The organism is Leucobacter holotrichiae (assembly GCF_055791005.1).
In genome coordinates, this window is the sequence record NZ_JBVUAC010000003.1 from 1 (window position 1) to 113724 (window position 113724).

Below are 113724 nucleotides of genomic sequence, written 5' to 3' on the forward strand. Positions count from 1 at the left end.
TCACACGGTGACCGCGTCCACGTCGAGAACGACGTGCCGGACCACCATGCGCTACACCACTATGCGGGACTCAACTCGCCTGGCCATGGCCCCGCTGAACAAATCAGTGGGAAGGTCTACTGCCTCGATCCAGAATGTGGGGTAGTCAGGATCCTGCCGGCGCTCTCAGACCGACTTCCCTGGGAGCCCGAAGAGTGAATGTCGGAGGGTGGGCGTACCCTCGGCGGCATGATCAGATCCGATACGGGATGGACGCTCGGCTCACCGGCCTCGTGCGCGCTCGCACGGGCCGTGTGCGGGCCGACCGCTGTCGTACGGTACATGACCATCGACTACGGTCGCCGTCACCTCAGAGGGCGCACCTACTACGTCCACGTAGCTGACGAACAGGGACCGATTGAGCGCACCCACTACGACCTCCTGGAGCTCGAGTCGCTCTTGCGCGAGGCCGATCCTGACCTCGTCGCGACGCGCAAGATGCTCGAACGGCGTATAGCGGAGCCGAGCGATCCGACGCCGATACGCCGCAGCCATTGGAGGCCATAGTCTTCCCCGGACGACTGGCGCGGCGTACCCTGAGCGCATGTGTAATAGCTATGGCCTCGGCGGCTACCTCCAGGAGGGCGAGGAACCGCGCGATCCCATCCACCCGATGGACATCCGCAAGAACGAGCGCGCTATTGCGGAATGGGCGCAGGGGCTCGGCGGCCGCGCAGCGATCACGGGCTCGAAGGCGCGCAACCTGAACCCGATCATCCGCGCAGACGATACAGGCGATCGCGAGCTGGTGTTCGCTTGGTGGTGGCTCTGGCTCGACTCGTCGGGGCCTGCGAAGTTCTCGGCGTTCAACGCGCGCGACGACAAACTGATGCGCTCGTGGAGGCCGGCGTTCCAGAGCCGCGCGCTACTGCCAGCGGACTGGTACGTCGAGAAGAAAGGCAAGTTCCGCTTGCCGGACGGCGAGCAGTTCGGGATCGCGGCCATCACCTCCACCGTCACCACCGACGACGGAGACCTCACCACCTACTCGATGGTGACCCGCGATGCACCGGCGGACAGTGAAGCGGCGGAGTATTGGCCTCGGATGCCGCTCGTGCTCCCGCGCGACTTGCACGACGAATGGCTCGACCCGGCGCGCCCCGGAGACGCATCGCTCGTCGCCGAGGTGCAGCACGCGTCGGAGGAGATCTCACGAGCACTGACCACAGAGGTTCCCCCGGCATCTATCGACTCCACACTCTTCTAGAACGCAGGAAAGCCCCCTGCGGCATCCCGAAGGACACCTCAGGGGTGGGCGAGTAACTAATTGGACACGGTTTCTAAATCGTGGGTCTTTGCAGAATGTCGCTCTGGCAGGATCGCGTCATGACTGAGACTCCTGCCGGTTGGTACCCAAACCCTGACGTGAATAAGCCCGGCACCGTCCGCTGGTGGGACGGTGCCGGATGGACCGAGCACGAGCACACCGACTTCTCGAACATCGATCCGACCCGGATCTCGAAGCGGGACGCTCGGGCTCTGATCGGGCAGATGCAGCAGAGTATCCATACTCTGGAGAACATCATCAACCGGCATGGCCTGCGGAAGTTCGAGGACTTCACGCAGTGGCGGCAGGAGCGCCTCGACGGTCTCAACAAATACCACGCAGAGATAGACCAAGAAGTAGCGCGCCTGAAGCAGGAGCGCGACAGCGTGCAAGCGGAGGTTGAAGCACTCCGCGGAGAAGTCGTGGCACTCACGAGCACGCGGGACTTCCAGGAAGTGGGCTTGTTTGACTACGAGCATCCGGCCGAGTCATCAACGCAGCTCGCAACCGAGCTGGAGGCTGTGCGGACGAAGATCAAGAGCGCGATCCGCAACAAGTACGCGACGACCTCGGTCGATGGCTTCACGTTCAACAACTCAGTAGCTCAGGGCACCCGGTTCTCGAACGCACTCGCGAAACTTATGCTGCGCGCCTACAACGCAGAGGCAGAGAACGCGATCAAGACGACCAAGGCCGGCAACCTCGCGACCGCGCAAGCCCGTCTCAGTCGTGCGGCTGAGCAGATCGCGAAGAACGGTGCGATGATCCAGCTCCAGATCACCGATCACTTCCATCACCTTCGCCTGCAGGAGATCGAGCTCGCGCACCGCCATCTGAAGGCTGTGCAACGTGAGAAGGAACTCGAACGGGAACATCGAGCCGAACTGCGCGAGCAGCGCAAGGCTGAGCTCGAACTGAAGAAGGAGCAGGATCGCCTCGAGAAGGAGAAGTCACACTACCAAGCCACGCTCGCCACGTTGCGCGCCAAGGGCGATGAGGAAGGCGTCGAGCGGCTGCTCGCGAAGATCGAGGACGTTGACCGCGCTATCCATGACGTCGACTACCGGGCCGCGAACATTCGGGCCGGCTACGTGTACGTCATCTCGAACATCGGCTCGTTCGGTCCCGATGTCGTCAAGATCGGCATGACACGGCGCCTTGACCCGATGGACCGTGTCAGAGAACTCGGGGACGCATCGGTTCCATTCCGGTTCGACGTGCATGCGCTCTTCTTCGCGGACGACGCGGTGTCGGTCGAGAACATGCTCCACAAAGAGTTCTCACACTGCCGCATCAACCAGGTGAACTTCAGACGGGAGTACTTCCAGACCACGCCGGGAGAGGTCCTCGAAGCTCTCAAACAGCACCGTGTCGAGGTACTTGAGTTCACAGTTGATCCCGAGGCGGAAGAGTTCAGGGAGAGCCAGAACATCAGAGCCGCTCTCGCTATGTCAGTTCCGGCCTAGAAACACCTATAGCGGCGTGTCCCGCCGGCCTGTAGGCCGGTGGGACACCCCGCTATTGACTGTTACCTATGCATGCGCCCGACGGCGATGCTGCCGTACGGTCGTTGGTATAGACCTGCACTTGCTCCGTGCTCCCGCCCGTCGCCTGCACCGCCGCGGCGTAGTCGTTCGTCGCTTGGGCCGTCTCGAGCAACATGACCCCAGTTTCTCGACCTGCCTCGGTTGCGATGAGGACTTGGACGACGTTGCTGGCCCTCGATCAAGCGCGCCGTGCGTCGGTTGTTGCCAAAGTGTTGTCAGCAGCAGACTCGCAGAAATAGACGAAGCCCCGGCTTCCCTGTGTTTGCTAGGGAAGCCGGGGCTTCGTGGTGTTGTTCGAATGGCGGAGACGGGGGGATTTGAACCCCCGGTCAGGTTTTAGCCCGACCCTTCATTAGCAGTGAAGTCCGTTCGGCCGCTCCGGCACGTCTCCATACGAGAACAACGTCACCCATTCTAACCGGACGAAGCGGCCCATCGGAAATCGCGCGCCGTTCTCCTCGCGCAGGGGCAGGATACGGGGTTATGTGTGGCGAGAGGAGGATATTGCAGGGAAAGACGCGCTGGGGCGCGCGAAATCCGCCTCTCGACGGGACCTCGGAACCCTCGGGACCGACGGGACCCTCGAGACCGACGGGATCCACGGCATCACCTCCCGGCGCCAATACACCTCAGCCCAGCAGCGCCCGCTCGTAGATCTCGACCATGCCCGCCGTCTGGGCCGACTGGAGGAACTGTCTGCCCTCCTCCTCGGGCACGCGGAGGGATTCGGGATCCGCGGATCCGCCGTCCGCGCCCCGCGCCGCCGCGGCGAGCTGACCGACCGCCTCACGCAGCGTGCGCGCGAGCTCGCCCACGCTGCCGTCGGCGACCCGCCACTCCACCGAGGCCGCCACGTCGTCGGCGATCTCGTGGTCGCAGAAGACGATGGGCGTGCCGAGTGCCGCGGCCTCGAAGGGGGTGAGCCCCTGCGTCTCGAAGCCCATCGAAGTCTGCACGAGGGCGTCGGCATCGCGCATCGCGACGAGGGCGTCGCGATAGGGCACGGGTCCGGGGACGGTGACGCGATCCTCCAGCCCGTAGCGCACGATCCGCTCGCGTACCCGCGCCAGCAGCAGCCCCGCTCCGTGCAGTACGACGTCGGCGTCGATCCGCGACTCTGCCACCGCGTCGATGAACTCGAGCACGCGCTTCTCGTGGCTCATGCGCCCGAGCCACACGAGCCGGGGCCGGCTGCGCGGCGACCGCGGCAGCGCGCACACCTGCGCGATGGCCTCGTCGTCGACACCGCCGCGCGTCACGAGCACCTCGTCGGCGACTCCGTGCCGCTCGAGCTCGTCGGCGAAGTGCTGCGATGGCGCGGTCACCGCGGTCGCCTCTGCCGCAAGCTCGGCGAGATACCGCCAGGCTCCTCGCGCACGGCGAGCGACCGCCCCCCGGCACGGCCCCAGTGCGAGACCCCGCCACGCGCGCAGTCCCTGGAAGGCCAGCGGCGCGAGAGGGGTGACCGCGCGGGTTCCCTCGTCGACGTGGTTGTGCATCGTGATCACGGTCGGGATCGCCCGGCCGAGTCCGCGCGCGGCTCCGAGCCCGCGCGCGGCCCGCAGCCCGATCATCGCCCCCCAGAAGTCCCCTTGCACATGCACGAGATCGACGGGCGGGAGAGCGGCGAGCGCCGCCGCGAGCGCGCGATCAGCGCGTGCTCCGGGCCAGGTGATCCCGTACTCGCGATCCCGGGTGATCGGCCATGACGGCAGATCGATGTACGCCTCGCGATCCTCCTCGGCCGGCGCGTACCCGGGGCGGTGCAGCGCCGGAGCCGCGATCGTGACACGATGCCCGAGCCGCTCGAGATAGCGGCGCTGCAGGCGGATCGCCACCTGCACACCGCCGAGCGATTCGGGGTGCTGGTCGGTGACGATGAGCACGTGCACGGTCAGGCGTCGCCCCGGTAGAGCTTCTCGAAGGTGTCGAGCGTGCGGTCGATGTCGTGCACCTCGACGGCCTCGAGCGATGCCTGCTGCATGCGCCGGTACTGCTCGGGCGGGAGCTTGAGGATGCTCTCGACGCGATCCGCGAGCTCGCGGTCGTTGCCCGCCTGGAACAGGTACCCGTTCTCGCCCTCGTGCACGAGGTGAGGCAGTGCCATCGCGTTCGCGGCGACGATCGGCAGGCCCGAGGCCATGGCCTCCATGGTCGCGATCGACTGCAGCTCGGCGATCGACGCGATCACGAACACGCTCGCCTCGGTGAGGTGGGCGCGCAGCTGCTGGTCGCTGACCCGGCCGGTGAAGTGCACACGCTGCGCGATGCCCAGTTCACCGGCGAGCTTCTCGAGGTTCTTGCGCTGATCCCCGTCTCCGACGATGGTGAAGCTCACGTCGAGCTGAGGATCGATGCGCGGGATCGCGCGCAGGATCACGTCGATCTCCTTCTCGAGCGTGACCCGGCCGACGAAGACGAGCCGGTTCGAAGTGCGCGGCTCGAGGTCGGCGGTGTAGTCGGAGGCGCGCAGGCCGCAGCTGACCGGGAGCACGCCGCGGCGGTGTGTGTTGCGTTCGAGGAAGTCGGCGGCGCGGCGCGTGGGGGTGGTGACGGCGGCGGCGCGCGTGAGCACCCGGTCGGCGTCGTTCCAGCCCCAGCGCACGAAGATGCGCTTGGCCCGCTCGGGCAGCAGGGTGAAGTCGAGCACGTTCTCGGGCATCACGTGGTTGGTGGCGACGATGCGGATGCCGCGCTTGGCGCCCTCCTTGGCGAGGGCGCGGCCGACGACGATGTGGGACTGGATGTGGATCACGTCGGGGCGCACTCGGTCGAGCAGTTTGCGCGCGTAGGAGCGGGCGCGCCAGGGCAGCACGAAGCGCAGCCAGTCATGGGGGTACCACCGCCAGCTCGTCCAGCGGTGCACGGTCATCGACTCGCCCTCGATCGTCTCGGCGAAGCTGCCCGTGCGGTTCACCCGCTTCGAGGGTGCGACCACGTGCACGTCGTGTCCGCGCCCCACGAGTCCGGCGGCGAGGCGTTCGGCGAAGCGGGCGGCGCCGTTGACGTCGGGCGAGAAGGTATCGCATCCGATGAGGATGCGGAGAGGAGGCTGGCGATCGGTGGTGCTCACGGTGTGCGGGAGTCCTTCGGTCGGTGGGGCGCTGGCCGGTGGGCGAGCGCACTCCAGTGTATTCAGGAATACCTCGGAAACCGCGGAGCGGGTCGCCGAGTCCCCGGGAGGCTGCCCGGAACTACAGGCGCCCCCGTGGGATGTAGCGCGGGATCCATCGCGCGAACCCGGCGGCCCCCAGCACCGCGAGCACTCCGGTGACCGCACTCGCGAGCGGCAGCGAAGCCGCGGAGATCGCGGAGATCGCGAGCGGTGCCGCCGCCCCGCCGAAGTCGGTGAACGTGCGCCACGCCGCGAGATACGGGGCGGGATTGTCGCGCGGAGCGAGATCCGCGCCGAGGGTGAGCAGAATCCCGCTCGAGAGGCCGTTCCCGATCCCGATCACCACCGAGCAGCCCACCAACCACCACACCGCGCCGGGCAGATCGTGGGTCGCGGCGAGCACGAGGAAGCTGAGCGCCATGGCGACGGTGGCCGGCAGCGCGGCCCAGAGCCGCCCGAAGCGGTCCATCACCTGGCCGCTCGCGTAGAACAGGGCGAAGTCGATCGTGCCCGCGATGCCCACCACGAGCGCGACGCCCGTCGCGTCGAGGCCGATCGAGACGCCCCAGAGCGGCAGCAGCACGTCTTTCACGGAGCGCAGTCCCGAGAGGATCGCAGCCGGCCCGCCGATGCGCAGCAGGGGTGTCCTCCCGGCGCGGATCGCGGCGAGCACGCCGCCGGGGCGCTCCGGCGCGGCAGCCGCCACAACCGCGGAAGCCGCGGACGAGGCCCCGGTCGCGGGCTGAGCGGGGAGCAGGCGCTCGGGATCCGGCGCGAATCCGACGAGCAGCGCCGCGAGCGCGAGGCACACGACGAAGGCCCAGACCGGGGCCGTCGTGGCGTCGGTGACGCTGAGCAGGCCGGCCGCCAGGAAGGGCCCGGCGAACCGCCCGAATCGGTGCGACCCTCCGATCAGCGAGAGCGCCCGAGCCCGGAACGGCACGGGCACCCGCGTGGTCATGAGCGAGTGCCGCGCCAGAGCGAACGCGGCCTCGGCGAAACCGATCACGAAGACCGACACCCCGAGCACGACGAGCCCGGGCGCGAGTGCGACGCCCACCGCTCCGGCGAACGCCACCGCCGAGGCGACGAGCATCGCGATCCGCTCCCCCGCACGCGACACGATCCAGCTCGCCGGCAGATTGCCGAGCAGCCGCCCCACGACGACCGCGGAGGCGATCACGCCCGAGAGGCCGAGGCTCGCGCCCTGCGAGACCGCGATGACGGGCACGATCGGCAGCATCGCGTACGCGCCGAGGGTGAACAGGATCGTGGGCCCGTAGATGATCGGCGCGAGGCGCAGCAGCAGGGTTCGGGCCGGGTTCGTCATGTTGATTCAAGCGTACGCCCGCCGGGCGGCGCGGACCCTCAGCGCCGGGTCGCCACCAGCACCGTGAAGGTGCGGTTGCGGGCGATCTCCCGCGTCCGCCCGATCTCCCGCTCCACGAGCGGCCGGTAACGCAGGTGCGAGTTGAACACGAGGCGCAGCTCGCCGCCCGGGGCGAGGGCGCGACGGCAAGCACGGATCAGCCGATGCGCGACCCCTGTGTGCACCGTCGAGCCGGTGTGGAACGGCGGATTGAGCAGGATCAGATCGGCCCACTCGTCTTCCACCGCTTCGAGCGCGTCGGCACGGTGGATCGCGATGCGATCCTCCACCCCCGCCCCACCGGCGGTGAGTCGCGTGGCGGCGACGGCAGCAGCCGACTGATCGGTCGCGATCACCACGGCACCGGGCCACCGCAGCGCGGCCGACACCGCGAGCACGCCGTTGCCGCAGCCGAGATCCACGATGCGCGATGGGGCAGTCGCCGGGGCAGTGCGGCCCCCTCCGGCGTCGCCCAGCCCCTCCAGCAGCAGGCGACTGCCGTGGTCGAGGGTCGGGCCGCCGAACGTCGCCCCGTACGCCGCGACGCGGAATGGCAGCGCCGGATCCTCACCCCACCGCGGGAACGGAGCGGGCCCCGGCTCCCCAGGTCCGCTCGCGGTGAGCACCCGCGCCTTGCGTCGCCCGAGGCCCGCGGAGACCTCGCCGAAGTACCGCCCGAGCACCTCGTTCTGCGTGCGCGTCATGTGCTTCACCCGGCCGCCGGCGAACACCCGCACCGCCGGATCCGCCCAGCGCGCGATCGACCAGGCGATCTCGTCGAGGGCGTCGAGCCCGCGCGGCAGCTGCAGCAGCACGGTTCGCGCGCCGCGCAGCAGGGACTCGTCGAGCGGGTGCGAGGTGTAGAGGTTTCGATCCTCCGCCTCCGCCGCGGCGGCCGAGGGGAGCGCAGGATCGGCAGGCGGGAACACCTGCTCAGCGTTGCGGGCGAGGGCGCGCTGCCCGAGCAGCGGATCCTGATGCACCCGGATCCCGCGCGCCCCGAGCACCGCCGCCGCACCGAGAGTGAGCGCCCCGTGCCGATCCCCGATCACCACCAGCTCACCGGGATCCGCCTCCCGCACCGAAGCAGCCGCGGTCTCCAGGATCAGCTCGTCGGCCGCATCGTAGGCTTGCAGTTCGGGCGCCTCGAAGTCGGGCTCGCGCGAGAGACCCGCGAAGAGCCCGGCTAGGGCTTCCACACGACGACCTCGGCGTTGCGCCGCACCCGTGTGCCCCTCCGCAGTGTGATGACCTCGCCCCCCGCCGCACCGGCCGCGAAGACGCGCCGCTCGGGGCGCTGCAGCCGCTCCTCGGTGAGCGCGTGCTCGAGATCCCGCACGCGCTCCTCGAGATCCCGAACCCGATCCTCGAGCTGCAGCACCCGCCGGATCCCCTCGAGGCTCAGGCCCTCGGCCGACAGGCGCGCCACCTCGCGCAGTCGCGCCACGTCGTGCAGGGAGTACCGGCGGGTGTTGCCCCGCGTGCGCTGCGGCGATACAAGACCGATACGGTCGTACTGCCGCAGCGTCTGCGGGTGCATCTCGGCGAGCTCGGCCGCCGCCGCGATCGCGAAGACCGGGGTGAAGCGATCCATCTGGGGTTCGGCCATGGTCGACTCAGCCCCGTGCGCGTGCCAGGAGATCCTCGCGCGGATTCTCCTTCGGTTCGACCTCGCGGAACGCCTCGAGCGCGTCGCGCGCCTGCTCGGAGAGGTGCGACGGCACGACCACCTGCACCTCGGCGAGGAGATCGCCGGTGCCCTTCGAGCTCTTCACGCCGCGGCCCTTGACCCGCAGCACACGACCGCTGGGCGTGCCCGGCTGCACCTTCAGGCGCACCGGATCGCCGCCGAGCGTGGGCACCTCCACGGTCGCGCCGAGCGCGGCCTCCGAGAAGGTGACCGGCAGCTTGAGCCGCAGATTCTGGCCGTCACGTTCGAAGACGGGATGCTTGCGCACGCTCACCGTGAGGATGATATCGCCCGCGGGGCCGCCGTTCGGGCTGGGATCGCCCTTGCCGCGCACCTTGATCTTCTGCCCGTCCGAGACGCCGGCCGGAATCTTGACCTTGACCGTGCCGTTCGGGGTCTGCAGCGTGACCGTCTTGCCCTGCACGGCCGTCTCGAAGTCGAGCGTCGTCGTGGCCTGCACATCGCGCCCGGGCTGCGGGCCGCTGGGGCCGCCGCCGAACAGGTTGAAGATGTCCTCGTACCCCTGGCCACCCTGGGGGAAGCCCCCCTGGTAGCTGAAGTGCGAACCGCCTCGACCGCCGCCGAACATGCCCCCGAAGATGTCCTCGAAGCCCTGTCCGCCCCCGCCGCCGGCCGTGAAGCGGGCGCCGCCCGCCCCCATGGCGCGGATCTGGTCGTACTCGGCGCGCTGCTCCTTGTCGGAGAGCACGGAGTAGGCCTCGCTCATCTCCTTGAACTTCGCCTCGGCGACAGCGTCACCCGGGTTGGAGTCCGGGTGATACTTCCGGGCCAGCTTGCGGTAGGCCTTCTTCAGCTCATCGTCGCTCACGTCCTTCGAGACGCCGAGAATCGCGTAGAAATCCTTCTCGAGCCAATCCTGACTAGCCATCTGCTCCCACCGCCACCGCTACCTTGGCGGGGCGCAGCTCGACATCGCCGACTCGGTACCCCCGCTCGATCACGTCGAGCACCGTGTGCTGCTCGGTGCCCGGAACAGGAACCTGGGCGATCGCCTCGTGCAGCTGCGGGTCGAAGGCCTCGCCCTTCTCGCCGAAGCTGACGACGCCGAGCTTCTCGACCGTGCCGCGCAGCTTCTGCGCGATCGTCGAGAACGCGGAGCCCTCGGTCAGATCGCCGTGCTGCTCGGCCCGATCGATGTCGTCGAGCACCGACAGCAGCGGCGTGACGGCCGCGGCGATCGCGCGCTGCTTCTCGAGCTCGGCGTTCGCCTCGGTACGCTTGCGGTAGTTCGCGTACTCCGCCGTGAGCCGGCGCAGGTCCTCGAGGTAGGGATTCTCCTCGCCGCCGCCCGCGGTCTCGGACTCGCCGCCCGTCGACCCGGTGTCGGCTCCGGCGGCCTCGGCGCTCTGCTCCGAGTTCAAGATGTCATCCACGGTCAGACCCTCGTCGGATCCGCCCTCCTGCGGCGCGGGGCCGGAAGCGTTCGCCTCCGGCCCCTCGGCTGGTGAGCCGGCCGGCCCCGTCGAGGAATCGCTTCGCGATTCATCCCGAGCCGGCTCCGCAGGAACACCGTCGCGGTTCGGCTCTTCGCCCGGCGTGCGCTGTTCCTGATCTGCCATGGTTACTTCTTCTCCTCGTCGTCATCAACGACCTCGGCATCGACCACGTCGTCATCGTTCGACTCCGCGGAGTCGGCGTCGGCAGCGGGCTGCTCGGCCTGCGCCGCCGCGTAGATGGCCTCGCCCAGCTTGGTCTGGCTCTGGCCCAGCTTGTCGGCGGCGGTCTTCACGGCCTCGTCGTCCTCACCGGCGAGCGCCTGCTTCAGCTCATCGAGATCGCCCTGCACCTCGGTCTTGACGTCCTCGGGCAGCTTGTCCTCGTTCTCCGAGATGAGCTTCTCGACCGAGTAGGCCAGCTGCTCGGCGTTGTTGCGCTGCTCGGCCGACTCGCGACGCTTCTTGTCCTCGGCGGCGTGCTCCTCGGCCTCGCGCACCATGCGCTCGATGTCCTCCTTCGACAGCGTCGAGCCGCCGGAGATGGTGATCGTCTGCTCCTTGCCGGTGCCCTTGTCCTTCGCCGAGACCTGCACGATGCCGTTCGCATCGATGTCGAAGGTGACCTCGATCTGCGGCACTCCGCGCGGAGCCGGGGCGATGCCGGTCAGCTCGAAGGTGCCCAGATTCTTGTTGTCGCGGGTGAACTCGCGCTCGCCCTGGAAGACCTGGATCGCGACGGAGGGCTGGTTGTCCTCGGCCGTGGTGAAGGTCTCGCTGCGCTTGGTCGGGATCGCGGTGTTGCGCTCGATCAGCTTCGTCATGATGCCGCCCTTGGTCTCGATACCGAGGCTCAGGGGGGTGACGTCGATCAGCAGCACGTCCTTGCGCTCGCCCTTCAGCACGCCCGCCTGGAGGGCGGCGCCCACGGCGACGACCTCATCGGGGTTCACACCCTTGTTGGGCTCCTTGCCGCCGGTGAGCTTCTTCACGAGCTCGGTGACGGCGGGCATGCGGGTCGAACCGCCGACGAGCACCACGTGCGCGATGTCGGAGACCTTGACGCCGGCCTCCTTGATCACGTCTTCGAAGGGCTTGCGGGTGCGCTCGAGCAGATCCTTGGTGAGATCCTCGAACTTCGCGCGGGTCAGCGTCTCGTCGAGGTTCGCCGGGCCGTTCTCGGTGAGCGAGAGGTAGGGCAGCTGGATCTGGGTGCTCGTCGAGTTCGAGAGCTCCTTCTTCGCCTGCTCCGCGGCCTCCTTGAGGCGCTGCAGCGCGATCTTGTCATTCGAGACGTCGACGCCCGACGAGTTCTTGAACTGCGTGATCAGCCAGTCGACGATGCGCTGATCCCAGTCATCGCCGCCGAGGCGGTTATCGCCCGAGGTCGCGCGCACCTGGATCGTCGAGAAGTCGTCGTCCTTGCCCACCTCGAGCAGCGAGACGTCGAACGTGCCGCCGCCGAGGTCGAAGACGAGGATCAGCTCGTCTTCGTTGCCCTTGTCGAGCCCGTAGGCCAGGGCCGCAGCGGTCGGCTCGTTGATGATGCGAAGCACGTTGAGGCCCGCGATCTCGCCGGCCTCCTTGGTGGCCTGGCGCTCGGCGTCATTGAAGTAGGCGGGCACGGTGATGACGGCGTCGGTCACCTTGTCGCCGAGGTAGGTCTCGGCGTCGCGCTTCAGCTTCATGAGCGTGCGGGCGCTGATCTCCTGCGCCGTGTAGCGCTTGCCGTCGACCTCGTCGCTCTTCCAGTCGGTGCCCATGTGGCGCTTGACCGAGGCGATCGTACGATCGACGTTGGTGACGGCCTGGCGCTTCGCGGTCTCGCCGACGAGCACCTCCCCGTCCTTGGTGAACGCGACGATCGAGGGGGTCGTTCGGAAGCCCTCCGCGTTCGCGATGACGGTGGGCTCGCCGCCCTCGAGCACGGCGACGACCGAGTTGGTGGTGCCGAGATCGATGCCTACTGCACGTGACATGTGTTCTCCTTCATTACTGTTGATCGGAGCCCGCCGATGCGATCCGGGGATCGAGGGCCGGTATCCGTGGCCTATGCTCACGCCGACCCGGAACCCCGAGCAGACCTTGAGCCTGATGGACTCAAGTTTACCGCGAGTGTCGGCTCCGTCAAGTCCTCGTGGCAAAAGTTGAGCCGCATACGCTCAACTCTCAGGGTTTGCACAAGACACCCGGGCGTTTCCCCGATCGACTACAGTGACCCCCATGAGCGACACCGCATCGGAGCCCGCAGCGACCGACGGCCATCTGAGCGCACCCGCGCCGCCGAGGGTCAAGAAGCGCTCCGTCTTCGCGTGGTCGCTCTGGGATTGGGGATCCGCCGCCTTCCAAGCCGTCGTCACGACCTTCGTGTTCTCCGTCTACATCACCTCGGCCGCATTCGGCCCCGAAGACGAGACCTCGGTCGCCCTCGGCGCCACCCTCTCCATCGCGGGTGTGGCGGTCGCGGTCTTCGCGCCGCTCTTCGGGCGCCTCACCGATGCAACCGGCCGCCGCAAGCACTCCCTCGCAGTCACGACGGGCATCGTCATCGCCTGCACCGCCCTCATGGTGCTGGTCGCGCCCGCCCCCGAGTACCTCGTGCTCGGTCTCGTTCTGCTCGCCGTGGGCAACATCGCCTTCGAGTTCGCGAGCGTCAACTACTACTCGATGCTCACCCAGCTGTCGACGCCCGGCAACATCGGCCGCATCTCGGGATTCGGCTGGGGCATGGGATATCTCGGCGGCATCGTGCTGCTCACCCTGGTTCTCGTCGGCTTCATCCTTCCCGACGCCGGCTGGTTCGGCGTCTCGAGCGAGGGCGGCTGGAACGTGCGCATCGCGATGGTGCTGTGCGCGCTGTGGTTCGCGGTGTTCGCGATCCCCACGTTCTTCGCCGTGCCCGAGGTGCCCGCCGACGACGACCGCCGAGTGGTCGGCGTGATCGCCGGCTACCGGGCGATCTTCAGCAGCATCGCGGGCCTCTGGCGCACCTCCCGCCACACCCTCTTCTTCCTCATCGCGAGCGCGGTCTTCCGCGACGGCCTCGCGGGCATCTTCACCTTCGTCGGCGTCGTCGCCTCGCTCTCGTTCGGCTTCGATCCGGCGACCGTCATCATGTTCGCGATCGCCGCGAACGTCATCTCCGGCATCGCGACCATCTTCGGCGGTCTGCTCGAGGATCGCTTCGGCGCCAAGAACATCATGACCGTCTCGCTGGTGCTGCTGGTCGTCGGGCTCATCCTCATGTTCGCACTCGCGCCCCTCGGCGCCCCCGCGTTCTGGGCCGTCGGTCTGTTCTCCACGATCTTCGTCGGGCCGGTGCAGTCGTCGAGCCGCAGCTTCCTCGCCCGCCTCGCCCCTCCCGGCAGGGAGGGCGAGATGTTCGGCCTCTACGCCACGACCGGCCGCGCCGTCTCGTTCCTGGCACCCGCGGCCTTCACCGCCTCGGTTGCGATCGGCGGAGCGACCATCTTCGGCACCCTCGGCATCGGGCTCGTACTGCTGGTCGGGCTCGCGCTGCTGCTCCCGGTGCGGGTGCCTGCGACCGCGGCGGGGAGCGCAGGGTAGCGGGAAGCGCAGTATCCTTGCGGGGTGGCACGCCCCGAACTCTCCCCCGAGCAGCTCGCCGTTTACGAGCGCATCGAGCACACGCGCGAGCACATCTTCGTGACCGGCCGGGCGGGCACGGGCAAGTCGACGATCCTGAATCACCTCTCCTGGAACACGAGCAAGATCATCGCGGTCTGCGCGCCCACCGGCGTCGCCGCGCTCAACGTCGGCGGCCAGACGATCCACTCCCTCCTGCGGCTCCCGACCGGCATCATCGCCGACCACGACCTCGATCAGCCGGCCGAGCTCAAGAAGATGCTCGCCTCGATCGACACGCTCGTGATCGACGAGATCTCGATGGTGTCGGCCGACCTGATGGACGCGATCGACCGCTCCCTCAGGCTCGCGCGCGGCAAGAAGCACGATCCCTTCGGCGGCGCCCAGATCATCATGTTCGGCGACCCCTTCCAGCTGCCGCCCGTGCCGCCTCGCGATCCGCACGAGCGCGCCTACTTCGCCGACACCTACCGCTCCCTGTGGTTCTTCGACGCGCAGGTCTGGTCGACGACGCCGATGGCGGTGATCGAGCTGAGCGAGGTGCACCGGCAGCGCGACGACCGCTTCAAGCAGATCCTCGGAGCGGTGCGCCACGGCGTCGTCGAAGAAGACCAGGCGAACGAGCTCAACGCTGCGGGATCCCGATCCGCGCCCCGCGACGTCATCACCCTCGCCACCACCAACGCCGTCGTCAACCGAATCAACGCCGAACGGCTCGCCGAGATCCGTGGATCCGCACTGCGCGCCGTCGCCGAGGTCAACGGCGAGTTCCGCGAGAACACCTACCCCGCCGACGAGGTGCTCGAGCTCAAGCCCGGCGCGCAGGTCATGTTCCTGCGCAACGACCCCGACGGGCGCTGGGTGAACGGCACGATCGGCACGGTCTCCCGCGTCGACGGGACCGTCTGGGTCGAGGTGGATCGCGAGGAGTTCGAGGTCGAGCCCACCGTGTGGGAGCGCTACCGCTACCGCTACGACGCCGAGACCAAGAAGCTCGAGAAGGAGGTCGTGGCCGAGTTCGAGCAGTTCCCGCTGCGCCTGGCCTGGGCGGTGACCGTGCACAAGTCGCAAGGGCACACCTACGACGCCGCGGTCGTCGACCTCGGCCCGCGTGCGTTCAGCGCAGGCCAGACGTACGTGGCGCTCAGCCGGGTGCGCTCACTCGACGGACTCTACCTGAAGCGCCCGCTGCAGCCGCGCGACGTGATCGTCGATCCCAACGTCGTGCGGTTCATCAACGAACGCAACGGCGGCCCTGGAGACGCGGGCGCGGTCGGCTAAGCCGCGGCGGCGTCGCGGGCCCGGCCCAGATCGACGAAGACCGCCGTGTTGAAGGCGTAGGCGGCGCGCACCTCCTCGAGCATGCGATCCCGCTCCTGATCGGTGAGCCCCGCGCCGAACCCGTCGAGCGCCACCCGGTACTCGTTCTTGAAATCGACGAGCGAGCCCAGCTCGCTGAAGTCGTAGAACGCGACACCCTCGCGATCCAGCCCGTGCTGCTTCGCGACCCGCTTCGCGATCATCTGGCCGCCCGAGAGATCGCCCAAGTAGCGCGTGTAGTGGTGCGCGACCAGGCCGGCGACCCAGCCCTCTTCGGCGACCTCGCGGATGCGCGCCGCGTAGGCGGCCGTCGCGGGTACGGGCGCGATGCGGTCGCGCCAGTCGTCGCCGATCAGGTGCGCCAGGTCGGCCTCGAGCGCGGGCATGCGCAGGAGCGCCTGCGAGTGGAAGGGAGCGAATGCGGGATCGGCGAGGAGCAGCTCAGCGCCCTCCTCGAGCGCCTCGTACATGTAGTAGTGCTGGGCCACGAGATCGATGTAGTCCTGGAGGGTACCCTTGCCGCGCATGATGTCCTCCATGAAAGTGGCACCCTCGCTGTCGGAGTGATCCGACCAGGAGCCCTCGCGGATCACCGTGGAGAACGGCTTCTGACTGTGCTCGTCGCGCGCCGGCACACCGAGCTTCTCGCACGCCGCCCTGTAGAGGGCGACCACCTCGCGACGGATCGCGGGGCGCTCCGAGATAATGCCACCCGGCCACGGGATCGACACCTCGCGCTCGCCGTCGGCATCGGCCACGAGCCAGACGCCCGCCTCGCCGTTCAGCCCCACCATACGACTCGACACCGCATTCGGGTTGCCGAAGGCGCGGGCGATCAGCAGGTTGTCCTCCGGGTGGTCGCCGTTCATATGACCGGTCACTCCGGCGACGACATCGTGTGCAAAGCTCATCACCGTGCCATCTTACTCAGGTTAGCCTTACCTTCGTAACCACCCGAGCGCCACTCCCAGACTCGGGCACTAGAATCTCGGTTGTTCTTTATCGTGTTTCCAGCCGAGATTGGCGGTCGAGTTTGATCCCGAGACTTGCACAGCGCACCCGCTTCGCAGCCGTCGCACTCATCGCGACCGCCGTCCTCGGCCTGACCGCCTGCACCGGTGGCGCGACGGGCACCTCCGGAGGGGATGTGGCGACCCTCGACAAGGGCCTCTCGGGCAGCATCGACGACGCCGTCGCCTCTGCGATGGAGTTGAGCGGCTCTTCCGAAGCCGTTGTGGGCGTCTGGTCGGGTGATGACGCATATGTGCGCGGCTTCGGCGATGGCGTGGACGGGTCGACGCGGATCCGCGGGGCCCAGGCGACCCAGCCCGTCATGTGCGCACTGCTGCTCGACCTCGTCGAGGACGGCACCGTGAAGCTCGGCCGCGCCGTGGAGAAGGATCTCGAGCGGCAGTCCGGCATCGAGGGCATCACCTACGGGCAGCTCTGCGATATGCGCTCCGGCCTCGCCGATTACAAGGACGGCTTCGCCGACATCTTCGTCAACAACCCCACGCGCCCCTGGCCCGAACAGGAGCTGATCGCGCAGGGGCTGACGCGCTCCCCGCTCTCGTGGCCGGGCCTCGACGTGCACATCTCCGACACCAACGCGCTCGTGCTCTCTCGAGCGATCCACGTTAAGACGGGCGATGACATGTCCGAACTGCTGAAGAACCGTGTCTTCGGCCCGGCGGGCATGGGATCCAGCTATTTCCCCGCTCCCACGTCCACCACGGCCGATGACGCGCTCTCGGGCCTCGCCTACCCCTCGAGCGGAGGCAAGCCGGTCTGCGATGCCGGCCCGGTCGAGAAGCTCGAGGTCTCGCCGTCCATGCTGGGCGGCGCCGGCGGCACCGTCACGACGGTCACCGATCTCAAGAACTTCTACGCGCGCTACCTCGACGGAGCCTTCGGCGGCGAAGCCGGCAAGCAGGTCACGGAGACCATCCCGGTCAAGAACCCGGAGCGCGACGAGGAGGGCAACCCCACCAGCGAGGTCGACACCGAGTCCGGCGACCAGTGGGGCTTCGGCGTCGAGAAGGTCGGCCCGCTGTACGGCCGCAGCGGCGCGATCACCGGCACCCTGACCGCCGCCTACCACGATCCCGAGTCCGACTTCTCCGTGGTGGTCGCACTCAACAACTCGTCGGCGGGCGCGGGCTTCGCGAAGTCGCTCGCGTTCCAGATCGCGGCGCTCTCCTCCGAGGCCGGCGCCGCGCCCGAGATCCCGTGGACCGTCGACTACCAGGCCGAACGCCTCCGCAATGCGGCGGTCTGCCAGTAAGGCATCGCCGGGCGGCGTGCGTCAACGAGTGCCCCGCGCCCTGCTATAGTTGGTGCGGCGCTATCGCCCTGGGATCGTCGTCTAATGGTAAGACATCAGCTTCCCAAGCTGAGAACGCGGGTTCGATTCCCGTCGGTCCCTCCACTTTCAGAAGGCCTGCCTCCGGCGGGCCTTCTGCCGTTTCTGGATGGGAGAATAGTCCTCATGTCTTCACACGCGCACTCCGCCAGCACGCCGCTCGAGATCGGAGAGACGATCGAGCTCGACGTCACCGGTATCGCCCACGGCGGGGTGAGCGTCGCCCGGCACGACGGCCGTGTCGTGTTCGTCGCCGACGCGATCCCTGGCGAGCGGGTCCGCGCCCGGGTCACGGACGCGAAGAAGAAGTCGTTCGCGCGCGCCACCGCGGTCGAGGTGCTCGAGGCCTCGCAGGATCGCCGCGACCACGTCTGGGCCGAGGCGGCGATGGATCGTGCCCCCGAGGACCGCGCCGGCGGCGCCGAGTTCGGGCACATCGCGCTCGAGCGCCAGCGCTCGCTCAAGGCCGAGGTGCTGACCGACGCGATGCGACGCTTCGGCGCTGTCGAGCTCGCGGCCGAAGAGGGTGAGGATCTCGCCGATGCGCTGGCGGAGCTGGTCGAGCCCGCTCCCGGCGACGACGAGAACAACGGTCTCGGCTATCGCACCCGCGTGCGCCTGCACGTCGATCCCGACACCGGCGCGGTGGGGCCGTATGCGGCGCGCAGCCGCCGCGTGATCCCCGTCGCCTCTCTCCCTCTCGCCACCGAGGGCGTGGGCCAGATCGCCCCGCTCGGCGACGTGATGCCGGGCGCGGCGACGGTCGACCTGATCGATCCCGCCGCCGATGATCCCCGCATGCTGCTCGGGCTGGTGGGCGAGAAGACTCGCGCGGGCGAGAACGACGCGATCCAGGAGCTGGTCGAGGATCGCGGCTTCATCGTTCGCGCCGGCGGGTTCTGGCAGGTGCATCGCGAGGCCCCCGCCGTGCTGTTCACCGCCGTGCGCGATGCGATCGTCGATCTCATCGATGAGGGCCGCTTCGATCCCGCGGCCGGCAATCTCGACCTCTACGGCGGCGCGGGACTGCTCGCGGCGGCCATGGCCGAGGCCGCGGGCCCGGGTGTGAAGGTGACGACGGTGGAGGCCGAGCCCCGCGCGACCGACGACGCGGCCGAGAACCTGTCGGAGCTGGTGGGCGCGCTCGCGCTGACCGCGCGGGTGGATCGGCACCTCGCCGAGCTGCTGAAGGCGTCGGCCCCCGTTCGGGATCGGCTGCGCCGCGGCACGGTCGTGCTCGATCCGCCCCGCTCGGGTGCGGGCGGCGGCGTGACGAAGCAGCTGACCGAGCTCGCCCCCGCGAACGTCGTCTACGTGGCCTGCGATCCGGTCGCGCTCGCCCGCGATACGAAGTCGCTGCGCGAGGCGGGGTACGAGCTCACGGCGCTGCGCGCGTTCGACATCTTCCCGCACACGCACCACTTCGAGACCCTGGCGACCTTCCAGCGGGCATAACCCCGGGCACCCGCCGCCCGCCGGTGCAGACCTCTCGCACCGGAGTAGACCTCCCGCACCGCACGAGAGGTCTGCACCGGTGCGAGAGGTCTGCACCGGCGCACGGCAAAGCCCAGAAACAGGGAGCGCCCCGGCGCCGGAGCCGGCTCAGAGCGCGCGCACGCGCACCACGCCGGTCATCTCGGGGTGCACCGAGCAGTCGTAGGCGAAGTCGCCCTCCTCCTCGAAGAGGTGGGTGTAGCTGCCGCTCGTCATGAGCTCGCTCACGAAGCTGCCGTCTTCGGCGACGACGTCGTGCTCGGCCGGCCCCTCGAACACCCAGCGCACGGCCTCGCCGGGAACGACTTCGACCTCCGGCGGATCGTAGGCGTTATCGAACGCCCGCACGGTGATCGCGGCCTTCACATTCTCGTCGGAGGGCACCGGATCCGGCTTCGCCGGGGAGCACCCGGTCAGCCCCGCGAGGGATCCGAGTCCGAGCACTCCGAGCGCACCGCCGACGATGCTGCGGCGTGAAATCTCCGGGGTCATCGTGTGAGGCTCCTTCAGATCATCGAACGGGTGACGCGACGTAGCGCTGATGGGTGACGCGACGCAGTGCTGGCGAGCGACGCGGCTCAGTGCTGGTGCAGGGCTCGCGCGGCGTCGGTGATCGCGCCGGTCATCGAGGGGTACACCGCGAACGCCGAGGCGACCTGGTCGACCGTGAGGCGGTGCTCGACGGCGAGCGCGAGCGAGAAGATCAGCTCGCTCGCCCGGTGCGCGACGATGACACCGCCGATCACGGTGCCCGACGCCTTCCAGGCGAAGAGCTTGACGAAGCCGTCGGTGAAGCCGATCATCTTCGCGCGCGGGTTGACGCTGAGCGGAACCGTGTGCGTGACGTGCTGCGCGAGCCCCTCGGAATCGGCGAGGCTGTGCTCGTTCCACCCGACGGTCGCGATCTCGGGGTAGGTGAAGACGTTCGCCGCTACGTTGCGCAGATCGATCGGCCGCACGAAGTCGCCGAGCGCGTGCATGATCGCGGTGCGGCCCTGCATCGAGGCGACCGAGGCGAGCGGGAAGAAGTCGGTGCAGTCGCCGGCGGCGTAGATCGAGGGCACCCCGGTGCGGGCGACCTTGTTCACGCGGATGTGGCCGCTCTCCGTGAGCCGCACCCCGGCCTCTTCGAGGCCGAGCCCCTCGGTGTTCGGGATCGATCCGACCGCCATGAGGCAGTGGGATCCCTCGATGGTGCGCCCGTCCGAGAGAGTGACGAGCACGCCGTCGTCGGTGCGCACGACCGAGTCCGCGCGCGACTTCGACATCACGCGCATGCCGAGACGCTTGAACTCGCGCTCGATCACGGCGGCGGCGTCGGGATCCTCCCCGGGCAGCACCTGCTCGCGGCTCGACACGAGCGTGACCTCCGACCCGAGGGTGCGGTACGCATTGGCGAACTCTGCGCCGGTGACACCGGAACCGACGACGATGAGGTGCTCGGGAATGGCGGGCAGGTCGTAGAGCTGCTTCCACGTGAGGATGCGCTCGCCGTCGGGCTTGGCGGAATCGAGCTCGCGCGGGCTCGCTCCAACTGCGACAACGATCGTGTCGGCCTCGATGCGGTCGAAGTCGGTTCCGCCCGTCGCGGCGGTCGACACGAGTACGGCGTCGGGTCCGTCGAGACGGCCCTCCCCCTGCACCACCCGCACGCCGGCCTCTTCGAGCGATCGCAGCATGTCGACGGACTGCGCGCCGGCCATCGCGAGCAGCCGCTTGTTGACCGCCGCGAGGTTGAGCGCGATCTCGGGTCGCACCGGTTTGCCGTCGCCGCCCGGCACGAAGGCCTGCACGCCCAGCCGCCCGGCATCGCGTACGGCCTGCACTCCGCCCGCGGTCGCGATGAGGCTCTTCGACGGCACGACGTCGGTGAGCACTGCCGCACCGCCGACGCCTGCGCGTTCGATCAGCGTCACATCCGCACCGAGCTGAGCGCCCGCGAGGGCTGCCTCGTAACCGCCGGGACCGCCGCCGAGCACCGCGATGCGATGCTTCCGTTCATTCGCTTTCGCCATGTCCTCCATCCTAGAAGGTCGCGCGGCAGGCAGCGGCCTCCTCGTCGCTCGTGGAAACGGCGGGCTGCTACGCACGACCTGCGTCGCACTGCAACGGAAAACCGAGAGAAATGACCCCGAAAAAGAGGAAACCGTTGCGTTTCGGGGACTCGACCGCCGGTCGCGACAACGTGCCGATTCGGGCACGCGGAAGGTTCTAGGATCAAGGGACGGAGCGCTCCGCGGCGCCGGTGGAACGAAGAGGTTTGGAAGGACAAGCGCATATGACGAGGATCGAGCCCGGCAGCCCCACGAGTGAGCCGTCGAGTCGGATCAGCGCCGAGAAGACCTCCAGTCTGCCGCGCAGCGCCGGAATAGCCGCTCTCGAGCGCGATCCCGGCATGCCCTCGAGCACCTGGCGTCTGCGGAGCGACGCGTGGGAGTATCTGCGCTTCGCGGTGAAGCGGCTGGCTCTGAGCGGCGAGGACTCGGACGCGCTTGCGAGCGACAGCGAGATCCACCGCAACCTGCGGGCGCTCGAGACCATCGAGATGTACTGGGCCGGCTTCGGGCAGCGCTACGTGCAGAGCATCGGCGAACTGCTGAACACCGGTGATTACCGAACGGCGCTCGACCGCATCGGGAGGGTGGTCAACCGGCTTCGCGGCGACACGATCCCCGATGAGCCCCGCGACGAGCACCTCGACGAGCAGGAACGCGCGGAACAGGTCTCGGATGTCGATTCCCGCCCCCGCTTCGAGGTGCTGGTGATCGACGAGACGACACCGGCGGATCGCGACACGATGCGCACCGAGGCGCTCCGACTGCGGGCGCCCGCCGACGCCTTCATCTACGAGTTCGTGGTCGTCCCTTCTGCCGACGACGCCGTGGCCGCCGTGCTCACCAATCCGAACATCCTCGCCTGCGTCGTGCGTCCCGGGTTCAGCGACCGCACGAGGCAGCGGCTGAGCCGGGAACTGCTGGAGACGATCCGCCTCGCCCGCTCCGAGGTGCACACGGGCCGCACCTCCGAGCGATCCTCGCTCGCGTCGGTGCAGCGGGTGCTGGGCCTCGCCGACACCCTGGCCGCGCTCCGGCCCGAACTCGACCTGTACCTCATGGCCGGCGCGCACATCGAGGATCTCGCGGGGGCGCTCACCCGTCGCTTCCGTCGCGTGTTCCGACGCGAGGATCAGCTCGAGCTCCACCTGTCGCTGCTGCGCCGGGTCTCCCACCTCTACGACACCCCGTTCTTCTCGGCGATCCAGGACCACGCCCGCCGACCCGTCGGCGTGTTCCACGCGCTGCCCATCGGCCGCGGCGGTTCGGTGATGAACTCGAAGTGGATCCGCGATCTCGCCGATTTCTACGGTATGAACCTGCTGCTCGCCGAGACCAGCGCGACCTCCGGCGGTCTCGATTCGCTGCTCGCACCCACGGGCGCGATCAAGAAGGCGCAGGATCTCGCCGCGCGCGCGTTCGGCGCCAAGCACTCCTTCTTCGTGACCAACGGCACGTCGACCGCGAACAAGATCGTGCACCAGGCCCTCGTCTCCCCGGGGGACATCGTGCTCGTCGACCGCAACTGCCACAAGTCCCACCACCACGCGATGATGCTCACCGGCGGCCGCGCCGCCTACCTCGAGGCCTACCCGCTCAACGACTTCGCCTTCTACGGCGCCGTACCCCTCGACCGCATCAAGCAGCTGCTGCTCGATTATCGCGCCGCCGGTCGGCTCGACGAGGTGCGCATGGTCACCCTCACCAACTGCACCTTCGACGGCATCGTCTACGACCCCGAGCGGGTCATGGCCGAGTGCCTCGCCATCAAGCCCGACCTCGTGTTCCTCTGGGACGAAGCCTGGTTCGCCTTCGCGGCGTTCCACCCCGTCACCCGCCGCCGCACGGCGATGGCCTCGGCACAGCGGCTCGAGGAGCGCCTCAAGACCGGAGCGCACGCCTCCGCCTACCGGGCCCAGCAGGCGCGCCTCTACGACGCCGACGGCACCCCCGCTCCCGACGAGGTGTGGCTCGAGGAACGGCTGATCCCCAGCCCCGAAGCGCGTATCCGCGTCTACGCGACCCACTCCACCCACAAGACGCTCACCGCACTGCGGCAGGGATCCATGATCCACGTCTACGACCAGGACTGGGTGCGCGAGGCCGAAGAGCCGTTCCACGAGGCCTTCATGACGCACACCTCGACCTCGCCGAACTACCAGATCCTCGCCTCCCTCGACCTCGGCAGGCGGCAGGTCGAGCTCGAGGGCTTCACCCTCGTGCAGCGCCAGCTCGACCTCGCCACGAGTCTGGCCCAGGCCATCGCCCGCCACCCTCTGCTGCGCCGCACCTACCGCGTGCTCACCGCGAACGAGCTCATCCCCGCCGAGCACCGCGAGACCCGCCGACCAATGCCCCTGCGCGACGGCCTCGCCTCCATGTGGCAGGCGTGGGCCACCGACGAGTTCGTGATCGATCCGTCGCGCATCACCGTCGAGATCACCCGGACCGGGGTCGACGGCGACACGTTCAAGCACGAGCATCTCATGAACCGCTACGGTATCCAGGTCAACAAGACCAGCCGCAACACCGTGCTCTTCATGACCAACATCGGCACCACAAGATCGGCGGTCGCCTACCTCATCGAGGTGCTCGTGAAACTCGCCGAACGCTTCGAGGAGGAGCGGGCGCAGCGAGATCCCGAGCTCGCGGCGGCCGCCCTCGCCGCCGAGGCGCCCATGCCGCCGCTGCCCGACTTCAGCGCGTTCGCCCCGGGGTACGACGCCCCCGGCCTGCCCGACGGCGACGTGCGCGCCGCATTCTTCCGCGGCCAGCAGCGCCGCCACATCGAGCACGTGCTGCCCGGTGAACTGCGCGAGCGCGTCGCCCGCGGCGAGCAGCCCGTCTCTGCCGGTTTCGTCACCCCGTACCCGCCGGGCTTCCCGGTGCTGGTGCCGGGTCAGATCATCACGGCCGAGGTCCTCGATTTCATGGCCGTGCTCGACACCCGCGAGATCCACGGCTACGACCCGAAGCGCGGCTACCGCGTGCTGCGCGCCATGCAGAGCACGACGGGCGATGCGCAGAGCACCGTAGTTCCCGCGCAGAACCCGGCGACCGACAGGACCTCATAAGCTTGGGGGCATGAGTAACGAGCAAGATCCCGCGGCCCTCGCGTCGGCGGCCGCCGAGACCATCGCGCGCCTCACCGGCGTCGAACGGCACGACATCGGCCTCACCCTCGGCAGCGGTTGGGGCAGGGCCGCCGACGTGATCGGCGAGACCGTCGCGGTGATCCCCGCCGAGGAAGTTCCCGGATTCCACGTCTCGGGGGTGCCCGGCCACTCGGGCACGCTGCGCTCGATCCGCCTCGCGGGCGGCAAGCACGCGCTCGTGATCGGCGCGCGCACCCACTTCTACGAGGGCCGGGGGGTGCGCGCGGTCGTGCACGGCGTGCGCACGGCCGCGGCGACCGGCGCTTCGGTGATGATCCTCACCAACGGCGCCGGAGGCATCGACCCCGCGTTCAAGGCCGGCGAGCCGGTGCTCATCTCGGATCATCTCAATCTCACCGCGACGTCACCCGTCGAGGGTGCGGACTTCATCGATCTCACCGACCTGTACGCCTCGCGCCTGCGCGCGCTGGCCGTCGACGTCGAGCCGTCGCTGCAGCAGGGCGTCTACGTGCAGCTGCCCGGGCCGCACTACGAGACGCCCGCCGAGATCCACTACCTGCGCACGATCGGCGGGCAGATCGTGGGCATGTCGACCGCGCTCGAGGCCATCGCGGCGCGGCAGGCCGGGATGGAGGTGCTGGGGCTCTCGCTCATCACGAACCCCGCTGCGGGTCTGGGCGAGGATCCACTGAGCCACGAAGAGGTGCTCGCCGAGGGCAAGGCGGCCGAGCCGAGGCTCGCCGACCTGCTCTCGCGGGTGGTCGCCCGGCTGTAGGCGCTGGCGCTCATCGGAGCCGACGCGCTGATCGCATACGTTCGTATGAAACCGGCGCCCGATTCGGTGGGAACGTCTGCCGCGGCCGCGCCGTTCCGCTGGATAAGCTGAGGGGTGTTGCAGGCAGTGTCGCCACCTGAAGGAGAGCATATGCAGTCGGTCGACGTCGTGGTCATCGGTGCCGGATTCGCGGGCCTCGTGGCCTCTCGCGAGCTGGGCAGAGCGGGGTTCGAGGTGGTGACGCTCGAGGCTCGGGATCGGATCGGCGGCCGCACCTGGACCGACTACCGACTCGGTCACGACCTCGAGATGGGCGCCAACTGGATCCACTGGGTGCAGCCCCACGTATGGGCCGAGGCGACTCGCTACGGCCGCGAGATCGTGCGCAGCCCCGCCGCGGACGAGGCCTACTGGCACGGAGCCGACGGAACCTCCCGCAAGGGCACGCTCGCCGATTTCATGGCGCTCATCGAAGAGGGACAGCAGCTGGTCATCGACGATGTGCGCGACGTCATGCCGCGGGGCTCGGAACCGCTCAATGGCCGGATCGCGGAGCTCGATTCGCTGAGCATCCAGGATCGTTTCGACGCCCTCGGGCTCGACACCGAGGCTCGGGCCGCGAACGAGTCGGTGTGGGTCGGGCACGTGAACGCCCCCCTCGGCGAGGTCGGACTGTCGAGCGCCCTGCGCTGGGTATCGGCCACGGGCGGGCACTGGCAGCTCATGCACGAGGCCTCGGCGACGTTCCGCGTCGTCGACGGGATGCGGGGATTCACCGACGCGATAGCCGCGGACGTTCCGGGGGAGATCCGCCTGAACACGGCGGTCGCCTCGGTGACGCAGGAGGGGGACGGCGCCGACGCGCACGCGATCGTCGAGACGGCCGGCGGAGAGCGGATCCGCGCCCGCCGCGTCGTGAGCACGCTGCCCGTCAACGCGATCTCGGAGATCCGCTTCGACCCGCCCCTCCCCGAGGCCTGGCAGCGGCAGAACGCCGAGACCGTGGCCTCGCAAGGCACGAAGGTGTGGATCCGCGCCGAGGGTCACGTGCCCCGCTTCTTCGCCTACGCGAGCCAGCGCCACTCCATCTCGGTGCTCAAGGCCGAGTTCTACTGCAGCGACGAGCGCGGCGACTACACGATCCTCGTCGGATTCGGCCCCGACCACACCCGCGTCGACCTCGACGACGTGGCGAGCGTGCAGGCCGCCGTCGACGCGTGCAGGCCGGGCATCACCGTGACTGAGGTGACCGCGCACGACTGGATGGCAGATCCGCTGTCGCGCAACACGTGGATGACCCACCGCCCGGGCCAGCTCACCCGCGACCTCGCCGAGCTGCAGCAGCCCGACGGGGTGGTGCACTTCGCGACGACCGACAACGCGAATCTGTGGGGCGGCTTCATCGACGGGGCGATCGAGAGCGGCCTGCGAGAAGCCCGACGCGTCGCTGAAACCCTCATGCCCCACTGAGCGCGAGGGCGCGCTCAGTGCCGTCGGCGCGTATGAAATCAGGCTGGCCGGACCACTCCCTCAAGTGATATCATTTTCCCACGGAACGATATCACTCGAGGGAGGTGATCCCCGTGGCACAACTGCTGATCCGCAACCTGCCCGACGAGGTGAAGGAGAGCCTGCGCGAGCGCGCCAAGAGCAACGGGCGGTCGATGGAGGCTGAGGCCCGCAAGATCCTGGTGGATTTCATCCAGCCGGCCGAGAACATCGTGGTCGAGTACGAGGGCCCCTACTCGCCCGAGGCGATCTTCGAGCGCTTCGGAGTGAAGATGCTGCCGAAGAACCGCCCCGGTCGAGCTATCACGTTCGAAGAGACCCAAGCTCTGATCGATGAGTTCGTATGACAGCGCATCTCCTCGACACGAATGTTCTCATCGCGCTACTCGATCCTGACCAGGCCTTCGCCTCCGAGGTAAGTGCCTGGTTCTTCTCCGAACCCGACCGACACTGGCTCACCTGCCCGATCACCGAGAATGGCGCGGTCCGTATCATCTCCCTGCCGCGATACTCCCGAAGCCAGCCTCCGCATGTCACAGTTGAGGCGCTCCGCACGCTGATGACGTTCGGCAGGCATGAGCACGTCCCCGACAATGTCTCCTTACTGAGCCCGGACATCGACGTCCGCCGCCTTCACGGCCCGGGGCAGGTCACCGATACGTATCTCGCTCTCCTCACCCAGCAGCACGGTGCGGTGTTCGCGACTCTCGACCGACGATTCTCGATCTCCGCTCTCGCGCACCCGGTCGAGGTGTTCCAAGTCCCGACCTAGAGGCCCCACGTCATTCTGCGCGAAGTCGCAGAATCCACCGCGAGATCCTGCGACTCGTAAACTCGCGCAGGATGACGGGGCGCTGCCTATTAGCGGGATCGCCTTAGAGCAGGTGATCGAGCGTCCCGCTCCCTTCGACAGGCGCAGGAAGCGGAGCCCCTACCCCTCGTGCACGACGCGGCCGTCGACGACGGTGAGACGGATCGGAACCTCGGGCAGCTCGTCGGGCGAGACCGAGACCGGGTCGGCTCCCCACACCGTGAGATCCGCGACGGCGCCGGGTGCGAGCACGCCGCGATCCGCGTGGCCCCGCGCCCGCGCCGGCCACAGCGTGTAGGCCAGCAGGGCCTCCTCGCCGGTCAGGCGCTGCGAAGGCTCGAACACGTGCGCCGAGGCATCGCCGGGGGTATGCCGCCCGCGCGCCCAGGCCATGCCGAGCCGCGGATCGTACTGCGCAACGGGCCAGTCGGAGCCGAGCACGAGCGTGACACCGGCATCGAGCACGTCGCGCACGCGGTAGCCGGTCTCGTCGCGTCCCTCGCCGAGCCGCATCGCCCAGCTGTCGCTGTGGTCCGCGGCCCGCCACTGCATGTGCAGCGGCTGCATCGAAGCGGTGACCCCCGCGACTCCGGCGCCGCTGCTCGCGACCGCGCGCAGCTGATCCACGTCAGCATCGGAGAGCACCTCGAGGTGCTCGATGGAGTGGAACGGAAGCCCGTCTCGCGCGGGCAGCGAGGCGTAGACGTCGAGCACCCGGCTCACCGCGTAGTCTCCGACGGCGTGCGTCGCGATGAGCATGCCGGCGTCGTGGTAGGCGCGCACGACGTCGCCGAAGCGCTCCCACGACGGCCAGAACGCCGAGCGCCCGTCGCCGCACGTGTCGGGCTCGTGCAGCCAAGCCGTGCCGGTGTCGATCACTCCGTCGCTGAACAGTTTGATCGCGCCCGTCTGCCACAAACGCCCGCTACGATCCTTCGCCGCGATGACGCGGGCCACGTCGTCGTCGGTGTCGCCGACGGCGTGCCAGTGGTGCACCGTGACGCGGTGATCCAGCTCTCCCCGCTGCTCGAGTTCGGCCAGCAGCTCGACCGTGCGATCCTTGCCGTCCATGATGGCCCCGCCCGTGAGCCCGGCGGCGGCCAGCCTGCGGAACATGTCCCGCAGCGCGTCGCGCTCCTCGTCGTGCGACGGCTTCGGGGCGGCGTCGAAGAGCAGGTTGTAGGCCGTTGGTTCGCGCAGCTCTCCGGTCGGGATCCCTGAGGCGTCGACGACGATCTCGCTCGCGTCGTCGAAGTCGCGGGGGCCGGTGATGCCCGCCGCGGCGAGCGCGGGGGCCGTTCCGAGAGCGGTGTGCAGGTCGTAGCAGATGAGCGCGACGGGGCGGCCCGGGGCGGCGTCCTCGAGGAGATCGCCTCGCAGACCGGCCGGCTCACCGGCCCCCGGTCCCTCGTCTCCGTGCTCGAAGGCCTCGTACTCGAGATTCCAGCCGCGCAGCCAGGCCCCCTCGGGGAGGCGCGCGTGCTCGGCGGCGATCGCTGCGCGCAGCTCGGCGATGGTGCCGAGCCCGCCGAGGTCGATCCCGGCTGTCACGTCGGCCGCCCAGTGCGGGTGGGTGTGGCTGTCGAAGAGGCCGGGGGTCACGGTCGCGCCCGCGACATCGCGCACCTCGATGCCGGTACCGGCGGCCGCGGCCGCGGCCGCAGCCGCCAGGATCGTCTCGTCGTCGCCGATCATCGCGATCCGGCCGTCCCTGACGAGGATCGCGGTGGCGTCGGAATCGGCATCCGTGTTGGTGCGCAGTCGCGCGCCGACGATGGCGAGGTCTCCCCCTGCGGTGGCGGTCATCGATGGTCCTTTCGTGTGCTGGGCCGGTGGGTCAGTGAGCTCAGTGCCTGCCGATGGCGCTGATGCCCTTGCGGGGCGCCATGTCTCCGAAGCGTAGCGGGTTCCAGTGGTGCTGGAACTCCGCATCCCCCGTCCCTCCCTCGACGAGGTCGGCCAGGTACTCCCCCATGAACGCCGCGTATTTGAAGCCCTCGCCCGAGTCACCGCAGGCGAGCACGACGCTCGGGTGGGTGCGGCCGATGACGAAGTCCCCGTCGCCCGAGTCGGTCCAGGTGCAGACCTGTGCACCGAGCACGCGGGGCGTGATCGCGGTGAGGTCGCGCTCGACGCGGGCGCGGATCACCTCGGTGCGCTCCGGCCGCTCCTCCCGGTCGAGATCGTCTCCGAGGGTGCCGCCGTGGAGCCTGCGGAGCGGCTGATCGAGACCGACCTTGTACCCGGCGTCGCCGTTCGGCATCGCGTAGATGCCCGGCTCGTCGCCGATGGGGCAGTCGACGAGGCCGGGCAGATCCGGGGCCGGGGGCGAGACCCGCGGATCGCCGAGGTACACCACCTGCTCGATGTACGGCGTGAGCGGCAGCGAGAGGTCGAGGCCGGGCAGCAGTTCGGCCGTGCCCGGGCCCGCGCTGACGAGAGCCTGATCCCCCTCGATGCTCTCCCCGTCGGCGAGATCGACGCGCACCGAGCGCTCCGCGGGCGCGATCCCGACCACACGGGAGCGAGGGCGGTAGTCGCCTCCCGCCGCGACGAATGCCGCGAGCGCGCCCCGCAGCAATCGATCGGCGTGCACCACGCCGCCCTGCTCGACGAACAGCGCGTCGCGCCCGTCCGGCCGCAGCCCCGGGAAGGCTTCGGCGACGCGCTCAGCCTCGATCTGCTCGACCGGCTGGTCGATCGCCGTGAGCGCCTCTGCCACCGCGGGCAGCGACAGGTCATCGCGCCACAGGAGCCCGGCGCGGCGGAAGACGGGTTCGCCCAGCCGCTCGCTCAGCCGCTCCATCGCGGCGAGCGTGCCGAGCATCGCGCGGGCGCGCCACACCTGCGTGTCGGCGAGACGCCACAGGCGGGAACTGCCGCCGTTCGAGGCGTAGGGGCCGCCCGGCTCGAAGCGCTCGAGCAGCGTGACATCCCAGCCCCGATCCTGCAGTTGCAGTGCGGCCGGCAGGCCCCAGGCTCCCCCGCCGACGACGATCGCGCGATTGCTCATGATCCGCGTCCTCAGTCGTCGATCGTGGTGAAGTGCTTGCGCAGCGGCTCGTGCACGCGCCAGACGCCCTTCCATCCGGAGGGCATGACCATCACGTCGCCCGGGCCGAACTCCTCGGGCGCCTGCCCCTCGATCTCGATCGTGACCCGACCCGCGAGGATCGTGCAGATCTCGGTGTAGCCGTTGCGCTCGGCCGTGAAGACACCCGGCGTGCACTCCCAGAGGCCTGTGTCGATGCGGTCTCCCGACCAGATGGTCGTCGAGGCCTCTGTCAGGGCGTCGGTGAGGGCTGTCGGCTTGGGTGCATGGGCGCCGAGATCGGCTGCGGCCGTGTCGTGGGCAGAGTGGGTGAGGACGGTGTGGCTCATGGGTTCCTTCGGGTCTCTTGGTAGGCGGCGGATCAGTGCCGGCCGGTGATGACGTCGGCGACGTGCGCGATGGGCGAGGTCTTCGCGCGACCCGCGAGCTCGGCACGGTCGGCGACGCCGTAGGCCGCGTAGAGGCCCTTCGTCGCGATCCAGCGCAGCGGCTCCGGCTCCCACTTGCGCACGCGGTGGTTCACCCAGGGCAACGAGGCGATCTCGGTGTCGTCGCCGAGGATGAGATCGGTGATGGTGCGACCTGCCAGGTTGGTCGAGGTCACACCGGTGCCGACGTAGCCTCCGCCCCACGCGATGCCGGTCTCGCGGTCGAGCCCGACCGTCGCGGCCCAGTCGCGCGGCACGCCCAGCACACCGGACCAGAGGTGGTCGATGGCCGCACCCCGGGTCGAGGGGAAGAAGCGGTGCAGGATCTCGCTCAGCGTGTCGACGGTCACGAGCGGGGTCTGGCCGTCGGTGTCGGTCTTCGAGCCGAACTTGTAGGGCACGCCGCGCCCGCCGATCGCGATCCGGTCGTCGGCCGTGCGCTGCGCGTACATGTAGACATGCGCGAAATCGCCGAGCACCTCGCCCCGGCTCCAGTTCAGCTCCTCCCACACCTCGGCCGAGAGCGGTTCGGTCGCGATGAGCGAGGAGTTCATGGGGAGCCAGAGCCGGTGCAGGCCCTTGAGATTGGCGGTGAACCCCTCGGTCGCCCGCACCACGTACTCGGCGGAAACCGTGCCGTGCGTGGTGCGCACCCGGTGGGGCTCGATCTCGACGACGCGGGTGCGCTCGTAGATCTCGACTCCGAGCCGTTCGACCGCGTCGGCGAGCCCGGCGGCGAGCTTCGCGGGTTGGATCCGCGCGGCGTGCGGGTGCCACACCGCCGCGCGAGTGTTCGCGACATTGATCTTCGCCTGCGCCTCCGGCGCTTCGAGCAGTTCGAGGTCCGTGTACCGCCAGGTCTGCTCGGCCTCCGCGAACGCGCGGATCCGCGCTTCCTGGGCCGGCGTGTAGGCGACGTTGAACTCGCCGCCCTTCTTGATGTCGGCCTCGATGCCCTCGGCCTCGGTGACGCGGATCACCTCGTCGACGGTCTCGTTCATGGCGCGCTGGAAGCGCTCCGCGGCGTCGCGCCCGTGGGTCTTGACGTACTGCTCACGGCCCCCGGTGATCGCAGCCGTGAGCCAGCCGCCGTTCCGACCGGAGGCGCCGTACCCGGCGTGGCGCTGCTCGAGCATCACGACCCGAAGCTCGGGCCGGGCCTGCTTGAGGTAGTACGCGGTCCAGAGGCCGGTGTAGCCGGCGCCCACGATCGCCACGTCGGCGGTGAGGTTCCCCGGCAGCTCCGGGCGCGGCTTCGGGGCGCCGATCTGCTGCCACCAGTGGGACACGTTGCCGTTGATCATTCGGTATTCCTTCTTGCGTTCGAGAAGCGGAGGGATAGGGGCGTTTCAGGCGGGAAATACTGAGGCGAGCGCGGGATCCCAGCTCAGCACGGCGGCCTCGTTCTCGCCGCGCAGCCAGTCGACCCCGGCAGCGCTGCGCACCACGCCGGTGCTGCCGTCGGGAAGCACGATCTCGAACTTCCAGCCGGATCCGAGGTAGATCGCCTGGCGCACGGTCACGGGCACGACCGGGCGACCCGGCGCAACCCGGTCGGCCGACGCGAACAGCTCGCCTTGCTCGGGTCGCACGACGGTCACGGTGCGGTCTTCACGCACCATCGTCGACTCCCCGATGAAGCCCGCGACGAAGAGCGAGGCGGGCCGCTCGTAGAGCTCCTTCGAGGTGCCGACCTGCTCGATCCGACCCTCGTTGAACACCGCGATCCGATCGGAGAGGGTGAGCGCCTCCTCCTGGTCGTGGGTGACGAAGATGAAGGTGCGGCCCACCTCGCGGTGGATGCGGCGCAGCTCGAGCTGCAGCCGCTCGCGCAGTTGCTTGTCGAGGGCGCCCAGCGGCTCGTCGAGCAGCAGCACCTGCGGTTCGAACACGAGTGCTCGCGCGAGCGCCACGCGCTGCTGCTGCCCGCCGGAGAGCTCCTTGGGATACCGCTCCTCGAAGCTCGCGAGACCCGCGGTCTCCAGGGCCTTCCGCGCTCGCTGCTCGGCCTCTGCCTTCGCGACCTTGCGCTGGCGGAGAGGGAAGAGCACGTTGTCGAGCACCGTGAGATGCGGGAAGAGGGCGTAGTGCTGGAACACGATGCCGAGCCCGCGCTGGTGCACCGGCACGTCATCCATGCGTTTCCCGTCGATCTCGATGTAGCCGGTGGTGAGGTCGGTGAACCCCGCGATGAGGTTCAGCGTCGTGGTCTTCCCGGATCCCGAGGGCCCCAGGAAGGTCATGAACTCGCCGGGCTCCACCACGAGCGAGACGTCGTCGAGGGCGACCGACTTGGGGTAGTGCTTGGAGACTCCGGCGAGCACGATCTCCGCACCGGCGCGGTCAGCTCTTTCGGCCACGGTTCTTCCTTCCGGTAAGCACGAGCGCTCCGATGACGAGCGTCGTGGTGAGTACGAGGATGACGGTCGCGGCTGCAGCGAGCGTCGGATCGGTGTCGCGGGTCACGCTCGAGTACATCAGCACCGGCAGCGTGTTGAGGTAGGGGCTTTTGATGAAGAGGGAGAGCACGACCTCGTCGAACGAGGTGACGAAGGCGAAGAGAGCGCCGGAGACCATGCCCGGCACGATGTTGGGGAGCGTCACCTTGAAGAAGGTCTCGATCCGGTTCGCCCCGAGGCTCAACGCCGCGAGTTCGAGACGGTCGTCGAAACCCGCGAATCCTGCCGTGATGGCGATCACGGTGAACGGCAGCGCGAGCACCGTGTGCGCGAGCACGAAGCCGAGCACCGTGCCGACGAGCCCCAGCTTGAGGAAGATGGCGTAGATGCCGATCGCGACGACGATGCCGGGTACCACCATGGGCGCGAGGAGCCCGATCCGCAGCGACGACGCGAGCCGCTTCTGGACCAGGGCGCGCAGGCCGAGCGACGCGAGCAGTCCGAGCACCGTGGCCACCAGCGCGACCAGCAGTCCGATCAGCAGCGAGTTCATGAGCGCGGAGGTCCATTCGCGGCTCGTGAAGAAGGACTCGTACCACTGCAGCGACCAGCTGTCGGGCGGGAACACGAACGAGGCCTTGCCCGTGAAGCTGAGCGGGATCACGACCAGCGTGGGCGCGATCAGCCAGACGGCGACGATTACGCTGACGGCCCAGAGCAGCGCTCTGGTGAGGGGACGTACGCGGTTCATGTCAGAACACCTCCACGGAGAGGCCCTTGCGGCGAGCGCCGCGCAGCACCAGCGCCACGAGCGCGAGCATCACGAACGTCGCCACCAGCAGGATCACACCGAGCGCGCCACCGCGCCCCCACTCCAGCAGGCTGCTCACCTGAGCGTAGATCGACTGCGCGAGCATGCTGTCCGAGGGAGACCCGAGCAGGGCCGGAGTGACGTAGAAGCCGAGTGCCTGGATGAAGACCATGAGCGATCCCGCAGCGACGCCCGGCAGCGACAGCGGCAGGAAGATGCGCAGGAAGGCGATCGAGGGTCGGGCTCCGAGCGAGCGCGCCGCGGTCACGAGGCGGCCGTCGATCCCGGACATCACCGCGTAGAGGGGCAGGACCATGAAGGGCATCAGCACCTGGCTCAACCCGATGAGCACGCCGAGATTGGTGCGCAGTAGTTGGAACGGGCCGATGCCGACGAGACCGAGCAGGGAGTTGACGAGGCCGGTGTCCTGCAGCAGTACGATCCAGGCGAATGTGCGGATCATGAGACTGGTCCAGAACGGGATCAGCGAGATGACCACGAGAGCCGCGCGTGCGCGAGGCCCGACGATGGTCATCAGGAAGGCGTACGGGTAGGCGAGCAGCAGGCAGACGAGGGTCGCCGTGAGCGCGTTGCCGAAGGTGCGCAGGATGACGTCGAGGTTCTGCGAGTTCTCGAAGACCCAGGTGTAGTTGCCGAACCCGAGCTCGGGTTCGCTGACGCTGCGCCACATGCTCTCGAAGACGGGATAGGCGAAGACACCGAGCAGCAGCGCGTACGCCGGCAGCAGCAGCAGGAGCGCCCGGAGCGGTGCGCGCCGCGAGGTGTTCGCGGCGCGCACCGTCGGGATGTTCGTCGTGGTCACGGCCGCTCGCTCATCCCTGGAGCCACTTCAGCCAGCGCTCGAGCTCGGCATCGTAGTTCTCAGCCCACCAGGAGGTGTCGGTGTTCACCATCTGCTCGGCGATCTCGGGGTTGGTCGTGAGGAACTGGTTGCCCAGCCCGTCGAGCTTCGGCGCGGCGTCGACGTTGACCGGCGAGTACGAGGTCAGCTCGGTGAGCTTCGCCTGCTGCTCGGCCCCGAGGTAGTAGTTGAGGAAGGCCATGGCGGCGTCGGGGTTCTTCACGTCCTTCGGCACGGTGAGGGCCTCGTAGATGACGAGGGCCTGGTTCCACACCGGCTTGTAATTCGCGCCGTTCTTCACGGCCTCGTAGCCGCGGCCCGACCAGACGAGCGCCATGTCGGCCTCGCCCGACTCGATCATCTGCGTCGACTCGGCACCCGTCTTCCAGAAGATGAGGCTGTCGCGGATCGTGTCGATCTTCTCGTAGGCCCGATCCATGTCGAGCGGGTAGAGGTCGTCCTCGGCGACGCCGTCGGCGAGCAGCGCGCCCTCGTAGACGCCGGGCCCGATGTCCTCGAAACCGGCGATGGCGCGCTTGCCCGGGAACTTCTCGGTGTCGAAGAAGTCGGCCCAGCCGGTGGGAGCCTCGGGGTACTTGTCGGCGTTGTAGAGGAAGACGTAGCCGTACTGCATGGCGGGCACGTAGCAGTCGCCGCTCAGCCCCTCGGGTACCTTCGACAGGTCGACGATCGACGTGTCGATGTCCATGAGCAGGCCGTCCTCGGCATCGCACTGCTTCTGCGCCCAGATGACGTCGGTGTCGACCACGTCCCAGGTGACGTTGCTGCTGTCGACCTGGGCCTTGACCTTCGCGTACTCGGTGGGACCGTCCTCGAGCAGGTTGGCCCCCGATTCCTCGGCGAAGGGCTTGCCCGCAGCCTCCATCTGGCCCTCCTGGAACGAGCCGCCCCAGGAGACGAAAGTGAGGGGCACGCCGTCGAGCGCGCCCTCGCGCACCGTGCCGGCCTGGGCGGGTCCGTCGCCGAGGTCGATCTCGGCCGGGCCCGCGGCGCTGCAGCCGACGAGCAGCGCGCCGCCCGCGGCAAGGGCGAGGGCGCTCGTGGCCGCCCGCCGTGCGATCCTGATATTCATGGTCATCGTCTCCTTTGAGGATGGGTGGGATAGAGGTGGTCTACGCCGGTGCGACCGAGTGCGCTCGGCTTTCCTCGGCGCGATCGACGGGTGTCGGAGGGCTGCAGATCCAGACGACCTCCGCCGTCCGATCGCCCTCGTTGACCACTCGGTGAGGCACCGAGCTGAGGAACTCGATCGAGTCGTCCTTGTCGAGCGAGTAGCGCTCGTCGCCGAGTTCGAGAACGACACTGCCCGCGACAACGATGAAGATCTCCTGCCCGTTGCCGTGCGCGTACGGCTCGGCTCCGGTGCTGCTGCCGGGGCTGAACACTCCTGAATACACCTCGAGGTTGCGCAGCGGAGGCAACGAGATCACGTACTTCTCGGCGCCTTCGAGCGGGAGGCTGGGGCGATCGGCCGCTTTGAGCACTCCTCTGGTGTGCCCGGCGCCCGAATCGAGCAGCTGAGCCGGGCTCACGCCCAGCGCGGTGGCGATTTTACGAAGAGAGGCCACGCTCGCGTTCGTGCGGCCGTTCTCGAGCTGGCTCAGAAAGCTCGAACTCACCCCGGCCGACGCCGCGAGACCGCGCAGGCTCATCCCGCGCAGCTGCCTGAAGGTGGCGACCCGCAAGCCGAGCTCGATCTCCTCGCCCGACTCCATCGCTGCGGCTGACGCACGACCCATATCGCTCCCTCGCGATAGAATTGAACACACTGGAAAGTTCACTGAACACTGTGTTCAGTGAACTCTTCAACACTGTACAGTCGCGGGGGTGGGGTAGCAAGGCCTTCGCGGAGCCGTCACCCGACTTTTACCGTCCTGTGACCTGGCTCGGCCTCGCAGTGAGTCACCGACCGCACCAAGCCGACCGCACGGGGCGTACACTGGTTTCCGGCTCCTCACAAGGGCGCTGCACAGTCAATGGCGCTGAGCCATCGACACCACAACGACGTTGCGTGGCCGGCGCATCACCGCAATCGAAAGCTGCTCCAATCTTGTCCGCCACCTCCGCCACACCCACTCGACCGGGCGCCGCGCCCCGCAACAAGCCGTCGCGCGTCGTCCTCGCAAGCCTCATCGGCACCACGATCGAGTTCTACGATTTCTACGTCTACGCGACCGCGGCCGTGCTCGTATTCCCGGTCCTCTTCTTCCCCACGGGCAACGACACCACCGCGCTCATCGCCTCCTTCGCGACCTTCGGCGCCGCGATGCTCGCCCGCCCGGTGGGCGCCGTCTTCTTCGGGCACCTGGGCGACCGGCTCGGCCGGAAGACCACCCTCGTCGCGTCGCTGCTCACCATGGGCATCGCGACCTTCCTCATCGGGCTACTGCCGACTCACGAGAACATCGGGGTCTGGGCCGCGGTGCTGCTGCTCGTACTGCGTCTCGCGCAGGGCTTCGCCATCGGCGGGGAGTGGTCGGGCGCCGCGCTCGTCGCCACGGAGAACGCGCCTCAGGGCAAGCGGGCCTGGTACGGCACCTTCCCCCAGCTGGGCGCGCCCCTCGGCTTCATCATCGCCAACATGCTGTTCTTCGTGATCAACAACGCGCTGGCCGATCCCGCGCACCCGGGCGTCGCGTCCGAGGCCTTCCTCAGCTGGGGCTGGCGCGTACCCTTCCTGTTCTCGGCGATCATGGTGATCATCGGCCTCTGGGTGCGACTCCGCCTCGTCGAGTCGAACGCGTTCGAGAGCGCCAAGCAGAGCGGCAAGGTCACGCGCATGCCGCTCGCCGAGGCCTTCAAGCACCACTGGCGGGGTCTCATCCTCGGCACCTTCGCCATGCTCGCGACCTACGTGCTGTTCTACCTGATGACGTCGTACACGCTCACCTTCGGCACGCGCCCCGGTCTCGAAGCCGCGCAGAGCGCCGCTGAAGCGGCGGGCACACCCTTCGACGCGGCCGACTACGTGCCGGGGCTGGGCTACAGCTACAACGAGTTCATCCTGATGCTCGTGTTCGGGGTCGTCTTCTTCGGCATCTTCACGCTCGTCTCGGGTCCGCTGGCCGACCGCTTCGGGCGGCGCCGCACCCTCATCACCGTCACCGCGGCGATCGCGCTCTTCGGGTTCACCTTCGTGCCGCTGCTGGGCGGCGGCACGGCGACCGTGATGTTCTTCCTGGCGCTCGGCTTCACGCTCATGGGCCTCACCTTCGGCCCGATGGGGGCGTTCCTGCCCGAGATGTTCCCGACCAACGTGCGGTACACGGGATCGGCCGTGGCCTACAACGTCTCGTCGATCCTCGGCGCGGCACTCGCCCCCATCGTCGCGGTGTGGCTGTGGGGCCTCGCCGACGGCAGCCCGGTGCTGGTCGGCTTCTACCTCACCGGGGCGGCGGTGTTGACGCTCATCTCGCTCATCCTGACGCCGGAGACCAAGGACGTCGACATGGAGGCCTGATCCGCCCCCTTCATAGGCGTCGAGAGGCGGATTTCGCAGGTGATCTTCGAGAAGCACCTGCGAAATCCGCCTCTCGGCGCATCCTGAGCCGGTTGGAACGCCGCCTGTCCACTCCGCTCCCTGCGGCAAGCTCAGCGAGCGGTGTCCCGCCTGGAGCTACGTCGTCGACTCGCCCGCCTCGCCCGTGTCCACGAGCAGCACCCCCGCGGGGATGCTCCACATCATCGCGACCTCGTCGCCGCGGTTGTGGATCCTCGCCTCCTGCCCGAGCCGCACCGCACCCTCGGTGCCGTCGGGCAGGCGCACGGAGTAGCGGCGCGACGCCCCCAGGTAGGTGACATCGGTGATCGTAACCGGGATGGAGTTCTCGTTCTCGCCCGCGGGGGTGCCCGCGGTCTCGAGGCGCAGGTTCTCGGGTCGGATGAGGATCGCGAGATCCTCGTGCTCGGACTGGCCGTCGGCGACCACGCGGTGACCGGCGACCTCGATCGCGGTGCGGCGGTCCCCCTCTTTCACGCCCTTGCCGAGCAGCACGGTCGACTCCCCGAGGAAGCGCCCGACGAACAGCGTCTGCGGCGCCTCGTACAGGTCCTCGGACGTGCCCACCTGCTCGATCCGGCCGTTGTTGAACACGGCGATCCGATCCGACATCGACAGCGCCTCCTCCTGATCGTGCGTGACGTACACGAACGTGGAGCCCACCTCCCGGTGGATGCGCTTGATCTCGCCCTGCAGCCACTCGCGCAGCTTCTTGTCGAGGGCGCCGAGGGGCTCGTCCATGAGCAGCACCCGCGGCTCGTAGACGAGCGCTCGCGCGAGGGCGACGCGCTGCTGCTGACCGCCCGAGAGCTCGGACGGGTAGCGGTCGCCGTAGTCGCCCATGCGCACCATGCCGAGGGCGTCGGCCACCATCTTCCTCTGCTGCTCCTTGCCGATCTTGCGGCGCTGCAGCGGGTAGGCGATGTTCTCGGCCACCGTCTTGTGCGGGAACAGGGCGTAGTTCTGGAACACCATGCCGATGTCGCGCTTGTGCGGGGGCAGCTTCGCCACGGGCTTGCCGTAGATGTGCAGGTGCCCCTCGGTGACCGAGGTGAACCCGGCGATCATGTTGAGGGTCGTCGTCTTGCCCGAACCCGAGGGGCCGAGGAAGGTCATGAACTCCCCCGGCTCGATCACGAGATCGATCTCGTCGACGACGGCCTTGTCGCCGTAGCGCTTGGTCACCCCGTTCAGGCTGATGCCGGCGTCGCCGATCTGGTGGATCGCCGAGGTGTTCAGCCCTCCGGCCCTCAGCTGCTGCTCGTGCTCGTCGGGCACGGGGATCTCGTTGTGAGTCATAGCGTTCACGCTACCGGTCGCTTTCTCTTCCTCGTGGCGAACTGCGCGACGAGCATCACGATCACCGAGGTGAACATCGTGATCACCGCCACCGCGGCCACAGTGGGGTCATTGGTCTGGGTGACGCTGTTGAAGATCTTCACTGGCAGCGTCTGCAGGGTCGGGGACTGGATGAACAGCGAGAGGATCACCTCGTCGAAGGAGGTGACGAACGCGAACAGCGCCCCCGCCGTCACACCCGGCGCGATCAGCGGCAGGGTGATGCTGAAGAACGTGCGCACCCGGCCCGCGCCCAGGGTCGCCGACGCCTGTTCCAGCCGCGGATCCAGGCCCTGCAGCGAGGCCATCACGTTCGTGATCACCAGCGGCATCGACACGATGGTGTGCGCGAGCACGAATCCGGGCAGCGTGCCCAGCAGGTCCATGCGCAGGAACAGCGAGTACAGGCCGACTGCGAGCACGATGCCGGGCACGATCAGCGGCAGCAGGAAGTAGCCCTCCATGAGCCCCTTGCCCCTGAACTTCACCTTCGACAGGCCCAGCGCTGCGAGCACGCCCACCGCGGTCGCCACGATCATCGTGAGCACGGCGACCTGCAGCGATGATCCCAGTGCCTGCAGCCACGACGGGTCGGTGACGAAGTTCTCGTACCATCGCGTCGAGAACCCCTTCGGCGGAAAGTTGAACGACGACGCCTCGTTGAACGACATCGGGATGATGATGAGCGTCGGCACGATCAGCCACAGTACGATCAGCACCGAGAACGCCCCGAGGATGCGTTTGGAAGTCATCGGTTCACCCCCGGGAAGAGGCTGCCGCCCCGGTTGAATCTCGAGACGACGACGAGGATGAGGATCGTGCACACCAGCAGGAAGATGCCGAGCGCGGTGCCCTGGCCCCACATCAGGAACACGCTGATCTGCTGCTGAATGAGCGCCGAGATCATGATCTCCTTCGAAGAGCCCAGCAGGGCGGGGATGATGTAGAAGCCGAGGCCGAGGATGAACACGGTCACCCCGCCTGAGAAGATGCCGGGCCGCGAGAGCGGCAGGTACACGGTGAAGAACGCCGTCACCGGGTTCGCGCCCAGGTTCGACGCCGCCGGCAGCAGCCGCTTGTCGATCTTCGCCATCGACGAGTACAGCGGCAGCACCATGAAGGGCAGCAGCACCTGGCACATGCCGAGCGCCACACCGAATGTGGTGCGGATCAGGGGAATGGGTCCGATCCCGAACCACGCCGCCAGCAGCCCGTTGATCGGGCCCGTATCCTGCAGCAGCACCATCCAGGCGAGCGTGCGCACCAGGATCGACGTCCACAGCGGCATCATGATGAACAGCTGCATGACGTTGCGCGTGCGATCGGACACGATGGTCATCAGATAGGCGTACGGGTACGCGAGCAGCAGGCACACGATGGTGACGAGGATCGCGGTGCCGAAGGTGCGCAGCACCACGTTGAGGTTCGCTTCCGTGGTGAACAGCCAGACGTAGTTCTGCGCCCCCGGCTGCGGATCCGTGATCGAGCGGATGAACACATCCACCAGCGGAGCCAGGAAGAACAGGGAGACGATCACGAATGCCGGGATCAGCAGCAGAAGCGGGCGCCAATTCCTCGGCCCCCGCTTCCGCCGCCCGGCATCCGCACCGGAGACCGCGATGGCCTCGGTGACGGTGCCCTCGCTCATGGGCTAGTTCCCGGTCGCCCAACCGGCCCAGGCGGCCGCGAGTGCGTCGTAGTTCTCGACCCAGAAGTCGACGTTCGGCGCGATGCCGGTGTCGAGGTGCTCGGTCGTCATCCACTGGGTGAGCAGCTCGTCCATCTCGGGCTTCGCATCGACGTTCACCCCGCCGTAGGAGGTGAGCTCGGTCATCTTCGCCTGCTGCTCGGCGCCGATCGAGTAGTTCACCGCCGCGAAGGCGGCCTGCTTGTCCTTGACACCCTTGGGGATGCCGTTCGAGTCGACCATGATCATCCACTCGTCCCACATCGGAGCGACCGGCGCCCCGGCGTTGGCTGCGCCGTAGCCGCGACCCGACCAGACGAGACCCATCACGGCTTCGCCCGCCTCGAGCTGCTGCTGCGCCTGCGCGCCCGTGGTCCAGCCGATCACGTCGTCGCCGAGGTCGCGGTACATGTCGAAGGCGCCCTCGATGTCCTCGGGCTTCAGATTCTTCACGTCCTTACCCTGGGCGGTCAGCGCGAACTCGACAGTCTGCGGATCGACGTAGGTCGACTGGCTCACGGTGCGCTTGCCCGGGAACTTCTCGGTGTCGAAGAAGTCGGCCGCGCTCGTCGGCGGATTGTCGCCGAACTTGTCGGTGTTGTAGACGAGGACGAGGCCGTAGAGGATCTGCGGCACCATGCAGTCGTCGGTGATGGTGCCCTCGGGGATCTTCGAGGTGTCGATCTGCGAGTAGTCGTACTTCTCGTAGAGCGTACCGCAGCCGCGCGCGGTGTCGAACTGGGTCGTGTTCACGATGTCCCAGCTGACATTGCCGCTGTCGACCATGGCCTTGAGCTTGCCTGCATCGAACGCGTCCTGATTGAACTCGGCGCCGGATGCCTCGGCGAACGGGTTCCACAGCGCCTCGGTCTGCCCGTCCTGGAACACGCCGCCGGATCCGGCGAACGTGAGCGTCACTCCTTCGAGTGCGCCCTCCTTGATCTCCCCCGCGACCGGGGTGCCGAGATCGCGCTCGGGCGCGGGCTCCTCGTCACCGCCCCCGCCGCTGCAGCCGACCAGCGCGAGTGCGAGCGCCGCCGATCCTGCGACGAGCGAAACACCCCGCCGCGTCTTGGTGTCATTGAGAATTGACATGTACTTCCCCACTTCATCGTGATGGTGGTGGCCAGACTCGCGCCATCGTCGGGATGGTCGATCTCAGCCCTGCCGCTTCCCGAACCTAGCTGGCACCTCCGACATCCATACGGCCCGTTACGCCTTCGTTACCGCCCGGCGGCATCTTTCATAGATTCGTATGGCGAGGCCGGGCGACGTGGTACGAACATAAGGTTTCGCGCACGAGTAGCGGTCAAGGGGGTCCGGCGACGCGCGTCGGTCCCTAGCATGGGTGGCGGGCAGGAGTGCCCGCATCAGCTGTTCGTTCGAGGAGGAACGCAATGGACATCGTCGTCGTCGGAGCCGGGCTCGCCGGGCTCACCGCCGCGTGGGAGCTGAGCAAGGCCGGGCATCGGTGCACCGTGCTCGAGGCTCGGGATCGTGTGGGCGGCCGTACCTGGTCGGAGCGTCTCGGCAACGGCGAGGTGACCGAGCGCGGCGGCGAGTACATCTTCCCGACCGAGTTCGCGATCCGCCGCCTCTCCGCCGAGGTGGGCGTGCCGATCATGTCGCACAACGTTCGCTACGGCAGGCGGACCGTGAACGGACGTGTGATCTCGTTCGAGGAGCTGGGCGAGACGAGCGAGCGGGTGCGATCGACGCTCGCCCGCATGCTCGACGACGGCGAGCGCGAGGTGTCTCTGGAGCGGGCGTTCGCCGAAGCGCTGGGGGCCGACTACCGCCTCGACCCCGTCTACCGTCGCACCACGACGTCGGCGGCGGCCGATCCCGCCCTCGTGAGCGCCGAGGCGGTGCTGCTGCACGAGTCATCCACCGTGGGAGGCTACATCGAGGACGGCGGCCGCTTCGTCGGCGGCAACCAGTCGCTCTCGCTCGAGCTCGCGCGTCGTCTCGGCGACCGGGTGCGCCTGGAGCATCCGATCTCGGCGCTCGACCAGTCGGCCACGGGCGTGCAGGTGACGCTGCACGACGGAGCGCGGATCGACGCCGACGCGGCGGTGCTCGCCGTACCTCTGCCGATCCTGCGCGAACTGCGGCTCGGGTTCGAACTGCCCGAGGATCAGCAGCGCGCGCTCGACCACCGGTTCATGGGCGTCGCCGCGAAGCTCGGCGTGCCCCTCTCCCGGGTCGACGACGACATCGCGCTGCAGAACGCCGAGCACACCTGGTGGTCGTGGCGCTCATTGTCGGTCGACGGCGAGCACCGCATCGACGCCCTCTCCTCGTTCGCGGGCGGCCCGTTCGCGCTCGAGGCGCTCCGAGTCGAGGCGGGCCCGGACGACTGGGTGCGCGCGCTGCGCGAGATGCGGCCCCGCCTCGAGATCGACGGAGACGTGCTGCTCACCACCTGGGCCGACGACCCATGGGCCCGTGGCTCGTACAGCGCTCCCGGGTTGCACTGGAGCGCCGCCGATGCGCACGTCTTCGAGCGCACCGCGGGCCGCGTCGCCATCGCCGGCGAGCACACCGGTCTCGCGCAGTCGCTGTCGGGAGCGGTCGCATCGGGGTACCGGGCCGCCGCTGCGATCGAGCGCGAGTTCAGCGGGTGAGCGCGGCGACGGCCGCCGCTCCGCGCGCCCGAATGTACGCTTGAGCCATGACCTTCACCGTGAGGTCGCTGCTCGACCTGCCAGCCGTACGCACGAGGTCGCTGACCCCCGGCGTCGGGGAGGACCGCGCGATCACATGGGCCCACGTGTGCGAACTGCCCGACCCGTGGCGATGGCTCGGAGACGGAGCCCTCGTGATGACGACCGGGATCGGCGTACCGCGCACGACCGACGAGCAGTGCGCGTACCTGCGGGGGATGCAGGCGGTCGGGATCGCGGCCGTCGCGGTCGACGAGCAGATGATGAGCGCGCCGTTCACCGAGCCTGCGCTCGCCTATGCCTCGCACATCGGCTTCCCGGTGCTGTCGACGGAGCACGAGGTGCCGTACGTCGCTCTCGCAATGGCCGTCGCCGAGGCCGTGCAGCGCAGTCGCGACAAGCTCGTCCAGGAGACCGAGCAGCGTTACGGTGCCCTGCTGCTCGCGGAACTGTGCACCGGATCGCTGCCCGCCGGTACGGCCGCGCGGCTGGTCGAGCCGCACGGCGTGCGACGCCCCGCGCTGGTCGCGGTCGCGCAGAATCGGGATCCCGAAGCCCTGCACCTGCACGTGCGCGCGGCCTTCGCCCAGCGGCTCCTGCCCTCGCTCACCAGGGTCGAGGGGGACCAGGTGCTGATGCTCGCGGAGGCCGGGGACGCCCTCGAGGCGGCGCTCGAGGCCGTCGCGACCGGGGCGACCCGCGTGGGCACCAGCGCCCCGTTCGACGAGTTCGACGAGGTGCCGAACGCGCTGCTGCAGGCGCGCAGCGCGCTGATCCGCAACCATCTCGCCAGCGGGGTGCTGCACTTCGGAGAGCACGAGACCACCTCGCTGTTCCTCCCGAGCAGCGCCGAACAGCTGCGCCGCATCGCGAGCCAGGTGCTCGGCCCGCTGCGCACCTACGACGAGCAGCGCGGCACGTCGCTCACGCAGACCCTGCGCGTGTTCCTCGAGGAGAACCGCAGCTGGGTTCGCGCCGCCGAGCGGCTGTTCGTGCACCGGCAGACGCTCATCGCCCGCATCTCACGCATCGAGAAGATCATCGACCGCGACCTCTCGTCGATCGAGGACACGGCCGAGTGCTGGCTCGCAGTGCAGGCCGCGATCGGCTGCGGGGATCTGGAGCCCGACGACGCGGCAGCCCCGGCCGAGGGATGAGGGCTGGGGGCTGCTGTGATCCGCCCTCGCCGGGTCCGCGCCCCGTCCGCTCCGCCGCCTCCGCGCCTCGCCCGCTCCGTCACCCCCGCCCCGGGCCGGCCCTGCCGCCCCTGCAGCACCGATCTGCCTTCCAGCACACCGAATCGCGGGTTTCGGTGTGCTGGAAGGCAGATCGGTGCTGCAGGGTCGGCGGTCAGGGTGCCGCAGCCTTCGACCGGGTGCGGAATGGTAGCTTGAAAACACCGCGCACCCGTCGCGGAAGGGAGGGACCGCGATGGCACAGCCTGACAGTGGGACGCCGAAGAGCGGCCGAGCATCCGCGCGTGCCGATGAAGCGCTGCGCGCGCTCGTCGCCGAGGCCGAGGTCTGGGCCGAGCACGACATCGACCCGGCGACCCGGGCCGAGACGAGGCGCCTCGTCGCAGCGGCGCAGGGCGGCGATGAGACCGCCGCCGCGGAGCTGGCGGACGCGTTCGACGGCAGGCTCGCGTTCGGCACTGCCGGGCTGCGCGGCAGGCTCGGCGCCGGCCCCCGCCGCATGAACCGGGTGGTGGTCTCGCAGACGAGCGCCGGCTTCGCCGACTACCTGCTCGAGCGCGCGGCGGCAGACGGTACGGGCGCCGCTCCGTCGGTCGTCATCGGCTACGACGCCCGCGTGAACTCCGACGTCTTCGCGCGCGACACCGCCGAGATCATGGAGGGCGCCGGTGTTCGCGTCTTCCTGCTGCCGGAGGCGGGCCCCACGCCGCTCACCGCCTTCGCCGTGCGCCATCTCGACGTCTCGGCCGGCGTGATGATCACGGCGAGCCACAATCCGCCGCGCGACAACGGGTACAAGGTGTACCTCGGCGATGGGGACGCGGGATCGCAGATCGTTCCTCCCGTCGACGGGCTCATCGCGGCGCACATCGACAAGCGCGCGCAGGGGCCCGTCTCGCGACTCCCCCGCTCGACCGCCTACACGGTGCTGGGCCGAGGCGTCGCCGACGCCTACGTCGCCGAGACCTCGGCGGCCGTACTCGCGGGCCTTCCCCAGCGCCCCGAAGCGCCGGGGGTCACCGTCGGTGCCGACACCGACCTGAAGATCGTGTACACCGCGATGCACGGCGTCGGATCCGCGATCGCGCAGCGCGTGTTCATGTCGACGGGCCTCCCCCGGGTGGTCCCGGTGCGCGAGCAGGACGCGCCCGACGGCAAGTTCCCCACGGTCTCCTTCCCGAACCCGGAGGAGCCGGGGGCGCTCGATCTCGCCTTCCGCACGGCACGCAGCCTCGGGGCCGACCTCGTGGTCGCGCATGACCCCGACGCCGACCGCCTCGCGCTCGCGCTGCCGCACCCCGATGAGCCCTCGGGGTACCGCCGCCTCACCGGCAACGAGCTCGGGCTGCTGCTCGGCTGGCGGGCCGCGGAGCGCGAGCGTGTCAGGGCGTCGCTCGCGGGCACCCCGGTCTCGGGCGCCCTCGCCTGCACGATCGTCTCCTCCCCCGCGCTGCGCGCCGTCGCTCGCGGGTACGGGCTCGGCTACGCAGAGACCCTCTCGGGCTTCAAGTGGGTGTCGCGAGTGCCTGGACTCGTCTTCGGGTTCGAGGAGGCGCTGGGCTACCTCACGCACCCCGATATCGTGCGCGACAAGGACGGCATCTCGGCCAGCGCCGACGCGATCGCGATGGCGCGCGAGGCCGCGGCCGAGGGACGCACGCTGTGGGACCTGCTCGACGACGCGGGCGAGCGTTTCGGTCACTTCGCGAGCGGGCAGATCACGTTGCGCCTTCCGTCGATGGCTGCGGCATCCGAACTCGCCGCCCGCGTCAGACAGGAGCCCCCTCGGGCATTCGGCGGCATCGAGATCGAATCGACTCAGGACCTGCTGATGCCCGGCCTCGCGGAGGTTCCCGCGGACGTGCTGCGCTACGATCTCGCCGACGGATCACGCGTGATGATCAGACCCAGCGGCACCGAGCCGAAGCTCAAGATCTATCTCGACACCTTCAGCGACGAGGGATCCGCGCAGCGGCGCCGTGAGACGGCCGAGCAGGCGCTCGAGACGCTCGAGGCCGCAGTGCGGGAGTACCTCGACGGGCTACAGAGGGAATCCGGATCCGATTCTCCGCACAGCGCTGAGAACGGCGCCGAGGCATCGTGACCGAGCGCTGGACACAAGATCGCGCGGCGGAGTGGCTGCCGCGCCCGGGTTCCGGCGATGACAAGTACCGGCGAGGAGTGCTCGGCATGCGCACCGGCTCGGCGCACTACCCCGGGGCCGCGGTGCTCGGCGTGTCCGCCGCGTGGCGTACGGGCGTCGGCATGGTGCGCTACGTGGCACCCACCGACGACTCCCCCGCGCCGTACGGTCTGCCCGCTCCGTCGGCCGCGGTGCTGGCGGCGCGCCCCGAGACGGTGTTCGGCGAACCCGGATCCCGCCCCTGCGACGCCTGGGTCGTCGGCTCCGGCACCGATCCCGACCACCGCTCGCCCGACGAGCGGACGGCCCTGCTCGAACTGCTGCGCGGCGAGGCACCGGTCGTGATCGATGCGGGCGCACTCGATCTCGTCACCGTCGACGGAGAGGCGGGATCCGGTGCCGCCCGCAGGCTCACCGCTCCGACGATCCTCACACCGCACGGCGGCGAGTTCGAGCGGCTGTGGGAGGCCGCGGGCATGGGCGGACTGCCGGAGGGCTGGGATCCCCGCGGCGGCGACCCGGAAGCGCGCGCCGCGGCCGCCGGCCGGCTCGCAGAACGGCTGAGGGCGACGGTGTTGCTGAAGGGCTCGATCACACTGTGTGTGACGCCGAACGGTGAGCGCCTGGCCGCGGGGCCTGCCACTCCCTGGCTCGCGACCGCGGGAACCGGCGACGTTCTCGGAGGCATCCTGGGTGCGCTCGTCGCGGCTCACTCCGAGGCGGTGCGGCGGAATCCCGAGTTGCTCGGACCCCTGGGCGCCACCGCAGCGCTGCTCCACGACGCAGCGGCACGGGTCGCGGCCCACGATCTCGAAGCCACGGGTTGCGGTCGGCCGATCGCCGCCCTCGACGTCGCGGACGCGATTCCCGAGGCCTTCGCAAGCCTCGCCTGAGCGGGCCCGGCCGGGCCCTGAGCGTCAGCGGTCGTAGCGGCCAGACGCGATGGCGCGCGCCCGCTTCTTCTCGGCCTCGAGCTCTCGGTTCTTGGGCGGCGTCGTGGCGACCAGCTCGTCGAGCAGGTGCTGCGTGGCGTGGGCGATCTCGGTCACCGCACGCTCGAAGGCGGGCGCGTTCGCCTTCGAGGGCCTCGTGGTTCCCGCGATCTTCCGCACGTACTGAAGCGCGGCGGCGTGGACCTCATCGCTCGTCGCCGCGGGCTCGAAGTTATGAAGGGTATGAATGCTGCGACACATACCGACACGCTACGCCGATCCCGCGCGCCGGTCGAGCCTCATTCGCGGAACTCCTCGAGCACGCCGAAGGGTGCGCGACGCCGTCTCTGTCACCCTCGACACTCAGAGGGGACGATAGGTCTCAGTCAGCGATCACGCGCTCCACGATGAGGGGACGCGGATCCGGAACCCCCTCTCCGATCTCCACCGCAGAAGCGAGCGACTCGATGCCTCGCGCCATCCGCCCCGGAGAATCGCACGAGACCTCGAACAGCGGGTCGCCGGCCCGCACCCGATCGCCCGGCCTCACGAGCACCTCGACCCCGGCCGCATGGTCCACCGGATCACCCGGCCGCGCTCGGCCTGCGCCGAGGCGCCACGCTCCGACGCCCACGGCGCGGGCGTCGACGCGCTGCACGATCCCCTCGGACACCGCCCGCACGGTCTCCGTCTCGTGCACGACGGGCAACGGCGCATCGGGATCACCGCCCTGCCCCGCGATGAGTCTCCGCCACGCGTCCATCGCCCGACCGTCGGCGAGAGCCGCCTCGGGGTCCGCATCTCCGCGCCCGCCGAGCTCCAGCATCTCCCGCGCCAGCGCCAGCGTCAGCTCCACCACATCGGCCGGCCCGCCGCCCGACAGCATCTCGACCGCCTCGCGCACCTCGTTCGCGTTTCCGACCGCCCGTCCGAGCGGTGCGTCCATGTCGGTGATGAGCGCCACCGTGCGCAGGCCCGAATCGGCGCCCAGCCTGGTCATCGTCTCCGCGAGATCTCGCGCATCGTCGACCGACGGCAGGAACGCGCCCGAACCGAACTTCACGTCGAGCACCAGCCCGTCGGCGCCCTCGGCGATCTTCTTGCTCATGATCGAGGCGGCGATCAGCGGGACCGAGGCGACAGTGCCCGTCACATCGCGCAGCGCGTACATCGCACGATCCGCCGGCGCGAGACCCGACCCCGCAGCGCAGATCACACCGCCCACGTCGCGCAGCATGCGTTCCATCTCATCGTTGGACAGCGCGGCCCGCCAACCCGGAATCGACTCGAGCTTGTCGAGGGTGCCGCCCGTGTGCCCCAGCCCGCGCCCCGACAGCTGCGGCACCGCGACCCCCAGCGAGGCCATGAGCGGCACCAGCGGCAGCGTGATCTTGTCGCCCACACCGCCCGTCGAGTGCTTATCGATCGCGGGGCGCCCCAGCCCCGAGAAGCTCATGCGCTCGCCGCTCGCGATCATCGCAGCGGTCAGATCACGGATCTCGTCGCGCCCCATGCCCTGGATCACGACCGCCATGAGCAGCGCACTCATCTGCTCGGGTGCCACAGCACCTCGGGTGAACGCGTCGACCAGCCAGTCGATCTCGGCTCGGGTGAGCATCCCCGCGAATCGCTTGCGGGTGATCAAGTCGACGACGTCGAAAGGTTCGGGATCCTTGAGCTGCTCCATGACAACAGCCTAGGCGGAGCCACCGACATTCTCGGTCGATGAGCGTCTCCGGACTGAGCTCGGGGCGACGGCGCGCCTCAGAACACGTCGAGGAGGCGCGATCGCTCGGGGTCGGGCCGCCCCAGATCCGCGTCTTGCCCGACCGCGATCCAGCAGCCCGTCAGCAGCAGCGTGCGGCAGATCACGTTGAACCAGATCAGCAGGCCCACCAGCACGGCGAACGAGGCGAGCAGCGGATTGTTCGAGGCCCCGCCCAGCAGCGAGGCGCCCAGCACCTTGATCCCGAACAGCGCCAGCCCGCCGAGCGCGCAACCGCGCAGCAGACTCCACCGCGGCACGTGGACCTCGGCGAGGAACTTGAAGATCGCGACGAGCACGAGCGTGTCGAACACGTACATCGCGCCGTAACGCGCGATCGTGCCGAGACCGCTCATGAGCCAGCCGTCCGGATCCCCGCCGATCCAAGACAGCAGCAGGGTCGTGAGGTTCGAACTGAACACCGTCAGTGCCGCCGACACCATGATCGCCAGCATGAAGGCCACCGCGAGCACCAGATCGCGGAGCTTCAGCAGCAGCACATTGCGGTACTGCCGCACCTCCAGGCCGAAGATGATGCGGATCGCGCGACGCGTGCCCGTGAACCATGTGACCGCGACGTAGACGAGGGCGACGCCCGCGACGGCGCTGCTCCAGTCGAGCGTGCGGCCCTGCAGCAGCGTCGTCAGCGACACCGCACCGCCGTCGCCCGTGCCGACCAGTCCGGGCACGAGCAGGTTGAGTTGCTCGATCAGCGAGTCGAGCAGCTCGGGCCGCCCGCGCAGCACGATCCCGAACACGCTGAAGCCGATCCACAGCGCCGCGAACACGGCGAACACTGCCTGATAGCTCATGCCGGCCGCGAGCACCGACCCGCCGACATCGGTGAAGTGGAAGAACGATCGGAGCGGACGCGAATCCCTGACCCGCGACCAGACGCCCTGCCCCTGCTGCACGAGTTCGCGACCGGCCGCGGAGACGCGAAACGCCCCGCGATCCCGCCCCTCCGAGGAGGGGCGAGGATCGCGGGGCGTCGTCATGTCGTCGAGCGGAGTCACCCGGCGCCGAGCTCGGGCTACTTCGTCTTGCCGGTGCGGATCGCGGCCTTCACCTCGGCGATTGCCTTGGTGACCTGGATGCCGCGAGGGCACGCGTCGGTGCAGTTGAAGGTGGTGCGGCAGCGCCACACGCCCTCGGTGTCGTTCAGCACGTCGAGGCGCACCTGAGCGTTGTCATCGCGCGAATCGAAGATGAAGCGGTGCGCGTTGACGATCGCGGCCGGACCGAAGTACTGGCCGTCGGTCCAGAACACCGGGCAGCTCGTGGTGCATGCCGCGCACAGGATGCACTTCGTGGTGTCGTCGAAACGCTCGCGATCCTCGATCGTCTGCAGGCGCTCCTGGCCGGGGGCCGGCGGTGCCGAGTCGGCCATGAGGAACGGGTTGACCGCGCGGTACGCCGCGAAGAACGGCTCCATGTCGACGATCAGGTCCTTCTCGAGGGGCAGGCCCTTGATCGCCTCGACGTAGATCGGCTTCGTGATGTCGAGATCCTTGATGAGGGTCTTGCAGGCGAGCCGGTTCTTGCCGTTGATGCGCATCGCGTCGGAACCGCAGATGCCGTGCGCGCAGGATCGGCGAAAGGCGAGGCTGCCGTCCTGATCCCACTTGATGCGGTGCAGCGCGTCGAGGATGCGGTCGGTCGGGTACATCTCGACATCGAAATCCTCCCAGTACGCATCGCGACCCGACTCGGGGTTGTAGCGGCGCACCAGCAGGGTGACGGTGAACGACTGGGGCGCATCGGGTGCGCCGCCGGCGGCCCCGGAGGACTCGACGGACGTAGCCTCGGCAGTAGCTGTGCTCATGGCCTAGTACTTCCTCTCCATCGGCGGGTAGTTGAACTCGCCCTGCTCGTTCTTGGTGAACACCACCGGCTTCCAGTCGAGCCGGATGTGGTCCTCGGGGTCGGCGGAGTGGGGATCACCCGAGAGGTACGCCATGGTGTGCTTCATGTAGTTCTCGTCGTCGCGGTTCGGGTAGTCGTCGCGCATGTGCCCGCCACGGCTCTCCTTGCGGTTGCGCGCCGTGTAGGCGAGCACCTCTGCGAGGTCGAGCAGGAAGCCCAGCTCGATCGCCTCGAGCAGATCCGTGTTGTACCGCTTGCCGCGATCCTGCACTCCGACGTTCATGTAGCGCACGCGCAGATCGTGGATCACGCCGAGCACCTCGGTCAGCGATTCCTCGGTGCGGAACACCTGGGCGCCGCGGTCCATCGCCTCCTGCAGCTCGCGCCGGATGTCTGCGACGCGCTCGGTGCCGGAGCCCGTGCGGAAGCGCTCGACCAGCTCGCGGATCTCCTTCGCCGGGTCGGCGGGGAGGTCGACGAAGCTCGCGGTCTGCGCGTAGTCGGCGGCGTTGTTGCCGGATCGCTTGCCGAACACGTTGATGTCGAGCAGCGAGTTGGTACCGAGACGGTTTGCGCCGTGCACGGAGACGCAGGCGCACTCGCCCGCGGCGTAGAGGCCGGGGACCACGGTCTCGTTGTCCATGAGCACCTCGGCGGCGTTGTTCGTCGGAATGCCGCCCATGGCGTAGTGCGCCGTGGGGAACACCGGCACGGGCTCGGTCACGGGATCCACACCGAGATAGGTGCGGGCGAACTCCGTGATGTCGGGCAGCTTCGTCTCGAGCACCTCGGCGCCCAGGTGGGTGCAGTCGAGGTAGACGTAGTCCTTGTGCGGGCCGGCGCCGCGGCCGTCGAGCACCTCCTGCACCATGCAGCGGGCGACGATGTCGCGCGGCGCCAGGTCCTTGATGGTCGGCGCGTAGCGCTCCATGAAGCGCTCGCCGCTCGCGTTGCGCAGGATCGCGCCCTCGCCTCGGGCGCCCTCGGTGAGGAGGATGCCGAGTCCCGCGAGCCCCGTCGGGTGGAACTGGTAGAACTCCATGTCCTCGAGGGGCAGGCCCTTGCGCCAGATGATGCCGACGCCGTCGCCCGTGAGCGTGTGGGCGTTCGAGGTGGTCTTGAAGATCTTGCCGAAACCGCCCGTGGCGAACACGATCGACTTGGCCTGGAAGACGTGCAGCTCGCCGGTGGCGAGTTCGTAGGCCACGACGCCGGCCGGGCGGCGGTCCTTGCCCTCGCCGGTCATCACCAGATCGAGCACGTAGAACTCGTTGTAGAAGTTGACGCCCAGCTTCACGCAGTTCTGGAACAGCGTCTGCAGGATCATGTGGCCGGTGCGGTCGGCTGCGTAGCAGGCGCGACGCACGGGCGCCTTGCCGTGGTCGCGCGTGTGGCCGCCGAAGCGCCGCTGGTCGATCTTGCCCTCGGGCGTGCGGTTGAAGGGCAGACCCATGTTCTCGAGGTCGATGACCGCGTCGATGGCCTCCTTCGCGAGGATCTCAGCCGCGTCCTGATCGACGAGGTAGTCGCCGCCCTTGACCGTGTCGAAGGTGTGCCACTCCCAGTTGTCGTCCTCGACGTTCGCGAGGGCCGCCGCCATGCCGCCCTGCGCCGCTCCCGTGTGCGAGCGCGTCGGGTACAGCTTGGTGATGACCGCGGTCTTCGCCTTGGGGCCGGCCTCAATCGCGGCGCGCATGCCCGCCCCGCCCGCTCCGACGATGACGACGTCGAACTGATGGTAAGTGACACCGTCCTTGACGGTGACTTCCTCGCCCTGATGGATGTCTGTGGTCACGTGAATCCTATTCTTCGAGTCTGTAAGCCTGAGCTGCCGGCGCCGCTACGACGCGGTGCAGAACGATGCGACGAGCGACGGGTCGGCACCGGCGGGGCACGGATCGAGCGTGAACACCACGAAAGTGCCGAGCAGGATCAGCAGCGCGGCCGACAGGAACAGCAGCACCTTGAACGTCTTCGCGAGACCCGGGCGGACGACGTAGTCGTTCACGATGGTGCGCATGCCGTTGGCGCCGTGGATGAGGGCGAGCCACAGCAGCAGCACGTCCCACACCTGCCAGAACGGGTTGGCGAGCTTGCCGCCCACGAAGCCGAAGTCGATCGCGTGGACGCCGCCGGGCGTCGCGATCAGGTTGGAGAAGAGGTGGCCGAACACGAGCACCACGAGCAGAACGCCCGAGACGCGCATGTAGATCCAGCCCCACTTCTCCCAATTGGTGCGCTTCTTGGCGGGGGCCTGCGAGCGCGGGGATTCGATGGTCATCGTCATGTATGTCTCTCCTCGCCTAGTGCCCGAACACGTTCATCAGGTGACGCGGCAGGAAGCCGGCCATCGTGATGACCCAAGCGGCCACCACGATCCAGAACATCGTGCGCTGGTACTGCGCACCCTTGCGCCAGTAGTCGACCAGGATGATGCGGATGCCGTTGTAGGCGTGGAACACGATCGCGGCGACGAGGGCGGCCTCGCCGAGACCCATGATGGGAGTCTTGTAGACGCTCATGACGGCGTTGTAAGCCTCGGGGCTCACACGCACGAGCGCGGTGTCGAGCACGTGCACGAGCAGGAAGAAGAAGATGGCGACGCCCGTGATACGGTGCAGCACCCACGACCACATGCCCTCGTTGCCGCGGTAGAGAGTGCCACCCGGGCGACTCTTCTTCTTCGCCGCGGGTGCGGCCTCTGCCGTTTGGGCTGACACGGGCTTCCTCCTTGGTCCTGCTTCGACGAGCACTGCTCGACGGCTGACGGTGCGGCCCCGGCGAGCGCACCCGAGGGCGCCTCAAACTGAGAATCCGCTGCGCACCCATTATGGCACCTTTTCGCCGGCGGCCCTGCACGACGAAGGCGGCTCGGATCCGCGGATTCATCTGATGATTCGGTGATCTCCGACCCGATTCTTCGAGCCTACTGGCCTAGTCTTGTAGTCATGTCTGACGCGAATGCGCCGCGCCCCGCTATCGAGCGCCTCACCTGCGTGATCCCGGCCGGAGGCGTCGGATCCCGACTCTGGCCGCTCTCCCGGTCGAACGCACCCAAGTTCCTGCTCGATCTCACCGGCTCGGGCGACTCCCTGCTGCGCGCCACCTGGGATCGCCTGGCGCCTCTCGCACCCGCGGATCGCCTCATGGTCGTCACGGGAGTCTCGCATCGGGAGTCGGTGCAGCAGCAGCTCCCAGAGCTCCTGCCGCAGAACCTCATCACCGAGAGCGAGCCGAAGGACTCTTCAGCGGCCATCGGACTCGCCGCGGCGCTGCTCGAACTGCGCGATCCCGACGCCATCCTCGGATCCTTCGCAGCCGACCACGTGATCCGAGGCGATGTGCTCTTCCAGCGCGCCGTCACCACGGCGGTTCAGGCGGCCGACCGCGGCTACATCGCCACGATCGGCATCCATCCCTCCCACCCGGCCTCCGGGTTCGGCTACATCTCGTGCGGCGACGCCCGGGGCGACCTGGCTGCGTTCGACGTCTACGATGTGTCAGAGTTCGTCGAGAAGCCCGATTCCGAGCAGGCCGAGCAGTACCTGGCGCACGGCGGATACCTCTGGAACGCGGGCATGTTCATCGCACGCGCCTCGGTGCTGCTCGATCAGATGGCGCTCTCGGATCCCGACCTCGTGAGCTCGCTCCGCGAGATCGCCGCGAACTGGGATACGGACCGGGGCGCCGAGGTCCGCGAGCGCCTCTGGCCGGCACTGCCGAAGATCGCGATCGACTACACCGTGGCAGAACCCGCCGCCGCCGCGGGCAAGATGGTGTGCGTCGCAGCCCACTTCGACTGGGACGACGTCGGCGACTTCGCATCGGTGGCGAACCTGCTGACCCGCGGCCGCGGCAGCGACCTCGCAGTGCTCGGCGACGGGGCGCAGGTACTCTCGGACGCGTCGAGCGGCATCGTCGTCTCCGAGAGCGAGCGGCTCGTGGCGCTCGTGGGCGTGGAGGACGTGGTGGTGGTCGACACGGCCGATGTGCTGCTCGTCACCACCAAGAGCCGCGCGCAGGACGTCAAGAACCTCGTCAACCGCATGAAGGTCGCGGGCGGCGGGCACCTGCTCTAGCCTGCTACTCGGGGAGTTCGAGGCAACCCCGGGTGCACAGGCTCAGGGGATCAAGTTTCAGCGCCGGGACAGCAGCGAGGTCACCTGCAGGCGCCCGCTGTGGATCCAGACGTCCGAGTACTCCACGGGACGGTCGTCCTCGAGGTAGGTCACCTGCTGCAGATACTGCACAGGCGCACCCTCGGGGAGCCCGAGCGCGGCCGAGACCTCGTCGGAGGCCGACTCGGCGCTGAAGGTGCGCCGAGCCGACGCGATCTTCAGCCGGTACGTCTGCTCGAGCACCCCGAAGAGGCTCTGCACCCCGAAGTCCTGCTGCTCGATGCCGGGCGCGATGTCGGCCCGCACGTAGTTGTGCAGCAGCGCCACCGGGCCCTGCTCGGTGCTGCGCACCCGCACCAGCCGCAGCACGCGGCTTCCGACGCCGGCCTCGAGCAGCGCGGCCACCGGCTTCGGCGGGTCTATGAGCTCGCAGGCGATCACCGCGGTCTCCGTCACCACTCCCTGACGCGCGAAGTCCTCGGTGAGGGTCGACAGCTTCTGGGCGATCGCCGGCTCGATGATCGTCGAGGTGACGAAGGTGCCCCGCCCGCGCACCTGGCGCAGCAGCCCCTCCTCGATCAGCGTCGAGAGGGCCCGCCTGAGCGTGCCCCGGCTCACGCCGAGCTCCTGGGCCAGCTCGGGCTCGCTCTTGAGGCGGTAGTGAGGGGGCCACTCGCCTGAGGCGATCTTCAGCCGGATCCGGTCGGAGATCTGCGTGTGAATCGCCACCGGAGCGTCACGATCGATTGTGCTCACGCTCGCCTCCCCATCATCTGTCGCCGGCTCGTTGCGTGCTCCCTGAATACCACCGCCCCGGGTGGCGTGTCCAACCGGGGCGGCGGCGGATGGTCTCAATAGCTGACGGTGCTCTCGTCGCCCGTGTCGGTGATGATCTTGAGCCCGGCGCTGGTGCCGAGCAGCACGGCGCCCGCGCGCAGCAGCGACAGCGCCTGGTCGTAGGTCTTGATCGAGCCCGAGGCCTTCACCAGCACGCCGTCGCGCGCTCGGTCCACGAGGTAGCGCACGCTCTCGGGGTTCGCGGTCTCGATCTGGCCACTGCTCGCGTTCTTCAGGAACGCGGCACCCGCTTCCTGCGACAGCTCTACGGCGGCCTCGCGCTCCGCCTCCGTGAGCAGCGGCAACTCCAGCATCACCTTGACCGGGATGCCGCTCGCACGCACCACACCCGCGATGTCCTCGCGGAACTCATCGTACATGCCGCTCTTCAGCCAGCCGATCTGCACGCCGATGTCGAGCTGAGTCGCGCCGAGCCGTGCGATCTCCGCGGCCTCGGCGGCCTTGCCCGCGCTGGTCATGACGCCGACGGTGGGGAAGTCGAGGGCTGAGGCGAGCTCGACTCCGGTGCCCGCCAGCTCGGACGCGACGAGCGGCACCCACGAGGCGGGGACCATCGCCGCATTGAAGCCGTGCTCCACCGCCTCGCGCGCGTGCGCAACCATTCGCTCCTTCGTGATGCCCGTCTCGATGAGCGTGTGCTGCACGTAGGGTGCGAGCTCGGCGGGGGCGAGCGTGAGTTCCTCTGCACTGGACAATGTCAGTTCTCTTTTCTGATTTCGGTGGATCCGCTTGGCGGAGTGGTCAGAGCTTGTCTGCGTAGTAATCGGGAACGACGACGCCTTCGCCGCCGAACCACTTCGGCACATCGACGCCGCAGACGAGGCCGATGTTGCCCCAGGGCTCGAACGCGCCCGTGCGCACGATCACTTTCGCCTCCCGGGCGAGTTCGCCGAGCATGTCCGCGTGGCTGCGGGTGCTGAACTCGGCGTCCGTGAAGGTCTGGCGCAGCCACTCGTCGAGCTTCGGGTTGTTCGAGACCACGTCTTCGGCGCGCACGACCCCCTCCACGACGAGCTCCTGCGAGATGAGGTCGAGGACGGTGCGCAGGTCGGGCAGGTTCTCGGCGATCGCGAGGTCGATACGATTGGCATCGCGCGGGATCGGGAACCCCGCGTCGACGACGAGGATCAGATCGGTGTGGCCGAGCGTCGCGAGCGCGGCGCTGAGCTTATCGTTCAGGATTCCTGACTTCTTCATGACTATTCCTCTCGGTCGCCTAAACGACGGATGCGGTAGCGCCGGTAGCCAGCGCCATGATGGATTCTTCGGTCGCTGTGCCGCTGTCGACCACGGCGGCGAGCCTCCCCTCACGCATCACTGCGATACGGTCGGTGATGGTGAGCAGTTCGGGCAGGTCCGACGATGAGCAGAGGATCCCGACTCCCTGAGCAGCGAGAGCGAACAGCAGTTCGTAGATCTCCGCCTTCGCCCCGACGTCGACTCCCCGGGTAGGCTCGTCGAGCATGATGATGCCGGGATCGATGGCGAGCCATCGACCGAGCATCGCCTTCTGCTGGTTGCCGCCCGACAGGGAGGTGATGCCCTGACTCATGGTCGCGGTCTTCACCCTCAGTCGCCCCGCCTGTTCCTCCGCCCGTCGATCGAACTCCCGCCGGCGAAGCAGCCCGAGTCTCGTGAGAGACCGAGCCGTGAGGGCGCCGATGTTATCGGCGACACTCATGGTCGTCAGCAGGCCCTGAGCTCGACGCTCGCCCGGCACGAAGGCGAGTCGCCGCTCGACGCTCGCGATCGGCGAGCGGGAGCCGTAGTCCTCACCGAGCACCCGCACCGAACCGGACACTCCCCGCTGCGCTCCGAAGATGTTCTGCAGCAGTTCGACCCGCCCCGAGTCGGGCAATCCGGCGACGCCGAGGATCTCACCCGGCCGGACGGCGAAGCTCACATCTGCGTGGCCCCGACCGCAGAGCTGATCGACTTCGAGCACTGGGGACTCAGACGTGCGGACGGTGGAGCCCTGCTCGGCCCGTGTCGCGAACTGTCCGAGCTCGCGACCGACCATCGCGGCCACTGCCCGCTCGGGAGTCGTCTCGTTGCGTCGCCATGAGGCGACGTGCCTGCCGTCGCGCAGCACCTCGAGCTGGTCGCACAGTTCGAACACCTCGGGCATGCGATGCGAGACATAGATCATGGTCGTGCCGGCCTCTTTGAGTCGGCGCATCAGCGCGAAGAGCCGGGCGGCCTCCGCCGGTGTGAGCATCGCGGTGGGCTCGTCGAGGATCAGCACGCGGCAGCCGCGCGCGATCGATCGGGCGACCACCACGAGCTGCTGCATCGCGAGATCCAGTTCGCGGACGACCGTACCCGGGTCGATGTCGAGGCCCAACTCGGCCAGTAGTTCGGCGGTGCGTCGCCGCATACCGGCCTTCGAAGGGAACCAGCGGTTGCCCGGCTCGACGCCCGCGAGCACGTTCTCTGCGACCGTGCGGTCCGGCAGCAGTGAGAGCTCCTGAGGCACGATGGCAACGCTATGCCGGGTCAGCACGGTGTTCGGGTCGAAGGAAGCGATCTTCTCCCCGAACACCGTGACGGTACCGCTGCTCGGCGGTTGCAGGCCGGCGAGGATCTTGAGCAGCGTCGACTTGCCGGCCCCGTTCTCGCCCAACAGGGCTGTGATCTGCCCCTCGGGGATGTCGAAGCTCACGCCGTCGAGGGCGCGTACCGGTCCGAACGCGCGGCTGAGTTCCCGCACCCGGACCGCCGGCTCGATGTGTGCCATGTTCGTCTTCCTGTCTCTCCGTCTTCGGCCCCCTGGCCCAGTCACCCCTCGACCGTCGCCTCGCTCAGGTTGTCCTTGGTGATGAACTGCGCCCCGGTGTCGACGCCGGTGATCTCATTTCCCTCGGTGAGGAAATCGACGAGCGTCTTGACTGCCTGATAGCCCTGCTCTTCGGGGTTCTGGCTGATGGTGAACGTGACGACACCCTTTTCGAGGAACTCGGCTGTCTGGGGCAGCAGGTCGAAGCCCACCATGCTGATCTTGCCGGTGTTGCCGGACTGCTCGACCCACTGTGCCGCGGCGGTCGTCGAGCAGCAGTCGAGGCCTGCGATCGCTACGACATCCGGTTGCCCGGCCATGGTCGATTCGACGGTGTTGTAAGCCGCGTTGGGTTCGTTGCCGACGTTCACAGGGCCGACGATCTCGAGGTCCGTGTCTGAAAGGCCCTCCTCGAATCCGCCGAAGCGGTCATGTGACCAGCCGGCTCCCGTATCCAGCGAGAAGACCACGACCTTGCCCGCCGTTTCCTCACCGAGCACAGAGACCAGTTCCTCGGCCTGAGCTTGTCCCGAAGCTTTGAGGTCCTGACCCACGAAACCCATCTGTTTCGAGTCGGGGTTGTCGGTGTTGAACGAGATAATCGGGATACCGGCGTTGTACGCCTGCTCGATCACGGGCTTCAGAGCGTCGCTCGAGGCGGATGAGACGGCGAGGCCGTCAACGGACTTCTGCTGGATCGCGGTCTGCAGCTCGGCGACCTGCTTTGCGGCGTCGCCTCCGGTCGGGCCGATCAGCTGCACGTCGACGCCGAACTCCTTGCCGGCGCGTTCCATGCCCGCGGTAATGGGGGTGGCGAAGGCGAGCGAGGGGTCGTGGTAGCTGAGCTTGATGCGCAGCTCCTCGCCGTCGTCGATCCTCTTCTGGATGTGGTCGGCGAGCTGGAAACCGTCTGGCGAGGCTGCCTCATTACCCGTGGTTATGGCGCCGCAGCCTGTTATGCCGAGTGCGAGTGCCGCCGCCGCGATGCCGGCGAAGGCCGCCTTCCTGACAACTGATACGAGGGACATCGGTGTCTCCTTTGTGCTGGTGTGTCCGTTGATGATGGTGAGGTGCTCGGGGTTCAAGCACGTGTCTTTCGCTTGCGCTGCCAGGTATCGGCAGCGACGGCCGCGATGATCACGAGGCCGGTGACAACCGTCTGCCAGAACGACGAGATGCCGTTGATGTTGAGGATGTTCTGCAGCAGCCCGATGAATGCGACGCCGATCACGGTGCCGAGCATCGTGCCGCTGCCCCCGAAGAGCGCCGCGCCTCCGATGATCACCGCCGAGATCACGGTCAGTTCAAGTCCGGTGCCCGTCACGCCCTGCACGTACGACAGGAACGAGAGACCGAGCACACCCGCTATGGCGGCGGTCAGACCCGAGAGCACGAAGGCGCCCACCTTCACTCGCTTGACGTTGATGCCGACAAGACGTGCTGCCTCCTGGTTGCCGCCGACCGCGTAAGTATTGAACCCGAAGCGCGAGCGTGACAGCAGCACGACGCCGATGGCTGCGATGACTGCAAAGAAGATGAGCTGCATCGGCACGATCCCGAACAGTCGCCCCTGTCCGAGCAGGGTGAACTCGGCGACTCCCGGCTCCGATGCGCTCAGCGAGATGGGCGCCCCGTCCGAGATGAGCAGCGTGACGCCTCGGAACACACTCAGCGTGCCGAGGGTGACGATGAAGGAAGGCACGCCGAGCAGCACGACTGCGAGACCGTTGAGCAGTCCGGCGATCACTCCGACGGCCAGACCAATGAGCACGGCCACCGGCCAGGCGATGCCGGCGGTGATCGCCATTCCGGCGCTGATCGCCGCGAGAGCGTAAATGGAACCCACCGAGAGATCGATCTCGCCGTTGACAATCACGAACGTCGCGCCAATGGCCATGATCCCGATCTGCGCGATCTGCTGACCGACCGAGAGCAGGTTGTCGGCCTGCACGAAGCCGGGCGAGAGCACCGCGCCGAGGACGAACAGCAGCACGAGGGCCGCGAGGACACCCGCCTCTCGCGCATGCACGAAGGCGCGAACGTCGAACTTCTTCTGCGGAAGCGCAGCCGTGGTGGTCATCGGGCTTCTCCGTTCTGAGCGGGGCGGGGCAGGCCGAGCTGCTCCGCGGTGGGAAGGGAGGGAATCACGCCGGAGACCGTCACGGCGTGGGAGCCGGCCGCGGCGGCCAGCTCGGCGGCGGCGTCGATGGAGCGGCCCTCCGCCAGTCCGACGGCCAGGGCTGCGGTGAACGAGTCGCCGGCCCCGGTCGTGTCGACCACGTTGGCTACCGCATGCGCCGCTACCGGGCGCACACCGCCCGCGTCGGCGATGAGGGCTCCGTGGCCGCCGCGCGTGAGGATCGCGCACCCGCCCGAGCGCTGCTGCAGCTCGGTCACGAGGGCCACATCGTCGAGTCCATGATCCGGGCCCAGGCCGAGGAGCACAGGCGCTTCCGTCTGATTCGGGGTGATCACATCTATGTCGCTCCAAACCTCATCCGGCAGGCGCCTGGCGGGAGCAGGGTTGAGCAGCGTGCGGGTGCCGCAGAGCCGACCGATGCGCAACGCGGCGGCGACCGCGGCACGGGGGATCTCCATCGACACCACGAGTACGTCAGCTCCCTCGATCTCGGGACGGAAGGCCTCGACGGCCTCGGCGTCGAGCTCGTCGAGGGCACCGGGTGCGATCGCGATGCGATTCTCGCCGGAGGGGTCGACCTCGATGAAGCCGACCATCGTCGGCCCTTGGGCGGTGACGACGCGTCCGGCTTCCACGCTCTCCCGCGTCCAGAGTTCGCGAGCCGCCGCTCCATGTTCGTCGTCCCCGATCGCCGTCAGGAAACTGACCTGCGCTCCGAGGCGCGCCGCGCCGATCGCCTGGTTGGAGCCTTTGCCGCCGTGCTCGCTGATAAATGAGCCGCCGCTGACGGTCTCGCCTGCTGCAGGAAAACGCGGCACCCGCATTGTGAGACCAACGCCGTAGCTTCCGACTACCGCAATCTTCATTGATTCGCACCGAACTTCTTTGTACGTGGACAACCATGGACAATTACGAATAGTAGAGTGATCCGGGGCGCACGTCAAGAGGCTTCTCCGGCTGCGTACGAAGCTGTTTCGGATCCGCGCGGATCAGCTCCAGGTCTCCTCCCGGCGCGGCTCCGGATCAGCGCAGCCTCGCCGCAGAACGACCGTGAACGGCGGGACCGCCGCGCTCAGCGGATGGGATCAGCACCCACGCAGAGCGTATTTCGAGGGCACATCTGCTTGCAGGAAGCGGGCACCGACACCCTCAAGCGATTACAAATCGCGAGCGCCGGGACGGGGCGCAGGCAGCCCGCACGTCACGCAGCGAAGGGAAGATTCGAGAACCCTGCCTCGCGCTCGCGACCGCTGAAGTAAAGGCACGCACGTGCCAGTCACACGATGCTAGGCGCAACCACCGACATTCAGTGCGGCGAGACACCCTGCCCGCCTACCGCGGCACGACGAGCGCGAAGGGGTATCGGCTCGACCGGGCCACCCGCACCGAGCCCTCGAGCGCATCCACCTCGCCGCCCGCGAAGCGGTCGCCCGTCTCATACTCGGGATCGCTCGACACCACCACTCGGCCGCTCGCATTCACGAGAGTGGCCTCGGGAAGCTCCCCGACGCTGGGCAGCAGCGCACCCTCGAGCGAGGAGACGAGCACGTCGGCGCAGACCACCCCCGAGAACCGGCCGTCGAGCATCACCGGGATCGACGACGTCACCGTGATCTCATTCGAGCAGAGGTAATCGACGAAGGGCCCGGCCACGTGGCGTTCGCCCGTCGCCTGGGGCACCCGATACCACTCGAGGCGCACGAGATCGATGGCCGCCTGACCAGGCCCGAACGTGGACGATGCGAGCAGGCTGCGTTCGGGCCCCTGCCACCAGGCCAGAGGGTTGCCCTCCGAGACGACCGCCTCGCTCGCGCAGTAGCCCGCGCCGTAGAGCGGGCGTCCGGAGTGATCGAGGATCGCGTGCGCGTCCGCCTCGACGAGCGCCGCGAGCTGCGCACCGGTCATCGGGCCGCCCCGCAGGTGCTCGTGCAGCTGCGCGCTCAACCGGGGCAGCCAGGCGTCGAGCGGCGCGAAAACGCCGTCGAAGAACTCGTCGACCGCTTCGATCCCGCTGTCGAGCGCCCGATCCGCTGCCGTGCCCACTCAGTCCCTCCCCTTCGAGGCCGTTATCCGGAGCGGTCGTCCGCCCGTCGTGACTCAAGTGTGGCACGAAACGCTTCTTCGTGCGGACGGGCGAGGAGGTCGGCGCGGAATGCGACCAGCCAGCGCACCGAGCCGCGCACGCTCTCGCGCACGACCTCACGGGTCCTCGAGGAGTCGCCGGCCCTGGTCGCGTCGATCTGGGCGACGAGCGCGTCATGCGTCGTCAGGCGCGCCGAGTCGTCGTGATCCTGCAGCGCGAGCAGCGGCGTGAACTCGGTCTGCACGCGCACGTGCTCGGTCGTGAGCCGCACCGACTGACTGAGCGCGGCGAGCTCGAGCTGCACCTCCGTGATGCGGCGGCGCCAGAGTTGCGGGGGCAGGTCGCGGGCGGCGTCGAGAATGCCCCGCGCCACGTCGAGTTCGTCGGGGGTGGCGCGGAGGCAGGCGTAGTCGGCACAGGCACTCACGATCACCTCGTAGTGCACCCCAAGGTCGGCGAGCGCGACACGGGGCATCGCGGCGAGCGTCCTCGCGTTCACCTCCTCGACCGAGCCATGGCTCGAGCGCACGAAGCTGCCGCCGTGCCGACCGCGTCGAGTCTCAATGAGACCGCGATGACGCAGCGCTCCCAACGCTTCGCGCACGGTCACCACGGCCACACCGAGCAGACCGGAGAGCTCCGTCTCGCTGGGCAGCCGCTCGCCCTCGGTGAAGGCGCCGACCGAGATCGCCTGCACGATGCGCGAGACGACCTGCTCGGTGCGGCCCTCCTCGCCGATCGGGGCGAAGGCCGCCGTCCGGAGGCGACTCGGGGGCGACTGCGTGAGTGAACCGGTCACCGACACCTCCGATCTTCCTGCGGATCCGTGAAGAGTTTCCCACGCCACGAGTGAGGATTCGCTGAGGCGCGGCGATCCCGTAACGTCCTCTCACCCCGCCGCGGGCCTGCCGCTAGGCGGGCCAGGAGGATCGCAACGTGACCGAAACGTGACATTCGTGACTCCTGAGAGCTTTTAAACCTATAAACCCATATGTTATGTTTCAACTATCGGTTCCTGAGAACCCCCAGTTTCGACAACGACGTTGAGGAGCATCCGCACCATGCGCCACACCACATCTCCTGAAGGATCCGCAGGGGCGGCGAACACCGCCGCCCCTGCCACGCCGGAACCCCCTCAGCCCGGTGAGATCGCCGTCTCAGTTCAGGGCGTGCACAAGCAGTTCGGCGACCTCGTCGCGGTCAAGGACCTCAATATCGACATCCGCGCCGGCGAGTTCTTCTCGATGCTCGGCCCGTCGGGATCCGGCAAGACGACGGTGCTGCGCATGATCGCGGGGTTCGAGGAGCCGACCTCGGGCAGGATCCTGCTCCACGGCAACGACGTCACAGCCTCGGCTCCCTTCGACCGCGAGGTCAACACGGTATTCCAGGACTACGCCCTGTTCCCGCACCTCAGCATCGCCGAGAACGTCGCGTACGGCCTGAAGGTGCGCGGCGTCTCCAAGGGCGAGCGAGCACGCCTCGTCGGAGAAGCCCTCGAGCAGGTGCAACTCTCGCACGTGGCCGAGCGTCGCCCCTCGCAGCTCTCGGGAGGCCAGCGCCAACGCATCGCCCTGGCGCGCGCGCTGATCCTCCGCCCCAAGGTGCTGCTGCTCGACGAGCCGCTCGGCGCACTCGACAAGCAGCTTCGCGAGCAGATGCAGTTCGAGCTCAAGCAGATCCAGCGCGACGTGGGGATCACCTTCGTCTTCGTCACCCACGACCAGGAGGAGGCGCTCACCCTCTCCGACCGGGTCGCCGTGTTCAACGACGGCAAGATCGAGCAGGTCGGCAGCCCCCGCGAGGTCTACGAGTTTCCGCAGACCGAGTTCGTGGCCCGGTTCCTCGGCATCACCAATCTGCTCGCCGGCAACACCGCCCTCGCGATCCTGGGCGACTCGTCGCCCCACAGCGTGCGCCCCGAGCGGGTGCAGCTCGCCGATCCGACCGCCCCCGCCGCGGCCGGCACGGTCTCGCTGCCGGGTCGAGTGCTCGAGACCGTCTACGCGGGCGCCCACACCCGCTATCTCGTCGAAACGGAGAGCGGCATGCGCTTCATCGCGGAGAAGCAGAACAACCAGACCCCGCGCACCGACCCGAGCGTGCGGCGCGGCGACAGCGTCAGCCTCCGCTTCGAGCGCGATCACGCCGTGGCGGTTCCCGGCGAACCCGCTCGGGTCTGATCCGCCCCATCCACCACCAAGAACCCGCACTACAAAGGAGTAATGATGAACAAGAAACTGCTCATCCCCGCGGCCCTCGCAGCCGCGGTCGGCCTCGCGCTCTCGGGCTGCGCCAGCGACGGCGGCACGGGAGGCGGAGGCGAAGAGGCCGGCGGCCTGCAGATCGACGTGCCCGACGTCCCCATGATGGAGGAGCTCGGCGACACCGAGAACGAGGTGAACATCCTCGCCTGGTCCGGCTTCGTCGAGCCGGCATGGGCGGATCAGTTCACTGCCGAGACCGGCTGCACGGTCAACCGCAAGATCTTCGCGACCAGCGACGAGGCCGTGCAGCTCATGCGCACCGGGGAGTACGACCTCGTCTCCGCATCGGGCGATGCGAGCCTTCGCCTCATCGTCGACGGCAACGTGCAGCCCCTCAACACCGAGCTGATCCCGAACTTCGGCGACGACATCGTCGAGGGCATGAAGGGCCAGCTCTACGACACGCTAAACGGCAACGTCTACGGCATCCCGATCGGGCGGGGCGCGAACATCCTCGAGTACAACAGCGAGATCGTGACCGAGGAACCCACGAGCTGGGATGTGGTGTGGGAGGAGGACAGCCCCTACGCCGGCAAGATCGCCGCCTACGACAGCCCCATCTACATCGCCGACGCCGCCATCTACCTCATGGAGACGCAGCCGGATCTCGGGATCGAGAACCCCTACGCGCTCGACGAGGAGCAGCTCGCGGCCGCCGTCGACCTGCTCAAGCAGCAGAACAAGATGGTCTCGGAGTACTGGTCGCCCGCGACGAACGTCACCTCGTTCACCGGCGGCAACTCCGTCATCGGCACCTCGTGGGAGGTGCTGCGCAAGGCGACGCAGGACGAGAAGTTCAAGAGCGTGCTGCCCCAGGAGGGCTCGACCGGTTGGTCGGACGCCTGGATGCTCGCCGCCGACGCCAAGCACCCCAACTGCGCTTACGCCTGGATGGACTACACGAGCTCGCCCGAGGTGAACGGCCAGATCGCGATGAACTTCGGCATGGCCCCCGCGAACGCGGCGTTCTGCGAGACGAGCGACGAGGCCAAGGAGCACTGCGACTACTACAACGCCACCGACGAGGAGTACTACAAGAAGGTGTGGTTCTGGACCACCCCCATCGATCAGTGCCTCGACGGTCGCACCGATGTGCAGTGCACCAACTACCAGGACTGGACCAGCGCCTGGGCGACGGTGAAGGGCTGAGCAGGCCCTGACCCCCGGGGCGGATCCTGGCGCAGCGCCGGGATCCGCCCCGATCCACCCGCATCCCACCACCCGCAGCCCCACGTGAGCGAGGACCCCCGATGACCTCCCAGAATGTTCTCGAGCGCCGCCCGAAGCCGCTCTCGACCGCGCTCTACCGGCACCCGAGAGCCCGCCTGGCCTCCCTGCTGACCCTGCCGATGACCTGGCTCGTCGGCGTCTACATCCTCTCGCTCGCGCTGCTGCTGATCACGGCGTTCTGGACGACAGATCCCTTCACCTCCCGGGTCAAGCCGGGCTTCACGCTCGAGAACTTCCAGCAGATCGTGAGCGTCGCCGCTTTCCGCGACACCGCGCTGCGCACACTCGGCATCGCCCTCGCCGTGACCGCGATCTGCGCGGTGTTCTCGGTGCCGCTCGCCGTGTTCATGGCGAAGATCGCGGGGCCGAAGCTGCGCGCCGTGCTCGCCGTGCTCGTGACGCTGCCCCTCTGGGCCGGCTACCTCGTGAAGATCATCGCGATGCGTCTCGTCTGGACCGACAACGGCTTCTTCAACTGGTCGCTCTCGCCGCTCGGCGTCGAGGGGCCGGGCCTCGGCCAGCTGACCGTGATCCTCACCCTCGTCTATCTGTGGTTCCCGTACATGGCGATCCCGGTTTACGCGGCCGTATCGCAGATCCCCGCCAACCTCTTCGACGCCTCGTCGGACCTCGGTGCCAGCGGCTTCCGCACGATCCGCACCGTCGTCGCCCCGCTGCTGCTGCCCTCCCTCATCGCGGGCTCGATCTTCACCTTCTCACTGAGCCTCGGTGACTACATCGCAGCCATGTACGTCGGCGGGTCCACGCAGATGATCGGCAGCATCATCGCGCAGAACATCAACCTCAACCCGCCGCTGGCCGCAGCCTTCTCGGTCGTGCCGATCGTGCTGGTGGTCATCTACCTCGCCGCCGTGCGCCGCACGGGCGCGCTCAACAACCTGTAGGCCGAAGGAGACCGACATGCTTCGCCTGAACCGGGCCACCAAGATCGCGCTGGCCGTCATCACGCTCATCGTCATGGGCTTCATGTACATCCCGCTGTTCGTGATCGTCATGAACTCGTTCAACTCGGGCAGGGTCGCCGGCTGGCCCATCCCCGGTTTCTCGCTCGAGTGGTGGGGGAAGGCGCTCGGCAACCCGGCCGTGCACGCCGCGCTGCTCAACTCGGTGATCGTCGCCGGCGTCGCCACGGCATTCGCGCTCGTGCTCGGCACCCTCGCCGCCTTCGCACTGCAGCGCTTCAAGTTCTTCGGCCAGAACACCGTCAATCTGCTCATCGTGCTGCCGATCACCCTGCCCGGCATCGTCACCGGTGTGGCGCTGTCAAACACCTTCCACCAGGTGCTCAAGCCGATGGGGATCAACGTCGGCTACTGGGGCATGATCATCGCGCACGCCACGTTCTGCGTGGTGATGGTCTTCAACAACGTCATCGCGCGGCTGCGCCGCATGAACCCCAATCTCGAAGAAGCCTCGATGGATCTCGGAGCCGGGATCGGCCAGACGTTCCGGCTCGTCACCTTCCCGCAGTTCCGCAGCGCGTTCATCGCCGGCGGCCTGCTCGCCTTCGCGCTCTCGTTCGACGAGATCGTGGTGACCATCTTCACAGCGCCGCCCGGAGTCGAGACTCTGCCGCTGTGGATCATGAACCAGATGGCGCGACCGAACGAGGTGAACCAGGTCAACGTGGTCGCCACCGTGATGATCCTGCTGTCGCTCATCCCCGTCTACTTCTCGCAGAAGGCCGCCGCGGCGGGCGACGTGAAGTAGGCGAGAGCGGGCGGGATCCGCTCGCCGCAGTCCTCGGGGAGGCATACCCCGATACCCGAATACCGACCCCGGCCCCGACCAGAAGAGAACAGGAGGCGCACCCCGGCCACGTGATCGTCGCCTGGGACACCGGGGACCGTGCGCGCGAGCTGCTGGCACTGCCCGAGCAGGAGCGGTTCGATGCAGCGCTCGCCGGCGTGCGCAAGATCGTGGGCGACGAGGGCATCGACTACGTGAACGCCTCCAACTACGACTGGCGCGAGGATGAGTTCGCGTACGGCGCCTACGCGACCGGTCCGCGCAACGAGGAGGTTCTGTACCGGCCGATCAACGATACGGTCTTCTGGTGCGGAGCGATCAAGAGCAGTGTCGGCGCCGCGCACTCGAGCGGCCTCGCAGCCGCCGAGCAGATCCTGAAGTCCCTCTGACCGGGAGATGCGAAGACTGCACCGGGGATACCCGGTGCGTGTGCCGGAGCCGCGGGTGAGCCCGCCGCTCCGGCACGACCCTGCGGTGTATGCGCACTGCAGGGTCAGGATCCGCGGTTCAGCTTCGGGGCCGGGGCCGCGGACCCTGCGCCCCCTGCGCCTGCCGAGGGGCGGGACGGCGGGGCGGGGCGATCCCGGTTCCTCAACAGGAGATCGGGATCGCCCATCCCCCGATCACAGGACCTTCGAGAGGAAGTCCTGCGTGCGCTCCTCGCGAGGGTGGTCGAAGAGATCGGCCGGCGCGCCGCTCTCGACGACCTTGCCGTCGGCCATGAACACGACGCGATCGGCGACCTCGCGGGCGAAGCCCATCTCATGGGTCACGAGCACCATCGTCATACCGGAGGCGGCGAGATCCCGGATCACCTGCAGTACCTCGCCCACCATCTCAGGATCGAGAGCGCTCGTCGCCTCGTCGAAGAGCATGATCTCCGGGCTCATGGCGAGCGCGCGAGCGATCGCGACGCGCTGCTTCTGACCGCCCGAGAGCGAGGCCGGGCGGGCGTCGGCCTTATCGCCGAGGCCGACGCGCTCGAGCAGTTCGCGCGCGCGGGCGCGGGCCTCGGCCTTGCTCTGCTTCCGCAGCTCCGTCGGCGCCAGCATCACGTTCTCGAGCGCCGTCATGTGCGGGAACAGGTTGAAGTGCTGGAACACCATGCCGACCCGCTGGCGCACGGTGTCGAGATCCTTCCCCTTCGCCGTCGCGATGTTCTCGCCGACGATCAGCACCTCGCCGCTCGTGACCTCCTCGAGGCGATTGAGGCAGCGCAGCAGCGTCGACTTGCCCGATCCCGAGGGGCCGATCACGGCGACGACCTCGCCGTTCGCGATGGAGAGATCGATGCCGGTCAGCACGTTGTTCTTGCCGAACGACTTATGGAGGTCCCGCACCTCGATCGGGTTGTCGACCGTGGCGACCGGACGCGTGTACGTGGGTTCGTTGTTCGTCATGATCATCCCTACTTATTGAACTTCCGGTCGAACCAGTTGGACAGCACCGTGAGCAGCCAGATCACGATGAAGTACATGGCGCCGACCACGATCCAGATCTCGAAGGAGCGGAAGGTCGAGGCGATCACGATGCGGCCCTGGTAGGTGAGCTCCGCGAAGCCGAGCACCGAGAGCAGCGACGTGTCCTTCAGCGTGATGATGAACTGGTTGATGAGGTTGGGCGTCATGATCTTGAACGCCTGCGGCATCACGACGCGGCGCATCGAAGCGCCCCATCCCATGCCGAGCGAGCGCGCGGCCTCCATCTGGCCCGGATCGACCGACTGCACGCCGCCTCGCACGACCTCGGTGATGTAGGCGCCGGCGTTGAGCGAGAGCGTGATCACGCCGGCGGTGAGCGCGTCGAGCGGTTGACCGGTCACGGCCGGAACACCGAAGTAGAAGAAGAACGCCTGCACCAGCACCGGTGTGCCTCGGAAGATGTTGACGTAGGCGGAGGCGAGCTGTCTGAGCACGACGTTTCTCGAGAGCTTGAGAATGCCGAAGACGATGCCGAGGATCATCGCGAAGAAGATCGCGAGCGCCGTCGCGAGCAGCGTGAGCAGCAGGCCGTGCAGCAGTGTGGGCATCGAGGCGCCGATCAGGCTCCAGAAGGAGCTGCCGCCGCCCTCCGCCTCGTCGATCGCGAGGTAGCGGTCGATGATCATCTGGTAGACGCCCGTGTCCTTCGCGTTCTGCAGGCCGTCGTTGAACATCTGCAGCAGCTCGGCGTTCTGGCCCTTGAGCACCGCGAAGCCGTAGTCGGCGCCCGGCTCGGGATCGGTGACGATCTTCAGCGGCACGTTGCCCGATGCGATGCCGAACTGCAGCACGGGGGCGTCCTCGAACGTCGCGGCCGAGTTGCCGGTCGCGACGTCGTTGTACATGTCGGCCGAATCCTGGAAGGCATTGACCTCGAAGCCCACCTTCTCGCTGAGCTCCTGCGCGAAGTCGTAGCCGACGGTGCCGGTCTTCACCGCGACCGTCTGGCCCTCGAGATCCTCGTACGAGGTGATGTCGCTGTTCTCGGCTACCGCCATCTGCACACCCGACTCGTAGTAGGAGTCGGAGAAGTCGAATACCTGCTTGCGCTCATCGGTGATGCTCATGCCGGCGATCACGCCGTCGGCCTGGCCCGCCTGCACGGCCTGCAGCGCCGCGTCGAAGCCGAGCGTCTTCACCTCGACCTCGAAACCCTGGTTCGCGGCGATCGCCTGCAGCAGATCCATGTCGATGCCGACGTTCTTGCCGTCGAGCTGGTAGATGAATGGCGCGAAGGTCGTGTCGGTCGCGATGACGAACTCGCCGTTGGTCTTCGGGGTATCGGTCGCGAAACCCGGGTGCTTCGGCAGATCACCCGGCTCGCCGGGGTCGATCTTCTCGTTGCCGAGCGCGGCCTTGCCGCCGCCGATCGTCGCCGCATCGGGCGCGTCCTCGCCGAGGTAGTCGTCGAGGATCGCCTGGTACGTTCCGTCGTCGATGAGGTTCTTCAGGCCCTCGTTGAACGCCTCCCGCAGTTCGGCGTTCTCGCCCTTCTTCACCCCCATGCCATAGCTGGAGGCCTTCTCCTGCTCGGTGACCGTTTTGAGGGGAACGTTGCCCGTGGCGATTCCGTAGGCGAGGATCGGGTAGTCGTCGAAGACGGCGGCCGAGTTGCCGGCGGTCACGTCGCCGTACGCGTCCGCGGCGTCCTGGAAGCCCGTGACGGTGAAGCCGTGCTCCTCGCCGAGCGCCTCGGCGAACGCGAACCCCTCGGTGCCGGTCTTCGCCGACACCGTCTGACCCTCGAGGTCCTCGTAGCCCTTGATCGAGTCGTCGTTCTGGGCGACGGCCATCTGGATTCCGGAGTCGAAGTACGGGTTGGAGAAGTCGAAGGTCTCCTTCCGCTCGTCGGTGATGGACATGCCCGCCATGACGGCATCGGCCTGACCCGATTGCACCGCCGCGAGCGCCCCGTCGAAGCCGAGCACGTCGATCTCGACGTCGAAGCCCTGATCCTCGGCGATGGCGTTGATGAGGTCGATATCGATGCCTCTGAGCTCGCCGTCGCGCTGGAACTCGAAGGGCGCCCAGGTGGTGTCGGTCGCGATGGTGAAGGTCTTGCCCTTCACATCGCTCTTCGTCTGCATGAGCGCGTTGGCGGCGCCCACCGCGCCCCCGACCGTGAACAGCAGGATGAACAGCGCGGTGATGCTCGCCAGGGTGAACGCCCGGTGCTCGCGCCACCAGGCCGCGATTTGTGTGGTGAGAGTCATTGAGTCCTCTTGTCGTCGTTGACTTCTTGCTTCAGCTGCGTGTTGCAGCGACATCTCCAACCTACGCGATGCGACGGGAGGGCCTCGAGGGGGCTCGGGAACGCGAAAACCCCCATCGCGGAGCAATGGGGGTTTTGGCGGAGGATGGGGGATTTGAACCCCCGAGGGCGTTAACCCAACACGCGTTCCAGGCGTGCGCCATAGGCCGCTAGGCGAATCCTCCTCGCTGGCCTCGAAAGGCCAACGTCCCCAGTCTAGCGGGTTCATCCCGTGCATCGAAAACCGGGCCTGAAACGCGAAACTGAAAACATTCTCAGACATGCACTTGAAAGTAACGGATTGGTAACGCATACTAGATGAGGCGCTCGGGCCAATGCCGGGCGCTTTTTGTTGGACAACCCAGGAGTATCGCGTGAGAGTATCCGCCAAGGCATTCGTAGTCGGCCTGGTCTCATCCGTCACGTTCGCCTTCGGCGCCGCCCCGGCTGTCGCGAGTGCTCCTGTCGAAGACTTCTCGGTCGCTGCGGTGCAGCCGGCCACTCAGCTCTCGCAGACGCTCGACACCACGGGCGAGGACGCCATCGCCGGCGCATCGATCGACGCGGTTCTCGCCATCGACGAGGTCGCGACCGTCCCCCACAACTTCGACGTGGCCGCCACGATCGAGCTTGCCGAGAGCGAGGTCGGCACGAGCCGCCCCACCGGTTGGAGCGCGCCCGGCGAGTGCATCATGTCGGCGCAGCGCTGGATCCGCGCGGGCGGCGGCAACTGGGGCGGGGGCGGTAACCCCGTCTCGAACTACGACAACGCGACCCGTATGACACTGGCCACAGCTGCTCCCGGCGACCTCATCCAGTACGAGTACATCGACTCCCCCACCTCGTGGGTCACTGGCGTGCACACGGTGCTCATCACCGAGGTGCACGACGACGGCACCTTCACCATCATCGAGTCGAACAACCCCGGCGGATCGGGCCTTGTCGGCAAGAACGAGCACTGGACGCCCTCGCCCCCGGCCGGCTTCGAAGCCGCTGTCTGGCGCTTCTAGGCTTCTTCCCGCGGAAGGCGGGGTTCGGGATCGCGATCCCGAACCCCGCCTTCCGCGTTCCCGGCCCGCCCGTGCCCCGTCGCGCCCTGCCGTCCCGACGCCCGCCCGTGCTCCGTTGCGCCCTGCCGTCCCGCATTCCTGCCCACCCGGTGCCCGCCCACCCGATGCGCACCGTCCCGACGCCCGCCGGTGCCCGCTCCGACGGCACCCATATCCGGATGAACCCCGCCGAGATACGACTTTCGCAGCTCCATTCGCGACTCAGCATGCGAGATCCGTATCTCGAGGGGGCCCTTGGAGGGCCATCATGCGCCCAGCGGTTCGGGATCGGGATCGCGATCGCGGACCCGGCATCGCGAACTCGGGGTCGCGGACCCGGTATCGCGGACTCGGCTTCCCGGACCCGGCATCGCGCCGAAAGTCTCGTCGAACAACCGCGCGAGCCCACCGCGAGCTACCGAGATACGGATCTTGCATGCCGCGCCCACGGTTGCCCTGCGATTTCCGCCTTTCGAGGCCATTCAACTCGCGAAGTATCGGCGGCCCTACTTCGCTCACAGGCAGCAGAAATCGCACAGTCTCCCTCGGAGCCCGCGAAAGCCTGTGAGCAAGCCCTCTAGGCAGCGGCCCGCGCGCGAGCATGAAGCATGACTTCCCATCTAGAGCTTCCCCGCCTCGCCCTACCCGACCGGCCGTTCCTCGTCAGGGATGCGATGGAGCAGGGCTGGGGCCGTGGCGCCCTCGCGCACCCGCGCTGGCATCGCCCGTTCAGCGGGGTGCGCAGCTGTGCCCCGCCAGCCGACACCCTCTACGGACGCGCTCTCGAGTACGTGCCCCGGCTGCGCCCAGGTGATCGGTTCAGCCACGCTACCGCTCTCGCACTGCTCGGGTGCCCGATCTGGGTGCCACGTGGAGCGCCGGTCGACGTATCCTCGCCTCCTCGATCGGCGCGGGTCGAGTGCATCGGCGCAGCGGGGCACCGGCACACCATCGACGCTCCGGAATACCCCTGCTCGGTGCCCGAGGGAGAGGACTGGATTCCCGTCGCCGCACCGTTGCAGGCGGTGTTGCAAGCAGCGACGACACTCCCGTTCCGCGAGCTCGTGGTCGCCCTCGACCACCTGCTGCGGAAGGACCCCCACCGTTACGATCCGCACCTGCTCGTGCTCCCCGAGGAACTACGGGAGTTCGCGGAGACCGCATCCGGGAGAGGGGTGATCCGCTTCCGCGCTGCCGCAGCCCTCGCGCGCGTGGGAGCCGAATCGCGCATGGAGACGCTGATGAGGCTGGCGGGAGCCCGCGCCGGAATGCCGGAACTGGAGCTGCAGGCCGAGATCCACGACCAGTGCGGAGTGTGGATCGGACGCTTCGACGCCGTCGACCGCAAGAGCCGCAGTCTCTTCGAGTACGACGGTGACCAGCACCTGTTCTCGCGTGAGCAGCGGAAGCGTGACGCGCGCAAGCACCAGGGGGCTCGCGACGCCGGCTGGCGGATCCGGGTCCTGTATCACGAAGATCTGACCCAGGATCTGCTCGCGGCTGGGCAGAGCATGCTCCGGTTCAGCGGGCGCACTGCACGTCGTGTTCCCGCAGGGCTCGCGCGGTTGCTCGACGAGACTTTCGGGCGCGATGCCGAGTCAGCGATCCGGATCCGCCCGCAGCCGAAGCTCGGCTGACCCCGCGGGGCAGCAACGACCCCGTCGAGATACGGATCTCGCATGCGGGATCGCGACTCGAGCTGCGAGATCCGTATCTCGACGGGGACCGAGGGACCAGCAGGGAGGGAAGGAGGGAAGGAGGAAAGGAAAGGGCAGGGCAGGGCAGGGCAGGGCAGGGCAGGGCAGGGCAGGGCAGGATCCCCCACACCGACTACAGCAGCTCGCGGTGGCGATCCCGCAGTTCCTCGACCGCGCGCTCCAGCGCCGGGTCATCGCCGCGCGCCAGACCGGCGTACTGCAGCACGACGCCGTCCTCGGTGAGCACCGCCTTGACCCACATGCGCCTGCGCGCCACGAACAGCGACCACAGCAGGCCCCCGAGCGCGAGCAGCGCGAACACGAGCACCCACGTCTGCGCGGGGTTCTGCATCACGTCGAACGACGCGTACCGCGGCACAGAGTCGAGCGAGATGGTACCGAGCCCGTTCGGCAGGTCTTTGGTCTCGCCTGGCCTGAGCTCCAGCGAGTCGCGGTCGACGGCGCGACCGGTCAGCTGCTCCATGCCTTCGGTGTCGAGCACGTACACGGACTGCGGCACCCCGCTGTCGATGCCGAGGTCACCGGTGAACACGTCGAGCGTGAGCACCGGGTTCTCGAGGTCGGGGTAGTTCGAGGTGTAGGCCCCGGTGTCGAGCTCAGTCTGCGTGGGGTAGAAGAATCCGCGCAGCCCGAGCTGCGTCTGCTCGCCCGACTCGTCGACGATGCCGTGCGGCACCTTCACCACGCCGAGCGACGTCATATTGAGGTTGTCCTGCGGAATGAACGGCATCGCCTCGCTGTAGACCACCGTGCCCTCCGCGTTGCGGATCGTGATCTCCGGGGCGTAACCGTTGGCGATCAGGTAGATGGGCGAGCCGTGCACTCGCAGCGGGTGATTGACGCGTACCTTGTCCTCGGTCTGCGTGCCGTCGGCATCGGTGAGCGTGACATTCGCGACGTAGTCCTTCACGAGGCCGATCGCATCGATGTTGCCGTCGTCGGGGGTGTTGTAGGTGACATCGAGCGAGTCGAGCCGCAGGCTGAACGGCTCCAGGCTCGAACTGTCGAATGCGCGACCCGAGGTGGCGGTGTCGTAGTCGATCAGCTGGTTGATGAGGGTCTCGCCCTCGATGATCACCTTCTGCCCGTTGAAGGTGTACACGCCGCCGATACCGACGCTGATCAGCACTCCGAGCAGGGATGCGTGGAAGAGCAGATTACCGGTCTCGCGCAGATACCCGCGCTCGGCCGACACCGACACCTCTTCCACGCCGCGACGCGAGGCGCGCTGCACCTGCACCCGGTACCGCAGCTTCTTCAGCACCCCCGCGGCCTCGGCGACGGCGCGCTCGGCGAAGGCCACGCGATCCTCCTCGCTCGCCTCGGGATTCGAGACCCGCACCTCGGTGTAACCGGCCATGCGCTGCAGGCGAGCTGGGGTCTTCGGGGGCTGCCCGCGCCATGCCCGCCAGTGGTGCACGAGGCGGGGCAGCACGCAGCCGATCAACGAGATGAACAGCAGCAGGTAGATGGCCGAGAACCACACCGACCCGTACACGTCGAATGCCTGGATCGGGAAGGCGTCGAGGATCGGGAAGAGCTTCGGATGATCCTGCTCGTACTGCACCACGCCGTTGGGGTCGGCGCTGCGCTGGGGCACGAGGGAGCCGGGGATCGCCGCGACGGCGAGCAGCAGAAGCAGGATCAGGGCGACCCGCATGCTCGTGAGCTGCCGCCAGAACCAGCGCATCCAGCCGACGAACCCGATTTCGGGTGATTCCGCCCGGAGCGACCCACCCGCGCCCGTGCCGTCGTCGTAATCAGAGGGGCGTGACATATCCGCCGATCACCGCCTGCAGTGCAAACATCATCCGACTCCAGAGTCCGGTCACCAGCAGGAGACCGATGAGGATCAGCAGCGCGCCGCCGATCAGATTCACGGCCCGTATATGCCGTTTGAAGAATGTCATGGTCTGCGTCATCCACCCGAACCCGAAGGCCGCGAGGATGAACGGCAGGCCGAGGCCGAGACAGTAGGCGACGGCGAGGATCGCGGCGCGTGCGATCGAGCCCTGCTGCGCGGCGAGCAGGCCGATGGTGCCCAGGGTCGGCCCCATGCAGGGCGCCCAGCCCACCGCGAACACGATTCCCAGCAGCGGCGCGCCCACCAGGCCGACCCGCGGCTTGAGCTTCATGCGGCTCGTGCGCTGCAGGCGGGAGAACGCGCCCATGAAGACCAGACCCATCAGGATCACCACCACGCCCGCGACGCGCGTGATGATCTCCTCCCACTCCCAGATCCACATGCCCACAGCGCCGAGCAGCACGAAGAGAGCCAGGAACACCGCGGTGAAGCCGAGCACGAACAGCAAAGCGCCGATCACCATGCGTCGGCGCTCCGAGCGGCGGGCGCGCGCGGGGTCGGCGCCGGCGGCGCTGCCCGTGCCCGTGCCCGCGACTCCCGAGACGTAGGCGAGGTAGCCGGGGATCAACGGCAGCACGCAGGGCGACAGGAACGACAGCAGTCCGGCGGCGACGGCGATCAGCGAGGCGACGAGCAGCTGCCCGTCAGCGACGATGTCCTGCAGACCCACCGGCGCTACTCGGCCGGGGTCTCGTCGGCGGCGGGGGACTCGGCGGGGCTGGATCCGGATCCGGCTCCGGATCCGTCCCCCGCGCTCTCGGCGTCTTCGGCGCCCTCGGCCAGGGTCTCCGTGATGAGGGTGCGCAGCTGGGATTCCCCGGCGAGCTGCCCGAGCACGCGGTGGGCGACGCGCCCCTCGGTGTCGAGCACGAGCGTGGTGGGCACCGCGTTGAGCGGCACCTGGCCGGCGAAGGCGCGCTGCACCTCGCGTCCGCCAGGGCTGTCCATGATCGACGGGTACTCGATGCCGAACTGCTCCGAGAACTGTCGCGCCTGCTCCACCTGGTCGCGCGTGTTCACACCGACGAAGTGCACACCCTGCGGAGCGAACTCCTCGTAGGCGGCGACGAGATCGGGAGCCTCGGCCCGGCACGGCGCGCAGCCCGCGTACCAGAAATTGACCACCGTGACACCGCCGATAGTGTCGTCGGATCCGAACGTCTCGCCGGTCTCGGTCTCCCCGGAGTACTCGACGGGCTCGGTGCGCTCGGAGGGGACGATGCTCACCGACGATCCGTCGCCCGCGACATAGCCCTTCTCGCTCGACTCGCTCCACTGCTTCGAGAGGTTCTCGCCGCCCCCGCCGCAGCCGGCCAGCAGCAGCGCGCCCGCGAGCGGCAGGGCGAGCGCCGCCAGGCGGGTGCGGGCACGGCCGTGCGCCTGACCGCTCGCGCGATTGGCGCGGTCCTCATCCCTCATACGGTCCGCGCGGCTCATACGGCCCCCACGTCGACCGCGTCCTCGGTGAGGCCGGCGGCCGGGGTTCGGTAGTCGACCTCGAACCAGCGCTCTCCGCGCTTCTCAAAAGTCGTGATGCTCGAGAGGTCGCAGCGGCGCTTCGCGGGGTTGTGCGCGAGCGGCTTGCCGACGATGTCGAGGTGCGCGATCCAGATGGGGGCCTGGTGCGAGACCATCACGATGTCGCCGCCGCGGGTGTTCTCCCAGGCTTCGTCCATCGCGTCGCGCATGCGCGATGCGATCTGCCGGTAGGGCTCGCCCCAGCTGGGGCGCAGCGGGTTCACGAAGCGATGCCAGTAGCGCGGGTTCTTGAACGCCGACCCGCCACCCGACTTCACCATGCCCTCGAAGGCATTGGTGGGTTCGATGATGCGCTCGTCCGTGGCGATCTCGAGGCTCAGCGCGCTTGCGATGGGGCGCGCCGACTGCTGGGCCCGTTCGAGCGGCGAGGCGATCAACTTGGCCACCAGGCGGTCGCTGCCGGCCAGTTCGAGCGCGGCGGCCTCCGCCATGCGGTGCCCGAGCTCGGACAGGCGGAAGCCCGGAATGCGTCCGTACAGCACTCGATCCGGGTTGTGCACCTCGCCGTGGCGCACCAGATGCAGCAGTTTGTCGCTCACGGCTCCATTCTACGGTCGCGATGTCTGGGAGTTCCCGTGCGGCGGGGCGCCTCACGGGCCGAGGGTCAAGGCGCGGCCGGGGCCGGCGCGGTCGGGGCCGGCGCGGTCGGAGCCGTCGCGACCGGGCGCACGCCCGCGAAGCGGGATCCGGCGAACACGAGCGGACGCTCCGGGCGGTGCAGCGCACCGAAGCCGAGCACGTCGGCGATGACGATGCGGTGATCGCCTCCGTCGAACTCCTCCCGGATCTCGCACTCGAACCAGGCGGCGCCCTCGATGAGTACGGGGTGCCCGTGCTGCGGGGACGGTGCCGTCGGCACCCCCTCGAGTTTGCCCGGAGCCCCGGGCTTGGCGATCCTTCTCGCGAGCGGGCCCTGCGTCTCGGAGAGCACGGTCGCCGCGAAGCTGCCGCTCTCCGCGATGCGGGGCCAGCTGGTCGAGGCCTTCCCCACCGAGAGCAGCACGCGAGGCGGGTCGATCGAGAGCGATACGAACGACTGGATGACGAGCGCCGCGGGCCGGCCCTGCGCCGAGCGGAGCGCAGCTGTGATCGCCACGACGCCCGAGGGGAACCGCCCCAGCACCGAACGGGCGGCCGTCGGATCTACCACGCTCTCCGTGGCGAGACTGGGCAGCGGCAGGATGTAGGTGTAGAGATCGAGCAGCTTTTCGCCGCCGATCCACAGCCCGTCGCGCTCGGGGGCGCGCACGAAACCGAGGGCTTCGTAGAGGGCGTGAGCGCCGCGCATGTTCGGAGCGGTCTTGAGAGCCACCGCGGTGAATCCGGACCGCTCGGCCTCCTCGGCGACCAGGCGCATGAGTGCGGCCGCGACCCCTCGGCGGCGAGCGCGCGGCGAGACTCCGAGCAGCCGCAGATCGAGTTCGTGCTCGGCGAAGTCCTCGTGGAGCGGCGGTCCGCCCGCGGCGCGGAAGGTCACGCTGCCGATCAGTTCGCCGTCGGCGTCGACCGCCACCCACACCTCGTGGGTGCGATCCCGCACGGCCGAGCTGCGCATGGGGTCGCCGCTCTCGTCGCTCTCGCCGTAGTCGTGGGCGTACGCCTCGGCGATGAGCCGGTCGACGGCCTCGTACTCATCGCTGCGAACTCGTCTGAGGGTGAAAGAGGCGGGCGTCGGATCGGCATGCCCGTTCGCCGCCGACCGCTCTACCGGCACGGTCGGCGCGGTCGGCACTGTCGCCTGCACCGGCCCCGCCTGCGCAGAGCCCGCCTGCACCGGTCGCGCCTGCACCGCTGTTTCGAGGCTCATGCGCGAATCGCCTCCCGCTGCTCGCGCGAGAGCGTCTCGGCTTCGCCGTCGGCGGCCCCGCTCCGATCCGGACTGCTCGGCGCATGACGGTCATCCGCGGACTGAGCGCCAGCGCCCTCGGCAGCGCGCTCCCCCGCCGGGCGCCAGCCGAGGGCGGGGCCGATGCGGGTGGCGAGCTGGTGCAGGATCTGCTTCCAGTCGTCGAGCTCGAACTCGAAGGGCAGCTCGAACAGGTAGTCGTCGGCCGCCTGGAAGGCGATGTCGCCGCGGATGTAATCGACGATCTCGTCGAGCGAGCCGAGCACGTCGAGCGCGATGATCGTGTTCTTGCCGTGCACCTTGCGAGTGCGGGGCGTGCGCGCCTCGGCGTAGGCGTGATACTTCGCCTGCTGCTCCGCGGTGGCGCCGTCGGTGGGCACGATCACGCGGGCGACCGTGGCGCGGGCGCGCTCCCCGGCGGGGTGGGCCGCGCGGAAGGCGTCGATCTGCGCACGCTGCGCCGCGGAGAAGTCGGTGACGCCGTTCTCAGCCGAGCTGATGTTGCTGACGAGCCAGTTGACGCCGGCGCTGCCGGCCCACTCGGCCGAGCGCAGGGATCCGCCTCCGTACCAGAGGCGCTCGGAGAGGCCGGGGCTGTGCGGTTCGACCCGTTCCGAGTCGAAGTCGCCGCCGATGCCGTTGTACTCGGGCACGTCGCGCACGCGCTCGCCGGCGAGCAGGCTGCGCAGGCGCTCGATGCGGCCGTAACCGTAATCCTCCTCGCGCCAGCCCGCGTCGTGCACGAGGTCGTTGACCGCGTCGTCGGGGTATCCGGGAGCGTGCACGCTGAGGCCGGGCAGCAGGCGGCCGCCCGAGAGCACGTCGGCGGTGCCGAGATCCTCGGCGAGCTTGAACGGGTTCTCGTGCCCGACGGGGATCACGGCCGTGCCGAGCCCGATGCGCTCGGTGCGCTGCGCGACCGCCGAGAAGAAGGCGGCCGGCGAAGAGAGTCCGTATTGCAGGTGCCTCGTGCGCACCCATCCGCTGTCGAGGCCGAGCTGCTCGGCGTACTCGAAGAGCTCGATGCCCTCTTCGAGGCCGCGGCGGGGGTCGTCGCGGTCGAAGGGCACGAGGTGGATGAACCCGAGATGCCGCAGCGGGCGGGGCGTGCTGGTCATGGTGCTCCTGTCAGATCTGGTATTCGGGGCCGCCGAGGGCCAGGTGGTATTCGCGCAGGAAGGCGCGGGTGCGGTCGCTCGTGTCGGGGCCGAAGAACGTTTCGGGGGCGGCGTCGTCGAGGATCCGCCCGCCCTCGAGGAACACGACCCTGCCGGCGACCTGCCGCACGAAATTCATCTCGTGCGACACGATCGCCATGGTCTGCCCCTCGGCGGCGATGGCGCGGATCGAGGCGAGCACCTCGCCGACGAGTTCTGGGTCGAGCGCGCTCGTCGGCTCGTCGAGCAGCAGCAGGCGGGGTTTCATGGCGAGTGCCCGAGCGATGCCGACGCGCTGCTGCTGACCGCCCGAGAGCTGGGCCGGGTAGTGGCCCTCGTGCGCCGACAGGCCGACTCGGGCGAGTTGCTCGCGCGCCTCGCGATCCGCGTCCCGCCGATCGAGACCGCTGATCACCCGCAGCCCCTCGGCCACGTTCTCGAGCGCGGTCTTGCGCGAGAACAGGTGGAACTGCTGGAACACCATCGCGGTGCTGCGGCGCAGGCGCAGGATCTCGGCTCGCGTGGCAGCGGCGGCGTCGACCACGAGGTCGCCCAGCACGATCCGCCCGCTGTCGGGGCGCTCGAGGAAGTCGATGCAGCGCAGCAGTGTCGACTTGCCGGCGCCCGAGGGGCCGACGATCGCGGTCACCTCGCCGGTTTCGAACGTGAGCGAGAGGTCGTCGAGGATCCTGCGCTCCCCGAATGCCTTCGAGATGTTCTCGAGTGCGATCATGCGCGGGCCTCCTCGACGGCTTGAGCCCGCTCGACGGCGCGGATCTGCTCGGAGGCGACCGGGTCCGCATCACCGGCAGCGCGGCCGTTCCCGCCCGCGGGGCCCGCAGGGCCCGCAGGCCCCGGCCGCGATCGGTTGCGCGAGGGCCGGGGCCGCTGCATGCGCGCCTCGACGACTCGGGCGACCTGCTCGACGATCACGGTGAGCAGCCAGTAGATGATCGCGGTCGCGAGATAGGCCTCGAAGTAACGGTAGTCGCGCCCGCCGAGGATCTTCGCGTAGGCGGTGATCTCGACGACCGACACCACGAATGCGAGCGACGACTGCTTCAGCATGCCGATGAAGTGGTTGACGAGGGTCGGGAAGGCTACGACCGAGGCGTTCGGCACGGTGATGCGGCGCAGCGTCTGCCACGGTGTCATGCCGAGCGAGTGCGCCGCCTCGACCTCCCGGCGATCCACCGAGAGCAGCGCGGCCCTGATCGTCTCCGAGCTGTAGGCGGCCTCGGTCAGCGCGAAGGTGAATGCGGCGACGATGAACGGCGACAGCGCCATCGCGTCCCACTCCGTGCCGAAGCGGTGGTTGATGTAGAGGATCGCGATCGGGACCGCGTTGACGTTGAGCAGCAGTTGCACGAGCGGCGGGGTGCCGCGCAGGTACGAGACGAGCACCGCGTTCAGCTGGCTCAGCACCGGCACGCGCGCCATCTTGATGAGCGCCATTACGAGGCCCAGCACCGTGCCGAGCGAGGTCGCCACGATGCTGAGGGCCAGCGTGATCGGGATGTAGGGCAGCAGCGCGAGCGTGTACTGCCAGATCGCATCGAAGTCGATGATGGACATGCGATCAGTTCTTCGGGGTCACGTCGACTCCGTCGAAGAACTCCTTGCTGAGCTCGACGAGGGTGCCGTCCTCGCGCAGCTCGGCCAGACCGGCGTCGAGCTGCTCGACGATGCTCTCGGCATCGGGCGCCTGGCGCGAGATCGCGTAGGCGGAGTAGAGGTTCGTGCCGAAGGTGTCGGCGAGGTAGCCGCCGTCGAGCTCGGTGAACTCGAGGCCCAGGCCCGCGTCGCCGCCGTAGCCGTTGAAGACCACGAGCTCGTTGAAGAGGAAGTCGACCTGGCCCGCCGCGAGCGCGTTGTACTGCGACTGCAGGTCGAGCTCGGTGTACTCGATCTCGATCTTCGCGTCGGGATGCTGCTCGTTGTAGGCCTCGAGCACCTTCGTGAAGTTGAGGCCGGGTTCGCCGTAGGTCTTCTTGCCGGCGAGATCATCGAGGCTGGAGACGGGCTTCGCGCCCTCCTTCTGGATGATGCCGAACTGCGCCTCGATGTAGGGATCGCTGAAGTCGTACTTCTCGCGGCGCTCATCGGTGGCGCTGAGGTTGTTGGCGACGACGTCGAAGCGCCCGGAGTCGAGCCCGGCGAAGAGCGCAGGGAACTCGGCCACCTGGAACTCGAGCTCGAGGTCGTCGTTGCGGGCGTCGATCTCCTTGAGGATCTCGATGTCGTAGCCGGTGAGCTCGTCGTTCTCGTCGAGGAAGGTGTAGGGCTTCGGTGAGGCGCCCGTGGCGACGAGCACCTTCTGAGCGCCCCCGGCGTCGGCTGCCTGAGCCGCGTCGCCCGCGCCCGCCGAGCAGGCCGAGGCCCCCATCGCGACGACCGCGAGAGCGGCGATGGCGAACGACGTGCGGGTGATGCGAGTCATGGCGGTTCCTTTCGGGAGGGCGCGGGTGCGCCGCTTGGATACTCAGCCAGCGTAGGAACCACACACACATAACCGCAAATGATGTGTCACATTGTTTCTCTTTATGACTCGATCCGCCGTCGCACGCCGTGCGCCACCCTCATCCAGTCGGCCCGGGCTCCGCCGAGCGGCCCGGCACCGCCGACCGGCCCGGCTCCGTCGACCACCCTGCCCCGCCCCGCCCCGCCCCGATTGAGTCGGCCTATTCCTATCGAGACCGCCCGAAATTCGCGCAACTTATAGGCCGACTCGACACAAACGGGCCGTCTCGGCGTCAGCAGGTCGACTCGACACAAACGGGCTGTCTCGGCGTCAGCAGGCCGTCTCGGCACAAGCAGGCCGACTCGACGCCGCCCGACCCCTCGGCGAGGCCGGGGAACGAGGGCTCGGGATCCGGATCCCTCCCTACTTCAGCCCGGAGCGCACGAAGGCGTCGACCACGTAGCGCTGCAGGAAGATGTAGATCAGGAAGATGGGCAGGCACGCGAGGGCGCTCGCGGCCATGACCGCGCCCCAATTGTTGCCCTCGGCCCCGAGAAAGCTGCGGATGCCGATCTGCACGAGCGCGTCGGACTGGCGCAGGATCAGCGCGGGCCAGAGATACTCGTTCCAGGCGCTGATGAACAGCATGATGCCGAGGGCTGCGAGCGCGGGCCTGAGGTTCGGCACGACGACCTCCCAGAGGGTGCGCCAGGATCCGCGGCCGTCCATGTCGGCGGCGTCGAGCAGCTCGCGCGGGAACGAGTCGAGGTGCTGCTTCAGCATCATCACGGCGAAGGCCGCGGCGAGCTGCGGCACCATCACGCCGAGCACCGTGTTGAGCAGGCCCATCTTCGAGATCAGCACGTAGTTCGGGATCATGGTCACCTGGAAGGGCACGAGCCACGAGCCGACGAAGAGCAGGAAGAGGATCTTCTGCCCGCGGAAGCTCCAGCGGGCGAAGCCGTAGGAGGCGAGGATCGCGATGGCCAGCTGCCCCACGGCCAGGCCGAGCGCCATGCCGAAGGTGTTGCCGAGCATGCCGAGCATCGGGATCGTCTGCCACACGTAGTCGAAGTTCTCGAGGCTGAACGGCCCCGGCACGGGGCTGGTCGAGAGCATCTGATCGGCCGACCTGAACGCGGTGACGAACATCCAGTAGATCGGGAAGATCGAGATCACGGCGAGCGCGGTGAGGATGACGAAGGCCGGGATCAGGCCGATGCGCCGCTTGGTGCGGGCCCGGGTGAGGGCGCGGGCGGCCTGCTCGAGCCCTTCCGCGGAGCCGGGGGCGACCTGCTGCGGCGCAACGAGGGTGAAGGTCATGTCAGGTCCTTAGTTGTCGTGGAAGCTGAGGCGCTCGCTGAGCTCGACGAACACGAACGCGATCAGCCCGAAGCCGATGAAGAACAGCACGCCGGCGGCCGAGGACATGCCGGCGTCGAAGTTGCGGAAGCCGAACTGGTAGAGCAGGTAGTAGATGTTGGTGGAGCTGCCGCTCGGCCCGCCCTGGGTGGTGAGGTCGATGATCGGGAAGGTCCACTGCGCTGAGAGCAGGATCGTCATGAGCGAGAGGAACACGAGCGAGGGCGACAGCAGCGGCAGCGTGATGCCCCAGGTGATCCGCCACGGCTTCGCGCCGTCGACCCCGGCCGCGTGCGCGTAGTCCGGGCTGATCCCCGAGAGACCGGCGGAGACGACGAGCACGCCGAAGCCGAGCATCTGCCAGCCCACGATCACGACGACCGCGGTCATCGACGAGTCGGGACTGCGGAAGACGTCGCCCATCTCGATGCCGAGGGTGCGCGCGACGGCGGGGATCGTGCCGCCCTCGGGCGCGAAGAGCCAGCGCCAGATCGCGCTCGTCGCCACCGGGGTGACGAGGAAGGGCACGAAGATGAGGGCCTGGTAGATCGTCTTCGCCCTGCCCGCCACGCGGCGGGAGATCAGGGCGAACACCACGGGCAGGGCGACCGAGAGGATCAGGAAGGCGCCGATGTAGAGGCCGGTGTTGAGGAGCGCCTGGTGCAGTTCGGGCAGCGTGAGCACCGTGGCGTAGTTCTCGAAGCCGACGGGCACCTTCTCCTGCGTGGGCAGCATGTTCCAGTCGTAGAACGAGAGCTCGAAGGTCTGAGCCAGGGGCCAGTAGGTCCAGACGACGAGCAGGATCACCGCGGGCAGCACGTACAGGTACGGGGCGGCGTCGAATCGGCGCCTGATGCGGCGCCTCGGATCCTCCGGCGCTTCGCCGGGTGCGGAGCGGGCCCCGTGCGGGGCCCGCTCGGGGACAGGCTGCGTCGCGTGCGCGGCCTGCTGCGGAAGTACCTCGATGAACATCAGGCGAGCGCGGGCTCGGACTCGACGGCGGTCTTCGCCATCTCGGCGCCGACCTCCTCCAGCGAGAGCTCGGTCCAGGAGCGCAGCTGCTCGGCGGTGATCCTGTAGACCGTCGAGAACTCCCCGATCGGCACGACCGTGTGCATCACGCGGTCGTCGTAGAAGTGCACGAGGTTGAAGCCCTGCGCACCGTCCTGGCCCCGCATGCCGCCGCTCTCCACGTTCAGGTCCTGCGTGTAGCAAGTCGCCGAGGCCACCGACACCGGCACGCCGCCGATGTCGCTGAAGGTGTTGAAGTGCAGGTGGCCGCCGAGCACGGCGCGCACGTCGGTGCCCCTGAGCGCCTCGGCGAATCGGGCCTGGTCGCGCAGCTCGACGACCTCGATGGGCTCGAGCAGCGAGGGCACCGGCGGGTGGTGCAGCGCGATGACGCTGCCGTGCGGCGCGGGAGTCGAGAGCACCTCGGCGAGCCACGCGTACTGCTCCTCGGAGATCTCGCCGTGGTGGGATCCGGGCACGGTCGAGTCGAGGGCGATGACGCGCAGGCCGTTCACGTCGTAGACCATGTCGACGCTCTTCTCGCCCTCGTCGGAGTCGAGCAGGTGCTTGCGGAATGGAGTGCGGGTGTCGTGATTGCCCATCACCCAGATCACCTGGGCTCCGATGGCCTCGGCGGCGGGCTCCACGAGCGCGCGGAGGCGACGGTAGGCGTCCGCGTCACCCGTGTCGGCGAGATCGCCCGTGAAGACGATCGCCTCGGGGCGGGCCTTGGTCTCGGCGAAGTCCCGGAAGAGGCGCTTCAGGTTGGCGTCGCTGTCGACCTTGCCGTGCAGCAGGTCGGCACCGCCCACGAAGTGGGTGTCGCTGATGTGGAGGATGAAGTGCTCGACGGGAGGGTGCTGCGATGCGGTCATGAGGGGTTCCTTTCGGGAGGTGCGATGTTCGGGAGGGGTGGAGATCCTGCGGCTGCGCGCAGGATGGCGGGAACTCCGCGCAGGCTGACGGGGTGTCGCGACCTCAGGCGACGAGTCGGCACTGCAGACGGTCGAGCGCGTCGCCGTCGAAGCCGTGCTGCAGCAGCATGCGCTCGACTCCGCCGTAGGTCTCATCGATGAGGTCGAGGGTGCGGTCCATGGCTTCTGCCGGGCTGCCGATCATGAGTTCCCGGACGCCGTCGTCGAGCGCGCCGAAGCGCTCCTCGGCGCCGGCGAGCATGCGATCCGCCCACTCCCCGGCGAGGTTGCGGGCGCTGGCGGCGTAGTCGGCCACGACCTGATCGCGGGGCACGCCCACCGCGGTGAGCGCCGAAGCGACCACGATGCCCGTGCGATCCTTGCCCGCGGTGCAGTGCACGAGCACTCCGCCCTCGGGGGCGTCGGCGATGAGGCGAACGGCGCCCGCCACGCGGTCGGCGCGCTCGATGACGATGTGCCGGTACACGGCGGCGATCGAGTAGGGGCTCTCGAGCTCGGGCAGGCCCGCCCGAGCGTCGAAGATGGGGTGGTGCACGGTCTCGGCGCCGCCTGCGGCGAGCGCGCTCGGCGCGGCCTCCAGCTCGCCCGCGTCGCGCAGGTCGATGACGCGGGAGATGCCGTGGGCGCCGAACCGGCGGTTGCCGTCCTCGCCCAGCCGGTGCAGCGCATCGGAGCGGAAGAGCCCGCCCTCGCGCAGCGTCCCGGAGGCGGCCCGGTACCCCGCGGTGCTGCGGAAGTTGTAGGTGCCCGGCAGGTCGAGCACCGGAGCGGCTTCGGGGGCGGTGGTGAGCAGTTCCATCGGTGTGTTCTCCGTTTCTGTTGGTTCGGCGGGGCGGGGCACCGCGATGCCCCGCCCGAGCGTCGCCGGCGCAGCGGCGCGCCGCTGCGTCAGCGCGACGCTGCGTCAGCCGATGAGTTCCTGCGCGCGCTCGGCGACGTCGGTCATGGTCTCCTCGGCGGGCTTGCCGTAGAACACCACCTCTTCGATCGCGGTGCCAAGGATGTCGTCGACCTGCACGAAGTTGTTGCCGGGGTACGACACCCAGGGCTTCATGGTGTCCATCTGCTCCAGGTTGGGGGCGAGCAGCGGGTTGGACTGCGCCCAGTCGTGGAGCGCGCCGCCCTCCTCCACGAGACCCGGGCGCAGCGGCAGGTAGCCGATCTGGCTCGAGATGATCTCGTAGGCGCGGTCGCTCGTGAGGAACTTCGTGAGCTCCCAGCCGGCGCGCTGCTTCGCGGGATCGTCGCTGAGGATGAAGAGGGCGGATCCCGAGTTCACCGGCACGGCCTCCTCACCCGCGAACGCCGGCATCTTGGCCGCGGCGAGTTCCCAACCGCCGGCCTCGGCGGCGCCCATGAAGGCTCCCTGGAGCGCGGAGGTGGTGAGGATCATCGCCACGTCGCCCTTCGGCAGGCCCTCCATCTGGTCGGCCGCGGTCGCCGAGCGCAGCACACCCGCCTCGGTCATCTCGGCGAAGCGCTCGACCGTGGACTGGGCCTCGGGTGAGCCGAACTCGATGGTGCTGCGGTCGTCGGAGAGCACCTGGGCGCCGTTCGAGCGGAAGAGCGCCTGCATACACCAGTTGCCGCCCTTGGCGACGCAGGTGACGTCGAGCGAGGGCTTGCCGGTCTGCGCGGTGACCTTCGCGGCGATCTCCTGCACCTTGTCCCAGTCGCTCAAGTCGGGGTCGGTGATGCCGGCGTCGCGCAGCATGTCGGCGTTGTAGAAGAGCACCGGGGTGGAGAACACGTAGGGCATGCCGTAGGTCTTGCCGTCCCAGTCGGCGAGCACGGCCGCGTTCGGGTGCATGGGGTGCTCACCGCCGAAGTGCTCGGCGAGCTCCTCCTCGCTCACGAGGTCCGAGATCGGCTTGGCGTTCAGCTGGTTGACGGCGAAATCGAGCGAGTCGAAGGTGATCTGCGCGACGTCGGGCACCGAGCCGGCGAGCATCTGCGTCTGCAGACTGCCGACATAGACGTTGTTGGCGGTGTCGCCCTGCGGCGCCTGCGCCTTCACGCTGATATTGGGGTGGGATTCCTCGAACTCGTCGATCAGCTGGTTGACGGTGTCGGTCCAGGGGCCGGCCTGCATCAGGTTGTAGGTCTCGAAGACGACCTCGACCTTCTGGTCGGCTGCGAGCTCGGGTACGACGGAGGCGGCGGATTCGGGGGCTGCCGCGCCCGAGGAGCAGGAGGCCAGGGTCATGGCGGCGATGGCGGCCATGACGCCGGTGGCGGCGAAACGTCGGAGTCGCATGTGCGGAGTGATCCTTTCGGGATGTGTTCGAAGCGGTGACTCAGGTTGGAGCGTCGAGGCGGGTGGGAGGGGTCAGCGAACGGCGGGACCCGCGCTCGCGGCGAGCGCCACGGGTGCCGCGGACGACACCGGCGATGCGATCGACGCGTCTTCGCCGTTCGGGGCGGCCGCGTCGTCTGCGGCGTCGGCCCGCCATTCGAGGCGGCGACCGCTCGCGCGGTCGAAGAGGTGGACGCGGGCGACGGGGGCGGCGAGCACGACGAGGTCGCCCGCGCTCCAACACTCCTCGCGCGGGCACGAGACGGTGACGCGATCCTCGCCGACGATGCAGTGCACGAGTTGCTCGCGGCCGAGATTCTCGACGAGGTCGACGGTGCCGCGCAGGGCGACGCCCGCCGTGGGTACCGCCTCGGGGGCGCCGCCCGCGTGCATGCTGAGGTGCTCCGGCCGCACGCCGATCACGATGTCGCGCTCCTCGGTCGCGCCCTCCCAGAGCACGGCCTCGACACCGGGGGCGAGCACGGTGATCTTGCCGTCGGTCGTGGTGAGCGAGGCGTCCAGCAGATTCATCGCCGGGGATCCGATGAACCCGGCGGCGAAGACGGAGCTCGGGGCGTCGTAGAGCTCCTCGGGGGTGCCGTACTGCTCGATCCGCCCGCCGTTGAGCAGCGCGATCCTCGTGGCCATCGTCATCGCCTCGATCTGGTCGTGGGTGACGTAGACGAAGGTGGCTCCGAGCTTGCGGTGCAGGGCCGCGAGCTCACGGCGGGTGGCGGTGCGCAGCTTGGCGTCGAGGTTGGAGAGCGGTTCGTCCATGAGGAAGGCCTTGGGCTCGCGCACGAGAGCGCGCGCGACGGCGACGCGCTGACGCTGACCGCCCGAGAGCTCCTTGGGTTTGCGGTCGAGCAGGTGATCGATCTCGACCGACTCGGCGGCAGCTCGCACGCGCGTCTCGATCTCGGCCTTGGGGGTCCTCCGGGCTTTGAGCGGGAAGGCGAGGTTCTTCTCGACCGAGAGGTGCGGGTAGAGCGCGTAGCTCTGGAACACCATCGCCAGGTCGCGCTTGCGGGCGGGCAGCGCGGTGATGTCCTCGTCATCGATCCTGATGCTGCCGCTCGTCGGCTCGAGCAGACCGGCGATCATGCGCAGCAGGGTGGTCTTGCCGCAGCCCGAGGGGCCGAGCAGCACGAGGAAGTCGCCGTCCTCGACGATGAGCGAGATGCGGTCGGTCGCAACGAAATCGCCGAACTCCCGCGTGATCTGGTCGAGCACGAGTCTGGCCATCGGCCGCCTCCTAGGAAATCAGGTTTCCTGAATCTCGGATCTCAGGAAATGCTTGATTCCAGATTGAGCGGCGCAGGTGAACGATTCGCGTCGTCGAGGCGAATGCGCGGCACCGACTTCGCGAACTCTCCCCCGCGAAGGGTGAACAAGGCCAGCGCACGTCCCCCTTCTTCAGCCAGGCGAGGGGAACAGGAACCGATCAGGCCTCGGGACTCACCATCGTGAGCACCTCATCGGCCGCTTCGGCTCGCGAGGCGATCGCGTCGGGTGCCGAGCCGAGCGCCGCGGAGTGCAGCGCCGAGAGCAGCAGCATCTGCACGATGTTGCCGGTGAGGCTGCTGTCGTTCCAGCTGTGGAAGTCGGCGCCCGCCACGAGCGCGTGGTCGGCGACGTCGGCGAGATCCGACCGTCCGTAGCTCGTGATGGCGACGACCGTGGCGCCGTTCTCGGCCGCGAGCTTCGCGGAGCGGAGCGTGAAGTGGTTCATGCCGCTGTCGCTCACGGCCAGGCAGACGTCGCCCGGCTTCAGCAGCTTCGCCGCGATGTGCTGCGTCACGATGTCGACGGGGTTCTCGCAGAGCTTGCCGCTCGTGAGGAAGTGCAGCGCGATGGACTGGGCGGCGGCGAGCGACGCCCCGTTGCCGACGATGAGCAGCCGCGAGCAGTTGCGGATCCCCCTGGCCGCCGCGTCGAAGGCCTCGAAGTCGAGTGCGCCCAGCGCACCGCGGATACCCGAGATCGCGCGCTCGAACATCCGCTCGACGAGATGGACCCCCGCCTCCGGTACCGGGCCGGCGGGATGTGCGGCCTGATCCCGGATCAACAGCTCCCGCAGCCGCTGGAACCCGCCGAAGCCCATGCTCTTGCAGGCCCGCACCACCGTCGCGGGAGACACTTCGGCTCGCTCGGCGAGATCCGCCACCGACATCTCGGCCACCAGCTGCGGCGCGTCGATGCACACCTGCGCCACCCTGCGCTCACTCGGCACGAGCGCCGGCACCTGGGACTGCAGCAGGGAGCGGGTGCCGCCGAGCGGGGGCGAGGCTACGTCGTTCATACGCAGTTCCTATCACCGCAAGCTGTCCGGCAGGTGTCCGGCGGGTGCCGCACCCGTCACCGGCGCTGGCCGGCCCCCGATCGAGTCGGCCTATTCTTATCGAGACCGCCCGAAATTCGCGCAACTTATAGGCCGACTCGACACAAATAGGCTGGCTCGACACCGCCCGACCCGACCCCCCGCTGCCGCTACTCGCCGGCGATCCGCACCCGCGCAGCGTCTCTGGCTGCGAGACCGCGGCGAGGTTGAAGCCCGAGACCCCGGTCTCCTCGACGATCTCCTCGATCGTGTCGGCGACCGTCGCGGCCGAACCCACGATGACGGGGCCGTCGCCGCCGATCCGCGCGTAGTCCGCGCTCTCTCGGGGCGTCCACACGCGATCGGGGTCGGCGTCGGTGAATGCGGCGAGCGCCGGCTGGATGGGCGTTACTGCTGACGCTCCTCGGGCGCGGCTCGCACGCCGCCGCGTGGGAGCTCCACGGGCAGGGCTGGGTGTACGAGGCCGAGAAGTTCAAGATCTCGCAGCACAACAGCCTCTGGCGGGGCGGTCCCGCGCCACGGCGACCCGCCCCCTCAAAACCGACCCCTGGATCGAGATGACGCGTTCGGCCCATCACCGGCGCCGCAAGGGCCACGAGCCTCATCTCGATCCGGGGACCGGAGCGGAGACCGCCCGCAGTCCGCATCCCGGTAGACTGTGCGGGTGACTGAGCGTGTATTGATCAAGGACCTGGCCGCCCGCGAAGACGGCCCCGTGCGCGTTTCCGGATGGGTCGAGAAGGTGCGCGACCAGCGGTATGTGCAGTTCGTCGTGCTGCGCGACGAGACCGGCGCGGTGCAGCTGGTGAACGGCGGCGTACTGCGCGAGCCCGATCCCGAGAATCCGCGATCCGACATCCTCGTGCCCCGCACCACCACCATCAGCGAGCTCACCCACGGCACCTTCATCACGGTGGAGGGCGAGCTGCAGCACAACGAACGCGTGAAGCTCGGCGGCGTCGAGATCCAGATCGACGAGATCGAGGTCATCAGCAAGGCGCTCCCCGACAACCCGATCGCGGCCGACAGCGGCATCGACGTGCGCCTCGACTGGCGCTTCCTCGACCTCCGCCGCCCCGAGCAGAACCTGATCTTCCGCATCCAGACCACGTTCCTGCACGCGCTCCGCAACGTGTGGGTCGATCGCGGCTTCATCGAGATCCAGACCCCGAAGCTCATGGCGAGCGCGAGCGAGTCGCGCGCCGAGCTGTTCGAGGTCGAGTACTTCGAGGGCCAGGCGTTCCTCGCGCAGAGCCCCCAGTTCTTCAAGCAGATGGCGCAGGCCGCGGGCTTCGGCGGCATCTTCGAGGTCGGCCCGGCGTTCCGCGCCGACCCCTCGTTCACCTCGCGCCACGCGACCGAGTTCACCTCGGTCGACACCGAGCTGAGCTGGATCGACTCGCACGAGGACGTCATGGAGCTGCACGAGGAGCTCATCGTCGCAGGCCTCTCGGCCGTCAAGGAGAAGCACGGCGAGGAGATCCAGAAGCTCTTCGGCATCGAGCTCGAGGTGCCCGCCCGACCGTTCCCGCGCATCCCCCTCGCCGAGGCGAAGGAGATCGTGAAGGCCGAGGGCTACGAGGTGCCGCGCGCCGACGCCGACATGGACCCCGAGGGCGAGCGCCGCATCGCCGCGCATGTGAAGAAGAAGTACGGCAGCGACTTCGTGTTCCTCACCGACTACGACGCGTCGATCCGCCCGTTCTACCACATGCGCCACCCTGAGAACCCGCAGCTCACCAGCAGCTACGACCTCATCTACCGCGGCACCGAGATCTCCACGGGCGCGCAGCGCGAGCACCGCATCGAGGTGCTCGAGGCGCAGGCGGTCGAGAAGGGCATGGATCCGAAGGAGCTCGGCTTCTACCTCGACTTCTTCCGCTACGGCGTGCCGCCGCACGGCGGGTTCGGCATGGGGCTCGCCCGCGTGCTGATGCTCATGCTGCAGCAGTCGTCGATCCGCGAGGTCACCTACCTGTTCCGCGGCCCGAACCGCCTCCTGCCGTAGCACCCGCACCCCAGCGAACAGGCAGCGGCGACCGAACAGCGCTGAGCAGCCCCGCACCTCTTCCCGAGGCGCGGGGCTGCTGCGTTTCCGAGGGGCACTACTGAGATCCATGCGAGCCCTACCGAGGCTCGGGAAGCCCCCTTCTGAGACTCGGGAACATCGGCTTGGTCAGGAGTTCTTCTCCTGTTATCGTGTGCTCACCGTGAACTAACCGACGAGTGTTTCTCAGCGGTCACGGATGTCACAGGGGGATGCCGAGCAGGGGGCGATCGTGCTCACGCATACACGGTCGAACCCGCGGATTCAGGGGAAAGGGACGACATTGTCCAAGCAGCACACTTCATCGCGGAAGACCCGCAAGATCGCCGCCATCGCCGCGGGAGCCCTCGTGGTTGGCCTCGGCGCCACCTACACGCTCGCGACCTGGAACGACTCCGAGTGGGTCTGGGGCGGCGCCGACGGCGGGCCGGGCATCGGCACCGAGCGCTTCGACGTCGAGCAGTTCACCGAGGGCGCCTGGCACGACGACGAGACGAACCCGGGTGGCGCGCTCGACTTCACCACTGCCGCGCTCGCCCTCACGCCCGGGGACACGGTCTACGCGCCGATGTCGCTGCGCACGAAGACCAACTCCATCGGCGGTTCCGTCGAGCTCCAGGGCGCGGTCGCGGCCGCCGGTGTCGCCGCCGAGGACGCCGGCAACGAGCTCTGGGACGCGGTCGCGCTCTCGGTGTACACCTCGGCCGACGCGACCGCACCGAGCTGCTCCGCTACGGCGGTCACAGCCGGCGACTGGACCGCGGTCCCCGGTATCGGCTCCTCGCCGCTCGGCACCGGTGCGACGCCGGGCACGGGCGCGCAGACCCTCGCCGCGGCGACGACCACCGATCCCGGCGCTCCGCAGCACTACTGCTTCGTGATCGCGCTCCCCGAAGACGCGCAGCAGGTCGCCGAGGCCGCAGGGGTCGATCTCCAGGGCCGCACGATCGCACCGGCCTGGGAGTTCGCGGCAGAGTCCGACTGAGCTCCGACCGCGCTCCCAGTCCCCCGCTCATGATCCGCAGGATCGCCGGAGGCGCCGTCACGACCCTCGTGGTCGTGGCGGCGCTCGGCCTTGCCTGCTGGTTCGTGCTCGCGGCGACGACCGGGGCGACGCTCATCACTTTCCGCACCGGTTCGATGAGCCCGACTATGCCGCAGGGCGCGGTCGCGGTGACCGTGCCGGTGCAGGCCTCCGAGCTCGAGGTCGGCGATGTCGTCACGGTGCGCAGGGCCGGAGAGTCCATGCCGGTCACGCATCGCATCGTCGAGATCGGCCCGGTGCAGCCGCAGGCCGAGAACGCGGCCGACATCAGGGCGTCCGCGCCCGGATCCGGCCCACCCGATCTCGACAGCCCCGCAGCGCGCCAGATCGTCATGCAGGGCGATGACAACGACACCCCTGACCAACTGCCCTACGCCCTCACCGATGCGCGCAGGGTGGTCTTCGCGGTTCCGTACGTCGGCACCGCGCTCATGATGGTGCAGACCCCGATCGCGATGGGAGCGCTCGTGCTGCTGGTCGGCGCGCTCGTCGTCTGGGCGTTCTGGCCGCGGGCGGCGGCGGATGACGCCGGCGAGAAGAACGCCGAAGACGGGGCGGATCAGCGCCCCCGCCACGCCGAGGGGGTGCTGCGATGAGCGCCCGCGCGGTCTCCGGAGCCCTCGCCCTCGTGTTCGCAGCGGTGACGTGCGCCGGCATCGGGTTCACCGCTGCCCGCGCCTCGGCGGTGTTCCATGAGCTCTCTGAGACCGGCCGCCCGGGCTACCTCACGCTCGCGCTCGACTCGCAATCCGCGCTCCGCGCCGAGCTCGAACCCGGCCAGTCGATGCGCTGGCTGGTGCAGGCCTCGCTGCGCGATGCCGACACGGGCACCCTCGCCGTCGAGCTGCGCGCCGACGGCGACCTGGTCACCGCATCCGGAATGACGGCAGAGGTCGAGGCCTGCTCGGGACCCTTCGATCTCTCGGCCACGCCGGCTCGGTGCGGCGGAACCCGCACCGCCGTGCTGCCCGCCACCCCGCTCGCGCGGGTCGCGCGGGAGGGGGCGCTGTACGAACTCGCGGAGCTGCGCAGCGGCGAGCCGCGCGAGGTGCTGGTGACGCTCGGGATCCCCTCGTCCACCTCGACGTCAGCGGTCGAGGGGCGCACAGCGAACGTCGGGCTCGGGGTGCACTCCACGGGCGGCGACGCCTCCGTCACCCCGGTGCCGCCCTCCGAGCGTCCCCCGCTCCCCGTGACCGGCTCCGACGCTCTCGCACTCGGCCTGCTCGCCGCCGGGCTCGCCGGGCTCGGTGCGACCGCCGCTCTGCGCGGGCGCGCCCGATCCCGCGCCGTTTCCCGCCCGCCGGCCGCAGACGCATCGCTCCCGGGAGGCCCCCGATGAAGTGGTGGGGACCTCGTCGCGGCAGACACTCCGCCGTATCGCACTCGCGAACGGGCGGAACGAAGCGCGGGCTGATTCCGGGTGACGCCCTGAGGCGGCGCGGGATCGGCGCCACCGCCGCCGCGGTGCTGGTGTCGAGCGCGCTCGTCGCCCAGGGCGGGATCACCACCGACGCGAGCTGGAACGATACCGAGTGGGCGCACGCACCCGCGGTCGGCACTTCGGCGTGCGGACCCGACGGTGCCGGATTCCTCAATCGGGCCGAGGGGCGCGCTCTCAGCGGCAACCTGCTCGGCGTGAATCTCGACACGCTGGCCGAGGCCGAGGGCGTGCAGGTCACCAACGACGGCAGCACCGCGACCGCGACCGCCGGCCAACCGGTGACGGGCATCGACTCAGCGTTCGCCGATCCACTCACGGTGAACGCGCTCTCGGCGATCCAGCTCCCCCTCACCGGGTTGCTCGAACTGCCGGCCGACAACAGCACGGGTGTCGTCGGCCAATTCGGTCAGGCTCTGAGCACCGGTGAGGCTCTCGGCGCCAGCGGCTACGTCGACAACTCCGGCGGCATCGACCTCGCCGACGATCAGACGGGCGAGTACCCGGGGCTCGCGACGCTGCGCCTCTCGAACCTCCTGAACTCGCCCTTGCTCGGAGACATCGGCCTCGGCGACACCCTCTCGGGCGTCTCCGACCTCGAGCTCGAGGTCGGAGCGGTGGCCGGCCAGGCGAGCTTCGATACCTGCGCAGAAGCATGGGGCGAAGGCACCGCGGTCGCCCAGCGCTCGGTCGCCGCATCGGCCGCTGAAGACATCGTGGCCGGGCTCGACCGGAAGTACCTCACGGCGTCGGCCGACCTCACCTTCTCCTCGCCCACGGTCGGAGCGCTCTCCGGGGAACTGAACAACCTGCTGGGCGGGCTCGAAGGCACCGTGAACGGCCTCCTCGGCACGCAGGGGGTGAAGGCCGGCATCGAGTCGGGTGTCGCGGATCTACTCAATGCGGTGCTCGACAACCCCCTCCTCACACTGGGCGCTATCCGCCTCAACACGCTCACCGCCGACATCGATCTGGCGCCGGTGCGCGCGCTCATCGACACGGAGTTTTCAGACAGCGGTGGAGTGCTCACGATCGACGCGATCGCAGGGACCGTCTCCGTCGACACGAGCGCGCTGCTGCAACGGGCCTACCCCGACCACTTCGGTGACGGCCTCAACGGCCTCCCCCCGAACACGAATCTGCTCGCCGATGAGGCGATCCTGAACGCTCTGACTCAGAGCCTGACCGGGGCGCTCACCGAGTGGTTGAGCCATGTCGAGAGCCAGCTGGTCGCCGCCGTCGACGGGATCCGGATCACCTCGACGCTGTCGATCGACCTCCGGGCGCGCCTCCTCGCGATCACCCCGTTCCTCGACGTCGGGCACATCGCAGTCTCCATCGACGGAACGCTCGCCGAACTGCGCGCCAACACACCCGGCACGGTGAGCACGGAGGTGAAACTGCTCAGCGGTCTGCTCGGGGCGCTGACGGATCTCCTCACCAAGGGACTCCTCAAACCGGTGCTCGACCTGCTGCTGAACACCCTGCTCACCGGCGTGGGCGGAGTCGTGAGCGGGGCCGTCGACGGCGTCCTCCCCGCCGTGACCGGCCTTCCCGCAAAGCTGACGATCGTGACGGCCCCGCTGATCGCACTGGTCTCCCGGCTCTACAACGGGCTGTTCCTCTCGAATATCGTCTCGATCACGGTAAACGCGCAGAACGCACCGGCCACGGGCGGTCCCCCGCCTCCCGACTGGACTCCGGGCCAGCCGACGGCGCCGCCGGAGGGCCAGTACGAGGTCGCGGCCCTGCGGATCGGGGTGCTCGACGGACTCGGCCCGAACGGGGTGCGCCTCTACCTCGGGCGCGCCTCGGTCGGGCCCGGTTGCTCGCCGGCCGAAGCCGCGACGGGCGGGTGCGCGGGGTACTGAACGCGTCCCGCCCGCACGACCCGCCGCTCCGGCCCGGGCACTACCCGAGGCGGCGGGCGACCACGACGGTGTCGACGAGCACGGCCTCGGTTCCGTCGGGACCGGTACCCGGACGCCGGCGCACCTCGGCGTTCACATCCCAGTGCTCGGGATCGAGCCGCAACAGCGCCAGCTCGCTCTCCGGGCTCGGGAACTCGCCGTGATGCCCCTTCGCCCACGGCGGCGGCGCTGCGTGCGAGATCACCACGAGCCGGCCGCCCACCGCCACCCGCTCGGCTGCGGCACGCAGGATCCGCTCCCGCGGCAGTTCCACGGGTGACTGCAGAAAACTCGCTGTCACGAGGTCGAAGCGCCGCTCGGAGCCGTCGATCCGCTCGGGATCACGGGCCCACTCACCGAGATCCGCGGCGATGAACCGTGCATGCGGGATCCCGCTGTCCTCCGCCGACCGCACCGCCCGGGCGATCGCGGTCTCGGAGAGGTCGATCCCGACCGCCTTCCAACCCCGCTCCGCGAGCCAGATCACGTCGCCGCCCTCCCCGCAGCCGAGATCGAGGGATCGGCCCGTCGGAAGCGAATCGACGACGTCCGCGAGCGTTCGATTGACCCGCCCCGACCAGATCCGGCCCGCGTCGGCACCCGCGTAGCGCCGCTCCCAGAAGAGGACCGGATCCTCGCCCGGCTTCGGCGTATGCGCAGCCGGGCCGTGGACGGCGAGCGCGAAGTCCTCCTCCACGAGCGCCGCGTTCGCGGCCGCCCCGGCGAGCGTGCCGCTGCCCATCGCGATGGGCACCGTCGCCGCCGGATTCACGACGTTGCCCGCGGCCCAGATGCGCGGGTGGCTCGTGCGCCCCGTGGCGTCGACAGCGATGAACGACCCCATCGGCGTCTCCGAGCGATCGAGCTCGAGCCCCTGCAAGAAGCCGTCGTGCGGCACGAGCGCGCCCGCGGTGAAGATCGCGTCCGCCTCGATCTCCTCGCGCAGCGTGCGTATGGCTGCGATCCGCGATCCGTCGCCCACGATCTCGGTGACGGGATCCTCGACGAGACGCACCCCTCGCGCCCCGAACTCGCGCCGGCTCTCATCGCTCAGCTCGCCGAGGCCCGCGGTGAACACCGTCAGATCTTCGGTCCACTGCCTGAGCAGCCTCGCCTGATGCATCCCCAGCGGTGACGTGGCCACCACCGCCAGGCGCCGGCCCCGCACCTCCCATCCGTGGCAGTAGGGGCAGTGCAGCACGGTGCTCCCCCAGCGATCCGCGAGTCCGGCGATCGGCGGCAGCTCGTCGGTGATGCCCGTCGCGACGACCAGGGCGCGCGCCTCGAGCGCTTCACCGCCGTCGAGCACGATGCGCACGGGATTCGGCGATCCCGAACCCGTCTTCGACTCTTCGGGTTCGAGCACTTCCCGTACCGATTCGCGGCGGAACTCCACGCCGTAGCGCTCGGCCTCGGTGCGGCCGCGAGCGAGCAGCTCGGCCGGTGGCGTGCCGTCGAGCCCGAGCACGTTGTGCATGTGCGAGGCGAACCGGTTGCGCGGGCTGCCCGCGTCGATCACGAGAGTGCGGCGCAGGGAGCGCCCGAGGGCCTGAGCCGCGCTGAGTCCGGCGGCGCCGCCGCCGATCACGATGGCGTCCCAGCGGTGAGAAGCGATGTGAGTCATGGGACCATGTTCACCCCCTCATGCGATACTTGCAATACAGTTTGCAAAAATAGCAAGGAGTTGCGCCATGGACGAACTTCGGCAGCTCGGGGCACGACTGCGCTCGGCCCGGCAGGAACGGGGCTGGACGCTCGACGACCTCGCGGAGCGCGCCGGCATGTCGGCGAGCACGCTCTCCCGACTCGAATCGGGCAAGCGCCAAGCGAGCCTCGAGCTGCTGCTGCCGCTGACCAGGCAGCTCGGGATCCGCATCGATGATCTCCTCGAGCCCCGCAATCGCGACCCGCGCGTGCACCGCGACACGATCCGCCGCGAGGGCATGACCATCGCGCCGCTCACCCGCGAAGAATCAGAGGTGCGCGCCTTCAAGATCACCTATCACCCGCATGCCCTCGAGGGCGCCCCGCAGACCCACGACGGGCACGAGTGGCTCTACGTGATGTCGGGGAGACTGCGGCTCACCCTCGGGGAGCAGGAGCTCGTGCTCTCACGAGGCGAAGCGGCGGAGTTCGATACGACCACTCCGCACCGCATGCGCGCCGCTGGGAACCGGCCAGCCGAGGTGATCAGCATCTTCAACACGGTGGGCGAGCGCCTGCATCTGCGCTCGTGGGATGCGGAGTAGGGGTGCCGCGAGCGCATGCCCCGCCGAGGCCGACGGCAGCGTGATCCCATGCGCGGCATCGCCAACCGGTTCGAGTCGGCCTGGAAGTACCGAGTCGGCCGAGAATTCGCGCGAATCTCGGGCCTACTCGATAAAAAGAGGCTGTCTCGGCAGGCAGCGGCCGTCTCGGCAGGCGCGTGGGGGCAGGTCCCGAGCCGAGCAGCGGCCGGGCTGCAATCCCGTGAGAGAATAACCGCGACACTACCCCGGGGGTTCTCCATGACCGTTCTCACCGTCGCGAACGACTCGACCGATCCGACCGGCGGCACGACCTGGGTGGTCGCCGCCGCGGTTCTCGCAATCGGCATCATCATCGTCGCATTCCGCGCCTGGCGCCAGGGCAAGCGGATCAGGGCGACGCGGGAGCAGAACACCGCGGCCAGCGCCCGAGAGCTCGCGGAGCATCACCGTCCGAGGTGGTCGCCGGAAGCGGCCTCGTTCGGATCGCGCCCGGTCGACTGGGGCGTCGCCGTCGGAGCGCCGTTCGCGCTCTGCCGTGGAGCGGATCAGGATCGCCTGAGGTTCCGCGACGCGCAGGAGGAGCGCGAGATCCTCGCCGAGGCCTGGGGCGTGACCGACCGCAGCAGCATGCTGCAGACGCTGTACGACGTGCTGCTCGCCGGGCACCGCGATCGCTTCAGCCGCGAGATCGCCGTGTGGAGCGAGATGCCCGACGAAGAGGCCCGGGCGGTCGAGGCGAGGCTCCGCGCCGGCGCGAAGCACTCGGACGACACCGTTGAAATGCTCTGGCGGTTCCGGCGCGTGCGAGCGAACGACCGCGACATCCGATCCGTCGATTTCCTCGCGTGGGACTTCGTGCGCCTCGCCATGCTCGCCAGAGCGGGTGCGACTGCCGGGTACCTCTCCGAGGCCGAGGCGTCCGACGTGCTGCTCATGACCGCCGGCGACCTGCGCGAGCACTACGGATCCTGGGATGAGCTCGGCGAGTCGTTCAGGATCGGCCGCTGGTACTGGAACTCGCAGGGCGGCCAGAACGAGGCGATCATGGACGAGCACGACCTCAGCCGTCAGGAGGCGCTGCTGTCGGCTGAGAGCCCCTGGGCGCGGGTGCCGTGGGACGCGGAACTGCCTGCGCCGCGGATGCTGCTCGTCGACGCCCTTCGAGACCACGGCATGCGCTCGCTCGACCCGGACGAGTACAGCGATCCGAGTGAGCCCGTGTGGTCCCGACGTATCAACGAGGCGCTGCGACAGCGCGAACTGGCCGACCGCGAGGGCTGAGCCCCGATGTACTGGTTCCCGAGGCCGACCGGCGACTTCCCGCTGTCGACCTTCCTCGTCGTGCTCGGCATCCTCGCGCTCTGCCTGACCATCCTCTGGTGGGACAGACGACGCAAACGCAACGATCCCGATCGCGGCGGCCCCGGATACACCGCGACGGCGGTGCGGGCCCCGCCGCCCCCGGATCCCGGTCCGAATCCGCTCAGCGCCGATGAGCGGTGGCTGCTGGGGTTCGCGGCGCCGCGGATCGTGCCCGAGGAGGGACTCGATCCCGAACGATGGGATCTCGGGCCTCACCTCCACGAGCGGCCTGTATCCACGGGCGAGGCGATCGAATGGCGGGCGATGCTAACCCGTCTCGAGCAGGAGTTCGCTCGCGCGGCGACGCCGCCCGATCGCGCCCTCGCGGCCGTCGAGCTCGCCTGGTGGATCCGCCGGGGCGTCGCGAACCGGCAGATCACGGAGACGGCGGCCCGAGATGCGACGCGAGTCCTCGCGGAATCGATGCGCTCGGATGCGGATGACTGGCTGGGCTTCGGCGACCTGCTCGGCGAACGCCCCGACATGGTCCGCCCCCGCGACCTCTACAAACCGGGGGCTCCGTGGGCCGACGCCCGCTGGCCGGGATAAACGCACCTGCCTTCCCTCTCGATTTGGTCACGTTCATGCGCTGATCACGCGGTGGGCTCCTAGCGTGGAGGGCATGCCCACCGCACCCGAGACGTCTCCAACGAGGAGAAGCGGAGCCATGTGTCCGAGCCCCGGCGAGGGTCGCGCGCAAGACGCCGGGACGTGCGCCGAAGGTGGGCTGGTCTCCATCCCGCCTCCGAGAAAGGTCCAGCCCCTTGGCTCATCTCTACCGCACCACGCTGTCCCCGACGAAGCTGCAGCTCCTCGCCGCGTGGCTCCCCTCCCAACCTTGGTTCGGCGGGAACCCGGAAACTCTGCATCAGGTCGGCTCGTTCCGCTTCGACGATCCGGACGGTGAAGTCGGCATCGAGACGATCCTGCTCACCGCCGGAGGCGATACGGTCTACCAGGTGCCCCTCACCTACCGCCCCGCTCCTCCTGAGGTTTCGCCGGAGAGCGTGGTCGGCTCCCTGCAGCACGGCGTACTCGGCAAGCGCTGGGTCTCGGACGCCACGCTCGACCCCGCCTACATCCGCGCACTCATCGAAACGGTCCTCTCCGGACGCAGTGAGGCACAGCAGTTGATCGAGGAGGAGGGCGAACTCACCCTCATCGACAACGACACCCGGGTTCGTGGATCCGGCGTGGATCTCGACGACCTCGACACCTATGCCGCCCATGGACGACTCGCCGGCATGACGACCCGCGTGGAGACCGGTATCGGCACCATCGAGGTCGTCCGCCGCCCCGGCTCAGACACCGCTGCTCCTGAACGCGCCGGCATACTGATCGGCACTTGGCCGACACAGCACGATCCGACGCTCCTGGCAACGGTGCAGCTGAACGCAGACGCGATCCGTCAGGCGATGAGCTGAGGGGAAGAATCCGGATCTGGACCAGTAAGCTCGATGCCACGCTCATCGCTCGAACGAAAGAACCGCCCTGATGACCAGACCCTCCGTACTGTTCGTGTGCGTTCACAACGCCGGGCGCTCTCAGATGGCGGCCGGTTACCTCCGGCATCTCGCGGGCGACCGCATCGAGGTCCGCTCCGCGGGTTCCGTGCCGGCGGACCGGATCAACCCCGTCGCCGTCGAGGTCATGCTCGAGGAGGGCATCGACATCGCGGCCGAGCAGCCCAAAGTGCTCACGTCGGAGGCGGTGCAGGCCTCGGACGTCGTCATCACGATGGGGTGCGGCGACGCGTGCCCCTTCTTCCCGGGTACACGCTACGAGGACTGGAAGCTCGACGACCCCGCGGGGCAGGGCGTCGAAACGGTGCGGCTGATCCGCGATCAGATCAAGAGCCGGGTCGAAGCTCTGATCGCGGAGCTCTCGCCGCAGTGACCGGGTCGCCTCGGCGAGAGGGCTCACCCGCACTCGCGCCCGCGCTCGCGCCCCAGCGCCCCGAGCGACCGAGATGACGCCTGCGGCCCTCGTCAGTGCCGGCGAAGGGCCGGAAGCGTCATCTCGATGACGAAAGCCCCAGTACCGCAGGCGCACGATCGGCTCGGAAGCGAAATGGACGCAGCTCGCAGCTCTGACGCTCGGTGTTGACTTCCCGACAGACTCGTGGCTTAATAAAGTTATTCATTAATTAAGAAAGCGTTGAAATGCCTGCATCGGACCCCCTGAGCCTCGTATTCGCGGCACTCGCCGACCCGACACGGCGCGAGATCCTCTCGCGGCTCGCTCAAGGCCCGGCGACCGTCGGCGAGGTGGCCGAGCCGTTCGCGGTCAGCGCTCCCGCGATCTCTCAGCACCTGAAAGTGCTGGAGCGCGCGGGGCTGGTCACCCGCACGACCCAGGCTCAGTGGCGGACCCTCACGATGCAGGCCGAGCCCCTCGACCAGGCGTCCGCCTGGGTGGAGCGGCAACGCCGCGAATGGAACCTGCGCCTCGACGCCCTCGAGGAGCACCTGCAGACCATGAAGACCCGTCCGAGCATCGACAACAGACAGGAAGCAGCATCATGAACACGACCGACACCTCGACCGCGCAGGCCCCTCAGTTCTCGATCACCCGCGTTTTCGACGCCCCGCCCGAACTCGTATGGCGCGCCTGGACCGAGGAAGCCGAACTCGCGCACTGGCTGCACCCCTTCGGGGTCTCCACCGACAGCGTCTCCTTCGACGTCCGCGTCGGCGGCCGCTACCGGTACACGATGACCAATGACGAGACCGGCGAGGAGTACCCGACCGGAGGCGAGTACCTCGAGGTAGAGCCCTTCGAACGACTGGTCTTCACCTGGGGCGAGCCCGACGCCGCCGTCGCCACCGCTCCGGTCATCACACTGACCCTCACCCCGCAGGGAGAGCGCACCGAACTCGTCTTCCACCTGCGCGGCATCGAGGGCAAGCCCGGCGACGGCTTCGTCTACGACGGCTGGGACGAGGCCCTCACCAACTTCGGCCGCCATCTCGCCGGAGAAGAGCTGGGCTGAGGTCTACGGGCCAGTAGGCCCGGCGCAGAATTTGCTGAACGCTCCGCGTTCAGCTCTGAAGATTCCTGACCCTGTGGGGCCAGCGCGATCCTTGGTTGAACGCTGCCGCGTTCAACCTTCAAAGGATCCCGCCCACTCCCTCACGCGGGCGGCGCTCTCCTCCTCCGACAGATCCTCGACGCGCGTCATCACCGACCAACGCACACCGAACGGATCGCGGATGCTCGCGAAGCGGTCACCCGAGACGAAGTCGCTCGGCGCCTCGCGCACCACGGCACCGGCCGCGACCGCGCGTTCCACGACCGCGTCCACGTCGGGCACGTACAGACCCATCGAGTAGCAGTCGTCCTCGCCCTCCGGCGCGGCGACGAGGTGATAGTCCGGCACCGGCTCACCGAGTTGCAGGTGCCCCTTGCCGAAGTCGAGTTCGGCGTGCGCCACCACCCCGCCCATCTCGGTCACGTCGACGACCCGGGCGCCGAAGACATCGCGGTAGAACTCGATCGCCTCGCCCGCCCTCGGGATCGCGAGGAAGGGAGTGAGGCTGGTCGAGCCGTGGGGCATTCCGTCCGTGGTGTGCGCGCCGTTCGCGGCGCGGCTCTCATGTGCGTTCATGCCCTCAGCGTAGGATCGTGCCTCGCGAACGGCTTGCAGATTCGCGCCAGATCGCGCCGGATCGCGGCCGGGTCGCGGGGACGGGCTGACGCGCCGGAGCGGTCGGAAGGGCGGGCACAGGAATGGTCGACGAGGAACGGCGCGGTGTGCTCTACCCGCACCGCCTGCCCGAGTTCCATCGGATGCCACCGCGCCGCGAACTGGAGCACGCGGTGCGCTGGTTCTGGATCCCCGAGTGGGATCTCGCCGACGGTGAGGAGTCCCGGCAAGAGCTGCTGCCCTTTCCCGTCTGCAATCTGGTCGTGGAGCCCGCAGCGGTGACCGCGGTCGGTCCGGCGACGCGGCGCTCAGAGCGAGTGCTGACGGGGCGCGGCTGGGCGGTGGGAGCGTTGCTCAGACCCGCTGCGGTGCCGTCGTTAGCGCCGGATCCCGCGACGATCCGCGACGCCACTCGCATCGTCGAAGCTCCGCGCTTGCTCGCCGAGGTGAACCGAGCGATGGAGGATCCCGAGTCTTCCGGCGCCGCACGCCGCGAGCGGGCTGTCTCGTTGCTCTCGGAGTGGATCCGGGAGCGAATTCCCGCACTGAGCACACCGGGTGACGGCGCACTCGCGAATCGACTGGCGGAGGAACTCGGGGATCCCGCGCTGACGCGCGTCGACCAGCTTCCGGATCGTCTGCACGTCTCGGTCCGCACCCTGCAGCGCGTCGCCGATCGCTTCTTCGGCCTCTCGCTGCACTCGATGATCCGGCGGCGGCGCATCCAGGAGGGCGCTGAGCGCCTGCGAGAGCAGCCCGAACTCACCATCGCCGCACTCGCGAACGAACTCGGCTACGCGGATCACGCGCACTTCACAACCGATTTCAGGCGCTTGCTCGGTGTCACCCCGAGCGAGTACCGCGCGAGAGCGGGAACGCGACCGTGAAGCCGCCTCCGATCACTCAGACCGTGAAATCGGTCGCGGCGCGCGCCGAGGTCACCGTCTTCATGTAGTCGACGACCGGCAGATGCTCGGGGTGCTGCGCGTACGCGGCCAGGCCTTCGGCGTCGTCGAAGTCGGCGATGAGGGTCAGGTCGTAGTTGGCGCCGTCGAACAGCTCATTCCGGTGCAGGGTGAGGGCGCGCACCGAGGCGACGCGCTCCCGCAGCGGTTCGATGAGGTCGACGGCTCGGGCTGCCTGGGCGTCGCGCTCGTCACGGGTCTCGCCGGCGAACTTCCAGCTCACGATGTGGCGCAGGGTCATGGGGTTCCTTCGGGTTGAACGGGCTGGCCGGGGAGTCGACTGAGATCCTGCGACTGCACGCAGGACGCCGGGTGCGCGCGGGATGACGAGAACACTGCGCGGCGCTGCGTCCTGCTCACTTACGCGAGAACAGCCGCGGTCGACGCAAAGCCTTCTCCACTGCGGCGCTGAACCGGTCGGGATCGACGCGCCAGATCGCGTGGCGGCGGCCGTTGATCAACACCACCGGGATGTTCTCGGAGTGGAGCCTGGCGAGCTGCTGGTCCTGCAAGATGTCGAGCTCCCGGAGGGAGGTGGCGATCCCGCGCTCCGCCAGCTCACCGCGTACAGCGGCGATCACCTCGCGAGCATCGTCGCAGAGGTGGCAACCGGGTTTGCCGATGAGGGTGAGCTCGACGTTCGTCACGATCGATCATTCTACGAGGCCGCGCACGCGGAACCGCGCGTCAGCGAAAAGACGGAAGGGCACCGGGCGCAGCCCGGTGCCCTCCGCACCTCGCGCTCCTGCGCGGCCAAGGGAACGGCAGCGCAGGGGGCGATTACTTCTTGTTGCGGCGCTGGTGGCGCGTCTTGCGAAGCAGCTTGCGGTGCTTCTTCTTGGACATGCGCTTGCGGCGCTTCTTGATTACTGAACCCACGGTTACCTCACAACGTCTCTCGGGCCGAAGGTATCGCGGCCCACAAAACACTTATATTACTCTGTCAGGCCGATGAGCGCGAAACGACCGGCGACCCCGTCGCCCGACAGCCCTACGAACGGAGCTTGAAGCGTGCCACCAGCTCCTTGACCCGATGCTCGGCTCGGGCCGCGGCGCGACCGATCCGCTCGGCCGCCGCGGCGGTCTCCTCCGAGAGCACCTCGCTCTCGTCGAGGGGGTCGCCGAACGGGTCGTCCCCGTCGGGCCCGGGCACCCGATCCCCGTCCTCGGAGAGGTACTCGACCGTCACCTCGGTGTCGAAACCGGCCGAGAGGAACGGGATCACGAAGTCCTCGACCATCTCGAGCGGCTCGGGGTCGAGCGCATAGAAGCGATGCTGTCCCTCCTCGCGCACGGTCACCAGCTCGGCCTCGCGCAGCACCTTCAGGTGCTTCGACACCGTCGGCTGACTGATCTCCAACTGGGCGACGATTTCGGAGACGCTCATCTCGGCGTCCTGCTGGTGTCGCTCGAGCAGCACACGAAGAATATCGCGCCGGGTCGCGTCGGCGATGACTCCGAAAATATCTGGCATAGCCTCAAGGTTAGTCGGCCAGGGCGTTTCTCGCCCGCCCGTGCCGAGCCGGAGCTCGTCTACCCCGTGCCGGAACGGCCCGGCGTGTGTAGCATGACTGCTATTGAAAGCGGTCCGGCGCATCGTCCGGCGCCGCGGGTCCCAGGGAACGAAGCAGGGAAAGAAGGAGTCGTGAGGGCACGCGCCTTGAGCCGTCGGGCTGCCGCCCCGCTCCCGCAGAAATCCTGGATCAACGCGATGATCCACTCCTCGCCCGCCCGCTTCGCGCTGATGGTCTTCACCAGCCTCATCCTGCTCTGGACGGCCCTGCTCTCGTTGCCGATCGCGAGCAACTCGCGCACGATGACCCCGCTCGCCGACGCGCTCTTCACCGCCGTCTCGGCGATCTGCGTCACGGGGCTCTCGACAGTCGACATGGCATCGCACTGGTCGCTGTTCGGCGAGTTGGTGATCCTCGCCGGCCTGCAGATCGGGGGCATCGGCGTGCTCACCCTCGCGAGCATCCTCGGCCTCACCGTCACCCGCCGCCTCGGCCTGCGACAGCGACTGCTCGCCGCAGGCGACACCAACCCGATGCGCATGGGCCGCGACGTATCCGAGAGCCAGGCCGTCGGTCTCGGCGAGATCGGCGGCCTGCTGGTCGCGGTGGCGGCGAGCCTCGTGGTGATCGAGGCCGCCCTCACCATACTCATCACACCGCGGCTGATGGTCGCCGGATACGACTTCTGGCACGCCCTCTGGAACGGCTTCTACCTCGCCGCATCCGCCTTCACCAATACCGGCTTCGTACCGCTGCCCGGGGGGCTCGCCCCCTTCGACACCGATGTCTACCTGCTGACCGTGCTCGCCATCGGCGTGTTCCTGGGCGCGATCGGCTTCCCCGTCATCTTCGCGCTCTACCGCTACGTGACGGGCGGCGGCTGGCGCGCGCACAAGCGCCTCGGCCTGCACGCCAAGCTCACCCTCACCACTACCCTCATCTTCGTGATCGTGGGCTGGGTCGCCATCGGCGGGCTCGAGTTCGCGAACCCCGACACGCTGGGCGGTCACGGGTTCTGGGAGACGCTGCTCAGCTCCGGCTATATGTCGGTGATGACGCGCTCGGGCGGCCTCGGCATCATCGACCCGGTCGATATGAACGGGTCGACGCTGCTGGCCATGGACATGCTGATGTTCGTGGGCGGGGGATCGGCGTCGACCGCCGGCGGCATCAAGGTCACCACGCTCGCCGTGCTGTTCCTCGCCGCTTACGCCGAGGCTCGCGGGTACCGCGACATCCAGGTCTTCGACCGCCGCATCCCCGACGAGGTGCTGCGCGTGTCGGTGTCGATCCTCATCTGGGGGGCGACGATCATCCTCGTTTCGACGGTCGCGCTGCTGCATCTCACCGGCCGCCCGCTCGACATCGTGCTCTTCGAGGTGATCTCGGCGTTCGGCACCTGCGGGCTATCGACCGGCTTGTCGAGCGAGATCTCGGATCCCGGCAAATACATTCTCGCGGCCACCATGTGGGCCGGCCGCGTGGGAACGGTGACGCTTGCCGCGGCCGTTGCGGCGTCGAGCCGTTCCCGACTGTTCAAACTCCCCGAGGAAAGGCCGATCGTTGGTTGATATTCGCAGTGACGCCCCGGTGATCGTGATCGGCCTCGGCCGGTTCGGCGCCGCGACCGCAGGACAGCTCGACCGTCAGGACCGCGAGGTGCTGGTCGTCGACACCGATCCCCAGCTCGTGCAGAAGTGGGCGGATCGTGTGACCCACGCCGTGCAGGCCGATGCCCGCTCCATGGAGGCGCTGCGCCAGATCGGCGCCGACGAGTTCCAGATCGCGGTCGTCGCCACCGGCGCATCGATCGAGGCGAGCGTGCTGATCGCCGCGAACCTCGTGGATCTCGGCATCCCCCAGATCTGGGCGAAGGCGATCTCGCTCTCGCACGGCAAGATCCTCGAGCGGATCGGCGTGAACCACGTCATCTATCCCGAGCGGGAGGCCGGCGAGCGCGTCGCACACCTGCTGAGCGGCAGCATGCTCGACTTCATCCAGTTCGACAACAACTACGTGATCGCGAAGATGTACCCGCCCCGCTCGATCCGCGGTCGCTCGCTCTCCGAGAGCGGGGTGCGCACCCGCTACCGCGTCACGGTGGTCGGTGTGAAGACCCCGGGTCAGCCGTTCACCCACGCGACTCAGGACACGGTGGTGTCGCCGCACGACCTCATCATCGTGAGCGGTACTGCCGCCGATGTGGAGCGCTTCGCGACGATCGGTTGAGGTTCGCATCCCGAATCGCTCGCTGCTTGAACGCGGAGTCTCAATCTGCCGCTTCACCGATGGGTGAGACAGCAGATTGAGACTCCGCGTTTCCGCCCGACGCCGGCCCGAGGGCCCCTCACGCGCGGGAGACAGCGGCGGCCGCCACCTCGGCGAAGACGCCCGCCGCCCAGTCGCGGGCCGCCTCCGCCGCGGGAATCGACCCCCCTGCGTCGTGCCGGCCGTACTCCCCCAGCCGCGAGGCTCCGCACGCCTGCAGCGCCTCGTCGACGAGTTCGCTGCCGCGCGAGTAGGTGCGCTCGTAGCTGCGGTCGCCCATGCCGAACACCGCATAGCGCACACCCGCGAGGTCGGGGCGCTCCTCGAGCAGTCGGCGCACGAACGGCTGGGCCGAGCTCGGCACCTCGCCGTCTCCGTAGGTCGAGCACACGATGAGGTGCATCCGCGCGGGATCGAGTTCGTCGGCGCGCACGTCTCCGAGGTCCCGCACCCGCACATCCGCCGCATCCCCGAAGAGGCGCGAGAGCTCGTCGGCCACGAGCTCCGCACCACCCGACTCGGTGCCGAAGAGGATCGTCGTCGCCACCTCCGCTCCGATCTCCGCGGCGCCGCCCGCGTCGAGCGGCGGCAGTTCGAGACTCGCGTCGCCCGCGGCCTCGAGCTGGGCTTCGCGACTCTGCAGCTTCGCCCGCTCGCGGCCGGGGGCAGCGGTGAGGCGCTCCCGCAGGTCGATGCGGCGCCAGCCGTCGAAGTCGGTCTCCCCGTCGATCGAGGGCAAACCGGGTGCGGAGGCCGTCACGGCGCCCGATTGCAGGTCCGCGGCAACGATGAGCGCGAGGTCCCGTGCGTCGGCCCGCTGATCCGGGATCGTGCCGCGGGGCCCGCGGCGCAGCCAACCCGCGGTGTAGAGGCCCGGTTTCACCCGGCCGTCGGGGTGGGCGCCCGGTTCGACGGGGGCGCCGGTGTCGGAGGCGAATCCGACGGCGGTGATCACATCGGAGGTGGGAATCCGCACCTCCCCCTCCGCGCCGCTGAACACCGCGGCCTCGACCCGCTCCATCCCTTCCAGCCGCTCGGGCGAGAGGCCGAACCACCACTCCAGGGTGACGCGCGAGTCGGTGACGGGATCCGCGAGGAGCGCCCGCACCGCGTCGATGCGCGCGTCGCGTCCGTCGTCGGGCAGTTCTCCCGCGCCGTGCACGACGTGCCGCACCCCGGGCAGCCCGGCCAGTTCGCGCACCATCACGGGGTCGAACTTCGCCGACGCGGGGGCGCTGCGGCCCACGAGATGCAGTGTGCGCACCCGCTCGGTGAAGCGCCGGTGGGCGGCATCGTCGATGTCGGACCCCTCGAAGCCCGCGGCGTCTCGAGCGACGAGGCGGGCGACGTCCATCGCCACGTTGCCGTGCCCGACCACGACCACGCTCTCCCCCAGCGGCTCCGGCGCCTGCTCGTCGGGGTGGGTGTTGAGGAACCGCGTGACCGCGCCCGCACCGCGCACACCGGGGAGCGAGGCACCGGGCACCGGCAGCTCGGCGTCGCGGTGCATACCGGTGGCGAGCACCACGACGTCGTAGGCCCGCTCGAGCTCCTCGAGGGCGAAGTCGACTCCCAGGCGGCAGTTGCCCCTGAACCGCACGCCCTCCTCTGTGAAGAGCCGATCGAACTGCCGGGCCACCGCCTTCGTGCCCTGGTGGTCGGCCGCCACGCCGTAGCGCACGAGCCCGTAGGGCGTGGGCAGTTCGTCGAACACCTCGATCGGCGCAGCGGGGAAGGTGCGCCGCAGAGCCTGCGCGGTGAAGCTGCCGGCGGGTCCGGATCCCACGATCGCCACGCGGGGCGCGAGGGCGTCGTCGGTGCGCGCCTCGGCGGCCCGGCTGTCGGAGACTCCGGATCCTGATCGACGCCCGCTCCACGTCACGGGCAGCTTCAGCATGCCGCGGAACACCCAGCCGCCGATCTCCGCCGGATCCCCGTCGATGAGCGACAGTCCCTCCAGCGACGAGAAGAGCAGCGGGAGCGCCACCTCGGCGACCTCGGCCCGCGCGGCCCAGGCTCCGAGGCAGACGTGCACCCCCTTGCCGAAGGCGAGGTGGGGCTTCGCCTCGCGACGGATATCGAAGGCCGCGGGATCGTTCCAGACTCGCTCGTCGCGGTTCGCGGAGAGGATGCAGATGCCCAGCCGGGCGCCGGCGGGAAGGCGCACACCCGCGAGCTCGGTGTCTCGCGTGACCTGGCGCGAGTACAGCCCGATCGGCGCGACCCAGCGGATCGTCTCGTCGAAGACGGCCTGCCAGAGCGAGGGTTCCCGCTCGACCGCGGCACGCTGCTCGGGGTGGGTGAGCAGCGCCCAGGCCGCCACGCCGAGCGCATCGCGCGGCTCGTTGAGACCGCCGCCGATCGTCATCTTCACGTTGGCCCTGATCCGCTCGATCGGCATCTTGTAGTCGGGGATCTGCAGCAGCTGCGACAGCAGCGACTCGTTCGGATTCGCGGCGTGCCACGCGAGCATCTCATCGAGCGCCGCATCGACCTCGTCGAACGATTGCTTGCCGAGCGCCCACACCTCC

105 protein-coding genes and 3 tRNA genes (1 of these 108 only partly in view) are annotated in these 113724 nt (G+C 68.7%); 41 read left to right on the plus strand and 67 right to left on the minus strand.

Annotated elements, in window-relative coordinates; translation table 11 throughout:
- Positions 1-228: 228 nt before the first annotated feature.
- The 3 genes from AC0KXF_RS05330 (at position 229) to AC0KXF_RS05340 (ending at position 2772) form a co-directional block, all read left to right on the plus strand.
- A complete protein-coding gene (locus AC0KXF_RS05330) occupies positions 229-546 on the plus strand; it encodes a hypothetical protein (RefSeq protein ID WP_473108201.1) in 318 nt (105 codons plus the stop codon).
- 37 nt (positions 547-583) lie between these two features.
- Positions 584-1246: an SOS response-associated peptidase family protein gene (locus AC0KXF_RS05335; protein ID WP_473108202.1), complete on the plus strand. Its 663-nt coding sequence runs from the start codon at positions 584-586 to the stop codon at positions 1244-1246.
- A 95-nt stretch (positions 1247-1341) separates the two neighbouring features.
- The gene (locus tag AC0KXF_RS05340) at positions 1342-2772 is read left to right on the plus strand and encodes an SNIPE associated domain-containing protein (protein ID WP_473110055.1); all 1431 of its coding nucleotides are present in this window, start codon (positions 1342-1344) and stop codon (positions 2770-2772) included.
- Positions 2773-3152: 380 nt separating this feature from the next.
- Here AC0KXF_RS05340 and AC0KXF_RS05345 read toward each other — a convergent pair.
- The 9 genes from AC0KXF_RS05345 to dnaK all read right to left on the minus strand — a co-directional run bounded on the left by AC0KXF_RS05345 (position 3153) and on the right by dnaK (position 12460).
- A tRNA-Ser gene (locus AC0KXF_RS05345) sits at positions 3153-3244 on the minus strand.
- Positions 3245-3482: 238 nt separating this feature from the next.
- On the minus strand, positions 3483-4745 hold the full coding sequence (locus AC0KXF_RS05350; RefSeq protein ID WP_473108204.1) for a glycosyltransferase: 1263 nt from the start codon (positions 4743-4745) through the stop codon (positions 3483-3485).
- Between the two features lie 2 nt (positions 4746-4747).
- Positions 4748-5926, minus strand: coding sequence for a glycosyltransferase (locus tag AC0KXF_RS05355; RefSeq protein WP_473108205.1), 1179 nt, complete (start codon positions 5924-5926; stop codon positions 4748-4750).
- A gap of 121 nt (positions 5927-6047) precedes the next feature.
- Positions 6048-7298, minus strand: a complete 1251-nt coding sequence (locus AC0KXF_RS05360; RefSeq protein WP_473108206.1) for an MFS transporter — start codon at positions 7296-7298, stop codon at positions 6048-6050.
- Positions 7299-7336: 38 nt separating this feature from the next.
- A complete protein-coding gene (locus AC0KXF_RS05365; protein ID WP_473108207.1) occupies positions 7337-8536 on the minus strand; it encodes a class I SAM-dependent methyltransferase in 1200 nt (399 codons plus the stop codon).
- Entirely contained in the window at positions 8524-8946 is a 423-nt protein-coding gene (locus AC0KXF_RS05370) for a heat shock protein transcriptional repressor HspR (RefSeq protein ID WP_473108208.1), read from the minus strand. Before AC0KXF_RS05370 ends, AC0KXF_RS05365 begins: the two co-directional genes overlap by 13 nt.
- A 7-nt stretch (positions 8947-8953) precedes the next feature.
- Positions 8954-9916: a DnaJ C-terminal domain-containing protein gene (locus tag AC0KXF_RS05375; RefSeq protein ID WP_223045062.1), complete on the minus strand. Its 963-nt coding sequence runs from the start codon at positions 9914-9916 to the stop codon at positions 8954-8956.
- A complete protein-coding gene (locus AC0KXF_RS05380; protein WP_473108209.1) occupies positions 9909-10607 on the minus strand; it encodes a nucleotide exchange factor GrpE in 699 nt (232 codons plus the stop codon). Before AC0KXF_RS05380 ends, AC0KXF_RS05375 begins: the two co-directional genes overlap by 8 nt.
- Positions 10608-10609: 2 nt before the next feature.
- Entirely contained in the window at positions 10610-12460 is a 1851-nt protein-coding gene (gene dnaK, locus AC0KXF_RS05385) for a molecular chaperone DnaK (RefSeq protein WP_223045064.1), read from the minus strand.
- A gap of 244 nt (positions 12461-12704) precedes the next feature.
- On the opposite strand from dnaK, the gene AC0KXF_RS05390 reads away from it, so the two are divergent.
- On the plus strand, positions 12705-14048 hold the full coding sequence (locus AC0KXF_RS05390) for an MFS transporter (RefSeq protein ID WP_223045065.1): 1344 nt from the start codon (positions 12705-12707) through the stop codon (positions 14046-14048).
- A 24-nt stretch (positions 14049-14072) separates the two neighbouring features.
- Complete coding sequence (locus tag AC0KXF_RS05395) at positions 14073-15368, plus strand: ATP-dependent DNA helicase (protein ID WP_473108210.1); 1296 nt, start codon at positions 14073-14075, stop codon at positions 15366-15368.
- Here AC0KXF_RS05395 and AC0KXF_RS05400 read toward each other — a convergent pair.
- Positions 15365-16318 (minus strand): biliverdin-producing heme oxygenase, encoded by a 954-nt coding sequence (locus AC0KXF_RS05400; protein WP_473108413.1) that lies wholly within the window; start codon positions 16316-16318, stop codon positions 15365-15367. The genes AC0KXF_RS05395 and AC0KXF_RS05400 overlap by 4 nt on opposite strands.
- A 122-nt stretch (positions 16319-16440) precedes the next feature.
- Between AC0KXF_RS05400 and AC0KXF_RS05405 the strand changes: the two genes are divergently transcribed.
- The 3 genes from AC0KXF_RS05405 (at position 16441) to AC0KXF_RS05415 (ending at position 19224) form a co-directional block, all read left to right on the plus strand.
- A complete protein-coding gene (locus AC0KXF_RS05405; RefSeq protein WP_473108211.1) occupies positions 16441-17691 on the plus strand; it encodes a serine hydrolase domain-containing protein in 1251 nt (416 codons plus the stop codon).
- 70 nt (positions 17692-17761) lie between these two features.
- Positions 17762-17835 (plus strand) — tRNA-Gly (locus AC0KXF_RS05410).
- A 60-nt stretch (positions 17836-17895) separates the two neighbouring features.
- Positions 17896-19224 carry a class I SAM-dependent RNA methyltransferase gene (locus tag AC0KXF_RS05415; protein ID WP_473108212.1) on the plus strand — a complete coding sequence of 443 codons (1329 nt, stop codon included), beginning with the start codon at positions 17896-17898 and terminating at the stop codon, positions 19222-19224.
- 147 nt (positions 19225-19371) lie between these two features.
- On the opposite strand, the gene AC0KXF_RS05420 is transcribed toward AC0KXF_RS05415, so the two are convergent.
- Positions 19372-19755 carry a cupredoxin domain-containing protein gene (locus tag AC0KXF_RS05420; RefSeq protein ID WP_223045069.1) on the minus strand — a complete coding sequence of 128 codons (384 nt, stop codon included), beginning with the start codon at positions 19753-19755 and terminating at the stop codon, positions 19372-19374.
- 86 nt (positions 19756-19841) lie between these two features.
- The gene (locus tag AC0KXF_RS05425; RefSeq protein ID WP_473108213.1) at positions 19842-21278 is read right to left on the minus strand and encodes an NAD(P)H-quinone dehydrogenase; all 1437 of its coding nucleotides are present in this window, start codon (positions 21276-21278) and stop codon (positions 19842-19844) included.
- A 263-nt stretch (positions 21279-21541) separates the two neighbouring features.
- Here AC0KXF_RS05425 and AC0KXF_RS05430 point away from each other — a divergent pair, with 263 nt between their 5' ends.
- The 5 genes from AC0KXF_RS05430 (at position 21542) to AC0KXF_RS05450 (ending at position 27489) form a co-directional block, all read left to right on the plus strand.
- A complete protein-coding gene (locus tag AC0KXF_RS05430) occupies positions 21542-24391 on the plus strand; it encodes an aminotransferase class I/II-fold pyridoxal phosphate-dependent enzyme (RefSeq protein WP_473108214.1) in 2850 nt (949 codons plus the stop codon).
- A 10-nt stretch (positions 24392-24401) separates the two neighbouring features.
- The gene (locus AC0KXF_RS05435; RefSeq protein WP_223045071.1) at positions 24402-25208 is read left to right on the plus strand and encodes a purine-nucleoside phosphorylase; all 807 of its coding nucleotides are present in this window, start codon (positions 24402-24404) and stop codon (positions 25206-25208) included.
- A 150-nt stretch (positions 25209-25358) separates the two neighbouring features.
- Positions 25359-26678: a flavin monoamine oxidase family protein gene (locus AC0KXF_RS05440; RefSeq protein ID WP_473108215.1), complete on the plus strand. Its 1320-nt coding sequence runs from the start codon at positions 25359-25361 to the stop codon at positions 26676-26678.
- 113 nt (positions 26679-26791) lie between these two features.
- Complete coding sequence (locus tag AC0KXF_RS05445) at positions 26792-27064, plus strand: FitA-like ribbon-helix-helix domain-containing protein (protein ID WP_473108216.1); 273 nt, start codon at positions 26792-26794, stop codon at positions 27062-27064.
- The gene (locus AC0KXF_RS05450) at positions 27061-27489 is read left to right on the plus strand and encodes a PIN domain-containing protein (protein WP_473108217.1); all 429 of its coding nucleotides are present in this window, start codon (positions 27061-27063) and stop codon (positions 27487-27489) included. The genes AC0KXF_RS05445 and AC0KXF_RS05450 overlap by 4 nt, the downstream gene beginning before the upstream one ends.
- A 159-nt stretch (positions 27490-27648) precedes the next feature.
- Here AC0KXF_RS05450 and AC0KXF_RS05455 read toward each other — a convergent pair whose 3' ends face one another.
- The 9 genes from AC0KXF_RS05455 to AC0KXF_RS05495 are packed head-to-tail and all read right to left on the minus strand — an operon-like array spanning position 27649 to position 36840.
- Positions 27649-29334 carry an amidohydrolase gene (locus tag AC0KXF_RS05455; protein ID WP_473108218.1) on the minus strand — a complete coding sequence of 562 codons (1686 nt, stop codon included), beginning with the start codon at positions 29332-29334 and terminating at the stop codon, positions 27649-27651.
- 40 nt (positions 29335-29374) lie between these two features.
- Positions 29375-30541, minus strand: a complete 1167-nt coding sequence (locus AC0KXF_RS05460) for an FAD-dependent oxidoreductase (protein WP_473108219.1) — start codon at positions 30539-30541, stop codon at positions 29375-29377.
- Positions 30542-30552: 11 nt separating this feature from the next.
- Positions 30553-30909 carry a cupin domain-containing protein gene (locus AC0KXF_RS05465; protein WP_473108220.1) on the minus strand — a complete coding sequence of 119 codons (357 nt, stop codon included), beginning with the start codon at positions 30907-30909 and terminating at the stop codon, positions 30553-30555.
- 32 nt (positions 30910-30941) lie between these two features.
- Complete coding sequence (locus AC0KXF_RS05470; protein WP_473108221.1) at positions 30942-32312, minus strand: NAD(P)/FAD-dependent oxidoreductase; 1371 nt, start codon at positions 32310-32312, stop codon at positions 30942-30944.
- A gap of 45 nt (positions 32313-32357) precedes the next feature.
- Positions 32358-33368, minus strand: a complete 1011-nt coding sequence (locus AC0KXF_RS05475) for an ABC transporter ATP-binding protein (RefSeq protein WP_473108222.1) — start codon at positions 33366-33368, stop codon at positions 32358-32360.
- Positions 33352-34158, minus strand: coding sequence for an ABC transporter permease (locus AC0KXF_RS05480; RefSeq protein ID WP_473108223.1), 807 nt, complete (start codon positions 34156-34158; stop codon positions 33352-33354). The genes AC0KXF_RS05475 and AC0KXF_RS05480 overlap by 17 nt, the downstream gene beginning before the upstream one ends.
- Position 34159: 1 nt before the next feature.
- Complete coding sequence (locus tag AC0KXF_RS05485) at positions 34160-35041, minus strand: ABC transporter permease (RefSeq protein WP_473108224.1); 882 nt, start codon at positions 35039-35041, stop codon at positions 34160-34162.
- A 10-nt stretch (positions 35042-35051) separates the two neighbouring features.
- The gene (locus AC0KXF_RS05490; protein WP_473108225.1) at positions 35052-36179 is read right to left on the minus strand and encodes an ABC transporter substrate-binding protein; all 1128 of its coding nucleotides are present in this window, start codon (positions 36177-36179) and stop codon (positions 35052-35054) included.
- A 34-nt stretch (positions 36180-36213) separates the two neighbouring features.
- Entirely contained in the window at positions 36214-36840 is a 627-nt protein-coding gene (locus AC0KXF_RS05495; protein ID WP_473108226.1) for a helix-turn-helix domain-containing protein, read from the minus strand.
- A 311-nt stretch (positions 36841-37151) separates the two neighbouring features.
- On the opposite strand from AC0KXF_RS05495, the gene AC0KXF_RS05500 reads away from it, so the two are divergent.
- Positions 37152-38561, plus strand: coding sequence for an MFS transporter (locus tag AC0KXF_RS05500; protein WP_473108227.1), 1410 nt, complete (start codon positions 37152-37154; stop codon positions 38559-38561).
- 156 nt (positions 38562-38717) lie between these two features.
- Here the strand turns inward: AC0KXF_RS05500 and AC0KXF_RS05505 are convergent, their stop codons facing one another.
- The 4 genes from AC0KXF_RS05505 to AC0KXF_RS05520 are packed head-to-tail and all read right to left on the minus strand — an operon-like array spanning position 38718 to position 42720.
- Entirely contained in the window at positions 38718-39899 is a 1182-nt protein-coding gene (locus AC0KXF_RS05505; protein ID WP_473108228.1) for an ABC transporter ATP-binding protein, read from the minus strand.
- Positions 39900-39904: 5 nt separating this feature from the next.
- Entirely contained in the window at positions 39905-40690 is a 786-nt protein-coding gene (locus tag AC0KXF_RS05510) for an ABC transporter permease (RefSeq protein ID WP_223045081.1), read from the minus strand.
- Positions 40687-41586 carry an ABC transporter permease gene (locus tag AC0KXF_RS05515; RefSeq protein ID WP_473108229.1) on the minus strand — a complete coding sequence of 300 codons (900 nt, stop codon included), beginning with the start codon at positions 41584-41586 and terminating at the stop codon, positions 40687-40689. Before AC0KXF_RS05515 ends, AC0KXF_RS05510 begins: the two co-directional genes overlap by 4 nt.
- Before the next feature lie 3 nt (positions 41587-41589).
- On the minus strand, positions 41590-42720 hold the full coding sequence (locus tag AC0KXF_RS05520) for an extracellular solute-binding protein (RefSeq protein WP_473108230.1): 1131 nt from the start codon (positions 42718-42720) through the stop codon (positions 41590-41592).
- Positions 42721-42986: 266 nt separating this feature from the next.
- Here AC0KXF_RS05520 and AC0KXF_RS05525 point away from each other — a divergent pair, with 266 nt between their 5' ends.
- The 4 genes from AC0KXF_RS05525 (at position 42987) to AC0KXF_RS05540 (ending at position 48523) form a co-directional block, all read left to right on the plus strand.
- The gene (locus tag AC0KXF_RS05525; RefSeq protein WP_473108231.1) at positions 42987-44252 is read left to right on the plus strand and encodes a flavin monoamine oxidase family protein; all 1266 of its coding nucleotides are present in this window, start codon (positions 42987-42989) and stop codon (positions 44250-44252) included.
- 47 nt (positions 44253-44299) lie between these two features.
- Positions 44300-45448: a PucR family transcriptional regulator gene (locus tag AC0KXF_RS05530; protein ID WP_473108232.1), complete on the plus strand. Its 1149-nt coding sequence runs from the start codon at positions 44300-44302 to the stop codon at positions 45446-45448.
- A gap of 274 nt (positions 45449-45722) precedes the next feature.
- Positions 45723-47591, plus strand: coding sequence for a phospho-sugar mutase (locus tag AC0KXF_RS05535; protein ID WP_473108233.1), 1869 nt, complete (start codon positions 45723-45725; stop codon positions 47589-47591).
- An 86-nt stretch (positions 47592-47677) separates the two neighbouring features.
- Positions 47678-48523 carry an ADP-dependent NAD(P)H-hydrate dehydratase gene (locus tag AC0KXF_RS05540; protein ID WP_473108234.1) on the plus strand — a complete coding sequence of 282 codons (846 nt, stop codon included), beginning with the start codon at positions 47678-47680 and terminating at the stop codon, positions 48521-48523.
- A gap of 24 nt (positions 48524-48547) precedes the next feature.
- Here AC0KXF_RS05540 and AC0KXF_RS05545 read toward each other — a convergent pair whose 3' ends face one another.
- The 7 genes from AC0KXF_RS05545 to sdhC form a co-directional block, all read right to left on the minus strand.
- Entirely contained in the window at positions 48548-48823 is a 276-nt protein-coding gene (locus AC0KXF_RS05545; protein ID WP_473108235.1) for a DUF2277 domain-containing protein, read from the minus strand.
- 121 nt (positions 48824-48944) lie between these two features.
- Positions 48945-50249 (minus strand): thymidine phosphorylase, encoded by a 1305-nt coding sequence (locus AC0KXF_RS05550; RefSeq protein WP_473108236.1) that lies wholly within the window; start codon positions 50247-50249, stop codon positions 48945-48947.
- Between the two features lie 77 nt (positions 50250-50326).
- Positions 50327-51325, minus strand: a complete 999-nt coding sequence (locus AC0KXF_RS05555) for a YihY/virulence factor BrkB family protein (protein ID WP_473108237.1) — start codon at positions 51323-51325, stop codon at positions 50327-50329.
- Positions 51326-51360: 35 nt separating this feature from the next.
- Positions 51361-52152 (minus strand): succinate dehydrogenase iron-sulfur subunit, encoded by a 792-nt coding sequence (locus AC0KXF_RS05560; protein ID WP_223045090.1) that lies wholly within the window; start codon positions 52150-52152, stop codon positions 51361-51363.
- Positions 52153-52155: 3 nt separating this feature from the next.
- On the minus strand, positions 52156-53988 hold the full coding sequence (gene sdhA, locus AC0KXF_RS05565; protein WP_473108238.1) for a succinate dehydrogenase flavoprotein subunit: 1833 nt from the start codon (positions 53986-53988) through the stop codon (positions 52156-52158).
- Positions 53989-54033: 45 nt separating this feature from the next.
- A complete protein-coding gene (locus tag AC0KXF_RS05570) occupies positions 54034-54480 on the minus strand; it encodes a succinate dehydrogenase hydrophobic membrane anchor subunit (RefSeq protein WP_223045092.1) in 447 nt (148 codons plus the stop codon).
- 16 nt (positions 54481-54496) lie between these two features.
- Positions 54497-54913 (minus strand): succinate dehydrogenase, cytochrome b556 subunit, encoded by a 417-nt coding sequence (gene sdhC / locus AC0KXF_RS05575; protein ID WP_223045093.1) that lies wholly within the window; start codon positions 54911-54913, stop codon positions 54497-54499.
- A gap of 228 nt (positions 54914-55141) precedes the next feature.
- On the opposite strand from sdhC, the gene AC0KXF_RS05580 reads away from it, so the two are divergent.
- On the plus strand, positions 55142-56272 hold the full coding sequence (locus AC0KXF_RS05580) for a mannose-1-phosphate guanylyltransferase (RefSeq protein WP_223045094.1): 1131 nt from the start codon (positions 55142-55144) through the stop codon (positions 56270-56272).
- 57 nt (positions 56273-56329) lie between these two features.
- On the opposite strand, the gene AC0KXF_RS05585 is transcribed toward AC0KXF_RS05580, so the two are convergent.
- From AC0KXF_RS05585 to AC0KXF_RS05625, 9 genes are all read right to left on the minus strand, one after another.
- The gene (locus tag AC0KXF_RS05585; RefSeq protein ID WP_473108239.1) at positions 56330-57067 is read right to left on the minus strand and encodes a GntR family transcriptional regulator; all 738 of its coding nucleotides are present in this window, start codon (positions 57065-57067) and stop codon (positions 56330-56332) included.
- Positions 57068-57162: 95 nt separating this feature from the next.
- A complete protein-coding gene (deoC, locus tag AC0KXF_RS05590; protein ID WP_473108240.1) occupies positions 57163-57864 on the minus strand; it encodes a deoxyribose-phosphate aldolase in 702 nt (233 codons plus the stop codon).
- A 46-nt stretch (positions 57865-57910) separates the two neighbouring features.
- Positions 57911-58366 carry a D-ribose pyranase gene (gene rbsD, locus AC0KXF_RS05595; protein ID WP_473108241.1) on the minus strand — a complete coding sequence of 152 codons (456 nt, stop codon included), beginning with the start codon at positions 58364-58366 and terminating at the stop codon, positions 57911-57913.
- A gap of 19 nt (positions 58367-58385) precedes the next feature.
- On the minus strand, positions 58386-59906 hold the full coding sequence (locus tag AC0KXF_RS05600; protein WP_473108242.1) for a sugar ABC transporter ATP-binding protein: 1521 nt from the start codon (positions 59904-59906) through the stop codon (positions 58386-58388).
- Positions 59907-59947: 41 nt separating this feature from the next.
- Positions 59948-60973, minus strand: a complete 1026-nt coding sequence (locus tag AC0KXF_RS05605; RefSeq protein ID WP_473108243.1) for a sugar ABC transporter substrate-binding protein — start codon at positions 60971-60973, stop codon at positions 59948-59950.
- A 53-nt stretch (positions 60974-61026) separates the two neighbouring features.
- The gene (locus AC0KXF_RS05610) at positions 61027-62025 is read right to left on the minus strand and encodes an ABC transporter permease (RefSeq protein WP_473108244.1); all 999 of its coding nucleotides are present in this window, start codon (positions 62023-62025) and stop codon (positions 61027-61029) included.
- Positions 62022-62951, minus strand: coding sequence for a ribokinase (locus AC0KXF_RS05615; protein WP_473108245.1), 930 nt, complete (start codon positions 62949-62951; stop codon positions 62022-62024). Before AC0KXF_RS05615 ends, AC0KXF_RS05610 begins: the two co-directional genes overlap by 4 nt.
- A 466-nt stretch (positions 62952-63417) precedes the next feature.
- Complete coding sequence (locus tag AC0KXF_RS05620; RefSeq protein WP_473108246.1) at positions 63418-64128, minus strand: cache domain-containing protein; 711 nt, start codon at positions 64126-64128, stop codon at positions 63418-63420.
- Positions 64129-64151: 23 nt separating this feature from the next.
- A complete protein-coding gene (locus AC0KXF_RS05625) occupies positions 64152-64967 on the minus strand; it encodes a FadR/GntR family transcriptional regulator (protein ID WP_473108247.1) in 816 nt (271 codons plus the stop codon).
- A 262-nt stretch (positions 64968-65229) separates the two neighbouring features.
- On the opposite strand from AC0KXF_RS05625, the gene AC0KXF_RS05630 reads away from it, so the two are divergent.
- The 5 genes from AC0KXF_RS05630 (at position 65230) to AC0KXF_RS05650 (ending at position 69824) form a co-directional block, all read left to right on the plus strand.
- Positions 65230-66351 carry an ABC transporter ATP-binding protein gene (locus tag AC0KXF_RS05630; RefSeq protein WP_473108248.1) on the plus strand — a complete coding sequence of 374 codons (1122 nt, stop codon included), beginning with the start codon at positions 65230-65232 and terminating at the stop codon, positions 66349-66351.
- Positions 66352-66396: 45 nt separating this feature from the next.
- The gene (locus AC0KXF_RS05635; protein ID WP_473108249.1) at positions 66397-67584 is read left to right on the plus strand and encodes an extracellular solute-binding protein; all 1188 of its coding nucleotides are present in this window, start codon (positions 66397-66399) and stop codon (positions 67582-67584) included.
- Between the two features lie 101 nt (positions 67585-67685).
- A complete protein-coding gene (locus AC0KXF_RS05640) occupies positions 67686-68570 on the plus strand; it encodes an ABC transporter permease (RefSeq protein WP_473108250.1) in 885 nt (294 codons plus the stop codon).
- A 16-nt stretch (positions 68571-68586) separates the two neighbouring features.
- Positions 68587-69396, plus strand: a complete 810-nt coding sequence (locus AC0KXF_RS05645) for an ABC transporter permease (RefSeq protein ID WP_473108251.1) — start codon at positions 68587-68589, stop codon at positions 69394-69396.
- Positions 69397-69455: 59 nt separating this feature from the next.
- Complete coding sequence (locus tag AC0KXF_RS05650; protein WP_473108414.1) at positions 69456-69824, plus strand: FAD-dependent oxidoreductase; 369 nt, start codon at positions 69456-69458, stop codon at positions 69822-69824.
- Between the two features lie 234 nt (positions 69825-70058).
- Here the strand turns inward: AC0KXF_RS05650 and AC0KXF_RS05655 are convergent, their stop codons facing one another.
- The 3 genes from AC0KXF_RS05655 to AC0KXF_RS05665 all read right to left on the minus strand — a co-directional run bounded on the left by AC0KXF_RS05655 (position 70059) and on the right by AC0KXF_RS05665 (position 73352).
- Entirely contained in the window at positions 70059-70841 is a 783-nt protein-coding gene (locus AC0KXF_RS05655) for an amino acid ABC transporter ATP-binding protein (RefSeq protein WP_473108252.1), read from the minus strand.
- A 2-nt stretch (positions 70842-70843) separates the two neighbouring features.
- On the minus strand, positions 70844-73129 hold the full coding sequence (locus tag AC0KXF_RS05660) for an ABC transporter substrate-binding protein/permease (RefSeq protein WP_473108253.1): 2286 nt from the start codon (positions 73127-73129) through the stop codon (positions 70844-70846).
- A gap of 135 nt (positions 73130-73264) precedes the next feature.
- A tRNA-Ser gene (locus AC0KXF_RS05665) sits at positions 73265-73352 on the minus strand.
- Between the two features lie 189 nt (positions 73353-73541).
- On the opposite strand from AC0KXF_RS05665, the gene AC0KXF_RS05670 reads away from it, so the two are divergent.
- Together AC0KXF_RS05670 and AC0KXF_RS05675 are read left to right on the plus strand one after the other, a co-directional pair.
- A complete protein-coding gene (locus tag AC0KXF_RS05670) occupies positions 73542-74177 on the plus strand; it encodes a CHAP domain-containing protein (protein ID WP_473108254.1) in 636 nt (211 codons plus the stop codon).
- A gap of 647 nt (positions 74178-74824) precedes the next feature.
- Positions 74825-75853 (plus strand): hypothetical protein, encoded by a 1029-nt coding sequence (locus AC0KXF_RS05675; protein WP_473108255.1) that lies wholly within the window; start codon positions 74825-74827, stop codon positions 75851-75853.
- Between the two features lie 193 nt (positions 75854-76046).
- On the opposite strand, the gene resB is transcribed toward AC0KXF_RS05675, so the two are convergent.
- The 16 genes from resB to AC0KXF_RS05755 form a co-directional block, all read right to left on the minus strand.
- A complete protein-coding gene (gene resB / locus AC0KXF_RS05680; RefSeq protein WP_473108256.1) occupies positions 76047-77711 on the minus strand; it encodes a cytochrome c biogenesis protein ResB in 1665 nt (554 codons plus the stop codon).
- On the minus strand, positions 77695-78468 hold the full coding sequence (locus AC0KXF_RS05685) for a cytochrome c biogenesis CcdA family protein (RefSeq protein WP_223042448.1): 774 nt from the start codon (positions 78466-78468) through the stop codon (positions 77695-77697). The genes resB and AC0KXF_RS05685 overlap by 17 nt, the downstream gene beginning before the upstream one ends.
- 5 nt (positions 78469-78473) lie before the next feature.
- Positions 78474-79217: a TlpA family protein disulfide reductase gene (locus AC0KXF_RS05690; RefSeq protein ID WP_473108257.1), complete on the minus strand. Its 744-nt coding sequence runs from the start codon at positions 79215-79217 to the stop codon at positions 78474-78476.
- A 14-nt stretch (positions 79218-79231) separates the two neighbouring features.
- Complete coding sequence (locus AC0KXF_RS05695; protein WP_223042450.1) at positions 79232-79876, minus strand: histidine phosphatase family protein; 645 nt, start codon at positions 79874-79876, stop codon at positions 79232-79234.
- Positions 79877-79941: 65 nt separating this feature from the next.
- Positions 79942-81144, minus strand: coding sequence for a GNAT family N-acetyltransferase (locus tag AC0KXF_RS05700; protein ID WP_473108258.1), 1203 nt, complete (start codon positions 81142-81144; stop codon positions 79942-79944).
- On the minus strand, positions 81141-82301 hold the full coding sequence (locus AC0KXF_RS05705; RefSeq protein WP_473108259.1) for an LLM class flavin-dependent oxidoreductase: 1161 nt from the start codon (positions 82299-82301) through the stop codon (positions 81141-81143). The genes AC0KXF_RS05700 and AC0KXF_RS05705 overlap by 4 nt, the downstream gene beginning before the upstream one ends.
- A 10-nt stretch (positions 82302-82311) precedes the next feature.
- Entirely contained in the window at positions 82312-83073 is a 762-nt protein-coding gene (locus tag AC0KXF_RS05710; RefSeq protein ID WP_473108260.1) for an amino acid ABC transporter ATP-binding protein, read from the minus strand.
- Positions 83070-83915, minus strand: a complete 846-nt coding sequence (locus AC0KXF_RS05715; RefSeq protein WP_473108261.1) for an amino acid ABC transporter permease — start codon at positions 83913-83915, stop codon at positions 83070-83072. Before AC0KXF_RS05715 ends, AC0KXF_RS05710 begins: the two co-directional genes overlap by 4 nt.
- A 4-nt stretch (positions 83916-83919) precedes the next feature.
- Entirely contained in the window at positions 83920-84780 is an 861-nt protein-coding gene (locus tag AC0KXF_RS05720; protein ID WP_473108262.1) for a transporter substrate-binding domain-containing protein, read from the minus strand.
- A gap of 444 nt (positions 84781-85224) precedes the next feature.
- Positions 85225-86124: a carbohydrate ABC transporter permease gene (locus AC0KXF_RS05725; protein ID WP_473108263.1), complete on the minus strand. Its 900-nt coding sequence runs from the start codon at positions 86122-86124 to the stop codon at positions 85225-85227.
- A gap of 9 nt (positions 86125-86133) precedes the next feature.
- The gene (locus tag AC0KXF_RS05730; protein ID WP_473108264.1) at positions 86134-87135 is read right to left on the minus strand and encodes a carbohydrate ABC transporter permease; all 1002 of its coding nucleotides are present in this window, start codon (positions 87133-87135) and stop codon (positions 86134-86136) included.
- Positions 87135-88049, minus strand: coding sequence for a metallophosphoesterase (locus tag AC0KXF_RS05735; protein WP_473108265.1), 915 nt, complete (start codon positions 88047-88049; stop codon positions 87135-87137). Before AC0KXF_RS05735 ends, AC0KXF_RS05730 begins: the two co-directional genes overlap by 1 nt.
- A gap of 103 nt (positions 88050-88152) precedes the next feature.
- Positions 88153-88908, minus strand: coding sequence for a tyrosine-protein phosphatase (locus AC0KXF_RS05740; RefSeq protein WP_473108266.1), 756 nt, complete (start codon positions 88906-88908; stop codon positions 88153-88155).
- 105 nt (positions 88909-89013) lie between these two features.
- Positions 89014-90366 carry an ABC transporter substrate-binding protein gene (locus tag AC0KXF_RS05745; RefSeq protein WP_223042460.1) on the minus strand — a complete coding sequence of 451 codons (1353 nt, stop codon included), beginning with the start codon at positions 90364-90366 and terminating at the stop codon, positions 89014-89016.
- 72 nt (positions 90367-90438) lie between these two features.
- Complete coding sequence (locus AC0KXF_RS05750; RefSeq protein WP_473108267.1) at positions 90439-91650, minus strand: ABC transporter ATP-binding protein; 1212 nt, start codon at positions 91648-91650, stop codon at positions 90439-90441.
- 199 nt (positions 91651-91849) lie between these two features.
- Positions 91850-92707, minus strand: a complete 858-nt coding sequence (locus tag AC0KXF_RS05755) for a MurR/RpiR family transcriptional regulator (protein WP_473108268.1) — start codon at positions 92705-92707, stop codon at positions 91850-91852.
- A gap of 703 nt (positions 92708-93410) precedes the next feature.
- On the opposite strand from AC0KXF_RS05755, the gene aspS reads away from it, so the two are divergent.
- From aspS to AC0KXF_RS05780, 5 genes are all read left to right on the plus strand, one after another.
- Positions 93411-94754, plus strand: coding sequence for an aspartate--tRNA(Asn) ligase (gene aspS, locus AC0KXF_RS05760; RefSeq protein ID WP_473108269.1), 1344 nt, complete (start codon positions 93411-93413; stop codon positions 94752-94754).
- A 322-nt stretch (positions 94755-95076) separates the two neighbouring features.
- On the plus strand, positions 95077-95778 hold the full coding sequence (locus tag AC0KXF_RS05765) for a SipW-dependent-type signal peptide-containing protein (RefSeq protein ID WP_473108270.1): 702 nt from the start codon (positions 95077-95079) through the stop codon (positions 95776-95778).
- 29 nt (positions 95779-95807) lie between these two features.
- Positions 95808-96434: a signal peptidase I gene (locus AC0KXF_RS05770; protein WP_473108271.1), complete on the plus strand. Its 627-nt coding sequence runs from the start codon at positions 95808-95810 to the stop codon at positions 96432-96434.
- Positions 96431-97180 carry a hypothetical protein gene (locus tag AC0KXF_RS05775; protein ID WP_473108272.1) on the plus strand — a complete coding sequence of 250 codons (750 nt, stop codon included), beginning with the start codon at positions 96431-96433 and terminating at the stop codon, positions 97178-97180. Before AC0KXF_RS05770 ends, AC0KXF_RS05775 begins: the two co-directional genes overlap by 4 nt.
- A complete protein-coding gene (locus tag AC0KXF_RS05780) occupies positions 97177-99150 on the plus strand; it encodes a choice-of-anchor G family protein (protein ID WP_473108273.1) in 1974 nt (657 codons plus the stop codon). Before AC0KXF_RS05775 ends, AC0KXF_RS05780 begins: the two co-directional genes overlap by 4 nt.
- Before the next feature lie 40 nt (positions 99151-99190).
- On the opposite strand, the gene AC0KXF_RS05785 is transcribed toward AC0KXF_RS05780, so the two are convergent.
- The gene (locus AC0KXF_RS05785; RefSeq protein WP_473108274.1) at positions 99191-100813 is read right to left on the minus strand and encodes an FAD-dependent oxidoreductase; all 1623 of its coding nucleotides are present in this window, start codon (positions 100811-100813) and stop codon (positions 99191-99193) included.
- Positions 100814-100880: 67 nt separating this feature from the next.
- On the opposite strand from AC0KXF_RS05785, the gene AC0KXF_RS05790 reads away from it, so the two are divergent.
- From AC0KXF_RS05790 to AC0KXF_RS05820, 7 genes are all read left to right on the plus strand, one after another.
- Positions 100881-101438 carry a helix-turn-helix domain-containing protein gene (locus AC0KXF_RS05790; protein ID WP_473108275.1) on the plus strand — a complete coding sequence of 186 codons (558 nt, stop codon included), beginning with the start codon at positions 100881-100883 and terminating at the stop codon, positions 101436-101438.
- A 258-nt stretch (positions 101439-101696) separates the two neighbouring features.
- A complete protein-coding gene (locus tag AC0KXF_RS05795; RefSeq protein ID WP_473108276.1) occupies positions 101697-102719 on the plus strand; it encodes a DUF1266 domain-containing protein in 1023 nt (340 codons plus the stop codon).
- A 6-nt stretch (positions 102720-102725) separates the two neighbouring features.
- Entirely contained in the window at positions 102726-103349 is a 624-nt protein-coding gene (locus tag AC0KXF_RS05800; protein WP_473108277.1) for a hypothetical protein, read from the plus strand.
- Between the two features lie 215 nt (positions 103350-103564).
- Positions 103565-104224, plus strand: a complete 660-nt coding sequence (locus AC0KXF_RS05805; RefSeq protein WP_473108278.1) for a maltokinase N-terminal cap-like domain-containing protein — start codon at positions 103565-103567, stop codon at positions 104222-104224.
- Between the two features lie 70 nt (positions 104225-104294).
- Positions 104295-104696 carry an arsenate reductase ArsC gene (locus tag AC0KXF_RS05810; RefSeq protein ID WP_473108279.1) on the plus strand — a complete coding sequence of 134 codons (402 nt, stop codon included), beginning with the start codon at positions 104295-104297 and terminating at the stop codon, positions 104694-104696.
- 266 nt (positions 104697-104962) lie between these two features.
- Complete coding sequence (locus AC0KXF_RS05815) at positions 104963-105325, plus strand: ArsR/SmtB family transcription factor (protein ID WP_473108280.1); 363 nt, start codon at positions 104963-104965, stop codon at positions 105323-105325.
- Entirely contained in the window at positions 105322-105792 is a 471-nt protein-coding gene (locus AC0KXF_RS05820; protein ID WP_473108281.1) for an SRPBCC family protein, read from the plus strand. The genes AC0KXF_RS05815 and AC0KXF_RS05820 overlap by 4 nt, the downstream gene beginning before the upstream one ends.
- 111 nt (positions 105793-105903) lie before the next feature.
- On the opposite strand, the gene AC0KXF_RS05825 is transcribed toward AC0KXF_RS05820, so the two are convergent.
- Positions 105904-106407 (minus strand): VOC family protein, encoded by a 504-nt coding sequence (locus AC0KXF_RS05825; protein ID WP_473108282.1) that lies wholly within the window; start codon positions 106405-106407, stop codon positions 105904-105906.
- Positions 106408-106529: 122 nt separating this feature from the next.
- Here AC0KXF_RS05825 and AC0KXF_RS05830 point away from each other — a divergent pair, with 122 nt between their 5' ends.
- Complete coding sequence (locus AC0KXF_RS05830) at positions 106530-107333, plus strand: helix-turn-helix transcriptional regulator (protein WP_473108283.1); 804 nt, start codon at positions 106530-106532, stop codon at positions 107331-107333.
- Positions 107334-107349: 16 nt separating this feature from the next.
- Here the strand turns inward: AC0KXF_RS05830 and AC0KXF_RS05835 are convergent, their stop codons facing one another.
- The 4 genes from AC0KXF_RS05835 to AC0KXF_RS05850 form a co-directional block, all read right to left on the minus strand.
- A complete protein-coding gene (locus AC0KXF_RS05835) occupies positions 107350-107652 on the minus strand; it encodes a Dabb family protein (protein WP_223042489.1) in 303 nt (100 codons plus the stop codon).
- A 115-nt stretch (positions 107653-107767) separates the two neighbouring features.
- On the minus strand, positions 107768-108058 hold the full coding sequence (locus AC0KXF_RS05840) for a glutaredoxin family protein (RefSeq protein WP_473108284.1): 291 nt from the start codon (positions 108056-108058) through the stop codon (positions 107768-107770).
- A gap of 133 nt (positions 108059-108191) precedes the next feature.
- Positions 108192-108290 (minus strand): 30S ribosomal protein bS22, encoded by a 99-nt coding sequence (locus tag AC0KXF_RS05845; RefSeq protein WP_005504750.1) that lies wholly within the window; start codon positions 108288-108290, stop codon positions 108192-108194.
- A gap of 112 nt (positions 108291-108402) precedes the next feature.
- The gene (locus tag AC0KXF_RS05850) at positions 108403-108885 is read right to left on the minus strand and encodes an ArsR/SmtB family transcription factor (RefSeq protein WP_223042491.1); all 483 of its coding nucleotides are present in this window, start codon (positions 108883-108885) and stop codon (positions 108403-108405) included.
- Between the two features lie 237 nt (positions 108886-109122).
- Between AC0KXF_RS05850 and AC0KXF_RS05855 the strand changes: the two genes are divergently transcribed.
- A complete protein-coding gene (locus AC0KXF_RS05855; RefSeq protein ID WP_473108415.1) occupies positions 109123-110496 on the plus strand; it encodes a TrkH family potassium uptake protein in 1374 nt (457 codons plus the stop codon).
- On the plus strand, positions 110489-111154 hold the full coding sequence (locus AC0KXF_RS05860; RefSeq protein WP_223042492.1) for a potassium channel family protein: 666 nt from the start codon (positions 110489-110491) through the stop codon (positions 111152-111154). The genes AC0KXF_RS05855 and AC0KXF_RS05860 overlap by 8 nt, the downstream gene beginning before the upstream one ends.
- A gap of 118 nt (positions 111155-111272) precedes the next feature.
- On the opposite strand, the gene AC0KXF_RS05865 is transcribed toward AC0KXF_RS05860, so the two are convergent.
- On the minus strand, positions 111273-113724 hold the 3' portion of the coding sequence (locus tag AC0KXF_RS05865; RefSeq protein WP_473108285.1) for a cytochrome P450. 524 nt of this gene lie beyond the right edge of the window; only the last 2452 of its 2976 coding nucleotides appear in the window; its start codon lies beyond the right edge, outside the window — the gene reads right to left on this strand; it ends in the stop codon at positions 111273-111275.

Coding starts and splice junctions, on each gene's coding strand:
- AC0KXF_RS05330 (WP_473108201.1), top strand. CDS start 229: ATGATCAGATCCGATACGGGATGGACGCTCGGCTCACCGGCCTCGTGC.
- AC0KXF_RS05335 (WP_473108202.1), top strand. CDS start 584: ATGTGTAATAGCTATGGCCTCGGCGGCTACCTCCAGGAGGGCGAGGAA.
- AC0KXF_RS05340 (WP_473110055.1), top strand. CDS start 1,342: ATGTCGCTCTGGCAGGATCGCGTCATGACTGAGACTCCTGCCGGTTGG.
- AC0KXF_RS05360 (WP_473108206.1), bottom strand. CDS start 7,298: ATGACGAACCCGGCCCGAACCCTGCTGCTGCGCCTCGCGCCGATCATC.
- AC0KXF_RS05370 (WP_473108208.1), bottom strand. CDS start 8,946: ATGGCCGAACCCCAGATGGATCGCTTCACCCCGGTCTTCGCGATCGCG.
- AC0KXF_RS05375 (WP_223045062.1), bottom strand. CDS start 9,916: ATGGCTAGTCAGGATTGGCTCGAGAAGGATTTCTACGCGATTCTCGGC.
- AC0KXF_RS05380 (WP_473108209.1), bottom strand. CDS start 10,607: ATGGCAGATCAGGAACAGCGCACGCCGGGCGAAGAGCCGAACCGCGAC.
- dnaK (WP_223045064.1), bottom strand. CDS start 12,460: ATGTCACGTGCAGTAGGCATCGATCTCGGCACCACCAACTCGGTCGTC.
- AC0KXF_RS05390 (WP_223045065.1), top strand. CDS start 12,705: ATGAGCGACACCGCATCGGAGCCCGCAGCGACCGACGGCCATCTGAGC.
- AC0KXF_RS05400 (WP_473108413.1), bottom strand. CDS start 16,318: ATGAGCTTTGCACACGATGTCGTCGCCGGAGTGACCGGTCATATGAAC.
- AC0KXF_RS05415 (WP_473108212.1), top strand. CDS start 17,896: ATGTCTTCACACGCGCACTCCGCCAGCACGCCGCTCGAGATCGGAGAG.
- AC0KXF_RS05420 (WP_223045069.1), bottom strand. CDS start 19,755: ATGACCCCGGAGATTTCACGCCGCAGCATCGTCGGCGGTGCGCTCGGA.
- AC0KXF_RS05425 (WP_473108213.1), bottom strand. CDS start 21,278: ATGGCGAAAGCGAATGAACGGAAGCATCGCATCGCGGTGCTCGGCGGC.
- AC0KXF_RS05430 (WP_473108214.1), top strand. CDS start 21,542: ATGACGAGGATCGAGCCCGGCAGCCCCACGAGTGAGCCGTCGAGTCGG.
- AC0KXF_RS05435 (WP_223045071.1), top strand. CDS start 24,402: ATGAGTAACGAGCAAGATCCCGCGGCCCTCGCGTCGGCGGCCGCCGAG.
- AC0KXF_RS05440 (WP_473108215.1), top strand. CDS start 25,359: ATGCAGTCGGTCGACGTCGTGGTCATCGGTGCCGGATTCGCGGGCCTC.
- AC0KXF_RS05450 (WP_473108217.1), top strand. CDS start 27,061: ATGACAGCGCATCTCCTCGACACGAATGTTCTCATCGCGCTACTCGAT.
- AC0KXF_RS05455 (WP_473108218.1), bottom strand. CDS start 29,334: ATGACCGCCACCGCAGGGGGAGACCTCGCCATCGTCGGCGCGCGACTG.
- AC0KXF_RS05460 (WP_473108219.1), bottom strand. CDS start 30,541: ATGAGCAATCGCGCGATCGTCGTCGGCGGGGGAGCCTGGGGCCTGCCG.
- AC0KXF_RS05465 (WP_473108220.1), bottom strand. CDS start 30,909: ATGAGCCACACCGTCCTCACCCACTCTGCCCACGACACGGCCGCAGCC.
- AC0KXF_RS05470 (WP_473108221.1), bottom strand. CDS start 32,312: ATGATCAACGGCAACGTGTCCCACTGGTGGCAGCAGATCGGCGCCCCG.
- AC0KXF_RS05480 (WP_473108223.1), bottom strand. CDS start 34,158: ATGAACCGCGTACGTCCCCTCACCAGAGCGCTGCTCTGGGCCGTCAGC.
- AC0KXF_RS05490 (WP_473108225.1), bottom strand. CDS start 36,179: ATGACCATGAATATCAGGATCGCACGGCGGGCGGCCACGAGCGCCCTC.
- AC0KXF_RS05495 (WP_473108226.1), bottom strand. CDS start 36,840: ATGGGTCGTGCGTCAGCCGCAGCGATGGAGTCGGGCGAGGAGATCGAG.
- AC0KXF_RS05505 (WP_473108228.1), bottom strand. CDS start 39,899: ATGACTCACAACGAGATCCCCGTGCCCGACGAGCACGAGCAGCAGCTG.
- AC0KXF_RS05510 (WP_223045081.1), bottom strand. CDS start 40,690: ATGACTTCCAAACGCATCCTCGGGGCGTTCTCGGTGCTGATCGTACTG.
- AC0KXF_RS05515 (WP_473108229.1), bottom strand. CDS start 41,586: ATGAGCGAGGGCACCGTCACCGAGGCCATCGCGGTCTCCGGTGCGGAT.
- AC0KXF_RS05520 (WP_473108230.1), bottom strand. CDS start 42,720: ATGTCAATTCTCAATGACACCAAGACGCGGCGGGGTGTTTCGCTCGTC.
- AC0KXF_RS05530 (WP_473108232.1), top strand. CDS start 44,300: ATGACCTTCACCGTGAGGTCGCTGCTCGACCTGCCAGCCGTACGCACG.
- AC0KXF_RS05535 (WP_473108233.1), top strand. CDS start 45,723: ATGGCACAGCCTGACAGTGGGACGCCGAAGAGCGGCCGAGCATCCGCG.
- AC0KXF_RS05540 (WP_473108234.1), top strand. CDS start 47,678: ATGCGCACCGGCTCGGCGCACTACCCCGGGGCCGCGGTGCTCGGCGTG.
- AC0KXF_RS05545 (WP_473108235.1), bottom strand. CDS start 48,823: ATGTGTCGCAGCATTCATACCCTTCATAACTTCGAGCCCGCGGCGACG.
- AC0KXF_RS05550 (WP_473108236.1), bottom strand. CDS start 50,249: ATGGAGCAGCTCAAGGATCCCGAACCTTTCGACGTCGTCGACTTGATC.
- AC0KXF_RS05555 (WP_473108237.1), bottom strand. CDS start 51,325: ATGACGACGCCCCGCGATCCTCGCCCCTCCTCGGAGGGGCGGGATCGC.
- AC0KXF_RS05560 (WP_223045090.1), bottom strand. CDS start 52,152: ATGAGCACAGCTACTGCCGAGGCTACGTCCGTCGAGTCCTCCGGGGCC.
- AC0KXF_RS05570 (WP_223045092.1), bottom strand. CDS start 54,480: ATGACGATGACCATCGAATCCCCGCGCTCGCAGGCCCCCGCCAAGAAG.
- AC0KXF_RS05580 (WP_223045094.1), top strand. CDS start 55,142: ATGTCTGACGCGAATGCGCCGCGCCCCGCTATCGAGCGCCTCACCTGC.
- rbsD (WP_473108241.1), bottom strand. CDS start 58,366: ATGAAGAAGTCAGGAATCCTGAACGATAAGCTCAGCGCCGCGCTCGCG.
- AC0KXF_RS05600 (WP_473108242.1), bottom strand. CDS start 59,906: ATGGCACACATCGAGCCGGCGGTCCGGGTGCGGGAACTCAGCCGCGCG.
- AC0KXF_RS05605 (WP_473108243.1), bottom strand. CDS start 60,973: ATGTCCCTCGTATCAGTTGTCAGGAAGGCGGCCTTCGCCGGCATCGCG.
- AC0KXF_RS05610 (WP_473108244.1), bottom strand. CDS start 62,025: ATGACCACCACGGCTGCGCTTCCGCAGAAGAAGTTCGACGTTCGCGCC.
- AC0KXF_RS05615 (WP_473108245.1), bottom strand. CDS start 62,951: ATGAAGATTGCGGTAGTCGGAAGCTACGGCGTTGGTCTCACAATGCGG.
- AC0KXF_RS05630 (WP_473108248.1), top strand. CDS start 65,230: ATGCGCCACACCACATCTCCTGAAGGATCCGCAGGGGCGGCGAACACC.
- AC0KXF_RS05635 (WP_473108249.1), top strand. CDS start 66,397: ATGAACAAGAAACTGCTCATCCCCGCGGCCCTCGCAGCCGCGGTCGGC.
- AC0KXF_RS05640 (WP_473108250.1), top strand. CDS start 67,686: ATGACCTCCCAGAATGTTCTCGAGCGCCGCCCGAAGCCGCTCTCGACC.
- AC0KXF_RS05645 (WP_473108251.1), top strand. CDS start 68,587: ATGCTTCGCCTGAACCGGGCCACCAAGATCGCGCTGGCCGTCATCACG.
- AC0KXF_RS05655 (WP_473108252.1), bottom strand. CDS start 70,841: ATGATCATGACGAACAACGAACCCACGTACACGCGTCCGGTCGCCACG.
- AC0KXF_RS05660 (WP_473108253.1), bottom strand. CDS start 73,129: ATGACTCTCACCACACAAATCGCGGCCTGGTGGCGCGAGCACCGGGCG.
- AC0KXF_RS05675 (WP_473108255.1), top strand. CDS start 74,825: ATGACTTCCCATCTAGAGCTTCCCCGCCTCGCCCTACCCGACCGGCCG.
- resB (WP_473108256.1), bottom strand. CDS start 77,711: ATGTCACGCCCCTCTGATTACGACGACGGCACGGGCGCGGGTGGGTCG.
- AC0KXF_RS05690 (WP_473108257.1), bottom strand. CDS start 79,217: ATGAGGGATGAGGACCGCGCCAATCGCGCGAGCGGTCAGGCGCACGGC.
- AC0KXF_RS05700 (WP_473108258.1), bottom strand. CDS start 81,144: ATGAGCCTCGAAACAGCGGTGCAGGCGCGACCGGTGCAGGCGGGCTCT.
- AC0KXF_RS05705 (WP_473108259.1), bottom strand. CDS start 82,301: ATGACCAGCACGCCCCGCCCGCTGCGGCATCTCGGGTTCATCCACCTC.
- AC0KXF_RS05710 (WP_473108260.1), bottom strand. CDS start 83,073: ATGATCGCACTCGAGAACATCTCGAAGGCATTCGGGGAGCGCAGGATC.
- AC0KXF_RS05715 (WP_473108261.1), bottom strand. CDS start 83,915: ATGTCCATCATCGACTTCGATGCGATCTGGCAGTACACGCTCGCGCTG.
- AC0KXF_RS05720 (WP_473108262.1), bottom strand. CDS start 84,780: ATGACTCGCATCACCCGCACGTCGTTCGCCATCGCCGCTCTCGCGGTC.
- AC0KXF_RS05725 (WP_473108263.1), bottom strand. CDS start 86,124: ATGACCTTCACCCTCGTTGCGCCGCAGCAGGTCGCCCCCGGCTCCGCG.
- AC0KXF_RS05730 (WP_473108264.1), bottom strand. CDS start 87,135: ATGTTCATCGAGGTACTTCCGCAGCAGGCCGCGCACGCGACGCAGCCT.
- AC0KXF_RS05735 (WP_473108265.1), bottom strand. CDS start 88,049: ATGACCGCATCGCAGCACCCTCCCGTCGAGCACTTCATCCTCCACATC.
- AC0KXF_RS05740 (WP_473108266.1), bottom strand. CDS start 88,908: ATGGAACTGCTCACCACCGCCCCCGAAGCCGCTCCGGTGCTCGACCTG.
- AC0KXF_RS05745 (WP_223042460.1), bottom strand. CDS start 90,366: ATGCGACTCCGACGTTTCGCCGCCACCGGCGTCATGGCCGCCATCGCC.
- AC0KXF_RS05750 (WP_473108267.1), bottom strand. CDS start 91,650: ATGGCCAGACTCGTGCTCGACCAGATCACGCGGGAGTTCGGCGATTTC.
- AC0KXF_RS05755 (WP_473108268.1), bottom strand. CDS start 92,707: ATGAACGACGTAGCCTCGCCCCCGCTCGGCGGCACCCGCTCCCTGCTG.
- AC0KXF_RS05770 (WP_473108271.1), top strand. CDS start 95,808: ATGATCCGCAGGATCGCCGGAGGCGCCGTCACGACCCTCGTGGTCGTG.
- AC0KXF_RS05775 (WP_473108272.1), top strand. CDS start 96,431: ATGAGCGCCCGCGCGGTCTCCGGAGCCCTCGCCCTCGTGTTCGCAGCG.
- AC0KXF_RS05780 (WP_473108273.1), top strand. CDS start 97,177: ATGAAGTGGTGGGGACCTCGTCGCGGCAGACACTCCGCCGTATCGCAC.
- AC0KXF_RS05785 (WP_473108274.1), bottom strand. CDS start 100,813: ATGACTCACATCGCTTCTCACCGCTGGGACGCCATCGTGATCGGCGGC.
- AC0KXF_RS05790 (WP_473108275.1), top strand. CDS start 100,881: ATGGACGAACTTCGGCAGCTCGGGGCACGACTGCGCTCGGCCCGGCAG.
- AC0KXF_RS05795 (WP_473108276.1), top strand. CDS start 101,697: ATGACCGTTCTCACCGTCGCGAACGACTCGACCGATCCGACCGGCGGC.
- AC0KXF_RS05800 (WP_473108277.1), top strand. CDS start 102,726: ATGTACTGGTTCCCGAGGCCGACCGGCGACTTCCCGCTGTCGACCTTC.
- AC0KXF_RS05810 (WP_473108279.1), top strand. CDS start 104,295: ATGACCAGACCCTCCGTACTGTTCGTGTGCGTTCACAACGCCGGGCGC.
- AC0KXF_RS05815 (WP_473108280.1), top strand. CDS start 104,963: ATGCCTGCATCGGACCCCCTGAGCCTCGTATTCGCGGCACTCGCCGAC.
- AC0KXF_RS05820 (WP_473108281.1), top strand. CDS start 105,322: ATGAACACGACCGACACCTCGACCGCGCAGGCCCCTCAGTTCTCGATC.
- AC0KXF_RS05825 (WP_473108282.1), bottom strand. CDS start 106,407: ATGAACGCACATGAGAGCCGCGCCGCGAACGGCGCGCACACCACGGAC.
- AC0KXF_RS05830 (WP_473108283.1), top strand. CDS start 106,530: ATGGTCGACGAGGAACGGCGCGGTGTGCTCTACCCGCACCGCCTGCCC.
- AC0KXF_RS05835 (WP_223042489.1), bottom strand. CDS start 107,652: ATGACCCTGCGCCACATCGTGAGCTGGAAGTTCGCCGGCGAGACCCGT.
- AC0KXF_RS05850 (WP_223042491.1), bottom strand. CDS start 108,885: ATGCCAGATATTTTCGGAGTCATCGCCGACGCGACCCGGCGCGATATT.
- AC0KXF_RS05855 (WP_473108415.1), top strand. CDS start 109,123: ATGATCCACTCCTCGCCCGCCCGCTTCGCGCTGATGGTCTTCACCAGC.